The following is a 115,343-nucleotide window of genomic DNA, read 5'->3' on the forward strand; positions in this document are numbered from 1 at the left end:
CCCGGCGTTCGACGCCGTCGTGCTCGGCACGGGAGTGGCCGGGTGAAGCGCCTCCTCGCCACGCTGCGCCAGCTGCTGCCGCTGCTGCCGGCCGGCGCCCGGCGGTTCCTCAACCTGTACATGGCGCTCAGCGCCGCGCTCGCCCTCCTCGACGTCGCCGCCCTCGGCCTGGTCGCCCTCACCCTCGCCCCGATGATCCAGCAGCGCCCGCTCTCCCTGCCTCTCGTCGGGACGGTGCCCGAGGACGGCTACGTGGGCATCCTGCTCGTCGTCTGCGCGCTGATCGTGCTCAAGGGCGTCCTCGCGCTCGCCCTGCAGTGGGCGGCGACCCGGCGCTTCGCCAGCTACGAGCTCGCCATCGGGGACCGCCTCTTCGCGGCCTACATCGGCGCGCCGTGGACCGAGCGCCTCGCCCGCAACTCCGCCGAGCTGGTCCGCCTCGCCGACGTCGGCATCGCCAACACCATCTCCGGGGTGCTGCTCCCCGCCGCGACCCTGCCGTCCCAGGCCGCGACGTTCCTCGCCGTCCTCGTCGTGCTCGTCGTCGCCCAGCCGACGACGGCGGCCGTCACCCTGGGCTACCTCGCCCTGGTCGCTGTGGTGCTCTACCTGGGGATCTCCCGGCAGGCGGTCACCGCCGGGAAGGTGAACCTGCGCTACTCCTTCCGGGTGGCCACCCTGATGACCGAGATGGTCTCCGCCCTGAAGGAGATCACCCTGCGGGACAAGCTCGGCGAGGCGGCCACGGTGGTGCACGACGCCCGCCGGCACTCCACCCGGGCGCGCAGCAACATCCGGTTCCTCAACACGGTGCCGAAGTACGTGGTCGAGGCCGCCCTGGTGGGCGGCTTCGTGCTGGTCGGCGGGGTGGCGTACCTGGGCGGCGGGATGGAGGCCGCGCTGAGCTCGGTGGCCCTGTTCGCCGTCGCCGGGTTCCGGATGATCCCCTCGGTCACCACCGTGCAGAACGTGCTGACCCAGACCTCGGCGAACATCCCGCAAGTGGAGGCGGTCCTGCGGGACATCGCCGCCGCCGAGCGGTACACCGCCAACGCCGAGCAGGTGGGCACGGCGCCCATCCCCGGCAGCCCGCGAGTGCTGACCCTGCGCGGGGTGACCTTCACCTACCCCACGGCGGCGGTGCCCGCGGTCCGCGACGTCGACCTCGACGTGCCGATCGGCAGTTCGCTGGCGCTCGTCGGGTCCTCCGGCGCCGGGAAGTCCACCCTGGTGGACATCCTGCTCGGGCTGCTCGTGCCGGCCCGCGGCACCATCGCGCTCGACGGCGTCCCGCTGGTGGAGGTGCTGCACGCCTGGCGCTCGCGGGTGGGGTACGTCCCGCAGGACGTCGCGCTGTTCGACGGGTCCATCGCCCAGAACGTCGCCCTGACCTGGGGCACCGACGTGGACGAGGAGCGCGTGCGCACCGCGCTGGACCGGGCCCAGCTCAGCGACGTCGTCGCCGGCCGGGCCGGCGGCATCCACGCCCGGATCGGCGAGCGGGGGATCGCGCTCTCCGGCGGGCAGCGCCAGCGGCTCGGGATCGCCCGGGCGCTCTACGCCGACCCGCTGGTGCTGGTCATGGACGAGGCGACCAGCGCCCTGGACACCGCCACCGAGGAGGCGGTCACCCGCGCCATCCGCGGCCTGCACGGGGAGGTCACCGTCATCTCGGTGGCCCACCGCCTCTCCACCATCCGGCACAGCGACCAGGTCTGCTTCATGCGCGACGGCGCCGTCGTGAACCGCGGCACCTTCGACGAGCTCGTCGCCGCCGAGCCCGAGTTCGCCCTCCAGGCCCGCCTGGCGGGGCTGTCGTGACCGCGCCGGACGTCGACGTCGTCATCGCCCTGCACGACCTGACCCGGCCGGTGGCCCGCGCCGCAGCGTCCGTCCTCGACGACGGCGCCCGCGGCGGTGCCGACGGTGCCGGCGGGGGCGGCGGTGACGGCGATGACGGCCGGGTGCGGGTGACCATCGCCTGCCACGAGCTCGCCCCGGCGGACGTCGCGGCGGCGCTGCCCACCGACCTCCGCGGCCGGGTCCGCCTGCTCGAGGTACGCGACGGCCTGGCCAGCCCGTCCGGCCCGTTCAACGCCGGCCTGGACGCGGCCACCGGCCGGTACGTCGCCATCATGGGCTCCGACGACTACCTCGAGCCGGGCGCCGTGCGGGCCTGGGCGCGCCGGGCCGACGCCGCCGGCGCCGACGTGCTGCTGGCCCCGCTGCGCCACCAGAGCGGGGAGCCGATCCCCACCCCGCGGGTCCGGCCCGGCCACCACCGCCGTCTGCACCCGGTCAAGGACCGCCTCGCCTACCGCACCGCGCCGCTCGGGCTCCTGCGCCGCACGGTCCTGGACGAGCACGGCCTGCGGCTGACGCCCGGCATGCGCGCGGGCGGCGACGTCGCCCTCACGGTCCGGCTGTGGTCCCTGCCCGTCCGGGTGGACCTCGCCACCCGGGCGCCCGCCTACGTCGTCGGCGCCGACGCCCACACCCGGGTGACCACCGCGGTGCGGGGCGTGGACGAAGAACTCCACGCCTGGGACCACCTGCTCCGGCAGGACTTCTTCGCCGCCCTGGACCCGGCGTGGCGGCGGGCGGTGGCGATCAAGGCGGTGCGCATCCACCTGCTCGGGGCGGCCCGCCGCCGGCCCCGCCCGGAGATGTGGCACGACGGCGAGGCCGCCTGGCTGGCCGACCTCACCCGCCGCTGGGTCGCCGTCGCCCCCGGGGTGCTGACCCCGCAGGCCCGGGCCGACCGGGACCTCATCGACGTCATGCTCGGCCCCAGCACAGGGGCGGACCTGGCCGCGGCGGCGGCCCGCCGGGCGCGGGCCGGCCGGGTGGACCAGGTGCTCGCCCGGGACCTGGCCGGGAACCTGGACCGGGAGTCGGTGCTGCGGCACTACGTGGCGCTGCGGCTGCCGGGCTGACGGCGGCGCCGCTACACGCCGCTACCGCGCGGCGGTCGCGACGCCGCGGCGCGGCCGGACCGGCCCGCCGCCGCGGCGTAGCGGTCCGCGAGGGCATCGACGTAGCGTTCCGCCACGAACCCGGCCCGCACCCAGGCCCGGCCGCCGAGCTCCTCGGCCGCCCGGACCGGGTCGGCGAGCACCACCCGGGCCTGCTCGGCGATCTCCGCCGGCGTTCCGCCGAGCACCGGCGGGTGGGTGCCGTCCGGGTAGGGGTAGGTGGTGCCGGGGGAGACCAGCGGGGCGCCGATGCCCATCGCCTCCAGCTCGCTGACCCCGAGCAGGCCGGTGGCCTGCCCCACCACCAGGTCGGCGCCGGCCAGCAGGTCCAGGTACCCGGCGTGGTCCAGCCGCGGGACCAGCTCCACGCCCGTCGCCCGGGCCTCCGGCGCGGACGGCCCCCAGTCCAGGCCCACCAGGCGCGCCGCCGGCAGCGCCGCACGCAGCGCCCGGGCGACGTCGAGCACGACCGGCGCGCCCTTCTCCATCCCCCACCGGGACGCGAACACCACTCGTGGGCCGCCGGCGCCGGGCCGCCACGCGGGGAGCTCGGCGGCGTCGACGAAGGCGGGCATGAACTCGGCGTCCGCCCGTGCCGCCCGGGCGTTGCCCGCGGTGTCGAGGTTCGTGAAATAGACGTGCTCGGCGCCGTCGACTGCCCGCTGCACCAGGTCCCGGGTGGCCGGCGCGGCCCACTGCTCGCGGATGTCCGTCCCGTGCAGGTGCAGCAGGTAGGGCCGGCGCGGCATCCCGGGCGCGGTGATCAGCGGCACGCTCGTCGCGTAGTGGACGTGGGCCACCTCCGCCCGGGCCAGCGCGGCCGCCCGCCGGAGCACGTACGGCACCCAGCGCACCCGCCCCGCACCGGTCGGCGTCGGTCCGGCCGGGCGGACCGACGCCGGCGGCAGGCGGCGCCAGTGGTAGCCCCGGTCGCGGGCGGCCCGGACGAGGTTGCGGGCCACGCCCGCGCAGTCGTTGACGTGCAGCACCCGGGGCCCGGGGTCGGTCATGGGGCCGAGGGTACCGGCGGCGTCCGGTACCGGCGGGCCCGCCGCCGGCCCGGTGCCATGATGGCCCGGTGTCCCGCCCCCGGCTGCTCGTCCTGTCGTTCTCCCCGATCAGCACCGACGCCCGGGTCCTGAAGCAGGTGCAGTACTTCGTCGATCGGTACGACGTCACCACGTGCGGGTACGGCCCCGCGCCGGCCGGCGTCCGGCGGCACCTCGAGCTGCCCGCGGGGGCGGCGAACCGGCTCGACGGGCGGCTGATCACCGCCCGCGCCTACCGCGCCGCCTACTGGCGCCAGCCCGCCGTGCGAGCGGCGCGCGCACTGCTCCGCGGCACCGACGTCGACGCCGTCCTGGCCAACGACCTCGACGCCCTGCCGCTCGCACTGGCCCTGCACCCCCGGGGCGGGGTGCATGCCGACCTGCACGAGTACTTCCCCCGGCTGCACGAGGAGAACGAGCCGTGGCGGCGGCGGATCGGACCGTACATGTCCTGGCTGTGCCGGCGGTACCTGCCCCGCGCCGCCTCAGTCAGCACCGTCAGCGGCGGGCTGGCCCGGGAGTACGAGCGGGAGTTCGGGGTCCCGGTCCAGGTGGTGACGAACGCGACGCCCTTCGCGGACCTGGCGCCGACCCCGGTGGCGCAGCCGGTGCGCCTCGTGCACTCCGGTGCCTGCCTGCGCAGCCGGAACATCCACCTCATGGTCGAGGCGATGGCGCCGCTGGCGGGCCGGTTCACGCTGGACCTCTACCTCACGCCGAACCACCCGGACTACCTCGCCGAGCTCCGTACGCGAGCCGCCGCGCTCGGCAACGTCACCGTCCACGACCCCGTGCCCTACCCCCGGCTCGTCCAGACCCTGCACCGGCACGACCTCGGCGTGTTCGTCCTGCCGCCGGTCAGCTTCAGCTACGCCCACGCCCTGCCGAACAAGGTGTACGACTTCGCCCAGGCGCGGCTCGGCGTCGTCGTCGGTCCGTCCCCGGAGATGGTGAGCTTCATCGAGGCGGCCCAGAACGGGGTGGTCACCGGCGGGTTCACCGCGGCGGACCTCACCGCCACCCTGGGCCAGCTCACGCCCCCGCGGGTCGCCGAGCTCAAGGCTGCCTCGCACGCCCACGCCCGGGACCTGTCCGCGGAGGCCGAGGTGGCCAAGTGGGGCCGCGCCGTCGCCCGGCTGGTGGAGCGGGCCGCGTGAGCGCCGGCGCACCGGGCCGCACCCGCCCGCGCCTGCTCGTCCTGTCCTTCTCGGACATCACCGCCGACGCCCGCGTGCTGCGCCAGGTCCGGCTGCTCGCCGACGACTACGAGCTGACGACCTGCGGGTACGGCGAGGCACCCGACGGCGTCGCGGCCCACGTGCGCATCCCCGACCACCTGGTCCACTGGCACAAGGACCGGGCGCTGCTACTCCAGCGGCGCTTCGCAGCGGTCTACGCCGCCAACGCCGTCGTCGCCCACCTGCGCGAGCGGCTGCCGCGGGAGCACTTCGACATCGTCCTCGCCGACGACGCCGACACGGTGCCGCTCGCGCTGTCCCTGCGCCCGCGGCTCGGGGTGCACGCCGACCTGCACGAGTACGCCCCCCGGGAGAACGAGGAGTCCTGGCGGTGGCGCTGGTTCGTCGCCCCGTACTACCGGTGGCTGGTGCGCACGTTCGTCACCCGCGCCGCCTCGGTCACCACGGTCAGCGACGGGCTGGCCGCGGAGTACCGGCGTGAGTTCGGCATCGACGCGGGCGTCGTGATCAACGCGGCCGCCTACCGGGACGCCGCGCCGACCCCGGTGGCCCGGCCGGTCCGCCTGGTGCACAGCGGGCTCGCGCGGCGCAACCGCCGGCTGGAGCTGATGACCGACGCGGTCGAGCGGACCGGCGCCGACGTCACCCTGGACCTGTACCTCATGCCGAACGACCCCGCCTACCTGGCCGAGCTGCGGGAGCGCACGGCCGGGTCCGCGCGGGTCACCGTCCGCGACCCCGTGCCGCACGCCGAGCTCGTCGGCACGCTCGCCGGGTACGACGTCGGCGTCTTCGTCCTGCCGCCGGCCACCTTCAGCTACCGGTTCGCGCTGCCCAACAAGCTCTTCGACTACGTCCAGGCCCGGCTGGGGGTCCTGGTGGGCCCGTCCCCCGAGATGGCCGCCGTCGTCCGGCAGCACCGGCTCGGCGCGGTGACCGCGGGGTTCACCACCGCCGACGTGGTCGCCGCGCTGGACGCCCTCGACCCGGCGGCCGTGGCCGGGTGGAAGCGGGCCAGCGACGCCGCCGCCCGCCCGCTCTCCGCCGAGGTGCAGGTCCAGGGCTGGGCGCGGGCGGTGGCGGACCTGCGGGCGGCCGACGGCGGGTGACCGCCCGGGCAGTGACGGCCCGACGGGCGACCGCGGCGCGCGGGCCGACGGCGAGCCGCTGGCTCGGGCGAGGGGCACCGCGGGCAGGGGCACCGACGGCGGCCGCCGCCGTCGTCCAAGCTCAGGCGGCCAGGGCGTCGAGGACCCGGGCGGCGGCGTGGCCGTCCCCGTACGGGGCTGCGTCGGTCGGCGCCGGGCGCGGGCGTGTGGCGGCCGCCACCAGGTCCGGGCCGGGCTCGGCGAGGACGTTCCAGCCGAGCGCCACCGTCTCCGCCCACTCCGTCTCGGTCCGCACCGTGGTGCACGGGGTGCGCAGCAGGAACGCCTCCTTCTGCAGGCCGCCAGAGTCGGTGACGATCCCGCGGGCGTGCCTCGCGGCCGCGACGAGGTCGGGGTAGGGCAGCGGGTCGCGGGGGCGCAGGGCCCCGCGGGACAGGTCCACGCCGGCGTCGCGGGCCCGGGCCCGCAGCCGGGGGTGGGCCAGCAGCACCACCGGCAGGTCCAGGGCGGCGAGGGAGTCCACGATGGCCCGCAGCCGGGGCGGGTCGTCGGTGCTCTCCGCGCGGTGGATCGTCGCCAGGTAGTATCCGCCGGCCGGCAGGGGCTGGCCGTCCAGCAGCGCGGGCACGCCGCCCGCGCGGTCGCGGACCTGGTAGAGCACGTCGGTCATGACGTCCCCGACCAGCCGGGCCCGCCCGGCGAGGCCCTCGCGGGCCAGGTGGTCCATCGCCGTCGGCGTCGGGGCGAGCAGGAGGTCCGCGGCGTGGTCGGTCAGCACCCGGTTGTGCTCCTCGGGCATCCGCCGGTTGAACGAGCGCAGCCCCGCCTCCAGGTGCGCCACCGGGACGTGCAGCTTCACCGCGGCCACCGCCGCCGCCAGGGTGGAATTCGTGTCTCCGTAGACCAGCACCCAGTCCGGGGCGTCGGCCGCCAGCACCTCGTCCAGCGCGGCCAGCATCTGCCCGGTCTGCCGCCCGTGGCTCCCGGAACCCACGCCGAGGTGGACGGCCGGGGCGGGGATATCCAGGTCCGCGAAGAAGACGTCGGAGAGGACCGGGTCGTAGTGCTGGCCGGTGTGCACGATGCGGTGGTCGACCCCGCGCCGCCGGGTCTCGTGCGCGACCGGCGCGAGCTTGACGAACTGGGGCCGGGCGCCGACGACGGAGAGCACCTTCACGCGGAGGAGCGTACCGGCGCTGATAGTTTCCCCTGCGTGCGCATCGTGGTCGTGACGACGTGGTTCCCCACCGCCGTCGCCCCGGCCAGCGGCGCGTTCGTCGCCCGGGACGCCCACGCCGTCGCCTCCCTCGGCCACGACGTCGCCGTCGTCCACCTCGTCCCGCCGCACCAGGACGACGGCGCCCGCCGAGTGGTGCACGAGGGCCTGCGGGTGGTCCGGGTCCCGATGAGCACCACCCGCCCGGGCCAGGTCCTCGCCGCCGCTCGCACCCTGGGCCCGCTGCTCGCCGGCGCCGACGTGGTGCACTCGATGGCCTTCTCCGCCCTGCTGCCGCTCGTCCTGCGCCGCCCCCGCGCTCCCTGGGTGCACACCGAGCACTGGTCCGGGCTGACCTCGCCGGGGACCCTGCCGGCCAGCTGGCGGGCGGTCCTGCCGGTCCTGCGCCACCTGCTCGCCGCGCCCGACGTCGCCACCGCGGTGTGCGAGTTCCTCGCCGCCCCGTTGCGGGCGGTCCGCGGCCGCCGCCCGACGGTCGTCGTGCCGTGCATCGTCCCGGTGCCCGACCCCGTCCCGCCGCGGCCGCCCCGCGGCCCCCGGCTCCGCCTGGTCGACGTCGGCGCCCTGGTGGACCGCAAGGACCCGCTGCTCGCGGTGGAGACCGTCGCCGAGCTCCAGCGCCGCGGCGTCCCGGCCGAGCTGGTGCTGGTGGGGGAGGGGGAGCTGCGCGGCGCCGTCACCCGGCGGGCGGCCGAGCTCGGCCTGGCGGACCGGGTCCGGCTGACCGGCGCCCTGCCCGCGGCCGGGGTGCTGGCCGAGCTGGCCCGGGCCGACCTCTTCCTCGGCCCGACCCGGGGGGACAACTTCTTCGTCTCCGCCGCCGAGGCGCTGGTCGCCGGCCGGCCCGTCGTCGTCGGCGCCACCGGCGGCCAGGGCGAGTACATCCGCCCCGAGGTGGGCGCGCTCGTCCCCGTCCAGGACGCCGCGGCCTACGCCGACGCCGTGCAGCGGGTGGACCGGGCCACCGCCGCCACGAGCGCCGCGGCGATCAGCGCCACCGTCGGGCAGCGGTTCTCCGTCGCCGCCGTCGCCGCCGGGTACGCCGACGCCTACGCCCAGGCCCGGGCGGTCCGCCGGCGAGCCGGGACGCGCCGGTGAGCCCGGGCGCGCCGGGGAGCCCGCCGGGCGCGCCGGTCGAGGTGGTGATCGCCGTGCACACCCCCCGCCGGCCGGTCGGCCGCGCCGTGGCGTCCGTCCTCGACGGCAACGCCGCGCACACCCGGACCACCGTGGTCTGCCACAACGTGCCGGCGGCCGAGATCGCCGCCGTGATCTCCCCCCGGCACCGGGACCGGGTCCGCTACCTCGAGCACCGGGACCCCCGCCCGTCCGCCTCCGGCCCCTTCAACGCCGGCATGGCCGCCGCCGACGGCGAGTACCTCGCCATCATGGGCTCGGACGACTGGCTGCAGCCCGGCGCCGTCGCATCCTGGCTCGACCTCGCCGACCGCACCGGTGCCGAGACCGTCATCACCCGCCTGGCGCTCGGCCGGCCGGGCCGGCCGGTCCGCACCCCGCCCACCCGTCCCTGGCTGCGCGGCCTCGCCGACCCGGTCAAGGACCGGCTCAGCTACCGCAGCGCCCCGCTCGGGCTCGTCTCCCGGGCCGCCCGCGACCGGCTGGGCGCCGCCCTCGTGGAGGGCATGACCGTCGGCGGCGACGTCCCCTACGTCACCCGGCTGTGGTTCGGGACCCGGGTCGCGGTCGACCGCCGGGGCCCCGCCTACGTCATCGGCACCGGGGCCGAGGACCGGGTCACCTACACGCCGAGGCCGATCCGCGAGGAGTTCGCGTTCGTCCGCCACCTGCTGGACCAGGACTGGTTCCGGGCCTACCCGGCCGGCGCCCGGCGCGCGGTGTGCACCAAGCTCACCCGGATCCACCTCTTCGGGGCGGTGCACAACCGCCCGGACCCGGCCTTCTGGACCGCCGCGGAGCGGACCGCGCTCGCCGACGCCGCCGAGCGGCTGCTCGTCGCCGCGCCGGGTTTCGCCGAGGTCCTCTCCCTCGCCGACCGGGACCTCCTCGACACCGTCCAGGACCTGGGCGTCCCCGCCGCGGCGATGATCCACGCCGCACAGGCCCGCCGTCGGCACGGCCGGCCGCGCACCCTCGTGCCGCGCGACCTCCGCATGTCCCTGGCCGCCGAGGCGCCGCTGCGGCTGATGGCCGCCTCGGCGCTGACCAGGTGAGCGCGCGCATCGCTCGGGCCGACCGACGGTGATCGGCGACACTCCGGCCTGCCGCGGTGGTTGGCGGGTGCTCGCGCCTGTGCCAGGCTGACGGCCGTCTACCCCCTCCCGCCCTGCGAGGTCCCCGGATGCGCCTGCACCTCCGTCCCCCAGCCCTGGCCCTCGCGCTCGCGCTGCCGCTGATCGCCACCCCCGCGGCCGCGGACCTCTCGGTCGGCGACGACGACGCCGCTGGCGGATCTGCGGAAACCGGCGCGCCGGTACCCGGAGCGCCGGCCGACGCCCCCGCGGCCGACATCCCCGCGGGGGAGGTCGCGACGGTGCCGCAGGCGGCCCCGGTCGAGCCGGAGATTACCGTGGCGGAGATGCCGCCGGACGCCGCCACGGACGCGGCCACGCCCGCGTCGGCCGGCCCGACGGGTGCTCCCCGCGAGGAGGTGACGGTCCGGACGACGGGCGGTGAGTTGCTCGTCGTCGGCGTCACCTGGGCGGAGGCCACCGACCTGGCGGACCTGACCGCAGCCGTGCGCTGGCGCACCGGCGAGACCTGGTCCGGCTGGACCGACCTGGAGATCCTCCCGGCGTCGGCAGAGCCGGAGGCCGCCGGGGAGCGCGGCGGCACCGAGCCCCTGGTGGTGACCGGCGCCGAGGAGGTCGAGGCACGGGTCACCGCCCCGCCCGGACAGCTGCCCACCGAGCCCGAGCTGATGGCCGTCGACCCGGGCCAGGCCGTCGCCGACGGCGCCGCCCCGCTGCTCAGCGGCGGCTCCGGCGGCGGGACCGGCACGGCGGCCGGGGCGGCCGGCACGGTCCGGGCCGCCACCGCCGCGGCCGGCGTCCCGCGCATCTTCACCCGGGCCGACTGGGGCGCCGACGAGTCCATCCGGTCCTGGCGGCCCGAGCTGGGCCGGGTCACCGGCGCCGTCATCCACCACAGCGCCGGCGCCAACGGGTACTCCGCCGCCCAGGTCCCGGCCATCATCCGCGGCATCTACGCCTTCCACGCCCAGGGCCGCGGCTGGGGCGACATCGGGTACAACGTCCTCGTCGACCGGTTCGGCCGCGCCTGGGAGGGCCGCTACGGCGGCCTGGACAACGCCATCATCGGCGCGCACGCGAGCGGCGTGAACGCCACCACCTTCGGGATCTCCGTCCTCGGCGACTACGACAAGGTCGCCGTGCCCGCCGCCGCCTTCGAGACCGTCGCCCAGGTGGTGGCGTGGAAGTTCGCCCGGCACGGCATCAGCACCGCCGGCACCGCCGTCGGGCTCAACGGAAAACCCATGCCGCGGGTGGTCGGGCACCGTGACGTCGGCAGCACCGCCTGCCCCGGCCGGTTCTTCTACTCCCGGCTCGGCGAGCTCCGCAGCCGCATCGCGGCGCTCCAGCCGACCATGCCCTCCTACCCGCCCAACGACACCGTCCGGCTGGGCGGCCGGGACCGCTACGCCACCGCCGTCGCCGCCTCCCGCTGGGCGAACAGCCGCTCCTCGGTGGTCTACGTGGCCACCGGCCGCGACTTCCCCGACGCCCTGGCCGGCGGCCCGGCCGCCACCCGCAAGGACGCCCCCGTCCTCCTCCTCCACGGCAACGCCATCGCCACCGACGTGCGGACCGAGCTGCGCCGGCTCCGGCCGACGACCATCTACGTCCTCGGCGGACCCGGGGTGATCACCGACGCCACCGTCGCCCAGCTGCGCCAGTACGCCGGGACGGTGACCCGGCTCGCCGGGGCGGACCGGTACGCCACCGCCGCCCAGGTCGCCCGGAACGGGTGGGCCGGCACGGCCGGGACCGTCGTGCTCACCTCCGGGGACACCTACGCCGACGCCCTCACCGGCGGGGCCGCCGCAGCCGTGCAGGGCGCGCCGATCCTGCTCACCGCCCGGGACGGGCTCCCCGCCGCCACCCGCAGCGAGATCGCCCGGCTGCGGCCCGGCCGGGTCGTCCTCGTCGGCGGCCCCGGCGCGATCGCCGAGGGCACGCTCCAGCAGGTGGCGGCGGCCGCACCGGGCGCCACCATCGAGCGGGTCGCCGGCCGGGACCGGTACGCCACCGCCGCCGCCGTCACCGCCCGGTTCTGGCCGAAGGGGGCGGGCACGGCGTACTTCGCCGCCGGCGGGGACTTCGCCGACGCCGTCAGCGCGGTCCCCGCCGCCGGTGACGCCAAGGCACCGCTCCTGCTCGCCCGCACCACCTGCCTGGACGCCCCGACGTCGGCGGCGCTCACCGCGCTGAAGGCCCGGGTGAAGGTCGTGGTCGGCGGAACGGGCGTCGTCCCGGACGCTGCCACCCGCACCAGGTGCTGACCACTCAACACGGTCAGCTGCTCCCGTCTTCGATCACCTGCTCACTCACTGGTCAGCGCAGACGAGCAGCTTTGCCAGAACGCGGGAAGGACCTTGCCAGGAGGGCCCGAAGTACGGCTAGTATGCGGACTGGTGCGGGGGTCCAGCCGGCATGCGTCGCTCGAACAGGTCCCCTCGGGCGCTGGCGGGGCGGCAACGAACTACGCACCGAGCCGACGGCCCGCTCCGCACACCGGGGCGGGCCGTCCGGCCCCCCTCTCATTGTCGCCGCGTCGTTGCGGCGGCCAGCGGAACGCCTTCACCTTCCTCCGGATCCTCGCCGGCGGTCTCCCGCCGCCGAGGGCGCTTTCCTGCTGCCCGAACTTTGGCGACGACCGTCCTTTGTCGACACCCGTCGTCGATGCTGTGGACGGTCCTCGTTGGGAATCGCAGCTGGGTGGAAGCGAGGACGGGCGCTTGACGCCCTCGGCCCGATCGGGCGGTCTCGGCTCAATTTTCGGCCCCGTCTCGCCGGTGCCGAGACTGCGACTGCTCGAGCGGTTGCGCGGGGAGCGCGAACACCGCTACAGTCACGCCGACCCACCCACGTGAGGTAACGGTGTCGGGCCCGCGAGCAAACAGCTCGGGGAGCGCGGACCTGAATGGCACGGGCTGTGGGGACCAGCACGAACACGAACACTCCGTGACCTGAGGAGGTCAACCCACATGGGTAAGCTTGTCCGCCGCGGCTCCCTCGCCGCAGCCGCCGCCCTTGCGGCAACCATGACGCTTGCGCCCAGCGCGCTCGCCGACGACGACTCCGGCCCGATCGACATCGACGGCTCCCCCGAGGTCGCCGCCGACAACGGCCCCAACGTCTGGCGCTTCGCTGACCGCGACCGCATCGGCACCGCCCTCGAGGCCGCCGAGCGGACCGACAACCTCTGGGGTGACACCGTCATCCTGGCGACCGACGCTGACTACCCCGACGCGCTCGCCGCGGCCCCGCTGGCCGACCAGCTCGACGCCCCGGTGCTGCTCACCAAGCCCGGTGAGGAGCTCGACCGTCGGGTGGCGGCCTACCTGGCCGACGACGCCAACGGCGTCAGCAACGTCATCCTCGTCTCCGGCGAGGGTGTGCTGAAGTCCGGCATCGTCAACCAGATCGAGGACGAGCTCGGCCTCACCACCGAGCGGGTGTCCGGCGCCAACCGGTACCAGACCGCCTACCTGCTCGCGCAGGAGGCCGTGTCCTACGGCATCGCCGAGGGCGAGTACCCGAACATCTTCCTCGCCTCGGGCACCAACTTCCCGGACGCGCTGGCCGCCGGTGCGGCTGCCGCGGAGCACTCCGGCGTGGTGCTGCTGACCCAGGCCAACGGCCTGGAGCTCTACACCTTCGCCGCGCTGCAGGCCGGCGGTTGGGCCGGTGTCGACGCGATCAACCACCGCGAGGTCATCGCGATCGGTGGTCCCGCCGCCGACGCCGCCCCGAACGGCTACCTGGGCAACCCGGTCGACGTTGACACCGAGATCGTCGGTGCCAACCGGTACGAGACCGCGGCGATGACCGCGAGCGAGTACTTCGAGGACCCGGAGAACTTCGTCGTCACCTCCGGTGAGGGCTTCGCCGATGCGATCGTCGGTGGCGCCTACGCCGCGAACGTCGACGGGCCGCTGCTGCTGACGAACAACGCCGGTCTCCCGCGGGCGACCATCAACTACCTGTCCGCGAACGTGGACAACGGCGAGAACGTCTTCGTCTTCGGTGGCCCGGGCTCCGTGAGCCGTACGGTCTCCACCCAGATCGGTAACATCTTCGACTACTGAGGCTGACTGACCGCCCGCGGTCATCACCCTGTCGACGGAAGCTCCCCCAGCGTCTTGGACGCTGGGGGAGTTTTCGTCGTGCGGCGCGTCGGTGGAGCCCGACGGCTGCTGAATCCTGGCCGCCAATGGCTTCCCACCGGCCCACCGCCTCCCTCGGCCAGGTGGATGCTGACCTTGCCAGGGTGCGTCCCTGGACAGCCCGGGCCGGAGGGCCGATTCTTCCGGTTCGGAAATCTCGCCAGGACGTTAGTCTGTAGCCAGGCGGCAGGAAGAATGGCCCGCTGGGGCTCGGAATGTAACGGTTCCGTCAACCTGTTGCGCAGGAACAGGGACGCCGCTACAGTCAGCAATGACCCACCCACGTGAGGTAGCGGGGTCGGGCCTGCGGGCACCAGCTCGGGGGGCACGGACCTGAACGGCACGCGTAGTGGGGGACCAGTACCGTTCATCGACATTCCGTGACCTGAGGAGGTCCACCATGGGCAAGATTGTCCGCCGCGGCTCGCTCGCCGCCGCCGCCGCCCTCGCGGCAACCATCTCGCTTGCGCCCAGCGCGCTCGCCGACGACGACTCCGGCCCGATCGACATCGACGGCTCGCCCGAGGTCGTCGCCCCCAACGGGCCCAACGTCTGGCGCTTCGCCGACCGCGACCGCATCGGCACCGCCCTCGAGGCCGCCGAGCGGACCAACGGGGTCTGGGGCGGTGAGGACGGCAACATCGTCATCCTCGCGACCGACGCGGACTACCCCGACGCCCTCGCCGCGGCCCCGCTGGCCGACCAGCTCAACGCCCCGGTGCTGCTCACCAAGCCCGGTGAGGTCCTCGACAGCCGGGTGGCGGACTACCTGCAGGACAACGACGTTGACGATGTGATCCTCGCCTCCGGCGAGGGTGTGCTGAAGTCCGGCATCGTCAATGAGATCGAGGCGATGGGCATCGCCACCGAGCGGGTGTCTGGCGTCAACCGGTACGAGACCGCTTACCTGCTCGCGCAGGAGGCGATCAGCTACAACATCGCCGACGACGAGTACCCGAACATCTTCCTGGCCTCGGGCACCAACTTCCCGGACGCGCTGGCTGCCGGTGCGGCTGCCGCGCAGCACTCCGGCGTGGTGCTGCTGACCCAGGCCAACGGCCTGGAGCTGTACACCTTCGCCGCGCTGCAGCCGGGCGGCTACGCCGGTAACGACGCGATCAACCACCGCGAGGTCATCGCGATCGGTGGTCCCGCCGCGAACGCTGCCCCGAAGGGCTACCTGGGCAACCCTGTCGACGTCGACTTCAACATCGTCGGCAAGAACCGCTACGAGACCGCGGCGATGACCGCCGACGCGTACTTCGAGGACCCGGAGAACGTCGTCGTCGCCTCCGGTGAGGGCTTCGCCGACGCGATCGTCGGTGGCGCCTACGCCGCGAACGTCGACGGGCCGCTGCTGCTGACGAACAACGGCGGTCTCCCGCGGGCCACGATCAACTACCTGACCGGGAACGTGGACCGCGGCGAGAACGTCTTCGTCTTCGGTGGCCCCGGCGCCGTCAGCCCGGCAGTCTCCACCCAGATCGCGGAGCTGTTCCGCTACTGAGGTCACCTGACTGACCGCCTGCGGTCGTCATCTGATTGACGAGAGCTCCCCCGGCGTCCCAGACGCCGGGGGAGCTCTCGTCTGCCCCGCTGTTCCGGCAGGAATGTGACGTGGCCGACAGTTTCGCGTCCGGGTAGGTTCCGTTCCGCTCTCCGTGGTTCCGCGTCCGGAGGTTCCGCAGGCACGGACTATTCTCGGATGCGGCCCGTGGCTGGTGACGGGCCGTCCCGACGAGCCTGAACGGAAGTAGCATGCGCGTTGCCGTTGTCGCACTGGGGAAGATCGGTCTTCCCCTCGCCGCCCAGTTCGCCGATGCCGGGGCCGAGGTGGTGGGGGTAGACACCAACCCGCGCACGGTGGACCTCGTCAACGCCGCCACGGAGCCGTTCCCGGGGGAGGCGCAGCTGGCCGAGAAGCTGGCCCGGCTGGTCCCGGCCGGCCGGCTCCAGGCGACCACCAGCTACGCCCAGGCGATCCCGGGCGCGGACGCCGTCGTCGTCGTGGTGCCGCTCTTCGTCGACGACGCGACGTGGCAGCCCGACTTCACCTGGATGGAGTCCGCGACCCGGTCCCTCGCCGAGCACCTGACGCCCGGCACGCTCGTCTCCTACGAGACCACCCTGCCGGTCGGCACCACCCGCACCCGCTGGAAGCCGCTCATCGAGGAGGTCTCCGGGCTGCGCGAGGGCACCGACTTCCACCTGGTCTTCTCCCCGGAGCGGGTGCTGACCGGCCGGGTCTTCGCCGACCTGCGCCGCTACCCCAAGCTCGTCGGTGGCCTGTCCGACGCCGGCACCGCCCGCGCCGTCGAGCTCTACTCCCAGCTGCTGGCCTTCGACGAGCGGCCCGACCTGCCCCGGGCCAACGGGGTGTGGGACATGGGCACCGCGGAGGCCGCGGAGATGGCCAAGCTCGCCGAGACCACCTACCGGGACGTCAACATCGGCCTGGCCAACCAGTTCGCCGTCTTCGCGGACCGGGCCGGCATCGACATCTACCGGGTCATCGAGGCGTGCAACTCCCAGCCCTACTCCCACCTGCACCGCCCGGGGATCGCCGTCGGCGGGCACTGCATCCCGGTCTACCCGCGGCTGTACCTGTCCACCGACCCGGACGCGACGGTGGTCCGCGCCGCCCGGCAGCACAACGCCGGCATGCCCGGCTACGCGGTGGAGCGGGCCGCGGAGGTCCTCGGCGACCTCACCGGGCTGCGGGCCGTGGTCCTCGGCGCCGCCTACCGCGGCCGGGTCAAGGAGACCGCCTTCTCCGGGGTGTTCGCCACCGTCGAGACGCTGGCCGCCCGCGGCGCCCGGGTCACCGTGCACGACCCGATGTACGCCGACGCCGAGCTCACCGGCCTCGGCTGGGAGCCGTACCACCTCGGCGAGGAGGTCGACCTGGCGATCGTCCAGGCCGACCACCCGCAGTACGCCGACCTCGCGCCGTCCGACCTGCCGGGCGTCCGGCTGCTCTACGACGGTCGGGCGGTCACCGACCCGGCCCGCTGGGCCGGCGTCCCGCGGCTGACCGTCGGCGGCGGCGCCTGAGCCCGCGCGGGGCGGCGAGCGGGTGGAGCGGGCCGGCGAGCGGGTGGAGCGGGCCGGCGGGGCCGGGGCCCGGGGACCGGGGCAGTAGCCTGACCGGGATGGAACCGACCGGGACCGCTGCGACCGAACGGACCGGGACGGCCGTGCGGGTGGTCACCGTGGCGTTCAACCCCGGCCCCGAGCTGGAGACCTTCGCCCGCACCCTGGGCGACGCCACCACCGCACCGGTGCGGCTGGTGGTGGTGGACAACGGCACCGACGCCGCGGTGGTGAACGACGTCGCCGCCCGGTACGGGGCCGACGTCGTCCGCCCGGGCGCGAACCTCGGCTACGGCGCCGCCGCGAACCTCGGCGCGCGCCCCGGCACCGAGCCGTGGGTGGTGGTCGCGAACCCGGACATCGCCTGGCGGCCGGGCGCGCTCGACGCCCTCCTGGCCGCCGGCGAGCGGCACCCGCGGGCCGGCGCCCTCGGCCCGCGGATCCTCAACCCCGACGGCACGGTCTACCCCTCCGCCCGGCCGCTGCCCTCCCTCGTCCAGGGCGCCGGGCACGCCCTCCTCGGCCGGGTCTGGCCGGCGAACCCGTGGACCCGGGCGTACCACGCCGGCCAGGCGGACGGCCACGAGCGGGCGGTGGGCTGGCTCTCCGGGGCGTGCCTGCTGCTGCGGCGGGAGGCCGCGGCCGCCGTCGCCGGGTTCGACGAGGGCTACTTCATGTTCTTCGAGGACGTGGACCTCGGCGACCGGCTGGGCCGGGCCGGGTGGGAGAACGTCTACGTCCCGGCCGCCGTCGTCGTGCACGACCAGGGCGTGAGCTGGCGGGACCGGCCGGCGCCGATGATCCGCGCCCATCACCGCAGCGCCGAGCGCTACCTGCACCGCCGCTACCGCGCCGGGTACCAGGCGCCGCTGCGGTACGCGCTGTCCGCGGGCCTGCGGCTGCGGTGCTGGTGGCAGACCCGCGCCGCCCGCTGACCGAACGGTGGACCCGCGCCGCCCGCTGACACCCGGCGGCGGCCTGCGCCGCGGGACGTCCGGGGTTGACCGCCGGTCGGCGGGCCCGGGCCTACTGGCCCTGGGCCGCGTACTTCGCCTCCACGGCCGCCTTCTGCGGCCGCCACCACGCCTCGTTCTCCCGGTACCACCCGATCGTGTCCGCCAGCCCGGCCCGGAAGTCGGCGAACCGCGGGGCCCAGCCCAGCTCCTCCCGGAGCCTGGTGCTGTCGATGGCGTAGCGCAGGTCGTGCCCGGGCCGGTCGGCGACCTGCTCGTAGTCCGACCGGTCGTGGCCCATGAGCTCCAGGACGAGCTCGACGACCTCCTTGTTGGACTTCTCCCCGTCCGCGCCGATGAGGTACGTCTGCCCGATCCGGCCCTCGTCGATGATCCGCCACACCGCGGCGTTGTGGTCGCGCACGTGGATCCAGTCCCGCACGTTGGCGCCGGTGCCGTAGAGCCGGGGCCGCACGCCGTCGATGAGGTTGGTGATCTGCCGCGGGATGAACTTCTCGATGTGCTGGTAGGGCCCGTAGTTGTTGGAGCAGTTGGAGATGGTCGCCGGGACGCCGAACGACCGCACCCAGGCGCGGACCAGCAGGTCCGAGCCGGCCTTGGTGGAGGAGTACGGCGAGGACGGGTTGTACGGGGTGCGCTCGGTGAACCTCGCCGGGTCGTCCAGGCTCGAGGTCGCCGTAGACCTCGTCGGTGGAGATGTGGTGGTACCGGGTCCCGTGCCGGCGCACCGCCTCCAGCAGGGTGAAGGTGCCGACCAGGTTCGTCGTGACGAAGGGGAGGGGGTCGGTCAGCGAGTTGTCGTTGTGCGACTCCGCCGCGAAGTGGACGACGACGTCCGCCTCGGCCACCAGCGGGTCCACCACGTCCCGCTCGGCGACGTCGCCCACCACCAGGGTGACCCGGTCCCCGAGCGGGGCGAGGGAGTCGGCGTTGCCGGCGTAGGTCAGCCTGTCCAGGACGACGACGTCGGCGTCGGGGCGCTCCTGGACAGTCTGGTGGACGAAGTTGGCGCCGATGAAGCCGGCGCCACCGGTGACGAGCACGCGCACGTCGCTCTCCTCCTTCTGGGCGGTGCTGCCCGGGGCCGGGCAGGGCCCCGCGGGGCAGGGCGGGTCCAAGTATGGCCTGCCGGCTCGCGGGCCGGCGGCAAGGCCGCCTGGGCCACGTCCCCGCCGCGCCCGGCCGCGCGGCGCCTGCCGGTGCACCGACGTGCGCGCCCGCCTCCGGCCGCCCGCCGCCCGGCGCCGCCCGCGCACCGCCGGCCGCGCGCGTGCACCGCCGCCCCGGCCACGCCCCCGCGGCGTCCCGGCTCCTCCCGGCGGACGCGGTAGCGTCGGCGGGGTCCCCGGTTCCCGGCGGACACCCCCGCAACCCTCGAGGCTCTGGTGATGATCGGCCGTTCCCCCGCTGCCCCCGGCACCGCAGCCGACCCGGCGGCCGCACCGTGGGGGTGGCCCGGTGAGCCTGGGTGGCGGCGGTGCCGACGGCCCTGGCGCTGGTCGTGGTGCTGTACGGGCCGGGGTATTTGGTGCTCCGGCAGGCTCGGCGTGCGGGGGTCCTCGCCTGGGCGGCGGCGCCGGCCGTGGTGGTCGCCATGCTGGCCGTCGGGGCGGTGCTGCTCAGCGTCCTCGGCATCGCCTGGGCGCCCGGCTCGGTGCTGGTGCTCCTGGTCCTGGTCGTGGCCGGGGCCGCGGCGCTGGGCCGGCTGCGGCGGGCCGATCCCGTGGCCCTGCCGCCGCTCAGCCGGTGGCACGCCGTCCTCGCCGGTGCGGGGCTCGCCTTCGGCGCCGGCTGGCAGGGCTGGGCGTTCCTGCGGGGCATGGGCGCCCCGGACGCCCTCCAGCAGATCTTCGACCCGGTGTTCCACCTCAACGCCGCCCAGACCATCCTGCGGACCGGCGACGCCTCCTCCTTCGGCGGGCTGGACCCGATGTACGGCTCGGCGACCGGGGTGTTCTACCCCGCGGTGTGGCACTCCCTCGTCGCGCTGGTGGCCCCGCTCAGGCTCGGTGGTGGTCGCCACCAACGTGCTCATGCTGCTCACCGGGCTGCTGCTCTGGCCGCTCGGCCTGGTCGCGCTGAGCCGCGCGGTCCTCCCGGGACGTCCGCTGGTGGCGGCGACCGCGCCGGTCGTGGCGGCCTCCTTCCTCATCTTCCCGGCCAACCTCCTCGTCCTGCAGGGCATGTTCCCCTACTGCCTCGCCCTCGCCCTGGCGCCCGCCGCCGTGGCGGTCGTGGCGGCTGTCGTGCAGCGGCCCGTTGTCGGCAACCGGCGGGCGACGACGGCGGCCCCGGCGCGGTCGACGGCGGCGGGCCCGGTGCGGGCGGCGAGCGCGGCGTGGGCGGCCGCAGGTGCGTCGCCGGCCACGGCGGGCTCGGGGAGGCCGGCGGCAGGGCGGGGCGGCGGCGGGGCTGGGCTGTGTCGCCGCCCGGCACGCCCGGCGCACGGTAGCCGCGGCGCCACCGACCGTCCCGGGGCACCAGCCCGCCCCGGGGCTCCAGCCCGCCCCCGGCTTCCGGCCGAGCACGCGGGTACGGCCAAGCACGGAGCGGCGGCGGGCCGCGCGGACCCGGCCGGCTGCCCGGGTGCTGCCGCTGCTGGCGGCGGGTGCCGCCGTCGCCGGCGTGGTCGGCGCCCAGCCGGCCGGCGCCGCGGTCCTGGCCGTCCTCCTCCTGCCCCTGCTGGCGCAGGTCACCTGGGCCGCGGCCGCCCGTCTCCGCCGGGCCGGGCGGCCGCTGGATGCCGCCGCGGCGGCGCTCGTGGTGCCGCTCGCCGCCGCGGCCCTGGTGCTCGCCGTCTACACGGTGCCCCAGCTGCGCGCCATGGCCGCCTTCCCGGCCCCCGGCGGGGACGCCGGCGAGGCGCTCGTCCACGGCCTGACCTTCGCCACCACCGTGGGGTGGACGAGCCCGTGGGCCAACGCCGTCGTCGCGGTCGCCGTCCTCCTCGGAGCGGTGGTCGCGGTCCGCACGGCCCGCGCCCGCTGGCTGGCCGCGGCGTGGCTGCTCACCCTGGCGGTCTTCGTCCTGGCCGCCGGGCCGGAGACGCCGCTGCGCGCCCTGACCGGCTTCTGGTACAAGTCCGCCGACCGCACCTTCGCGATGCTGCCTACCGTCGCGGCCGTCCTCGGCGCCCTCGGCGTGGTCGCCGTCGCCGAGGCGGCCGTGCGCCTGGCCCGGCGGGCGGGGGCGGCGGCCGGCACCCCCCGGCACGCCCGGCCCGCGGGGGCCGGCGGCCGGCCCGCCGTCGCCGTCGTCGGCGTGATCCTGCTGGCCGCCCTGGTGACCTCCGGCGGGTTCCGCAACGGGGAGCGGGAGCAGGGCTGGACCGCCTGGGCCTTCCAGCCGGAGGACCTCATCCACTACCCGTACGCCACCGACGGGGAGGTGGCGATGCTCCGGTCCCTGGACGACGTGCTCCCGGCGGACGCGGTGGTGCTCGGGGACCCCCGCGGCGGGGCCGCCTTCGTCCAGGCGGTCGCCGGCGCCGTCGCCTACCTCCCGCACGTCAGCCCGTCCAGCTGGGACCCCGAGCAGCGCTTCCTCATCGAGCGCTTCGGTGATCTCCACCACGACCCGGGGGTCTGCGCCGCCGTCGTGGACGCCGGCATCGAGTACTTCTACGCCGACGACTCCGGGCCCGCCGACTGGGCGGCGCAGGCCCCCGGCCTGCACGGGGTGGACACCTCCACCGGGTTCGAGCTCCTCGCCGAGGGGGACACTGCCCGCCTCTACCGGCTCACCGCCTGCGGCTGACCGCCCGCGGGCGGCCGGCCGGGCCCAGCACGGGTCCCGCCCCGGCGGTGGCCGGTGCCGTAATCTACCCGCAGCGATGCGCCCGGCGACCGGCGCGCAGTGGAGGAGGCTTCGGCGGTTGGGAATCGTGAAGGACCTGCAGGGCTCGCGCGAGCTCGTCCTCAACCTCACCCGGCGGGAGATCAAGGGCAAGTACAAGCGCACCGCGCTCGGGCAGCTGTGGTCCCTGGCCAACCCGCTCGCCGCGATGGCCATCTACACCGTGGTCTTCGCCTTCATCATCCGGGTCCAGCCCAAGCCGGGGGACCCCAGTGGGCTGGACATCTTCGCGCTGTGGCTGCTGTGCGCGCTCCTGCCGTGGAGCTTCTTCACCAACGTCGTCAACGGCGGCATGGGCTCCCTGGTCGGCAACGAGAACCTCATCAAGAAGGTGCACTTCCCGCGCATCTCGCTGCTGGTCGCCAACTCCCTGTCCTGGCTGTTCAGCTGGTCGATCGAGATGGTCGTCCTGCTCATCGCCCTGCTGGCGGTCGGCGCGAACGTGCTGCCCTGGGTGCCGGTCGTCGTCGTCTTCATGGCCCTGATGGCGCTGTTCGCCACCGGCGTGTCCCTGATGCTCGCCGTCGCCAACGTCTACTTCCGGGACACCCAGCACTTCGTCGGGATCATCTTCCAGGTCTGGTTCTACCTCACCCCGATCCTCTACCCGGTCTCGCTGGTGGCCGACCAGTCCGCACGGGTCGGCCCGCTGGTGGGGGACGTGACGCTGCTGGACCTGTACCTGCTCAACCCGGTCGGGGAGTTCGCCACCGCGTTCCGCAACCTCCTCTACGACAACCGCTGGCCGGACCTGAGCACCATGGCGATCTGCGCGGCCTGGGCGCTGGGGACGTTCTGGGTGGGCTACCTGATCTTCAAGCGGCACGAGAAGGGACTGGCCGAGGCACTGTGAGCACCACCGCCAGCCGGAGGGCCGCCGGCAGCACGGGCGCCGCCATCAGCGTGCAGGACGTGTCGAAGAAGTTCCGCATCTTCCACGAGCGCAACCAGACCCTCAAGAGCGCGATCATGCGCGGCCGCCGCTCGGTCCACGAGGACTTCTGGGCGCTGCGGGACGTCACCTTCGACATCCCCGAGGCCGGCACCTTCGCCCTGGTCGGGGACAACGGGTCCGGCAAGTCCACCCTGCTCAAGTGCATGGCGCAGATCCTGTACCCCACCTCCGGGCGGATCGTCACCCGCGGCCGGATGGCCGCGCTGCTGGAGGTCGGGTCCGGCTTCCACCCCGAGCTCTCCGGCCGGGACAACGTCTACCTCAACGGGTCCATCCTGGGCATGACCAAGCCGGAGATCGACCGGAAGTTCGACGAGATCGTCGCCTTCTCCGGGGTGGAGCAGTTCATCGACCAGCCGGTGAAGAACTACTCCTCCGGCATGTACGTCCGGCTGGGGTTCTCCGTGGCGATCAACGTCGACCCGGAGATCCTGCTGGTCGACGAGGTCCTCGCCGTCGGCGACGCCGCCTTCCAGGAGAAGTGCGGGGAGAAGTTCGCCCAGTTCCGCCGGGAGGGCCGCACCGTCGTCCTGGTCTCGCACTCCATGCCCCAGCTGCGGACCATGGCCGACCAGGCCGCCTGGCTGGAGCAGGGCCGGCTGATGGAGGTCGGCAGCGCCAACGGGGTGCTCGAGCGGTACCTGGACTCCACCCGGGACACCACCCGGCTGGACGAGCAGGGCCGGTCCCACTGGGGCTCGGGGGAGATGGTCGTGGAGGACGTCGAGGTCATCGGCGCCGCCGGCCCGGGCAGCCCGGTCCGCACCGGGGAGGACCTGACCATCCGGGTCCACTACCGGGCCACCGAGCCGGTGGAGAACCCGGTCATCGGGGTCGGGATCGAGAGCACCGACGGCACCTACCTGTGGGCGTCCAACACCTTCGACCACGGACCCCGGCTGGGCACGGTGCGCGGGCGCGGGTACGTGGAGTGCCACGCCCCGGCGGTCGCGTTCGCCCCCGGCGGGTACGTGGTGATCACCACGCTGACCGACGCCACCACCCAGCACGTCTACGACCAGGTCCGCGACAGCGCCCGGTTCAGCGTGGAGAGCGGGGAGCAGCGGTGGTGGGGCGGGTACATCCACACCGGGTCCCGGTGGGCGGCGCCCAACCGGGTCGGCGCGGGGCCGGCGCGATGAGCCGGGTCCTCGTCGTCACCCTCGACACCCTCGCCGAGCGGATGGCCGGCCCGGCCATCCGGGCCTGGGAGATCTCCGCCGCGCTCGCCGCCGAGCACCACGTGCGGCTGGTCACCTTCGGCCGCTGCGACCGGCCCGGCGCCGGCTTCACCACCAGCCGGGTCGACGTCGGCGGCTTCCGCGCCGAGGTCGAGGGCGCCGACGTCGTCGTCGTCCAGGGCTTCGTGCTGCAGACCTTCCCCTGGCTGCAGACCGCCGAGCAGGTCCTCGTGGTGGACCTGTACGACCCGTTCCACCTGGAGTCCCTGGAGGTCGAGCGGTACCGGCCCGGCCCGGAGCGGCACGCCGCGCTGGCCAACGCGCTGCGCGAGCTGGCCGCCCAGGTCGCCCGCGGGGACCTGTTCCTGTGCGCGTCGGAGAAGCAGCGGGACCTGTGGCTCGGCCACCTCGCCGCGTCCGGCCGGGTCAACCCGGACACCTACGACGCCGACCCCTCGCTGCGCAGCCTGATCACCGTGGTGCCGTTCGGCACCGCCGCGGAGCCGCCGCGCCGCACCGCGCCGGCGGTCAAGGGCGTTGTCCCCGGCATCGGGGCCGAGGACAAGGTGGTGCTCTGGGGCGGGGGGGTCTACAACTGGTTCGACCCGCTCACCGTGGTCCGCGCGGTGGACCTGGTCCGCCGGGAGGTCCCGCAGGTGCGGCTGTACTTCCTGGGCATGAAGCACCCCAACCCGGACGTGCCGGAGATGGCGATGGCGACGGCGACCCGCCGGCTGTCCGACGAGCTCGGCCTGACCGGCACGCACGTCTTCTTCAACGAGGACTGGGTGCCCTACGAGCGCCGGGCGGACTACCTGCTGGACGCCGACGTCGGCGTCAGCGCCCACTTCGAGCACGTGGAGACCGCGTTCAGCTTCCGCACCCGGATCCTGGACTACCTGTGGGCGGACCTGCCCATCGTCACGACCGCCGGGGACACCTTCGGGGACCTGGTGGCCGCCGAGGACCTGGGGGCCACCGTGCCGACGTCGGACGTGGCGGCGATGGCCGGCGCCCTGACCCGGCTGCTCACCGACGACGGCGCCCGGCAGCGGGCGACGGCGAACGTGGCCCGGGTCGCCGAGCGGTACACCTGGCCGGTGGTGCTCGAGCCGCTGCTGCGCTTCTGCCGGGAGCCCCGCCGCGCCCGGGACGCCGAGCGGCTGTCCGCCGCGGTGCCCCCGGTGGTGGACTTCGCCGCGCTGCCGCTGCGGACCCGGCTCCGGCTGGACGCCACCGCCGCGTGGCGCCAGCTGCGCGACGGCGGCCCGGCCGCCGTCGCGGCCAAGGTGCGGCTGCGGCTGGCCAAGCGCGCGGGCCGCTGAGCGCGGGCGCCGGCCCCCTGGGTCCGGCCGGGCCGGTGCGGGGGCGGCGGGCTGCTGGGCGGGCCGGGTCGGCCGGCTCCCGAGCGGCTCCGGCTACACCCCGCGGACGTTGACGTACGGGTCTAGCGTCTTCCGCGGGTCCCACCAGGCCAGTGCCGCGCGCTCCTCGTCCTCGATCCGGGCGCGGCGGCTGCTGGACTCGAAGTGGTGCAGCCGGGCGAACGGCGTGCACACCACCCGCCGGCCGGTGGCGCCCACCTTGAGGCAGAAGTCGACGTCGTTGTAGTTCAGCGGCAACGCCTCGGAGAACCCGCCGACCTCGACGAAGACCGCCCGGGGGACCAGCAGGCACGCGCCGGTGACCGCGAGGAAGTCCAGGTCCACCACCTTGGACCCGAAGTGACCGGCGTCGTCGGCCTCGAAGATGTGCACGTGGCGGGCCTCGCCGTCGTGGTCGAAGGTCACCCCGGTGTGCTGGACCCGGCCGTCGGCGAAGAGCAGCTTGGCGCCGACCACGCCCACCCCGTCCTCGGCGGCGACGGCGACCATGCGGTCCAGCCAGCGCGGCTCGATGACCTCGGTGTCGTCGTTGAGGAGCAGGACAAGCTCCCCGCGGGCGGCCCCCACCCCGGTGTTCACCGAGCGGGAGAAGTTGAACTCCCCGGCCACCGGCGCCACCCGCAGCCGGTCGCCGAGGATCTCGGCGCACTCCTGCAGGACCTCCGGCGGGGTGTGCTCGCTGGGCACGAGCACCACTTCCAGGTTGGGGTAGGTGGTCCGCCCGACCAGCGAGCGCACCGCGTTGGTGACCAGCACGGTGTCGGCGCCGCGGACCTCCCGGCGGGCGCCGGCCGTGGGGATGACCACCGAGACCAGCGGCGGGTCCGGGACGCGGCGCCACACCCGGAGGAACCCGGGTGGCTGCCCGTCCCCGTCCCCGGTGACCTCGACCGTGGCCGGCACGCCGAGCCGGGCGTACCGGTCGGCGACGGCGTCCCGCCCGGCCGCGACGGCGGCCGCGTCCACCGGTGACCGGTCCCGCACCAGGCCCACGACCGGCACGTGCACCACCGGGTCGCCGAGCTCGGTGATCCGCAGCGCCAGGTCCCACTCCCGCGCGGGCGCGAAGTCCTCCCGGAAGCCGCCGACGCGCTCGAACAGGTCCCGCCGCACGAAGCACAGCCGCCCCAGGTACGGGTAGGCCTCCAGGTAGCGCGGGATCCAGCGGGGCTTGGTGAAGATCCCGGCGGAGCCCTCCGCCGGCCACTGCTCGTCGGTGTACAGCACCCCCGGCTCGGCGGCCGGGCTCTGCGTCAGCAGGCCGACGACGGCGCCGAGCACCCCGGGCTCGAGCCGGTCCCCGGTCTCCAGGACGGCCACGTACCTTCCGGTGCTGCCGGCGACGGCGGCGTTGAGGCGGTCGGACAGGGGCCGGCCGTCGTCCTCGGCCACGACCAGCTCCCACGGCCCCTCGCCCTGGGCGCGGAAGGAGTCAGCGGTCAGCGTCTCCGCCGTCGGGCCCGCGCCGGGGTGCGGCGCGGCGACGACGAGGGTCAGCCGGGGCCTCACGACCGGCCACGCAGCCGGCCGACGAGCCGGCGGGACGCCCCGCCCGCCCGCCGGGCAGCAGTGCCGGCCCGGCGGGCGCCACGGACGGCTCGCCGGCCGGCGCCGAGGACCGGGCTGAGCTTGTCGAGGGCCTGCCACCGGCGGGAGCCGACGATCCGCTCGGTCGTCTCCCGCGCCGCCACCGCCTCGGCCTGGGCGCCGGCCAGCTCGGCCTGGGCCGCGGCGAGCTCGGCCCGGACGTCCGCCAGCCTCCGGTCGCGCTCCTCGATCGCCGCGGACTGCGCGGCGAGCAGGTCGTGCCGCACCGCGATACCGGCCCGGGCCTGGGCCAGGGCGGCCTCCAGGTCGGCGCACCGGTGGCGCAGCCCCTCGGCCTCCAGGGCGTCCGACCGGGCCGCCTCGGCAGCGTGGGCGGCGCGGTCGTTGGTGGCGAGCGTCTCCCGCCAGTAGGGGACGAACTCGGCCGGCGGGGCGTCGGGGGGCATGGCCATACGGTAGGGGACGCGGCTGAGCGGCCGGGCGGCGGCGATGGGGGCCGAGCGCCGGCGGCGAGGGGCACCGCGGACGGCGCGACGCGCGCCGAGGCGCCGGCGGCGAGGGCCGCGTCCCGTGGCCGGCGGAGACGAGGGCCACAGCCGGCGGCCGGCCGCGCCGGGTGCGGGCGGAGGGGCCGGGCGCTGTCGTCCGGTTAGCATGCGGGAATGCGTGTCGCCCAGGTCTCGGCGCACTTCCCGCCCAACTTCGTCAGCGGCGGCACCCTCGTCCCCCAGCGCATCGCCCGCGCCGTCGCCGCTGCCGGCCACGAGAGCCTCGTCTACGCCGGGTACCTCGACGGGGACCGCCCGCCCCTGCAGACCTGGACCGACCACGACGGCGACGTCACGGTCCGGTGGGTCGTCATCACCCCGTGGACGGCCTGGGACGACCCGCGCAACAGCCTCAACCCCGACGTCGAGTCCGACTTCCGGGCCTGGCTCGAACAGGTGCGGCCGGACGTGGTCCACCTGCACTCGCTGCAGACCCTGGGCGCCTCGCTGGTCCGGGCCGCGAAGGAGTCCGGGGCGCGGGTCGTGGTGACGATGCACGACTTCTGGTGGTTCTGCGCCCGCCAGTTCCTCGCCACCACGGACCTGCGGCCATGCTCGCTGGTGGTCAGCTGCGGCACCTGCGCCTGCCAGGTCGACCATGCCTGGCTCGAGGAGCGCAACGCCCTCATCGCGCCCTACCTCGCCGACGCCGACCTCATCCTCGCCCCCTCGGCCAGCGCTGCGCGGGTGCTGGTCGCCAACGGGGCCCCGGCCGACAGGGTCGAGGTCGACGAGAACGGCCTGGAAGACGTCCCGAGCGGTGCCGCCGGGTCAGCTCCCTCCCCTGCCGGCGACACCGGCCCGGTGCGCCTGATGTTCGCCGGCGGCGCGGACCCGATGAAGGGCATCGACGTCCTCCTCGCCGCCGTGCGGGACCTGGCGGACGTCCCCGGCTGGGAGCTGGACCTGTACGGCGTGGACGCCGGCCGCGCCGGGCACGTGCCGAGCCAGGTCCAGCTGCGACCGGCGTACCCGCCCGACCAGCTCCCCGCCGTCCTGGCCGCCCACGACGTGCTCGTGCTGCCCTCGGTGATGCGCGAGTCCCACTCGATCCTCACCCGGGAGGCGCTCGCCGCCGGGCTGGCCGTCGTCTGCTCCGACACCCTGGGACCGGAGGAGGCGGTCGACCACGGCCGTAACGGGCTGGTCGTCCCGGCCGCCGACCCCGACTCCCTGGCCAGCGCCCTCCGCTCCCTGGTCACCGACCCCGCCCGCGTCGCCGGCATGAAGGGCCAGGGCGCAGCCAGCCCCATCCGGTCCTTCGCCGACCAGGCCGCCGGGCTGGTGGCCCGCTACACCGACCTGACCGCTCCCGTCCCGCCCGAGCAGGACACCTCGGACCTCCGGGCCGCGGCCGAGCAGCTCGTGCGCCGGGTGCTGTTCGTCGTCGGGATCCAGGGCGCCCCCCTCCGGTACCGGGCCCACCTGCCCGCCGAGGCCCTGCGGATGCTCGGCCGGGAGGTGGACGTGCGTCACTACCGCGACCCCGAGCTGCCCCGGCTGGTGCAGGAGGCGGACGCCGTCGTCCTGTACCGGGTGCCCGCCACAGTGCAGGTGGTCGACCTGGTCGCCGCCGTCCGGGCGCGGCCCCGGCCGGTGCCGGTGCTCTTCGACGTCGACGACCTCATCTTCGACCCGGGCCTGAAGAACCAGGTGCACGGCCTGGCCACGCTGCCGCCGGAGGAGGTCGCCCTGTGGTGGCGGGGGGTGGCCCGGTACCGCACCACGATGGAGCTGGCGGACATGTTCATCGGCAGCACCGCGGCGCTGTGCGAGCACGCCACCGCGGTGACCGGCCTGCCCGCCCGCCGGTTCGACAACGGCGTCGGCACCCTGCTCGCGCAGGCCAGCGACGACGCCCTGCAGCGGCCGCGCACCCCCGGCCCACCACGCATCGGCTACTTCTCCGGCACGACCACCCACGACGCCGACTGGGCCTACGTGGAGCCCGCGGTCATCGAGATCCTGCGGGACCGGCCCGACGTCGAGCTGTGGCTGGGCGGGCACCTCAAGCCCACCGCGGCGCTGGACCCGTTCGCCGGCCGGGTCCGCCGGCTGCCGTTCACGCCCTGGCACGAGCTGCCCGGCCTGCTGCGCGACGTCGACGTCTGCCTGGCGCCGCTGACCGAGGCCTCCCTGTTCAACGAGGCCAAGTCGGCGATCAAGTGGCTCGAGGCCGCGCTGGTCGAGACGCCCGTGGTCGCCTCGCCCACCGGCCCGTTCCGCGAGGCCATCGAGGCCGGCCGGACAGGCTTCCTGGCCGGCACCCGGGCCGAGTGGGTGGCCGGGATCGCCGCGCTGCTGGACGACCCGGCCGAGCGCCGCCGGGTCGGCACCCAGGCCCGCCGCGCGGCCCTGCTGCGCTGGTCCCCGCACGTGCAGGGCCCGGTCTACCTCGACAACCTCCTCGCCGCCGCCGAGCACGTGCGCGCCGCCGGCCCGCGCCGCCCGACCGGGTGGGAACCCGTCGTGGACGACGAGCCGCTCTCGGCCGCCGAGGCCTACGTGGAGCCCTACGCCGTGCCGGCCACCACCGGGGGAGGGGTGCCGGACCGGCTCCGGCGCCACCCGCTCGCCCGGCAGGTCGCCGCGGCCCGCCGGGTGTACCGGGCGGGCGGGGCCCGGGCGGTTGCGGCCAAGACGGCGCGCGTGGTGGCCGGCCGCCTCCGCCGGTGACCCGGCCCGACGGCGGCCGGTGGCGGCCACGCCGGGCCGGCGGCGGGTCGGCACCGGCGCCCGACCGCGCCGGCTCATCTGCGGCACGGCTGCCCGACCGCGCCGGCCGGCGCTGGTCCCCGGCCGGGGTGGCCGCCCTGCTCGCGCCCGTCCTGCTGGTGCTCCTCCTCCTCGGCCCGTCCCTGCTGGGGCTGCGCCTGTTCGCCGCGGGGGACCTCATCGACTCCCGTGCCCCCTGGGCCGAGGCCAGCCCGGTGGAGCACGTCCGCAACTCCTGCGTCTCGGACACCATCGACGGCGCCCTGCCGCACGAGCTCACCTTCCGCGACCGGGTCGCCGGCGGTGACCTCGCCCCGCTGTGGGACAACAGCGCCAGCGCCGGCATCCCGCTCGCCGCCGCCCCGTTCCAGGGCGTGGTCTCCCCGCTGTTCCTGGCCACCCTGCCGCTGCCCGACGCGGCGTTCACCGGGTGGCTGAAGCTCTTCGAGGTCCTCGTCATCCTGGCCGGCACGGTGGCGTGGGGGCGGCGGATCGGCCTGAGCGTGCCCGCTGGCGTCCTCGGCGGCTTTCTCTACGCCACCGGCTCCTTCATGGTGATGTGGACCAACTGGCCCCAGTCCCGCACCGCCGCCTTCTTCCCCCTGCTGTTCTGGGCGATGGAGCGCATCGTGCAGGACCGCACCGTCCGCTCCGCCCTGCCGTTGCCCCTGGTCATCACCGGGCTGGTCCTCGGCGGGTTCCCGGCCATCGCGGTGCACGCCGTCTACCTCGCCGCCGCCTACGCCGTCGTCCGGCTGGTCTGCCTGAACCGCGGCACGGGCACACGGGCGGACCGCGCCGGGACCGCGACTGGCCGCCCTGGTGCGGCGGCCCACCGGCCGCGCCCGGAGGGGGCGTGGCGACGTTGGGTCAAGCCCCCGCTCCTCGCGGCCGGCGGCGGCGCCGTCGCCGTGCTCCTCACCGGCTTCCAGCTCCTGCCGGCCGCCCAGCAGCTCGCCGCGACGGACCTGAGCCGGCGCGCGAACGCCTGGACGGCGACGCTCGGCTGGCCGGAGACCGTCACCACCGTCTTCCCCCAGGCCCTGGGCACCTGCCAGACGGGGGACGCCCGGTGGGGCACCTACATCCCCACCGAGGGGATCTCCTTCGTCGGTGCCGGCACCCTGGTGCTGTGCCTGGCCGCCCTGACCCTGCCGGCACCCAACGGGCGCATGCGCGGGGTGCGGCCGTTCCTGGCGGCCGGCGCCGGGCTGGTGCTGGCCGCCACCTTCCTCGGCGGCCCGGTGAACTACCTGCTCCACTTCCTGCCGTTCATGGACAGCTCCGGGCTGCACCGGATGCGCGGGGTGGGCGGGCTGCTGCTCGCGATGCTCGCCGCCGTCGGGCTGGACGCCGTCGCCCGCTCGCGGCGCCACCACGGTCGGGCCGCCTGGGCCGGGCTGCTCACCGGCCCGGTCCTCCTCGTCGCGGCCGCCGTCGCCGCCTACCGCCTCACCCCGGGGCCGCAGGAGTGGGCGCAGGCCCGCCCGGGTGTGCTCTTCGGCCTCGTCGTCGGGCTGGGGGTGGCCGCCGCGTGGGGGCTGGTCATGGTCGGCCGGGCCCGGGCGACCCGGGCGGTCGCCCTGACGGTCATCCCCCTGCTGCTGGCGGCCGACGGCCTGGTGTTCGCGTCCGCCATGTGGCCGCGCACCGACCCCGCTCAGCTCTACCGGCCCACCACCACCGACGCCTACCTGGAGGCGAACCTCGGCCACGAGCGGATGGTGGGCGTGCAGTGGACGTACTGGGCCGGCGCCGGCAGCGTCGCCGGCCTGCGCTCCCTGTCCGGCCACGTCTTCGTCCCGCAGGACTGGCGCGACCTGCTCCTCCGGGCGGACAAGCACATGTTCGCCTCCAACACCTTCCACTCGCTCAGCTCCGTCCCGGCGCTGCGCAGCCCGGTGCTGGACCGGTTCGCGGTCCGCTACGGGGTGGCCGACACCCCCACCGTCCCGCCGGGTGAGTTCCACGGCGACGGCGAGCAGGACCTGGCCAGGGCGGTCACCCTCCAGGACGCGCCGGGCGGGCGGACGGAGCCGGCCGGCACCCCGCTGCGCGGCGCCGTCGTCGAGGTCGTCACGCCAGTCGGGGACGTGCCGGAGGCCGGCGACCCCGGGCACCTGGTGGTCGAGGCGGTGGCCGCCGACGGGGAGGTCCTCGCCGAGGGCCGGCGTCGGCTGCGCGACGGCGAGGGCGGGCGGCTGACCGTGCCGGTCGCCGGGGAGGACCTGGCCCGCACCACCGAGCCGTACACCGTCCGGGTCCGGGCCGAGGGCGGACCCGAGCTGCGGGTCGCCGCCGCCGGTGGCGCCGCCGGCGCGCAGGCGGGCGGGGCCTGGGTGGGCACGGTCGTCGGCGCTGGCGACGGGCTGTCCCTGGTGGCGACCAGCGAGGCCCAGGTCTACCAGCGGACGACGGCCCTGCCCCGCTTCCGGTGGGCGCAGGAGGCCCGGGCGTGCGCCGGGGTGGACGCCTGCGCCGAGCTCATGGGGCAGGTCCCGGCGACCACGGTGCTGCTGCCGCCGGGGGACCTGGGTGAGGTCGACCTCGATGGGCAGCCGGCCGACGTCGCCGTCGCCGTGGACCAGGACGACTACCAGCGGGTCCGGGTGCGCGCGGAGGGCGCGGGCGTGCTCGTCGTCGCCGACGGCTTCCAGGAGGACTGGGTGGCCCGAGTGGACGGCGCGGAGGTGCCGATCCTGCGCGCGGACCACGCGATGCGTGGGGTGCCGGTCCCGGCCGGGGAGCACGTGGTGGAGCTGTCCTACCACCCGGTGGGCTGGACGGTGCTGCCGTGGGTGGCGCTGGCCGCCGGGGTGGGGCTGGCGGCGGTGTGGGTGGTCCTGGTCCGGCGGGACCGGCGCGGCCGGCCCGGGTGAGCGCGGGACCGGCGTGACCCGCAGAGCGAGCGGCGCGGCCGGTTGGGGGTGAGTTGGGGTGAGCGGGGCCCGCGCCGGTGGGCGGCGGGGCCCGGCCGGGTCAGAGCACGCCGGCGAAGCTGAGCGTGACGAGCAGGTAGCCGACGACGGGGACGGCGACGGCGGCCACCCGCAGCTTCTGCTCCCGGGCGACCAGCGCCAGGCAGGCGATCGTGACCGGGACGAGGGTGAGGCCGTACCGGCTCGTCACGTGCGGGAAGAAGCCGTCCTTGAGGAGCTCACGCCCCTGCACCAGCAGCGGGACGGCGATCACGCCGATCAGCGCGGCCCAGCCGAAGACGCGCTCCGCCCGGCCCCGGTCGAAGGCGGTGAGGCCGACGAACGGCGCCGCGGTGAACAGCACGCCGAGGACCCCGACCCAGCCGACCAGGGCCAGGCTGCTCAGGGCCGGCTGCACCCAGTCGTCCCCGACCAGGCCGAAGACCTCGGTCAGGGTCGGGGCCCACTCGTCGAAGGGCAGCCCGTCCGGCTCCTCGGTGCTGAGCCCGGCGATCGGGCTGCGCCACCCCGGCACGGCCCGGCCGGCCTGGAACGCCGACCAGCCGGCCGCGACCGCCGCGACCCCGAGGACCGGTCCCACCGCCACCGCCAACCGCCGGCCCGCCTCGCCCCACTCGCGGCGGCGCAGCGCCCCGACCGCCGACAGGCCGACCAGGCCCACGGCGGTGAGGACGGAGACGGTGCTCATCAGCTTGGTCGACGCCGCGAGCACGGCCACCACCGTGGGCACCGCCCAGCCCAGACGCTGCTGCCGGAAGACCCGGGTGAGCAGCCAGGCGGCAGCCACCCCGATGAGCGCCGCCGGCGCGTCGTTCGTCACGATGGAGGAGGCGTGCAGGAGGGAGGGGACGGCGAGCATCGTCGCGGCGCTGGCCGCCGACAGCCAGCGCGGCAGCCGCCAGATCCGCAGCACGGCGTACATGGCCACCAGTGCCGCGACCAGCCACAGCCCGCCGGTCATCCGGGCGGTGCCGGTGAACGAGCGGTCGGGCAGCAGCGTCGTCACGGCCCCGGTCAGCGCCGCCGTGACCGCGTAGTAGCCGGGCGGGTGCCAGAAGTTGTAGTTCTCCCCGCCGCCGGGGTAGGCCGCCGGGTCCGTTCCGGCGGCCTCCGCGCACGGCGGCAGGTCGAAACCGGCCTGGCCGCGGCAGGACCACTCCTGGCGGACGAACGGGGAGAGGTCCGACCCGGCGTGCGGCAGCTCGCCCTGATGGATCTTCCAGACGTAGTCCAGGTGCGTCTGCTCGTCCAGGACCGACAGGCTCGGGCCGTTCTCGACCGCCAGGGACGTCACGGTCAGCCCGAGGACCGCCAGCAGCAGGCACCACAGCACCTCCCACCGGCGGCCGGCACGGGGGGCACCGGACCGGCCGGCCGTGCCCAGCACCGGCGCGTGGTCCGGGCCGACGCGGCGGCGACGGCGGCTGAGCCGGGGCCGCGCCGGGCCGGGGTGGGTGGCGCCCGCCGCCGTCGCACCGCTGGGAGCCGGGGCCACGTCTCCTGCTGCCCCGGACGCCGTCGTGCCCGCGGTGCCGGACGCCGTCGTGCCCGCGGTGCCGGACGCCGTCGCTCCCATCCCACCCGCTCCCGGCATCTCGCCCGGCATCTCTCTCCTCGTCTCGCGCCGTCCTCGTCCCGCCCGACGGGTTCCCGAGGCGGGTACCACGCGCAGGCCGCGCGGGACGTGACCGGGCACACCGCCCGCGAAAGCGCCCCTGGGCTACGCTACCCAGTGCTTACTCCCCGGCAGCGAGCCACCCCGGGCCGCGCCCCCGGGCGGTGCTTCACCACCCCCGACGGCTCGGCCAGCCCGACCGACCCGAGGAACCCATGAAGCTGTTCGTCCAGGTGCCCTGCCTCAACGAGGAGGAGACGCTCGGCACCGTGCTGGCGAGCATCCCCCGGCAGATCCCGGGGATCGACGAGATCGAGGTGCTCGTCATCGACGACGGCTCGACCGACCGCACCGTCGCCGTGGCCCGCGCGCACGGGGTCCGGCACGTCGTCCGGCACGCCCGCACCATGGGCCTGGCCCGGTCCTTCCGGGACGGTGCCGACTACGCCCTCGCCCACGGCGCGGACATCCTGGTCAACACCGACGGGGACAACCAGTACCCCCAGGAGCGGATCACCGACCTGGTCCAGCCGCTGGTGCGCGGCGAGGCGGACATCGTCATCGCGGACCGGCAGACCGCGAAGATCGCGCACTTCTCACCGTTCAAGAAGGCGATGCAGCGCGTCGGCTCCGCGGTGGTGAACCAGGCGGCCGGCACCGACCTGCCCGACGCGGCCAGCGGGTTCCGCGCCTACAGCAAGGCGGCCCTGCTCCGGCTGAACATCATCACCCAGTTCAGCTACTGCATGGAGACGATCATCCAGGCCGGCAACAAGCGCCTGCGGATCGCGTCGGTACCGATCACGACCAACGCCAAGACCCGCGAGTCCCGGCTGTTCAAGAACATCTGGCACCACATGTTCAAGTCGGCCACCGCGATCATCCGCTCGTTCCTGATGTTCAAGCCGCACGTCGTCCTCGGCGTGCTCGGCACGGTCATGGGCGTGGCCGCGCTGATCCCCTTCGTCCGCTTCTTCGTCTTCTGGCTCGCCGGGGACGCCAGCGGGCACGTCCAGTCGCTGATCTTCGGCACCGCGATGCTCGTCGGCGCCCTGCTGTCCTTCGCGCTGCTCGTCATCGCCGACCTGCTCCGCACCAACCGGATCCTGCAGGAGGAGACCCTCGAGCGGCTGAAGACGCTGCAGTACCAGGCCCCGGGCCTGAGCGAGGAGGCCACCGCCGACCAGGACGACGAGGCCTGGGCCGCGGGTGGGACCGGCCGGGCTGCCGGGACCGGCCGGGGCGTGGACGCGCCCGGTCTAGGCGTGGACGGAGCCGGCCCGGGCGCGGACGGGACCGACGGGACCAGCCGGAGCACCGCGGAGGGGATCCCCCTGCCCGCCGGGGACGGGATGCCGGAGGCCGGCGACCTGCGGGTCGGGCGGCCGTGAGGATCGCTGTCGTCGGCCCAACCCACCCCTACAAGGGCGGTATCGCGCAGCACACCACCCGGCTCGCCCACGAGCTGGCCCGGGCCGGGCACGACGTCTACCTCGAGTCCTGGTCCCGGCAGTACCCGGCGGCCATGTACCCCGGGCAGCTCACCGTCCCGGACGACCAGCCCGAGATCCCGGTCTTCCCCCGGGTGCTGCGCCGGCTCGCCTGGTACAGCCCGTGGTCCTGGTGGGCGGCGGGCCGGCGGCTGCGCCGGGCCGAGGTGGTCATCGTCGTCGTGGCCAGCACCGTGCAGGTCCTGCCGTACCTGGTCCTCCTGGCGGCCCTCGGCGGGCGGGCGCACGTCGTCGGGCTCATGCACAACGTCCTGCCGCACGAGGCCCGGCCGGGGGACCGGGCGCTCGTCCGGGCGTTCCTGGGCCGGGTGGACCAGGTCCTCGTCCACTCCCCGGAGCAGGCGGCGCTGGCCGCCTCGCTGACCACCACCCCCACGACGACGGCGGTGCTCCCGGCCAACCTCGGCCTGCCGCCCACCCCGCCCCGGCGGCGCACGAGCACGGAGGAGCCGCTCCGCGTGCTCGCCTTCGGTCTGGTCCGCCCGTACAAGGGCGTGGACCTGCTCGTCCGGGCCGCGGCCGCGGTCCCGCAGGTGCGGCTGACGGTGGCCGGGGAGTTCTGGACCCCTGAGCAGGAGCTGTGGGACCTGGCCCGCGCCGTCGGCGTCGAGGACCGGCTGACGGTGCGGAACGGGTACGTGCCCACCGCCGACCTGCCCGACCTGTTCGGCGCGGCCGACCTCGTCGCGCTGACCTACCGCGCCGCGACCGGCTCGGGCAACATCAAGCTGGCCTTCGAGGCCGGCCGGCCGGTGGTCGCCACCCCGGTGGGGACCCTGGCCGAGGAGGTCCGCGGCCGGTACGGCGTCGTCGCCGACTCGGCGGACCCCGCGGACATCGCCGCGGCGCTGCGCCGGGCGTGCGACCCCGGCGAGTACGACCGCCTGGCCGGCAACGTTCAGCGGTACCCCCGCGAGGACTACCTGCGGGAGTGGGCGGACTACGTCGGCACGATCGACGGGATGCTCGGCCGGCGGCGGGCCGCGCGGTGACCGAGGGACGCCGGGCGGCCGAGGACGGTCTCGGCGGCGGGGGACCGATCCCGGCTGGCCCGGCCCCGGCCGGCCCGACCAGGCCCGGCCGGACCAGGCCCGGCCGGACCAGGCCCGGCCCCGCCACGCCCGGACCGACGGCGCAGCGGCGGGCGCGGCTGAAGGTCGCCCTGCGGTGGCTGGTCATCGCGGTCGCGGTGACCTTCCTCGCCCGGGCGCTGTACCTGCAGTGGCCGTCCGTCCGGGGCGCGCTCGCCACCGTGCCGGTCTGGGCGGTCCTGGCCGCCGTCGCCGCCGCAGCGCTCGCGGTCACCGCCTCCGCCGAGCAGCAGCGCAGCATCCTGGCCGCGCTCGGCCACCGCCTGCCCGGGCTCGCGTGGCTGCGGGTGTTCTACCTCGCCCAGCTCGGCAAGTACCTGCCCGGGTCGGCCTGGGCGTACGTGGCCCAGATGGAGCTCTCCCGCAAGCGCGGGGTCGACCGGTCCGCCTCGGTGCTCACCATCCTGCTGGGCGCCGGGCTGACCGTGCTGCTGGCCTTCGTCAGCGCCGGGCTCGTCGTCGGCGCGCCCTGGCTGGGCTGGCTCCCCCGGTGGGCGCAGGTCGCCGTCGTCGTCCTCGCCGCCGCCGCGGTCGCCGTCGTCGCGGCGTTCCCCGGCCCGCTCGGCCGGGTGCTCGGCAAGGTCCGGTGGGGCTCCCGCCGCCTGGTCGGCGGAGAGCGGCCGCTGACCTCCCTCGTCCCGGCGATCGGCTGGTCCGCCGCGGCGTGGGTCTGCTACGGCCTCCACCTGTGGGTGCTGGTGGTCCCGCTGGGGCTCGGCGGCGCCGACGGGCTGCGGCTCGCCGTGGGCGGCTTCGCGCTCGCCTGGGTGTGCGGCTTCCTCGCCGTCGTCGTCCCCGCCGGGGTAGGGGTGCGCGAGGCGGTCCTGGTCGGCGTCCTCGGCGCCAGCATCGGCAGCGGCGAGGCCCTGGCGGTGGCGGTGCTCTCGCGGTTCCTCATCATCGTCGCCGAGGCCGGGCTGCTCGCGCTCACCCCGGTGCTGGCCGCCGCGGGCCGGGCCGGGGACCGGGCGACGGCGGCCCGGGCGGTGCACCCGGCGCGCAACGACCTGGACGACACCCGGCCGTAACGGGCCGGCGCGGTGCGCGAACCCGTACCCTGATCCCGCCCGGCGGCGACCCGGCCCGGGCGCCACCACCAGCCGGCCGCGGGAGGAGCGGGGTGAGCACGACCTACGGCGCCGCGCCGCCGGTGACCGGCGGCCGGCCCGGCCCGGCCCGGCCGGCCGGACGCGACCGCGGCGGGCGCCGACGGGCAGCAGCGGTCATCGGCACCCTCCTCGTGCTGGTGGGGCTCGGCGCCTGGTTCCTGCTCCGCCCGGCCGACGCCGTCCCCGCGCCGGACGCGGGGGCGATGCGGCCCGTCGAGCCCCTGCCGCCGATCACGGCGGGCTCGCCCGTCGAGCAGCGGTTCGTCGCCGCGGCCGACGAGATGTCGGCGCTGTACGCCTCGATCGGTACGTTCGCGGGCAGCGTCTCCTGCTCGCTGGACGTCAGCCTCGTCGCCGGTGCGGACCTCACCGGGGCGGCGGCGCCGCTCGCCCACCGGCAGCTCGAGTGCGCCGACATCCCGGACTCCGAGCTGTTCCCCGTGCTCACCTTCGACCCGGTCCCGGACTCCGCGGGGCGGCCGTTCGTCCTGCAGATCGTCCGGACGGACAGCCCGGGCGGTCCCGACGGCCCGGTGCTCTGGGCAGCCTCGCAGGAGCCGGCGGGGTGGAACGCCTGGCAGGGCGGGGCGGACCTGCCGGCGAGCGGGTTCGTCCGGCCCGAGTACGAGGTCGGCACCCGCACCATCGACCAGGTCCCGCTGCTCCTGGACCGGGTTCCCGAGTACGGCGCGGCCTGGTCCCAGCCGGCCGCGCTGCTCGCCGTCGTCGGGCTGCTCGGCGCCGCGGTGGCGGCGGTCCCGGGGCTGCGGTCCCCCCGCGCGCTCATGATCCTGGTCTGCGTGGCCGCGCTGCTGCGGGGGTTGCTGTGGTCGGCGCTGATCCCGCCGTTCCTCGCGATGGACGAGCCGGCGCACTTCGCCAACGCCCAGCACCTGGCCGAGACCGGCGAGCTGCCCGGCGAGCCGGACAACCCCAACGCCTACAGCTCGGAGGTGAAGTACCTCCAGGACCGGGTCGGCGCCGGCCTGGACAAGGGCGCCCGGCCGGACTACACCGAGAGCTCCCGGGAGGAGACCGACGCCGTGGCGGCGCAGCTCCCGGCCGACGACGGCGGCGGCGGGCCCGCCGCCGGCTACCCGCCGGTGTACTACGCCGGGGCGGCGCTCTTCTACCGGCTGGCCCCCGAGGGTCTGGTGGACGAGGTGCTGTGGTCCCGGCTGTTCTCGGTCCTCCTCGGCGTCGGGGCCGCCGCGGCGACGATGGTCCTCGGCCGCCGGCTGTTCCCGCAGCGCTCCTGGGCGCAGGCGACGTTCGCGCTCGCCGTCGTGCTCCAGCCGATGCTGGCGCACCAGCTCTCCGTCACCAACAACGACGCCTGGGTGATCCTCTGCGGCGCCCTCGCCCTCCTCCTCGCCCTCGACCTCACCCGGCGGGCCCGGGCGCCGTGGCGCTCGCTCGCGGCCGGCGCGCTCGTCGGCGCCGCGCTCCTGGGCAAGCCGTTCGGGATCGCCGTCGTCGTCCCCCTCGCGGTCGGCTGGATCATCGGCAAGGCCCGCGGCCGGGCGCCGTGGCGGTGGTGGGCCGCCGACGCCGGCCTCGTCGCCGTGGGCGTGGCCGCCACCTACGGCACCTGGCTCGCCACCGCCGCGGCGCTGGACCTGCGGCCCCAGGTCATCCCGCGCACCGCCACCGGCCCCCCGGACCTGGGCGACTTCGCCGACGCGATGCGCGGGGAGGAGTTCGAGAAGGCCATCGACGTGTGGGGGGAGCAGCTGTGGGGCAGCTTCGGCTGGCTCGTCGTCTCGGTCCCGCGCCCGGTGGCCACGAGCATCTTCGTCGCGCTCGCCGTCGTCGGCGCCGCGGTCCTGCTCTGGCTGCTCGTCCTGGCGGTCCGCGGGACCTGGGGCAGGCTCGGCGCCCGGCGCCTGGCCCTGCCGGCCGGGGGAGCCCGGCACGCCGGCGCGGGCAGGACGACGGCCCGGGCGGGGGACCGGGCCCGGGGCCCGATCCGGTCCGGGTCAGCGGCCGGCGCGGCCCCGGCCCCGGTGGGCACCGACGCGGCCATCGCGGTGTGCGCCGCGATGGTCGCCGGGGCGGCGCTCGCGCTCTACGGCTCGGCCTGGGTCTACTACGTGAGCACCGGCCGGTTCGACCTCATCCAGGGCCGGTACGCCCTGCTGGCGGTCCCGGCCGTCCTGGCGCTGCCCGGCCTGCTCGCCACGCGCGCCGCGGGCCGGCCCGGGGCGGCCGCGGTCGTCAACACCGTCCTGGCCGCGGGCACGCTCGTGCTGTCCGTCTGGGCCGTCTTCGCGGTGCTGGAGGCGTTCTACGGGTAGCGGCCGCCGGCCCGGACGCCGGTCCGGCCGCGGACGCCGTCGACGGCGCCGCGGAGCACCTCCCGCAGCCGCCGCCGGCGCGGCGGGACCACCAGGGCGTAGAAGACGGCGTACTTGGTGATCCAGAACAGGTATCCCGCCCGCCACGCCGGGCTGAGCAGCCCGGAGCGGACGAGCAGGAGGGTGTTGCGGGCCATGTAGTAGTTGCGCACCGGGGAGTGCAGGTGCACGTCCCGCTCGCGGCCCGGGATGCGCATGGTGCGGTCGCCCAGGTGGTGGCCGAGCACCGCGCCGCCGACGCCGTAGAGGCGGTAGCCGGCCCGCCGGGCCCGCAGGCCCCACTCCAGGTCGATGTGGTCGATGAACCAGGCCTCGTTCATCCCGCCCACCTCCTCGAGCACGTCGAGGGGGATGAGGCAGCCGGACGCCAGCAGGAAGGTGACCTCCACCAGCTCCCCGTCCGCCGGGCGGGGGGCCCGGCGCGGGCCCCACCGCCGGTCGGCGAAGAGCAGGGTGGCGCTCGGCTGCCGCTCGTCCAGCGTGACCGGCCCGACGGCGCCGACCCGCCCGCCGGCCGCCGCCGCCCGCAGGCCGGCCACCAGCCGGTCGACCATGTCCGGGGCCGGCAGGGAGTCCTGGTCGGAGAGCAGCACGGCGTCCGCACCGAGCTGGCGCGCCCGGGCGATCCCCTGGTTCTGCGCGTGCGCGATGCCGGTGTTCGCCGACAGCCGGACGAGCTCGGCGCCGACCTCGGCGCATGCGGCGGCGAGGCCCCGGACCTGCTCGGCCGCGCTGCCGTTGTCGACCACGACGGTGGCCCGGACCTGGGGGGCGAGCGCCCGGAGCAGGGCGGCGGTCGCCTCGACCGCCGGGTGGTAGGTGACGACGACGGCGACGACCTGGTCGGCCGGGGGCATCAGCGCAGGGTCGCCAGGAAGTCCTGCACCTCGGCGTACCGGGGCAGCAGGCCCTGCTCCTGCGCCTGGCGCAGGCCGGGGGCGGCGGTGTCCTTCTCCGACAGCAGCAGCTCCAGCGGCCGGCCGTCGCGGCCCGTCGTCGGCCACTCGATGCCCACCGTCTCGCACGTCGGGTTGACGCCGTGCTCCCGTCCGGGGGCGTACGGCGCCGAGCACAGGTAGACCACCGTGGAGCCGTCCTCGAGGGAGCAGAAGGCGTGCCCCAGGCCCTCGGAGATGTAGATGGCGCGGCGGTCGACGTCGTCGAGCAGCACGGAGTCCCACCGCCCGAAGGTGGGGGAGCCGACGCGGATGTCGACGACGACGTCGAGCACCGCGCCGCGCGGGCACATGACGTACTTGGCCTGGGAGGGCGGGACGTCGGCGTAGTGGATGCCGCGGACCACCCCGGCGGCGGAGACCGAGGAGTTCGCCTGCTTCAGGTCCAGCGGGTGCCCGACCGCCTCGACGAAGGGGCCCTCCTTGAACGCCTCGAGGAAGACCCCGCGCGGGTCGCCGAACAGCCGCGGGGTGATCTCCCACGAACCCGGCACGCTCAGCTCACGAAACTGCACAACGCTCTCCCTGGATCGCCTCGGCCGGACCGGCCGCAGTCTCTCACCCTAACGACGCCTCCGGCCCCGCTCGGGCGGCCGCACGTCCGGACGCCCCCCGTCGCCCACCCGTGTGCCTGCCCCGCCACCCCCCGGTCCGCCTGCCCCGCCATCCCCCGGTCCGGCTGCCCCCGCCACCCCCGGTCCGGCTGCCCCTCGCCCCCGGGTCCGGCCGTCCGGTCCGGCGTCCGGAACGGCCGCCGCCCCCGCAGCGCGCCCCGCCGATGCGCCCGGCGCGGCCCAGTACCCTGCGAGGACAGCGAGAGGAGCACGCATGCGGTGGTTGGTGACAGGTGCGAGCGGCATGCTCGGCACCGACCTGGTCGACCGGCTCGGGGCCGAGCACGAGGTCCGGGCGACCGCCCGGGAGGACCTGGACGTGACGGACCCGGCAGCGGTGCCGGCGGCCGTCCGGGACGTCGACGTCGTCGTCAACTGCGCTGCGTGGACGGCGGTGGACGACGCCGAGGCCCAGGAGCCCGACGCGTTCACCCTCAACGCCGTGGCGCCCCAGCTGCTCGCCCGGGCCGCGGCCGCCGCGGGCGCGCGGATGGTGCAGGTCTCCACCGACTACGTCTTCGACGGCCACGCCGCCGCGCCCTACCCGGAGGACGCCTCGCTCGCGCCGGCCTCCGCCTACGGCCGGACGAAGGCGGCCGGGGAGTGGTCGGTGCGCGCCGAGGCGCCCGACCACCTCATCGTGCGCACCGCGTGGCTCTACGGCGCCCACGGCCCCTGCTTCCCCAGGACCATGGCCCGGCTGGCCGGCGAGCGGGAGGAGCTGACCGTCGTCGCCGACCAGGTCGGCCAGCCCACCTGGACGGTCGACGTCGCCGACCTGCTCGTCCGGCTCGTCGAGGCCGCCGCGCCCGCCGGCACCTACCACGCCACCTCGGCCGGCCAGGTGTCCTGGCACGGGTTCGCCCAGGCGGTGGTGGCGAGCGCCGGCAAGGACCCGGCCATGGTGCGGGAGACGACCTCGGCGGCGTTCGTCCGCCCGGCGCCCCGCCCGTCCTACTCGGTGCTCGGCCACGGCGCCCTCGCCCGGGCCGGCGTCGCGCCGATCGGCGACTGGCGCGCGCGCTGGGACGCCGCCGCCCCGACGGTGCTGGCGCCGGCGTGAGCGTGGCGGCCCCGGCGCCGCTCACCCTCGCCGACGTCCTCGTCGTGGTGCCGGCCTGGAACGAGGAGGAGGCGCTGCCCCGGGTGCTCGGCGAGCTCGCCGAGGTCCTGCCCTCGGCCGGCGTCGTGGTGGTCTCCGACGGCTCCCGCGACCGGACGGCCGACGTCGCCCGCGCCCGGGGCGTCGAGGTGCTCGAGCTGCCCTTCAACCTCGGCGTGGGCGGGGCCATGCGGGCGGGGTTCGTCTACGCCCGGCGGCGCGGCTACCGCGCCGTCGTCCAGCTCGACGCCGACGGCCAGCACGACCCCCGCGAGATCGGCGCCCTGCTGGCCTGCCAGGCGGACACCGGGGCCGACCTGGTCATCGGGGCGCGGTTCGCCGGCAAGGGCACCTATACGGTCCGCGGCCCGCGGCGCTGGGCGATGGCCTTCCTGCGGGCCGTGCTGTCCCGGGTGGCCGGGACCCGGCTGACGGACGCCACCTCGGGCTTCAAGCTCGTCGGCCCCCGCGCGCTGGCGGTCTTCGCCCGCGACTACCCGGCGGAGTACCTCGGGGACACGGTCGAGGCCATCGTGCTCGCCGCCCGGCACGGGCTCCGGGTCCGGCAGACCGGGGTGGCGATGCGGCTGCGGGCCGGCGGGACGCCGTCGCAGAACCCGGTCCGGGCGGCGCTGTTCCTCGGGCGGGCCGTCGTCGCCGTCTTCGTCGCGCTCAGCCGTCCGCGCCGGGACGCCGACGGCGGCCGGCGGGAGGTGCAGTGAGCGGCTACGTCTTCGCGCTGATCTTCGCGGTCGGCACGGTGCTGATCATGTTCGGGCTGCTGCGCAGCCGGCAGATGCGCGAGAAGTACGCGACGACCTGGGTGCTCGTCTGCGCCGTCGTCCTCGTCCTGGCCGTCTTCCCGGGCCTGCTCGAGGGGGCCGCCGACCTGCTGGGCATCGCCACCCCGGTCAACCTGGTCTTCTTCGTCGGTGCGCTCGCGCTGCTCCTCATCTCCGTGCAGTACTCCGTCGAGCTCTCCCGGCTGGAGGAGCGGACCCGGACGCTGGCCGAGGAGGCGGCGATCCTCCGGGCCGAGGTCGAGCGCCTCCGGGCGCGGGTGGAGGAGGACGAGCGGCGGGCCGGCCCCGGCGGCGTCGCGCCGCGGTAGGCACCGGCCGCCGCCGGCCGGGAGGCAGCGCTGGCTAGACGAAGCGGCGGACCACCGCCCAGTACCCCTGCAGCACCGTCTGCAGCGGCAGCGCCGCCGCGGGCAGCGGCATCTGGGCCGCGTCGAACGAGGTGGTCAGCAGCGGCACGAGGGACCGCATCGGGACCTGGCGGGCGGCCTGCACCGCGCGCCGGCGCCGGCGGACCCAGCCGAGGTGCCCGGCCACCCACGCCCAGCCACGAAGCTTCTGCCGGGCCCACCCCTGCCGCCAGGACACCGCGAGGATGGCCAGCTCGAACGCCACGAGCGGCAGGGCGAGCGCGAGCAGCATCCGCCGGGAGTAGGTGGTCAGCACGAGCAGCAGACGGTTCCGCTCGAGGAGGTACATCTTCAGCGGCGAGCGGCCGAACTCGTAGTGGTGCCGCGCCCGCGCCGCGGCGAGCACCTCCACCCGGAGCCCCTGCTGCCAGCACCGCCAGCCCAGGTCCAGGTCCTCCAGGTAGGCGAAGAGCTCGGCCGGGAACCCGCCGAGCAGGTCCCAGACCTCCCGGCGCATGGCCAGGCAGGCGCCGCTCGCCGACGCCACCGACGCCCGCTCCGGGATCGCGCTGACGGGCTCGCCCATCCGCCCCGCCCAGCTCAGGCCCAGGACGTGCAGCGGGTTGCCCGCCGAGTTCACCGTGCCGGGGTCGTCGGCGAGCACGACGAGCGCGCCGACGATCCCCACCGCGGGGTCGGCCGCGCGGCGGACCAGCCGGGCCAGGCAGTCCGGGGCGACGACGGCGTCGGAGTTGACCAGGGCGACCACCGGGGCCCGGCTCTCGGCCACCCCGAGGTTGACCCCGCCGGTGAAGCCCAGGTTCCGGCCGGGGCGCAGCACCCGCACCCCCGGCCGGTCCGTCACGACGGCGACGGCGTCGCTGGTGCAGCCGTTGTCCACCAGGACGACCTCGAGGCTGGGCCCGGTCGAGGCCAGCACCGCGTCGACCGCGTCGACGAGCCATTCCTCCGCGCCGTAGGCGAGCATGACGACGCTCAGATCGGGACCGGTCATGGTGCCTCCTCGGTCGGGGTGAGGCCGCGCGCCCAGGCGCGGACGGTGCGGGCGAGCACCGCGAGGTGGACGGCCAGCGCCACGGCCGCGCCGGCGCACAGCGCGACGGCGACGGCGGTCGTCGTCGGCAGCGGCAGGGCGAGGGCGGCCGCGGTGGCGAGGATGCCGACGGACCAGCCGACGGCGACCGGCACGTCGGCGCGGTGGGCGAGCAGGCCCTGCGCGGCCAGCTGGGCGAGCATGAACAGCCCGCCGGAGACGGCGATGAGGTTGAGGTCCAGTGCCGCGACGGTGAAGCCCGGGCCGTAGATCAGGTGCATCAGCCACCGGCCCAGGACCGCGATGCCGACCACGCCGGCGGCGGCGAGACCGGCGGTGATCGCGGCGGCGCGGGCGGTCGCGCGGCGCAGCTCGGCCACCTTGCCGCCGGCCACGAGCGCGGCGAGGGTGGGCAGGAAGACGGCCTGGACGGCGGCGAAGACGAACAGCGGGATCCGCCCGATGGTCACCGCCGCGACGAACCGGCCGGTCTGCCCCTGCTCGGCGGCGGTGGAGACGAGGGCGATCGCCAGCGGGCCGGCGTTGGCCAGCAGCTGGCTGGTCAGCGAGGTCGCCACGAGCGCCGCCATGGACTGGCCGGCGCCGCCCGCGGGGTCCGACTGCCGCCACTGCCGGAGCAGAACGGGCGGGAACGTCACGACCGTGGCCACCAGCGGGCTGAGCACCAGCACGGCGGCGTAGGTCTCCACGCTGGCCCCGGGGAGCAGCGCGACGACCGCCGTGAGGGCGATGCGCAGGCCCCCGTCGACCGCGAGCTGGGCGCCGTACCGGCCGAAGTGCCCCGTCCCCGCGAGCAGGCCGCGGGCGAGGTACTCCAGCGCCTGGGCGGCGAGGGCGAGGACGAGCAGGACCAGCAGCCCGCGACGCCCACCGAGGAAGGTGGTGGCGATCGGGTCCGCGGCGAGCAGGGCGAGGACGGCGAGGAGGGCGACGGACCCCCCGGCGTAGCGCAGCACCGACCGCAGGGAGGGTCGGCCCGGGTGGTGGGCGGCGAACTGCGCGACCCGCCGGCTCGTCTCCTGCTCCAGCGGCATGAACAGGCCGATGCCGACGCCGTTGAGGATCGTCCAGGCCACCGCGAGCGGCGCCTGGACGGCCGGGCCGAGGTCTCGGCCGGACAGCGCCAGGAAGACGAACCCGGACAGGCCGAAGATGACCAGCCCGGCCCCCACCTGCAGGGTCCGGGCCGAGCTCGCCCGGCCGGAGGCGACCGGGGCGGGCTCGCTCACCGGCCGAGCAGGCCGAGCAGGTACTCCCCGTAGCCGGACTTGCGCAGCGGCTCGGCCCGCGCGCGCAGCTCCTCGTCGGTGAGGAAGCCCTTGCGCCAGGCGACCTCCTCCGGGCACCCGATCTTCAGGCCCTGCCGGGCCTCGACCGTGCGGACGAACGCGGTCGCGTCGGCCAGGGAGTCGAAGGTGCCGGTGTCCAGCCAGGCGGTGCCGCGGGGGAGGACCTCGACCTTGAGCCGGCCCTGGTCCAGGTAGGCCCGGTTGACGTCGGTGATCTCGTACTCCCCACGGGCGGAGGGCCGCAGGTTCTTGGCGATCTCGACGACGTCGTTGTCGTAGAAGTACAGGCCCGGGACGGCGTAGGAGCTCTTCGGCTCGGCCGGCTTCTCCTCCAGGGAGACGGCGGTGAAGCTCTCGTCGAACTCCACGACGCCGTAGGCGGTGGGGTCGGAGACGTGGTAGGCGAAGACGGCGCCGCCGTCGATGTCCTCGAACCGGCCCAGGGTGGTGCCCATGCCCGGCCCGTAGAAGATGTTGTCGCCCAGGACCAGGGCGGCGGCGTCGTCGCCGACGAAGTCCGCGCCGAGGACGAACGCCTGCGCCAGGCCGTTCGGGACCTCCTGGACGGTGTAGGAGATCGAGATGCCGAACTGGGAGCCGTCCCCGAGGAGCCGCTGGAAGGCCGCGGCGTCGTGCGGGGTGGTGATCACCAGCACGTCCCGGATCCCGGCGAGCATCAGGGTGGTCAGCGGGTAGTAGACCATCGGCTTGTCGTAGACCGGCACGAGCTGCTTGCTCACGCCCTGGGTGATCGGGTGCAGCCGGGTGCCGGACCCGCCGGCCAGGATGATTCCGCGCATCCCCGTAGTCTGGCCCATCCGCCGGCCCGTGCCGGCATCGGCGGGCCGGGCCGGTCCGAAACCGGGCGGCATGCCGTGCCGGCCCGTCGACGGCGGCCGGCCGGCACCCGCACCCGCAACACGCCGTGGCTGGCGGAGCCGCCGCCGGCCGCCGGCCGTGCGCTACCGCGGCTCGGCGTGCTCCTCGGCCGCGACCCGCTGCCGCGTCTCGCGCGGCGTCCCGGGCTCGACGAGCACCACCGACCCGCCGCCCGTCCACACCGCCAGCACCTGCTCGAGAAGCTCCTCGACCGTGCCGGGGCTGAGCAGCACCCGGGTGGGCCCCCCGCCGTCGTGCTGGCCGTCGTCGTCGGTCTCGGGGACCTCGTCATCCGCGAGCGCGTCGTCGGCGTCGACCTCATCGTCCGCCGGGGCGTCGCCGGCAAGGTCAGCGCCGACGTCGCCCTCGCCGTCGTCCCCGACGGCGTCCGCGACCGCGCCGTCCGGACCGACCCCGACCGCACCGAGCTCACCGACTTCGTCGTCCGCGATGCCCGTGCCGCCCACGAGGCCGCCGTCGGCCGCGGCCCGCTCCCCGGCCCAGCCGCCGAGCTCGCCGAACGTGACCTCGAGGTCCTCGGCCACCAGCGCGAGGTCGTCCGGGTCCGGCTCGCTGACGTAGCCGAGCTCGTCCCCGAAGGTCATCAGCTCGGCGGCGGCGTCGACGACGTCCACCGGTAGGGTGGCGCCGTCCCAGCGCATCGCCAGGGCCGGCAGCGCCACGGCGAGCACCAGGTCGGCGGCGTCGGTGCCGGGCGCCTCGCCGGGCCGGTGGGTGATGACGACCGCGGGCCGTTCGCCGTCCTCGTCGTCCTCCTCGAGGTCCCCGGGCAGGACCACCGTCGCCCCGGCCGTCCACGACCCGAGCGCCCACACCAGCACCCGCCAGTGCACGGGCAGGTCGAGCAGGACCGTGGTGCCCGGCTCCGCGTCGGCCTCCTCCACGAGCAGGTTCGCCGCCTTGGTGACCCAGTTCGCCAGCACCCGGCCGGAGAGCTCCACCCGCTCCCCGTCCGCGCCGTACCAGGTCAGTCGGGGACTGGTGCCGGCGGCGCCGGTGAAGGAGCCGAGCAGGTGCCCGGGCAGGGTGTCGTGAAGGCTCATCCCCCGAGCGTAGGACGCCCCGGGCCGGCGCGTCCTCCGCCTGCTGGGTGGTGGGCCGTGGTGCTGGTGGGCCCCTGGTGCTGGGGCTCCGGCGTGCGTCGAGACTGGCAAAGTGGTTGTTGGGAGCAACCGTTTAGTCGTTCTCGACGGCGACGGCGTAGGCGAGCGCCCCGGGGGCGGCCGGAGCGGGCTGGCGGTCCGGCCGGTGGCGGCGGTCCTGGCCGGCCAGGGTGCGCCGGTACCGTCGGCGCCGAGGCTTTAGCCGGCACCCGCACCGGTGACCGTCGCTCCCTCGGCGGCCCACGTCTGCGACACGCGGGGCGACACGCCGGGGCCGTCGACGCTGACCTGCACGGCCACCGCCTCTACCACCTCCGGGCTTGACTCCCGCGGATGACACGCGTGTAATTTGAGGAGTCAGGACGGGCGAGGGCGGGGAGAGCAACCGTGTGGAACATTCTCGGTGACGGTCCACTGACCCCGACACCGGCCCCGCTGGCCGACGAGGACGTCCTGCACCTGCTGGGCACCGACGCCGCGGACGACCTGGCGCTGGCCTGGCAGGACCGCGCGCTGTGCGCGCAGACCGACCCCGAGGCGTTCTTCCCGGAGAAGGGCGGCTCCACCCGGGAGGCCAAGCGGGTCTGCGCCTCCTGCGAGGTCCGCGCGGAGTGCCTGGAGTACGCGCTGGCCAACGACGAGCGCTTCGGCATCTGGGGCGGCATGTCCGAGCGCGAGCGCCGCAGGCTCAGGCGCAGCGCCGGCTGACCGGCCGCCTCGTTGATGGCGGTCGACGCCCCACCCGTCCGACCCGCCACGCTCGCCGTGGTGGTCAGCGCCGGGGTCTCCACCTACCTGCCCCGCACCCTCGCCGCCGTCGCGGCGCAGACGCACGCCCCCGACGTCGTCGTGGTCGTCGACGTCGGCGCGCCGGGGCGGGACCTGGGCACCGGCGTGCCGGTGCACGAGGCGGTGGCCGACGCCGGCCTGGAGCGGGTCAGCCGGGTCCGGGTGGTCCGGGCCCCGGCGGCCACGACCTTCGGCGAGGCGGTCCGCCAGGGCCTGGTCGCCTACGGCGAGCTCGTCGAGCGGGCCGCCCGCCGGGCCCGCAAGCGCGGCTGGGACGGGCACCTCTCCCACCTCGGCACCGCCTTCCGCGGCGGCGGCTGGGCGGGGGTGACCGGCGAGCTCAACCCGGTCACCACCGGGGAGATCCGCGCCGTCGGCGCCCACGGCGCGGAGCCGGAGACCCAGGCGCAGCCCGACTGGCTCTGGCTCCTGCACGACGACTCCGCCCCGGACCGCCACGCCCTGGACCGGCTGCTGCGCGCCGCCGAGTCGGGCCGGTCGGTCGCCGTCGTCGGCGCCAAGCAGCGGGACTGGGACCAGCCGGACCGCCTGCTCGAGGTCGGCATCCGGGCCACCCGCACCGGCCGCCGGGTGGCGGACATCGAGCCCGGCGAGATCGACCAGGGCCAGCACGACCACCGCGAGGACGTCCTCGCCGTCGGCCTGGCCGGCGCCCTCGTCCGCGCCGACGTGTGGACCGAGCTCGACGGCCCCGACCCGGCGCTGGGGCCGTTCGGGGACGGCCTGGACCTCTGCCGCCGCGCCCGCCTGGCCGGGCACCGCGTCGTCGTCGTGCCGACGGCGGTCGTGCACCACGCCCGGGCCGGCTACCTCGGGCTGCGGGGGACCGGCGGGCTCCCCGCCGCCCCGGACCGGCCCGACGCCCGCCGGTCCTTCGCGGCCCGGCGCCGCGCCCAGCTCCACAACGCCCTCGTCGCCGCCCCGGCCTGGGCGGTGCCGGTCCTGGTGCTCGGGCTGGTCGTCGCCGCGCCGCTGCGGGCGCTGGCCCGGGTCGCCGGCAAGGAGCTCGGGCTGGCCGGCGCCGAGGTGGCGGCGGCGCTCGCCGTCCTGGCCTCGCCCGGCGCGCTGTGGCGGGCCCGGCGCCGGGCCGCCGCCACCCGCCGGCTGCCCCGCGGGCGCTCGCCCCGCTGCAGGCCACCGGCCGGGACATCCGCCGCGCCAAGCGGGACGCGCGCCGCCAGGCCGCCGCCGCCCGCCGCGCCGCCCAGGCCCCCAGCGAGCCTGGAGGCTCGCCGAGCGGGCCGCGCTCGCCCGGCGCCGGCGGGCCACCCTCGCCGTCCTCGGCGCCGCGCTCCTCGCCGTCGGCCTCGTCGTCTTCCTGCCGGTGGCCCTGCGCGGCGCGCTCACCGGCGGCGCCCTGCTGCCCGCCGACGCCGGGCTCGGCGGGCTGTGGGCCGCCGCCCGCTCCGGCTGGGTGGCCACCGGCGACGGCGCGGCGGGGCCGGCCGACCCGCTGCTCACCGTGCTCGCCGTCGGCATGCTGCCGCTGGCGCCGTTCGGGGCCTCGACCAGCGTGCTGCTCGCCGCGCTGGTGGTGCTGGCCGTGCCGCTCGCCGGGCTCGGTGCCTGGTTCGCCGCCGGCGCCGCCACCCGGGCGGTGACCGTGCGGGCCTGGGCGGCGGCCCTGTGGGCGCTGGCCCCGACCCTGCTCGTCGCGGCCGGGCAGGGCCGGGTCGGCGCCGTGCTCGCCCACCTCGCGCTGCCCTGGGTCGCCCTCGGGATCGCCCGGGCGGTGGGGGTCGAGCGGCGCGACGTGATCGCCTCCGGGCTCGTCGGCGCGCGCCGGGTGCGCCGCCCGGGGAGCCCGGCGGGCGCCGGGGCCGGGCCGGCCGAGGACGGCCCAACGACGGGGACCGGGACGACGGCGACCGGGCGGACCGGCGCCACAGTGGTCCCGGCGGCTGCGGCGGGCGGACGCACAGGTGCCACAGCGGGCGCAGCGGCTGCGGCGGCCGGGCGCACCGGCGCCACCGCTGCCCCGGAGAGCGACCGGACCGGCACCACGACGGCGGCCGGACGGACCGGCGGCACCGTCGCCCAGGGCCCACCGGAGCTCCCGGCAGGCCAGGCAGCCGAGGCAGCACCGGCACCGGGTCCCGCCGTCCCGGACCCCCGGCCGGCGCGGACCGGGTCCATCGCCGCCGGCGCGGGCGCCGCGCTGGCGCTCGCCGTCGCCGCCGCGGGCGCCCCGGCGCTGCTGCCCGCGGCCGTGGTCGCCGTCGTGCTCCTCGCCCCCGTCCTGCCGCGCCACCGACTGGCCGTGCTCGCCGTGCCGCTGCCCGCCGTGGCGCTCCTCGGTCCGCTGCTGCACGCCGCCACGGCCGACCTCCCCGGCGGCAGCTGGCGCCTGCTGCTGGCCGACCCGGGCCCGGCGCTGGCCACCGCGGCGCCGGAGGCCTGCGTGAGCGCCCTCGGCTGGCCGGTCCCGCCGCCGGCCCCCGACGGCTGGCCGGCCGCCGTCGCCCCGTACCTCGCCCTCGCCGGCGGCGCAGCCCTGGTCCTGGCCGCCGCGGCCGCCCTGCTCCGCGGCGGCGGCCGGGCCCGGGCGGTCCGCGCCGGCTGGCTGCTGGCGGTGCTCGGCCTGGTCCTCATGCTGGGCTCGGCCCGGGTCGACGTGGCCCTGGGCACCGACCTCGCCGGCGCGCCCGCCGTGGCCCGCGGCTGGCCGGGCGCCGGCCTGTCCCTCGCCGTCCTCGGCCTGCTCCTGGCCGCCGTCGCCGGGGCCGACGGCGTCCGCGGCGCGCTGGCCGCCCGCAGCTTCGGGGTGGCGCAGGTCGGGGTGGCGGTGCTCGCCCTGGCCGCGGTGCTCGGCCCGGCGCTGACCACCGCCGGCTGGCTGCGCGCCGTCCCGGACGAGCCGGCCCTGCTCGCCCTGACCGGCCGGACGCGGGTCCCGGTGCCCGCCGTCGCCGCCGAGATGCAGGGCTCCCCGGCGCGGGCCCGGGTGCTGGCCCTGACCCCGCAGGACGGAACCGTGCGCGCCGAGCTCTGGCGCGGCCCGGGCCGCCAGCTGACCGAGACCGCAGCCGCGGCCGCGGCCCGGCCGCTGACCGGCGCCCCGACCGCCTCGGTGGTGCCCGCCGACGACGCCGACGCGGACCTGGCCGGTCTCGTCGCCCGCCTGGCCGTCGGCGCCGCCGAGGACGCCGGCCCCGAGCTGGGCGCGCACGCGATCGGCGTCGTCCTGGTCCCGCCGGTCGGGGACGTTGCCCCTGCCGACGACGCCGAGACCGACGGCGGCGGTGCCGACGCCGAGACCGACGGCGGCGGTGCTGACGGCGGCGCCGCGGTCGACGAGGCCGCGGCCGACGACGCGGCGCGCACGGACCTGATCGCCCGCCTGGACGCCACCGCCGGCCTGGAACGGGTGACCGAGAACGCCACCGGCGTCGTCTGGCGCGTCGCCACGGCCGCCGGCGCCGAGGGGGCGGCGCCGTCGGTGGCCCGGGCCCGCGTCCTCGCCGACGGGGAGACCGTGCAGGACGTCGACGCCGAGGTGGTCGGGATCGACACGAAGCTCCCCAACGGGCCGGAGGGCCGCACCCTGGTCCTGGCCGAGCGGGCCGACCCCGGCTGGCGCGCCTGGTACGACGGCCGCCCGCTGCGCGCCGTCCCCCAGGGCTGGCAGCAGGCGTTCGAGCTGCCCGCCCACACCGGCACGCTGACTCTCACCTACGCCGCGCCGTGGTCGACGCTGTGGTCCTGGGTCCAGGGCGTGGTCCTGGGCCTGGCGGTGCTGCTCGCCGTGCCGGTCCGGCGCCGCCGCAGCGAGGAGGACTGATGCGCACCTTCCTGCGCCGCACCGCCCTGACCGTCTCCGCCCTCGCCCTCCTCGGCGCCGCCGGCGGGGCCGTGGCCGCGGGGGAGGCGTGGGCGCCGCCCGAGCCGGTCTCGCCCGAGCCGCCGCGGGTGGCCGTGCCCGCCGACCCGGTCAGCGCCGTCTGCGCCGGGCCGGCCGCGCTCACCACCGGCGAGGCCAGGGGCGTCGACCCCGACGTCGACCCCGAGGATGTGTCCGCCCGGGCGGTCACCACCGTGCTGAGCCTGCCGCGAGTGGGCGGGGCGGGCGACGGCGCCGACGAGGGCGACGGTGACGCGGGCGACGCCGAGCCGGGCGCCGCGGGCGACGACGGCGCCGAGCGTGGCGACGCCACCGAGCCGGGCGAGGGCAGCTACCGCCTCCTCGACGGCACCAGCACAGACCTCGCCGCCGCCGGCGACGTCCGCGCCGCCACCACCACCGACCCGGCCGGCGCCGGGATCCTCCGCATCGAGCCGGTCGGCGCCGCCGCCGCCGCCCTGCCCACCGGTGCCACGCTGACCCGCGCCGACGCCGGGGACCTCCGCGGCCTGGTCGCCTCCCCGTGCCTGCCGGCCGCGACCACCACCTGGCTGGTCGGCGGGGCCACCGAGCTCGGGCAGAGCGCCCAGCTCACCCTCACCAACCCCGGCAGCACCCCGGCCGCCGTCGACGTGCGGCTGTGGACCTCCCTCGGCGTCGCCGACGCCCCCCGGCTCACCGGCCTGACCGTCGCCCCCGGCGCCCAGGAGACGGTGCTGCTCGAGGCCACCGCCACCGACCCGGCCCTCGCCCTGCGGGTCACCGCCGCCGGCGGGGAGGTCACCGCCACCGTCCAGGACCTGCGTCTGGACGGGGTCGTCCCGGCCGGCGCCGCCACCGTCGCCCCGGCCGCCCCGCCGGCGAGGACCCTCACCGTCCCCGGCGTCGTGCTGGCCGACCAGCCGGACGACGGCCCGCCGCCGGTCGTCCGGCTCGTCAACCCCGGCGACCGGCCGGCCGCCGCCCGGGTGAGCCTGCTCGGCCCGGACGGGGAGCAGGACGTGCCGGGCGGAGAGGCGGTGGTGCTGGACCCGGGCGCCGTGGCCGAGGTCCCGCTGACCGGCGAGCCGGGGACCTACGCCGTCGCCGTCGCCGCGGACCAGCCCCTGACCGCCGCGGTCGCCCTGACCCGGACCGGCAAGCCCGGCGAGATCGACCCGGACACCGCCCCGGTGGACCGGGCGTGGACGGCCGCGGCCGCGCCGCTGACCGCCGGCGTGCTCGCCGTGCCCGGCCTGGACGACCTCGCCGACGGCGCCACCCTCGCCCTGACCAACCCGGGCGCGGAGCCGGTCGCCGCCGAGCTCCGGCCCGTCTCGGCCGACGGCCACCTCGGCGACCCCGTCGCGCTCACTGTGCCCGCCGGCAGCACCCACGCGGTGGACGCCGCCGACCTGGGCGACCCCGCCGCCGCGGTGCTGCACGCCGACGGCGACGGCGTCGCGGCCGCCGTCGTGCTGACCGGCAAGGCCGGCGACGGCCAGCTCATCGACGCGCTGCCCGCCACCGCGGACCCCGCCGACGCCCGCGCGGTACGGGTGGACGTGCGGTAGGCGCGGGGCCCGGTGCGGCCGGCGGAGCATGGCGCGCAGCCCGGCCCCGGGGAGGCGAAGCACGCCGGCGCCCGGGGCACGTTCGGGACCGGGCCCCGAACTATCCTGACGACGGGTCGGGCCCTCATCTCCCGCTGCACTGGACGAGGAGGACAAGCGTTGCGTTTCACCCATGACCCCGCACCGGTCCGGGCCGTCTTCGGCCGCGGCGTGACCCGCACCGCGCTGCCCGCCGAGCTGCACCGGCTCGGCCGGGAACGGCTGCTGGTTCTCGTGCCCCCGGACGTCCGCGCCCTGGCCCGCGAGCTGACCCAGCCCCTCGGGCCGGCGGTGGTGGGCTGGTTCACCGGGGTCGAGCGGCAGGTGCCTGCCGCCGTCGCCGCCCGCGCCGTCGCCACCGCCCGGGACGTGCGGGCAGACGCGGTGCTGGCGATCGGGGACGGCGCCGCCACCGGCACCGCCAAGGTCCTCGCCCGGGACACCGGCCTGCCGGTGCTCGCCGTCCCCACCGGGTACGCCGGGTGGGACCTGACCGGGCAGTGGAGCGTCACGACGGCGGGCCGGACCGAGACCGGCACCGACCCCGCCGTGCGGCCCCGCACGGTCCTGCTGGACCCGGACCTGACCGACGCGCTGCCCCGCCGCGCCGCCGTCACCGCCGCGTTCCAGGCCCTCGCCCGGGCCGTCGAGGCGCACTGGGCGCCCAGCGCGGACCCGGTCACCTCCGCGCTCGCCGACGAGGCGGTGCGCACCCTCGCCGCCGGGCTCCGGGCCCGGGCCGGCGGGCAGGGCGACGGCGCCCGGGACGGGGACCTGCTCACCGACCCGGTCGGCACCTGGGCCGGCACCGCCGCCCGCGCCGGGGAGGAGCTGCTCTACGGCGCGTTCCTCGCCGCCGCCGCGATGGACACCGCCGGCACCGGCCTGCAGCACGCCCTGTCCCGCGCCCTCGGCACGGCGCTGGACCTGCCCGCGGCGGCGACCCACGCCGTCCTGCTGCCGCACGTGCTGGCCTTCAACGCCCCCGCGCTGCCCGCCGCCGTGCACGAGCGCCTCGCGGCGGCGCTCGGCGCGGACCGGGCCGCCGTCGGGCTGCGCGAGCTCGCGGCGCTCACCGGCGCCCCGCGCACCCTGGCCGACATCGGGCTGCGGCCGGCCGACCTGCCCGAGGCGATCGCCCGGGCCAGCGCCCAGCTGCCGGTGCCCAACCCGCGGCCGGTCGGCACCGAGGAGGTCCGCGCCCTGCTGCTGGCGGCCGCCGGGATCCGCTGAGCCGGGGCCCGGGGTCCGGGCGCCGTCGCCGGGCTGGTGCTCGGCTGTCGTTCCGGCCGCCGTCGCCGGGCTGGTGCCGGACGGGGTTCCGGCCGTCGTCGTCGGGCTGGCGCCGCCGGGGTCGGTCGTCGCCGGGAGGTCAGTCCTCGGCCGGGTAGTCCGGGTCGATCTCCTCCGGCGCCCGGCCGAGCATCGCCGCCACCTGCTCCACCACAACCATGTCCACGAGGTCCTCGAGGTCCTCGTCGGTGGCGCAGCGCGCCGTCACCGGGCGGCGGTAGACGACGATCCGGTGGCTGAGCCCGGCGGCGGGGTCGGCCGGGAAGTACCGCCCGAGGGCCACGCTGCGGTGCTCCCAGGGGGCCGGGTCCGACGGCGGCACCTCCTCGACCGCGAACTCCACCCCGGTCAGCTGCTTGCCCCAGCGGCGCTCCAGCCGCTCGACGCAGTCCAGGACGAGGTCGTCGAACTTGTCGGCCCGGGTGCGCCAGCCGGGGAGGGTCGGCGGCAGCAGCGGCCCGCGGATGCCCCGGCCGTGCCGGTCCCGCCGGCGGGCCGGACGCCGGACCGGCAGCGCCGGCATGGAGGGCTCGCTCACCCCTGGCAGCGTAGTCCGCATGACAGGTGTCATGCCGAGGACGTGACGGCGGGCCATCGTGCCCACCGCCGCGGCCGGCCACCGTGAGGGGCATGAGCACACCCACCGCTGACGCCCCGGCCGTCGAGCTGCGCGGCGTCGTCAAGGAGTTCCACCCGCCCGGCGGCGAGACCGTCCGCGCCGTCGCTGGCATCGACCTGACCGTCGCCCGCGGGGAGGTGGTCGCCGTCCTCGGCCCGAACGGCGCGGGCAAGACCACCACCCTGGACATGATCCTCGGGCTGACCCGGCCGACCGACGGCCGGCTCGCCGTCGACGGCGCCCCGCCGCGAGACGCCGTCCGCGCCGGCCGGGTCGGGGCGGTCCTGCAGACCGGCGGCCTGCTCCGGGACCTGACCGTCCGCGAGACCGTCCACCTGGTCGCGGCCACCTTCCCCCACCCCGCCCCGGTCGAGGACGTCCTCCGCCGCGCCGGGCTGCAGGCCCTCGCCGGCCGGCGGGTCGGCACCTGCTCTGGTGGGGAGCAGCAGCGCCTGCGGTTCGCCCTCGCCCTGCTGCCCGACCCGGACCTGCTCGTCCTCGACGAGCCCACCGCCGGCATGGACGTGGCCGCCCGCCACCGGTTCTGGGACACCATGCGCGCCGACGCCGAGGCCGGCCGCACCGTCCTGTTCGCCACCCACTACCTGGAGGAGGCGGACGCCTTCGCCGAGCGCATCGTCATGTTCGCCGGCGGCCGGGTGGTCGCCGACGGGACCACCGGCGAGATCCGGGCCCGGGCGTCCGGGCGCACCGTCACCGCCCGGGTGCCGGTCCCGGAGCGCGCCGCCGCCCGCCTGCGGGACCTGCCCGCCGTCGACAGCGTGGCTGTCGACGGCGGCCGCGTCCGGGTCAGCTCCCGCGACTCCGACACCGTCGCCCGGGTGCTGCTCGGCGAGCTCGGCGCCGCGGACCTGGAGATCACCGCGGCCTCGCTCGACCAGGCCTTCACCGCCCTGACCGAAGGAACCCTGACCGAAGGAGCCATCCGATGACGACGTACTTCGGCATCGAGCTGCGGCGGGTCGCCCGCGACTACGTCACCATGTTCTTCGTCGCCGTGCTGCCCGCGTTCCTCTACGTGATCTTCGGCGCCACCCAGGACTACGCGTCCGCGCCCGCCGGGCACGGCAACGCCGCCCTCTACACGATGATCTCGATGGCCGCCTACGGGGCCGTCACCGCCACCACCGGGGTGGGCGGGATGGCCGCCGTCGAGCGGATGCAGGGCTGGGGCCGCCAGCTGGCCCTGACGCCCCTGCCCGACTCGGGGTACGTGGCCGTCAAGGCGGGCACCGCGTTCGTCATCGCCGCCGTCCCGGTCGTGCTGATCTACGCCCTCGGGTTCTTCACCGGCGCGGAGGGCACGGCCGGCGCCTGGCTCGGCAGCGGCCTGCTGGTGCTGGTCGGGGCGGCCGCGTTCTCCCTCTACGGCCTGCTCGCCGGGCTGCTGTTCCGCACCGAGGCGGCCGTCGGGGCGGCCAGCGGCTCGCTGGTCGTGCTCGGGTTCCTCGGCAACGTGTTCGTCCCGCTCTCCGGCGGCCTGCTGACCTTCGCCCAGCTCACGCCGCTGTACGGGTACGTGGCGCTGGCGCGCTACCCGCTGACCGAGGGCGTGCTGATCGGCCCGGCCGGGCCCGGGGCGACCCAGGCCCTGTGGGTCCCGGTGCTGAACCTGGTGGTCTGGGCCGGCGTGTTCGCGGTGGCGGCGCTGCTGCTCGTCCGGCGGCGCGGCCGGCAGTGAGCCCGCGGGTGGAGGTGAGCCCGCGGCCGGTAGCGGGTTTGCGGCCGGCAGTGAGGCCGCGGGCCGGAGCTAGCCGGGGACCGGCGGTCAGCCCGCGGGCCACAATGAGGCCACGATGAGCGCCACGACGACGCCGGACGCCGACCCCCGCGCCCCCTGGGAGCGGTTCGCCTGGGTGATGGGCGCCATCTGGCTGCCCTTCCTCGCCTTCCCCCTCGTCGCCGCCGTCCGGTCCGACCACCACGTCCTGGCCCGGGCGGCAGCGGTCGCGGCGATCGCCGCCTTCGCCGTCCTCTACGCCTACGCGTTCAGCGCGGTCACCCGCTACGAGGACTGGCACGACGCGGGCCGGTTCGGGCTGCGGGCGCTCGGCGTCCTGGTCGCGCTGACGGTGGTGGTCGCCCTGGTCGTCGGCGTCACCGCGACCGGGATGACGACCTTCCTGCTGGCGTTCTCCATGTTCAGCCAGCCGCTGGCCCGGTCCTACCTGCTCGCCCTCGGCTGGGTGCTGGTCAGCGCCGCGGTCGTCGCCGCCGCGGGCGGGGAAACCTCGTTCTTCGTCGTGATCAACGTCGGGGTGGCGGTGCTGACCGGGATCGTCCGCTGGATCGACCACCAGCAGGGCGGTCACGACCGGCTGCGGCGCGAGCTCGCCGTCGTCGCCGAGCGGGAACGGGTGGCCCGGGACGTCCACGACGTCATCGGCCACAGCCTGACGGTGGTGACGGTCAAGGCCGAGCTCGCCGAGCGGCTCGTCGACGCCGACCCCGCGGCCGCCAAGGCCGAGCTGGCGCAGATCCGCTCGCTCACCCGGGAGGCCCTGGCGGAGATCCGCGCCACCGTCGCCGGGCTGCGCGTCGCCCGCCTCGGCGACGAGCTCGCCGCCGCCCGGTCCGCGCTGGCGGGGGCTGGCATCGCCGCCGACGTGCCGGCCGACCCGAACGCGGTCGACCCGCAGCACCGCCTCGTGCTGGCCTGGGTGCTGCGCGAGGCGGTGACCAACGTGGTCCGGCACTCCGGCGCCCGCACCTGCACCGTCCGGCTCGGCCGGGACCGACTGGAGGTGGTCGACGACGGCGTCGGCATCGACGGCGCGGCGGAGTCCACCGGGCTGCGCGGCCTGCGGGAACGGGTCGCCGCCGCCGGCGGCACGGTGACCATCGGCCCGGCCGACGGCGGCCGCGACCGGCCCGGAGCCGGCCCTGACCGGCCCGGCACGAGGGTGGAGGTCCGGCTGTGACGATCAAGGTCCTGCTCGCCGACGACCAGGCCCTCGTCCGCGGCGCCCTGGCCGCCCTGCTGCGCCTCGAGCCGGACCTGGAGGTGGTGGCCGACGTCGGCACCGGCGAGGAGGTGGTGGCGGCGGCCCGGGCGAGCGGCGCCGACGTCTGCCTGCTCGACATCGAGATGCCGGGCCTGGACGGGATCGAGGTGGCCGGCCGGCTGGCCCGCGAGCTGCCCGGGACGCGGTCGATCATGGTCACCACGTTCGGCCGGCCCGGCTACCTGCGGCGCGCGCTCGAGGCGGGAGCGAGCGGCTTCGTGGTCAAGGACACCCCGGCGACCGAGCTCGCCGAGGCCGTCCGGAAGGTGCACGCGGGCCTGCGCGTGGTCGACCCCGCGCTGGCCACCGAGTCGCTGGCCGGCGGGGCGAACCCGCTGACCGCCCGGGAGCAGGAGGTGCTCCGCGAGTGCCTGGACGGGCGGCCGGTCGCCACCCTCGCCGCCCGGGTGCACCTCTCGCCGGGCACGGTGCGCAACTACCTGTCCTCCGCCATCGCGAAGACCGGGACGTCGAACCGGGTCGAGGCGGCCCGGGCGGCGCAGCGGCGCGGCTGGCTGTGACGTCCCGGAACCGACCGGGACCGCCGCGCCGATGGCGCGCCGCGGCCGGGCAGGTGACTGTGTGCGGCGGAGCGACCGGGCCCGGCCCGGCGTGGGACCCGGCCGGCGGCGCTCGGCGGGGGTAGCCTCACAGACCGTGAGAGCCGTCCGCCAGTGCACCAGGTCCGCCTGCGACCGCGCCGCCGTGGCCACCCTCACCTACGTCTACGCCGACTCCACCGCCGTCCTCGGGCCGCTGTCCACCGCCGCCGAGCCGCACGCCTACGACCTGTGCGACGTGCACGCCCAGCGCCTCACCGTCCCGCGCGGGTGGCAGGTGGTGCGGCTGGCCTCGGACTTCGTCCCGGCGCCGCCGTCGGAGGACGACCTGGTCGCCCTGGCCGACGCCGTCCGCGAGGCCTCCCGGGCCACGCCCCAGGCCCCGGTCCCGGCCCAGCGCCCCGGGTCCGCGCTGCCGGCCCCCGTCACCCACCACCTGCCCGACCCGGCCGGTGACCGGGAGATCGCTCGCCGCGGCCACCTGCGCGTGCTCCAGGGCGAGAACGAGTAGGCCTGGGTGCAACTGGCCGGGGGATCGGTGACGGTGCCGGTGCGGAGCTGACGCCAGGACGCTTCTCCGCCCGCCCGCCCGCCCGCCCGCGACGACCTCGGCCCGGACCGCGGTGCTGTGGTTTGGTACGGCACCGTTACTCGGCGCCCAGCTCGACGAGCAGCACCCCTGCTGCGATGAGCACGATCCCCCCGACCATGAGCTTCGTCAGCGGCTCGTCGAACAGCACCCTGCTTCCCACCGCTGTCAGGGCGGTTCCGCAGGCCGTCCAGATGCCGTAGGCCACGCCGATGCCGATCCCGTGCCGCAGGGTGAGCGAGAGCAGGGTGAAGGCGACGAGGTAGCCGACGGCGACGAGGGCGAGCCACGTCCGCCGCCCGTCGATGCTGGCGCGCAGCGCCAGGGTGGCGGTGACCTCGGCGAGGATCGCGCCGGCGAGGAAGAGCCAGCCCATCAGGAGCCGCCCTCCTCGGCCGCCGCCCGGTGCGAGCCGAGCTCCACGAGCAGCACGCCCCCGATGATCAGGGCGATGCCTGCCGTCATGAGCAGCGTGAACGGCTCACCGAAGATCACCGAGGACAGCGCCGCGGTCAGCGCCACCCCCACGGCACCCCAGATCCCGTAGGCGACGCCCAGCGGCATCCCCCGGCGCAGGACGGCGGCGAGGAGGGCGAACGCTGCGACGTAGCCGACGACGACGACGGCGTACCAGCCGGGGTGGGCGACGGCGGCGCGCAGAGAGAGCGAACCAGTCACCTCGCAGGCGATCGCGCCGGCGAGCAGGGGCCATGTTGTCATCCGGGGATCCTCCCAGCACCCCTGCGGGAGGGCGAGGAGGCCGGGGCGAGGCAGCCGGCCCGCGCGGCGAGCGGTCGGCGTGGCACCACGTCGGCAAGGCACCACGTCGGCAAGGCACCACGTCGGCGAGGCACCACGTTGGCGAGGCACCACGTCGACGCGGCACAAACGGCGACGCGGCACGACGTCGACGAGGCGCACCGCCGACGTGCCGAGCTGGCCGCGCCGGCACGAAAAGGCCTGGTCACCGCGTCGGCGGCGGGGCAGTCTGGCCCGGACCGTCCGACCACGAGAAACCTGGAGGGACGATGGCCGACACCACGCCCGAGCCCGAGACGATCGAGGAGAACGAGACGCTCAAGGAGAAGATGCGTCAGGCCCTGGAGCGCAAGAACCAGCGTGCGCACCGAGCCAACCAGGCACGGCAGAACACCGGCACCATTCACGGGAGCCAGGTGAACGGCGCGGGCAAGCGCACCTTCCGCCGCAAGTCCGGCTAGGTGGGCGCCGAGCGCCCGCCGAGGTGGGATCACCGCGACCGCCCCGGCGTGCCGGCTCAGGGTGACGGCCCGGCGGTAGGGTGACGCGTATGGGCAGCCGTCCGCAGGCCAGCGACCTCATCGTGCCGTGGGTGCGTGAGCTGCTCCGTTGCCCGGTCACCGGGGCCGAGCTGGTCGACGCGGTCGGCCCGGACGGGCAGATCGAGCTCGTCTCCACCTCGGAGGTCAATCCCCTCGCGTACCCGGTGCGCGACGGCGTGCCGATCCTCCTGGAGGCCGAGGCACGCCGGCTGGCGGCGCCGGTCGCCGGCAGCCCCGGCTGAGCGCTGGTCGGCACGAGCCGCGCGTCGGCCGGACCGCCGGGCGCCGGTACGTGCTGGCGGCCCGAGCGGGCGCCCGGTACAGGCCGAGCGGCCGTGGGCCCGCGGCACTAGCCTCTCCCCGACGGGCCGCCCGGCCCGGCACGCACGGCACCGGCGGTGCCGGGGAGGGAAGGACCATGTCCGCAAGCGGAGGCACCCGGGCGGTCATCGCCGCCCTGACCGCGAACCTGGGGATCGCCGTCGCCAAGGCTGTTGCCTACTTCCTGACCGGGTCCAGCTCCATGCTCGCCGAGGCCATCCACTCGGTCGCGGACTCCGGCAACCAGGTCCTGCTCCTCGTGGGCGGGCGCCGCGCCCAGCGCCGCGCCTCCCAGGTGCACCAGTTCGGCTACGGCCGGGCCCGGTACATCTACGGGTTCATCGTCTCCATCGTGCTGTTCAGCGTCGGCGGCCTGTTCGCGCTGTACGAGGCGTGGCACAAGTTCTCCGACCCGCACCCCATCGACACCTGGCAGTGGGTGCCGGTCGCCGTGCTGCTGGTGGCCATCGCGCTGGAGGGCCGCTCGTTCTGGGTGGCGGTGCACGAGGCGGGTGAGGTCCGCGGGCGCCGCTCGCTGCCGGACTTCGTGCGCGCCTCCCGCGCCCCGGAGCTGCCGGTCATCCTGCTGGAGGACTTCGGTGCGCTGATCGGCCTGGTCTTCGGCCTCTTCGGGGTCTCGATGACTCTGGCCACCCACGACGGTCGGTGGGACGCGGTCGGGTCGGCCGCGATCGGCGTGCTGCTCGTCTGCATCGCCATCTTCCTGGCCCGGGAGATGAACTCGATGCTGCTGGGCGAGTCGGCGATGCCCGAGCACCACCGGGCCATCGAGGAGGCGCTGCCCGGCGAGGGGGTCGAGCGGGTGATCTACATGCGGACCCTGCACCTGGGCCCGGACGAGCTGCTCGTGGCGGCGAAGGTCGCGGTGCCGGTCGGCGCGGGCGCGGAGCAGGTGGCGGCCGCCATCGACGCGGCCGAGGAACGGGTGCGCGCGGCGGTCCCGCTGAAGGCCCAGATCTACCTCGAGCCCGACATCTTCCACGAGGGCCTCGCCCGGGACGACGGCGCCGCTCCGGCGGCCCAGCAGCCGCAGTAGCGGGGCGGGCCCGGGCGACCAGGGGTCCGGAGCCGACGGCGGCCGAGGCTCGATCGAGCCCCGGCCGCACCGACCGAGCCGGGCGGGGCCCCGGCCGCTGCTATTCAGCCCGTGATCTCCGAGACGACGTCCGGGTGGTCCTCCAGCCAGGTATCCACGGCGGCGTCGTTGTCCTCCCCACCCATCTCGTTGAACATCACGTTCTCGAGGGAGTGCAGGTCGTCGCTGGACAGGCGGAACTTCCCGATCCACTCCGCGACCTCCGGGTGGTCCTCGGCGAAGCCGGACCGGCCCATGGTCTTGAGCTCCTCGGCCTGGCCCAGGGTGCCCTCGGGGTCCGCCAGGTCCTTGATCGGGTAGGCGTCGTAGGCCCAGTGCGGGCGCCACAGCGTGACGGCGACGTTGTCCCCGGACTGCATCGCGGAGTCGAGCTCGGCCAGCATGGCGGGGGTGGAGGAGATGACGTAGTCCATGCCCTCCAGCCCGTAGGTGGGGATCACCTTGTCCTGGGTGGCCTCGGTCAGACCCGCGCCCGCCTCGATGCCGACCAGCCGGTTGCCGAACAGGTCGGCGTTGTCGGCCAGCTCCTCCAGGGAGTCGACGGGGGCGTCCTCGTTCACCGCGACCGTCAGCACGGCCTCGTCGTTCCAGGTGCCCAGGTCCTCGAGCTGGTCCCCGTACTTCTCCATGTAGGAGGCGTGGGTCAGCGGGAGCCAGGTGTCGAAGTTGACGTCGTAGTCGCCCTCGGCGAGCGCGGTGAAGACGACCCCGGCGTCGGCCGTCTCGAGTTCCACCTCGTAGCCGTTCTCCTCCAGGATGTGCTTCCACAGATGGGACACGGCGATGCCCTCGTCCCAGCCGGAGTGGACGCCGACGGTGATCTTCTCGTCGTCGCTGCCCGAGCAGGCGGTGAGCGTGAGGGCGAGGGCGGTGGTGGTCGCGAGCAGGGCTGCGCGACGTCGCATGTGCTGCATTCGTCTTCCTTCCGTGGGCGCGGGTGCGCCCGTCAGGGCTGCCGAGCGGCAGCCGGGTGCGTGGTGACTGGTACGTGGTGAGCCGGGCAGGTCGGGGCGTGGCTCGGGGCAGGCCATGGCGCGGACGTGCCGCGGCGGCGGGGCCTGCGGGCGCGCGCCGAGCGCGCGCGCAAGGCGACCGCCGGGCAGCCGCGCGCCACGCGCTGCCCGGCAACCGCCGGCGGGCCGGCCGGCCCGGTGGCGGCGGTCCTCGCCGTCGCCGGACGGTCAGGCGTTCGCGGCCCGCAGCTTCTGCACCCGGGCGACCGGCGCCCGGTCGCCCAGCGCCGCGGTGACGCGGTCGAGGAACATGGCGAGGATGACCACCGCCAGCCCCGCCTCGAAGCCGAGGCCGATGTCCACCCGCTGCAGGGCCTGCACGACGTCCTGCCCCAGACCCTCGGCGCCGACCATGCCGGAGATGACCACCATGGACAGCGCCAGCATGATCACCTGGTTGACGCCGGCCATGATCGTCGGCAGCGCGAGCGGCAGCTGGACCTGGCGCAGGATGCGCCCCGGGGTGGACCCGAACGCGTGCGCCGCCTCGACCACCTCCTGGTCCACCTGCCGGATCCCGAGCTCGGTGAACCGCACCCCGGGCGCCAGGGCGAAGATGATCGTCGCCACCAGCCCGGGGACCTCCCCGACCCGGAACAGCACGACGGCGGGGATGAGGTAGACGAACGCGGGCATGGTCTGCATGAAGTCCAGCACCGGCCGCACGACGGCGGAGACGCTGCCGCTGCGGGCCGCCCAGATCCCCACGGGCACGGCGATCAGCAGGGCGATGACGCTGGCCACGAGGACCAGGGCCAAGGAGGCCATGGCGTTGTCCCACTGGTCCACGCCGGCGATGACGGCGAAGCCGAGGAGGCTGCCGACGGCGAGCCTCCAGCCCTTCGCGGCGAGGGCGAGGACGGCCAGGACGACGGCCACCACCCAGAACGGCGGCGCGGACAGCAGGGCATAGAGCGGGTCGTAGGCCAGCTCGAGGAGGGCGCGGACGAGGTCGAAGAACCCGTCCAGGGCGTCGGTCAGCCAGCCGACGGCAGTGTCGGCCCAGTCACCGAGGGGAAGCCGGACGGCGGGGCTCATCGGCGGCCCCCTTCCGACGACGGCCGGGCGCCCGGGGCGGCGGCCACCGGTGTGCGGGTGTCTGGTGTGCCCAGCTGGGCGGTGGTGGCGCCGGCGGTGGCCGGGCCGCCGTCGGCCGGCGTGCCGCCGGTGGGCCCGGTGCGGTCGGCCGGGGTGCCGCTGCCCGGACCGCGGCCGCCGTCGGCAGGCGCGGCCGCCTGGTCGGCCGCCGGGGTGGGCGCCATGGCCTCCAGCAGGGCGACCCGCGGGACGACCCCGGTGAGCCGGCCGTCGCCGTCGACCACCGCGAGCGGCAGCTGGGCCTCGGCCGCCGGGGCGAACACCTCGGCGATCGGCGCGTCCGGCCGGACCGCGGAGGTGTCCGGGTGCACCAGGCCGTCCAGGGTCTCCCGCCCGGCGCGGTGCGCGGCGAGGAGCTCGTCGTCGTAGACCGAGCCGAGCAGGACCCGGCGCCGGTCGAGGACGTACGCCGCGCTGGCCTGAGCCTCGCGCAGCGCGCGCAGGGCGACGGCGGGCCCGCCGCCGGCCGGCACGGTGACCGCCGGCCGGACCATCACCGAGGCGGCGGTGATCACCCGGGAGCGGTCGACGTCGGCGACGAACTGGGCGACGTAGTCGTCGGCGGGCGCGGAGAGGATCTGCTCGGCGGTGCCGACCTGGACGATCCGGCCGTCGCGCATGACGGCGATGCGGTCCCCGAGGTACATCGCCTCGTTGAGGTCGTGGGTGATGAAGACGATCGTCTTGCCCAGGCTCGCCTGGAGCTCGACCAGCTGGTCCTGCATCTCCCGGCGGATGAGCGGGTCGAGCGCGGAGAAGGCCTCGTCCATCAGGAGGATGTCGGTGTCCGCGGCCAGCGCGCGGGCCAGCCCCACCCGCTGGCGCATCCCGCCGGAGAGCTCGGCGGGCAGGGAGTCCTCCCAGCCGGCCAGGCCGGTGAGCCCCAGCGCCCGCGCCGCCCGCTCGTGCCGCTCGGCCCGGCCGACGCCCTGGATCTCCAGGGGGTAGGCGGCGTTGTCGAGCACGCTGCGGTGCGGCAGCAGGGCGAAGTGCTGGAAGACCATGGAGACCCGCCGGCGCCGGATCTGCCGGAGCTCGGCGGGGGAGACCGAGCCCAGGTCGGCGTCGCCGACGGTGATCGTCCCGGCCGTGGGGGTCAGCAGGCCGTTGAGCATCCGGATCAGGGTGGACTTGCCGGAGCCCGACAGGCCCATGACGACGAACGTCTCGCCGGGCCGGACCTCGAAGGAGGCGTCGATGACGGCGGCCGTGCCCAGCGGGCGGACGTCCTCCCGGCTCTGCCCGCTGCGCAGCCGCCGGACGGCTTCCTCCGACCGGCGGCCGAAGACCTTGTAGACGTGCTCGGCGCGGATGGCGCTCACACTCACCTCGTGATCTGCTCGGGCGCGCCGAGGCCCGAGGGCCGCTCGGCGCGCGGTGGATCGCGGGCCGCGGGGGCGGCCGGGTGCGGGACGGTCCCGCACCGGACGACGGCGCCGCCGGCCACCTCGCAGCCGCGGCCCGGCGTGGTCGGCCGGGGCGCTGGCGAGGTTCGGGCAGCCGTCGCAGCGCGATCGGCGAAAAATCGGACGACCCACCATGGCACCGATCGGGGACCAGTCAAGCTGCCGGGGGCCGCCCGGCCGGGATGGGCGGGGGTTGCCGGTCGGCGGTTATCCCCATGACCGTGCGGATAGGTCCTCCTCCGACGGCGGCCGGGATCGTTACCGATCTGTGATGCGGCTGGCCCCGGCAGTCGGCGGACGCGTGGGAACCGAAGTGGCGGGTCTCACGTTCGCCGGTCCGCGCTGGTCCGGACGTTGGCCACGCACTCAACGTCGTGCTCGCGCCGGGCCTGCCCGGCGAGCGCCGAGCACGGGGCGGTCTATGCGGCGTGGGCCGGAGGTCCTAGCCCCCGCGGCCACTTATTTGTACGGTGTCTCTGGTGAGTAAGTTGGGTCCGCTGCCCGCCCGCACCGACCGGCGGGCGCAGCTGTCCGCCCCGCGCCGTGCCGTGCTCGACCTCCTCGTCGAACGGCAGTCGCTCACCGTCGCCCAGGTGGCCCAGGAGCTGGGCCAGCACCCGAACACCGTCCGCGAGCACCTCGAGGCGCTCGACCGCGCCGGCCTCGCCCGCCGGGACAGCCTGCCGCCGGCCGGGCGCGGCCGGCCGGCCTCGGTGTACAGCTACACCCCCGCGGCGTCCTTCTCCAGCCCCGAGTACGCCGTGCTGGCGCGGGTGCTGGTCACCTACCTGGCGCGCGCCTTCCCGGACGGCCCGGCGCTGCGCCGCCACGCCCGGGAGGCGGGGCGCTCCTGGGGCCGGGCGATCGTGGAGCGCGACCGGGGCCTCGACGGCGGACACCAGCCCGGGCGACCCGCCTCCACCGGAGCCGGGTCGTCAGGCGAGGGGACGACCGGCGGCGCGCCCGGCGGTACGCCCAGTCCTCGCCCCGGCAATGGGCGCACCGACGCGTCGCGCGCCCCCGGCCCCGCCCCGGAGCCGGCGGAGGCGGCACGGCTGCGGCGCGCCGCCGTCGACCGGCTCGGCGCCCTGCTGGACCGCGCCGGATTCGAGCCGGCCGCGGAGCACGACGACGCCCGCAGCCGTCTGCGGCTGCACCGCTGCCCTGTGCTCGACCTGGCCAAGGACCGGCCAGAGGTAGTGTGCAGCGCCCACCTCGGCATGGCGCGGGAGATCCTGGCCACCACCGGCATCACTCCCGGGCAGGTCAGCCTGGGCGCCTTCGTCGAGCCCGGCGCGTGTGTCCTGCAGGTCACGAGCGAGCCGGCCGGCGGCGGGGACGACGCGGTCCGGGTCGGGCCGGCATGAGCAGCGAGCCGCCGGCGGGCGGACCGGTCCTTCAGCGCACCGGCGCCGAGGCAGGTGCCGGTCCCGCGGACCGACCCGGCGCCCGGCCGGTTGCCGGCCCCGCCGCCCACGGCCCCGCCGCCCACGGGCCCGCGGACCACGCCGCCGCCACCGGCCCTGCCGCCCGCGGCCACGCCGCCGCCACCGGCCCCACCACGGGCGCGCCCGCCCGGCCGCTGCGCACCCGCACCGGCGTCCGCCTCGCCCTGCTGCTGCCCGGCGGCGTCGCCCTGCTCCTCGGCCTCGACGCCGGGCTCGGCCTGCTCGGGCTGCCGCAGGTCCTCGGCCCGGCGCTCGGCCTGACGCGGCTGCCCGACGTGCACGGCCCGCTCATGGCGCTCGGGTTCGTCGGCACGGTCATCTCCCTCGAGCGTGCCGTCGCCCTCGGCGCCGTCTGGGGCTACGCCGCCCCGGCCGTCTCCGGCCTGGCCGTCCTCGCGCTCGTCGGGCCGCTGCCGATCCTGGTCGGCCAGGGCCTGCTCGTCGTCGCCCAGGTCCTCCTCCTGCTGCTCTACCGCAGCCTCCTCGCCCGGCAGCCCACCGCCGCGGTCACCGTCCAGGTGCTCGGCGCCGTCGCCGCCCTGGGTGCCGCGGTGCTGTGGGCCGGCGGCGTCCCGGTGCCCTACCTCGCCCCGTGGCTGGCGACCTACCTGGTGCTGACCATCCTCGGCGAGCGGCTCGAGCTCGCCCGGCTCCAGGCGCTCTCCCCGGCCGCCGCCCGGACCGCCATGGGCCTGGCGGTGGCGCTGCTCGGCGGGGCGGTCCTCACCCTCCTCGCCCCGGCCGCCGGGTTCACCCTCAGCGGCCTGAGCCTGCTCGCCGTCGCCGGCTGGCTCGCCGTCCGCGACGTCGCCCGCCGCACCGTCACGGCCACCGGCCTGCCCCGGTTCATCGCCGCCTGCCTGCTCGCCGGCTACGCCTGGCTCGCCGTCGCCGGCGGCATCTGGGCGCTCGCCGGCCCGGTGACCGCCGGGCGCGGGTACGACGCCGCCCTGCACGCCGTCATGCTCGGCTTCGTCGTCTCGATGGTCATGGCGCACGCCCCGGTCATCCTCCCGGCCGTGCTGCGCCGGCCGCTGCCCTACCGCCCCGTCATGTACGCCCCCGCCGCCCTGCTCCACCTCGGCCTGCTCTTCCGGGTGGCCGTCGGCGACGCCCGCGACCTCGAGTGGGCCGTGCAGGCCGGCGGTGTGGGCAACGTCCTCGCCCTGCTCGCCTTCGTCGCCCTCGCCGTCTGGTCGGTGGCGACGGCGCCCCGCCCCGGAGGTCGCGCGTGACCATCCCGCTCGGTCCGCCGGCCCCCCGCGGCGGTGACGCCCAGGCCCATGCCGGCGAGCCCGCCGCCGGCACGCCGGCGCCCGCGGCCCGGACCGCGGGACCCGCTGCCCGGACCGCCGGGCCCGCCGTCGACGGCACCCGGACCGCCGGGCCCGCCGTCGACGGCGCCCGCACCGCCGGCCCCGCCGGCGGCGCCGCCCGCCCCGCGGGCGGCCCAGGAGGCCCGCCGCCCCGCGGCCTGGACCGGCGCACCTGGCACGTGCGCGCCAACGCCGTCGTGGTGGCCTGGTTCCTCGCCGCCTTCGTCGTGGCCGTCGCGCACCGCTGGGTGCCGGGGTCCACCTGGCTCCTCACCCACCTGATGCTGCTCGGCGCGGTGACCTCCGCGATCCTGATCTGGTCCAGCCACTTCGCCGACACCCTGCTCGCCCGCCCCGCCCCGGGCGGGCAGCGGTTCATGGTGGCGCGCCTGGCCGCGCACAACGTCGGCGCGGTCGCGGTCATCGCCGGCGTCTCGACCGGGCAGGACGTGCTCACCACCGCCGGCGGCGCGGCGGTGGCGGCGGTCGGCCTGACCCACGGCGTGGTGATCCTGCGGCAGCGGCGCGGGGCAGTCATGGCCCGCTTCGGCGCGTTGTCCCTGTACTACGTGGCCGCCGTCGTCGCCCTGGCGATCGGCGCCGGGTTCGGGGTCCGGCTGGCGGGGCCGAGCACCGACGCGACGGCGCAGGCCGGGACGTACGTCGGGCACGTGGGCACGATGCTGCTGGGCTTCGTCGGCCTGACCGTGCTCGGCACCCTGGTGGTGCTCTGGCCGACCATGCTGCGCACGAAGATGGTGCCCGGCGCGCCGCTGGCCGCCGGCCGGGCGCTCTGGGTCCTCGGCGGCGCGGTGCTGCTGGTGGCCGCCGGGGCGCTGGTCCGGGTGGCGCCGGTGGTGCTGGCCGGGACGCTCGGCTACCTGGTCGGCCTGGGTCTGCTGGTCCGGCCGATGGTGACGATCGCCCGGACCAAGCCGCCGCGCTCCTTCGCCACCCTCTCCGCGGCGGCCGCCGTCGCCTGGCTGGCGCTGTGCGTGCTCACCCTCGGCGTCACGGTGGTCGCCGCGCCCGACTGGCCCACCGCCGTCGAGCGGCTCGGCGTGCTGCGGGCGCCGTTCGCCGTGGGCTTCGCCGGTCAGGTCCTGCTCGGCGCGCTCAGCTACCTCGCGCCGGTGATGCTCGGCGGCGGGCCCTCCGTGGTGCGCGCGGTGACCGCGGAGATGGACCGGGCCGCCGTCGCCCGCGTGGTCGCCCTCAACCTGTGCCTGGTGCTGTTCGTGGCCCCGGTGCCGTCCCTGGTCCGGGTCACGACGTCGCTGCTCGGGCTGGCCGTGCTGACCACTTTCCTCGTGCTGCTCGCCCGGGCGGTCCTGGCCCGCGGGCGCACGCTGCGCCAGCGGTCCGGGGACGTGCTGACCACGGACATCCCGACCGGGCCGCCGGCGGTGCGCCGCCGGCTGGGCGGGCCCTGGGGGGTGGGTGCGGTCGCGCTCGCGGTGGTGCTCGGGGTGGCCGGGGACCCGGCCGCCGCGGGGCTGGGGGCCGGCACGGCGGCCGCCGACGTCCCCGCGACCGGGGAGACCACCACGGTGGAGGTGGGCGTGTCCGGGATGCGGTTCACCCCGGCGGTCATCGAGGTGCCCGCCGGGAACGAGCTCGTCATCGAGCTGACCAACACCGGCAGCGACGTCCACGACCTGGTGCTGGAGACCGGGGCGACCAGCGGCCGGCTCAGCGTGGGGGAGTCCGCCACGGTCGACGTCGGGGTGGTCGGCCGGGACCTGGACGGCTGGTGCTCGGTGGCCGGGCACCGGCAGATGGGGATGACGCTCCAGGTGGTCGCGGTGGGTGCGGCCGGCGGGGCGGCCGACGGCGCGGGTGCGGCTGACGGTGCGGGTGGCGCAGGCGACGCGGGTGCGGCCGCCGATTACGGCGCGGGTGCGGCCGCCGGCGGTGCGGCCGACGGCGGGGCCCATGCCGGGCACGACTCCGGGGGCGGCGACGACGGTGACGGCTCCACGGGTGGCGACGGCACCCGGGCCGACGGCGCGGCCCGGCTGGTGGACCTGCAGGCCGAGCCGGGCGAGGGCTTCGTCGCCCACGACCCGGTCCTGCCGCCCGCCCCGGCCGCCGAGGTGCACGAGGTGACCCTGACGGTCGGCGAGGTGGCCGCGGAGGTGGCGCCCGGCGTCGTCCAGGAGCGGTGGGCCTACGACGGCGCCGCACCCGGCCCGACCCTGCGCGGGAAGGTGGGCGACGTCTTCGAGGTCACCCTGGTCAACGACGGCAGCATCGGGCACTCCATCGACTTCCACGCCGGCGCGCTGGCCCCGGACGGCCCGATGCGCACCATCGCGCCCGGGGAGACCCTGACCTACCGCTTCACCGCCGCCCGCAGCGGGATCTGGCTCTACCACTGCTCGACGATGCCGATGTCGATGCACCTGGCCAACGGCATGTTCGGCGCGGTGATCATCGACCCGCCGACCCTGGAGCCGGTGGACCGCGAGTACGTGCTCGTCCAGTCCGAGGTCTACCTCGGCGACGTCGGCGGCCCCGCCGACGCGGCCAAGATCGCCGCGGAGGACCCGGACCTGGTGGTCTTCAACGGCTACGCCAACCAGTACGACCACCAGCGGCTGGCGGCGCGGGCGGGGGAGACCGTCCGGGTCTGGGTGCTGGCCGCCGGGCCGAGCCGGGGCAGCTCCTTCCACGTGGTGGGCGGGCAGTTCGAGACGGTCTACACCGAGGGCAGGTACCTCCTCGGTGGGCCGGACGGCGCCGGCGGGGACCCCACGGGCGGCGCGCAGGTGCTGCCGCTGACGGCGGCGCAGGGCGGGTTCGTCGAGCTGACCTTCCCCGAGGCCGGCAGCTACCCCTTCGTCAGCCACTCCTTCGTCGACGCCGAGCGCGGCGCGCACGGGTTCTTCGCGGTGACCGAGTAAAGAGCCGACGCTGCGCCCCGGGTTCAAGGTGACCAGCCGAGGCGTGGTGCACGGCTCGCCCGCATGCTGCCGGTCAGACCGGGCGGCCGGCGCCGGGAGGGCGGATCATCGCCCATGTCGTCGGCCCGGCCGGCAGCGGCACCTGCGCCGTCACCTCGAAACCGAGCCGGGCGTAGAACCGCACGTTGTCCGGCAGGGAGGTCTCCAGGTACGCGACGACCCCTTCCGCCGCCGCGGCCTGGAGCCCTGGCGCGAGGACTGCCCGGCCGAGCCCGCGGCCCTGGGCCGCGGGGCGGACGCCGACCGTCCCGAGGAACCAGGTCGGCTCCGCCGGCCGGTGCGGCGCCAGGGCGTCCTCGGCGGCTGCCGCCTGCGCGGCGCGGTCCCCGGCGAGCCGCGCCAGCTCGGGGCCGAGGGCGGTGGCGGCCTCGGTCATCGGGCCGGTGGAGCGGGGGGTCGTCCAGACCGCCACGGCGCTGACGTCCTCGCTCACCCAGACGCGCCCGTGCGGCAGGCCGACCCGCTCGAGGAGCAGCCGCTGGCTCTGCGCCAGCCGGTCCGGGTAACCGTCGGCCTGGATGGTGTAGCGGGTGAAGGGGTACTCGGCGAAGGCGAGCCGGAGGGTCGTGACGGCGCGGTCGACGTCGTCCGGGCGGGCGGCGCGTACGGGCGGCCGGGCCCCGGCGGTCGGCGGCCGCAGGTTGTCGCTCATCGCCCTCGAGGCTATCGGCCGTCCCCATCGCCGGCGGCCGCCCTCGCCAGCCGCTCTGCCTCGCCGCCGGCCGCCCTCGACAACCGCTCTGCCTCGCCGCCGGCCGCCCCGTTCGCCCTCGCCAGCCGCGCGTCGCCGTCGCCGGCTCCGTCAGCGCCCCCGGGCGCGGCCGCGTCGGACCTGCAGGACGAGCGCGTCGACGCTCGGGGCCGGGCTGAAGGCGTGGCGGGGCACCGGCCTGCCGGCGTCGACGGTGAAGCGCGGGTGCCGCCGGCGGGCGGCGGCGATGTTGCGGGCGGTATCGCGGCGGAGCACCAGGTCGGCGCTGAGGAGCAGGTCGGCCCCCAGGAGCTGCGTCACCAGCGGCCGGGCCAGGTGGAACGGCGGGTTCGCCACGACCCGGAAGGGGCGAGCCGGCAGGCGCAGGTCGCGCAGGTCCGCCTCGACGACGACGAGGTCCCGGCCGGCGAACCGGTGCCGCAGCGCCGCGGCCCGGCCGCGGTGCTGCTCCACGGCCAGCACGCGTGCCCCGCGCGCGAGCAGCGGTGCGGTGAGCGCGCCGTCCCCGGCGCCGAGGTCGAGGACGGTGTCGCCCCGGGCCACGCCGGCGTCCTCGACGACGGCGCGGGCCCAGTCAGGCCTGAGCCGGAAGTAGCTCCACCGAGAGCGCGGGGGCGCGCCGGACACGACGCACCTGGACCAGGAACATAGCCATGGCCTGGACCGTAGGCGCCGCCGCGGTAGTAGGCCAGGCATTTTCGGCCGGGGCCCTACCGCACGACGGCATCCTCGATGCTGTGCCGGTCGAGGAACTCGTAGACCTCGGTGTCGTCCACCCCCGGGAACGTGCCGGGCGGGAGGGCGGCGAGCAGGTGGGAGTGCGCCCGGGCGCTGGGCCAGGCGTACGCCGCCCAGCGCGCCGCCAGGTCCGCCGCCGGGCGCCGGCAGCAGGCGGGGTCCGGGCAGCTGGACCGGGCCCGCACGTCCGTCTCCCGGCCCTGGAACCACTTGGCCTGGGCGAACGGCACGCCGACGTCGATGGCGAAGTCGCCGTCGGCGGTGCGCTCCACGTGCGTGGTGCACCAGTACGTCCCGCGGCCCATGTCCGTGTACTGGTAGTGGGTGGCGTACCGGTCCGGGTTGTGGAAGACCGCCCGGGAGGCCCAGTACCGGCACACCGTCTGCCCCTCGATGGCGCCGGTGACGTCGGTGGGGAAGGTGACGTCGTCGTTCTCGTAGGCCTTGTAGATCACCCCGTCCTCGCCGACCCGGAGGAAGTGCACCGGCAGGTCCAGGTGCTCGGTGGCCAGGTTGGTGAACCGGTGCGCGGCGGTCTCGTAGGAGACCGCGAAGACGTCGCGCAGGTCGTCGATGGCCAGGGCCTTGTTCGCCTTGGCCTCGCGCAGGAACGCCACCGCCGGCTCCTCGGGCACGAGCAGGGCGGCGGCGAAGTAGTTGGCCTCGACCCGCTGGCGCAGGAAGTCGGCGTACCCGGTGGGGTCGGCGTGCTCGAGGGCGAAGTGCCCGAGGGTCTGCAGCACGATGGTGCTCGGGTCGTGCCCGCCGCGGCTGCTCACCGGCAGGTAGATCCGGCGGTGGCGCAGGTCGGCGATGGAGCGGGTCGAGCGGGGCAGGTCCGCGGCGCGGTGCAGGGTGAAGCCCAGGTGGGTGGTGACCGCCCGGACGCCGCGCTCGGTGAGCGGGCCGCCGTCGTGCCCGACGGCGCGGGAGATCGCCGAGGCGAGGGTCTCGATGGTGCCGAAGTAGTTGTGCCGCTCCCGCATCTTCTGCCGCAGCGCGGCGTTGGCCCGGCGGGCGGCCTCGGGGGTGGCGGCCTGGACGGCGACCCGCCGGGCCAGCTCCTCGTGCAGCCCGACCAGGGCCTCCAGCACCTCGTCGGGCAGGCGGGCGCCCGGCCGGACCTCCGGCAGCCCGAGCGCCCGGTACGGCGCGCGGGCCTGCGCCTCGGCCAGCGCCAGCTCCAGCGCGGCGCGGCGGCTGGGCGGCTCCGGCCGCATCAGGTCCGCCACCGAGGACCCCAGCTCGGCGGCGATCGCGGCGAGCAGCGCCAGCCGCGGCTCGCGCCGGCCGTTCTCGATCTGGGACAGGAGCGACGGCGCCCGGTCCACCCGCGCGGCCAGCTCGGCCAGGGTCAGGCCCCGGGCCTGCCGCGCGTGCCGGACCCGGCGACCCAGGGTGGCCAGGTCGACGGCGGGCTCGGTCGTCGTCGTCACCATCTTTCCTCCTGGTGAAGATCAGCAGAACTTCACCCAGGGTAGCCCTCCCTGTGGTGCAGGTCACGGACGGAAGGTGCTGTCACGACGACGCACCCGCGAGGATGCCCCCGCACCGAAGGAGCAGCGAGCATGACCACCACGCCGACCCGCCCCGCCACCCCCGCCGGCACCGGCACGACCACCCGGACGGACGCCCGGCCGCCCGCCGAGCGGATCCGGGAGGAGGCCGAGGCGCTGGCCCGGACCTGGGAGACCGACCCGCGGTGGGCCGGCATCACCCGCACCTACTCCGCGGAGGAGGTGGTCCGGCTGCGCGGCAGCGTCCGGGAGGAGCACACCCTGGCCCGGCGCGGCGCCGAGCGGCTGTGGGACCTCCTCACCTCCACCGACTACGTCGCCGCACTCGGCGCGATGACCGGCAACCAGGCGGTGCAGATGGTCCGCGCCGGCCTGCAGGCCATCTACCTCTCCGGCTGGCAGGTCGCCGGGGACGCCAACACCGCCGGCGAGACCTACCCCGACCAGTCCCTCTACCCGGTGGACTCGGTGCCCACCGTGGTGCGCCGGATCAACAACGCGCTGCGCCGCGCCGACCAGATCACCTTCGCCGAGGGCAGCGACCCCGGCTTCGACTGGTTCGCGCCCATCGTCGCCGACGCCGAGGCCGGCTTCGGCGGCCCGCTCAACGCCTACGAGCTCGCCCGGGCAATGATCAACGCCGGCGCCGCCGGCATCCACTACGAGGACCAGCTGGCCGCGGAGAAGAAGTGCGGCCACCTCGGCGGCAAGGTCCTGGTGCCGACCCGCCAGCACGTGCGGACCCTCAGCGCCGCCCGGCTCGCGGCCGACGTCGCCGACGTCCCGACGGTCATCGTGGCGCGCACCGACGCCCTCGGCGCCAACCTCATCACCTCCGACGTCGACCCCACCGACCGGCCCTTCCTCACCGGCGAGCGCACCGCCGAGGGCTTCTACCGCACCACCCCCGGGCCCGAGCCGGTCATCGCCCGGGTGCTCGAGTACGCCAGGTACGCCGACCTGCTCTGGGTGGAGACCGCCACCCCCGACCTCGACCTGGCCCGGCGGGTGGCCGAGGCGGTCCACGAGCGCTTCCCGGGGAAGATGCTCGCCTACAACTGCTCGCCGTCGTTCAACTGGCGCGCGCACCTGGACGAGGACCAGATCGCCGCGTTCCAGCGCGAGCTCGGCGCGCTGGGCTACAAGTTCCAGTTCATCACCCTGGCCGGCTTCCACCAGCTCAGCTACGGCATGTTCGATCTCGCCCGCGGCTACGCCGCCCGGGGGATGAGCGCCTACGTCGAGCTCCAGCAGAAGGAGCTGGCCGCCGAGGCCGACGGCTACACCGCCACCCGGCACCAGCGCGAGGTCGGGGCCGGCTACTTCGACCTCCTCGCCACCACCATCAACCCCGACTCGGCGACCCTCGCGCTGCGCGGGTCCACCGAGGAGCAGCAGTTCTGAGCGGAAGGGACCGTGCCATGACCACCACCACCCCCACCGGGCCGCGGCTGGCCGTCGCCCCGCCGCGGCGGGACGCGGCCGGACCGCTGCGGGTGCTCGCCCCCGGCGCGCCGGCGACGGCGCCCGGTGCGCCCGACGACCCCGGGTCGGCGGCCCCTCCGGTCGAGGTCCGCGCCGCGGTGCCCGGCGCGGCGCAGGTGCTCACCGGCCCCGCGCTGGACTTCCTCGCCGACCTGCACACCCGGTTCGCCGGGCGCCGGGCCGAGCTCCTCGCCGCCCGGCACGAGCGGCGCCAGCGCCTGGTCACCGGCGCCCTGCCGGACTTCCTGCCGGAGACCGCGCCCATCCGCGCCGACCGCAGCTGGCAGGTGGCGCCGCCGCCGCCGGGCCTGGTGGACCGCCGGGTGGAGATCACCGCGCCGCCCGACCGGCGCTCCGCGGCCGCGGCCCTTCGCTCCGGCGCGCAGGTCTGGGTGGCCGACCTGGCGGACGGCACCGCCCCGCACCTGGCCGCCGTCGTCGCGGGCCAGACCGTCCTGCACGACGTCGTCCGCGGCCAGGCCGTCATGCACGACGCCGTCCGGGGCCTTGCCGCCGACGCGCCGGCGGGGACGCCGACCGGCGACGCGCCCGCGGGGGCGCCGACCGGCGGCCCGCCGGCTGCGCCCGCCGCGCCCACCGTCGTCCTCCGCCCGCGCGGCTGGCACCTGGTGGAGAAGCACCTGCGGGTCGACGGCGAGCCCATGGTGGGCGCCCTGGTGGACGCGGGCCTGTACCTCTTCCACAACGCCGCCGAGCTCCTCGCCCGCGGCACCGGCCCCTATCTCTCCCTGCCGGCCCTGGAGAACCACCTCGAGGCCCGGCTCTGGCGGGACGTCTTCGTCGCCGCCGAGGACGCGCTGGGCCTGCCGCGCGGGAGCGTGCGGGCCACCGCCACGATCGAGACGGTCATGGCGGCGTTCGAGATGGAGGAGATCCTCTACGAGCTGCGCGAGCACTCCGCCGGGCTCTCCCTGGGCCGGCCGGAGGCCTACCTGTTCTCCGTGATCAAGAAGTTCCGCGACGGCGGCCCCGCCTGGGTCCTGCCGGACTGGACCGAAACGACGGTGGCGCCGTTCCTCCGGGCCCGCACCGAGCTGCTCGTGCGCACCTGCCACAAGCGCGGCGCGCACGCCATCGGCGCCACGACCGCCGTCGTCCCCACCGAGGGCCCCGCCGGCGCGGAGGTGATTACCGAGGTCCGCGCGCAGAAGCAGCGGGAGGCCGACGCCGGCCTGGACGGCTCCGGCGTCGCCGACCCGGGGCTGGTCGGCGTCGTCGCGGACGTCTTCACCGGGGTCCTCGGCACCCGCCCGCACCAGCTCTGGCGGACCCGCGAGGAGGTGCACGTCACCGCCCGGGACCTGCTCGCCGTCGGCACGGCGCCCGGCCGGATCACGCGGGACGGGCTGCGGACCAACGTCGCCGTGGCGCTGCGCTACCTCCAGGCCTGGCTCGGCGGCCGCGGCACGGTCCCCCTCGCGGGACTGGCGGCGGACACGGCGACGGCGGAGGTGTGCCGGGCGCAGGTGTGGCAGTGGGTGCGGACCGGCGCCCGGACGGCCGACGGCGCGGTGGTCACCGCGGACCTGGTGGCGCAGGTGCTCGCCGAGGAGGTCGCGGCGGCCACCCGGGACGCCGACGGCGAGGCCGACCGCCAGCATGTCGCGGCCGCCGCCGACCTCGTCGCCGAGGTGGCGCTGGGGGAGGAGTTCCCGACCTTCCTCACCCTCCCGGCCTACGCCCGGTGGGTCTGACGGCGGGTCGCGGCCCGGGACCGGGGCAGCCGCTGGGCGAGGCGGACCGGCCCGCCCTGATGGCGCCCCGGTCCCACCCCGCCTACGGTCGGAGCAGGCCACGGCCCGTCCCCGACCGAAGGAGCAGGCAGATGATTCCCACCCTCCGGACCCCGGACAGCTCCCTGGACCTGGTCCGCAACGGCTACCGCTTCGTCTCCCGGCACGCCGACCGGCTCGGGGTCGACTCCTTCCGCACCCGCCTGCTGCTGCGGCCGGTCCTGTGCATCCGGGGCGGCGCGGCCGCCCGGTTCTTCTACGAGGGCGGGCGGTTCGACCGCACCGGCTCGATGCCGGTCTCGGTGGTCCACCTCCTGCAGGACCTGGGCAGCGTGCAGACGCTCGAGGGTGAGGCCCACCGGCACCGCAAGCAGGGCTTCGTCGACGTCCTCATCGGCGAGGCCGCGCTCCAGGGGTTCGCCGAGCAGGCCCGGGAGGAGATCGAGCGGGCGGTCGACGGCTGGCGCGGCCGCGGGCCGGTCACCATGCACGAGGAGCTGCCCCCGGTGCTGACCCGGCTGGCGATGCGGTGGGCCGGCGTCCCCGCGGCGTTCGCCGACCTGGACGTCCGCGGCCCGGAGCTGTGGGACATGGTCGAGCAGGCCGGCACGTTCGGCCCGCTCAACTGGATCGCCCGCGCCCGCCGGCTGCGGACGGAGCGGTGGGCCCGCGAGCTCATCGCGGGGGTGCGGGCGGGCACCGTCCCCGTCGCCGACGACGTCCCGCTGCGGCGGGTCGCCGACTGGACGACGCCGCAGGGCACGCCGCTGCCGCTCGACATCGCCGCGGTGGAGCTGCTCAACCTCCTGCGCCCGATCGTCGCCGTCGCGCTCTTCATCGAGTTCGCCCTGCTGGCGATGGTCCGCGAGCCCGTCGACCGCCAAGCCCTGGCCGCCGACCCCAGCGCGACCCAGGACTTCGTCACCGAGGTGCGGCGGTACGCCCCGTTCTTCCCCGTCATCGCCGGCCGGACGCAGCACGAGCTCAGCTGGGAGGGGGAGGTGCTGCCCGAGCGCAGCTGGGTCCTGCTGGACCTCTACGGCACCAACCACGACCCGCGGCTGTGGCCCGAGCCGGACCGGTTCGACCCGGGCCGCTACGCCCGCGGCGACGGCGACGCGCGCACCATCGTCGCTCAGGGCTTCGGCGACTACGTCACCGACCACCGCTGCCCGGGGGAGCCGGCCACTGTCCGGATCATGGCCGAGGCCACCCGGGTGCTCGCCGCGGCCGCGTGGGAGCCCGTCCCCGGGCAGGACCTGCGGGTCCGGTTCGCCAGCCTGCCGGCGCACGTCCGCAGCGGCCTGGTCCTGCGCTTCACCTGACCGCCTGACGCTTCACTGGCGCGCCGCTACTGGTGGATGATTGCGCTCGTCGCACTTACCGGCATCGTGAGGCCGTTAGCGGAGGTGACTGTCGTGGAGCAGATCCTGATCCGCGGCCTGCCCGCGGGTACCAAGGAAGCGCTGCGCGCGCGGGCCGAGCGTCATCACCGTTCCGTCGAGTCAGAGGCGCACGAGATCCTCGTCGACGCTCTCGAGCACGACGAACCCGTCACGATCGTCGACCTGCTGAGCGGGGACGGGGGTAGCGACGTCGGGTTCGAGCCCCGGCGGCTCGGACTGACCGCGCGGACCGCAGAGCTGTGAGTTGGGCCCTGGACACCGAGGTGGCACCGGCCGCGCGACGGCGCGTCTGGGCGCAGTGGTGCCAGACTGGAACCATGAAGCGGATAGACCTCCGAGACGTCCCTGACGACGTCTACGCCGCCCTTGTCGCGGCGGCCGAGGACAGCCGGCAGTCGCTCAACGCGTTCGTCGTCGACCGACTCTCCGAGGTTGCCCAGGCAGTTCGCGTCGCCGATTACGTGGCTTCCTACCCGACTCCAGAGGGGACCGGCGTGACCATAGACGATGCCGTCTCTGCCGTCCGGGAGGTGCGCGAGGCCTCGTGAGCCTCGTCGTCGTCGACGCCTCCGTCCTTGTCGCGTTCCATGTCGCCGACGAGCCACGCCGCGCTCTCGTCGCGGAGCGCCTGAGCGCGGGCGACGCGCTCTTCTCGCCCGCGCACCTAGACGCGGAAGATCGTGTCGGCGCTGCGCGGCTTAGCTCGGAACACCCCACGGCTCGACAGTCTCGGTTCGGGGGGAACCAACCCGACGAGAAGGACCCGGTGGAGAGACCGGGCAGACCGGCAGGTCCCGCACACCCTTCACCCGAATGCCGCGCTTCCTTGCCCTCGAAAACCGCCAAGAGCCCGCCAGGGAACCGCGTCGACGGTTCCAGGCTGCGCATGGTGTCGTGCGTCGCTTCGGCCTGCTTCGTCCTGGTCGTACGGGTCGAATTTGTGGCGCCCCTGGAGTGCAAGTCCCAGATCCGTATCCTCCGTGAGGGCCGGGATCCGCGGGTCGTCGGGCAGCTCGATCGACGCGCTCAGACGGACGTCACGGGATGAGGCGCCCACTTCGATCACGAAGGTGCCGCCATCGCGGCGCCAGAGGGCGTCGACGACGTCGTACCAGGCGAAGTCCCGGTTGTTTAGATCCAGGACCACCCGACTGGACTCTCCCGGCTCGAGGTACACCTTCGCGAAGCCTCGCAACTCGCGAACCGGTCGCCGCACGGTCGCCTCGGTGTCGCCGACGTAGAGCTGGGCCACCTCCGCCCCGGCGCGGCGCCCGGTGTTCGTCACGGTGAAGGCCACTGTCACCGCACCGGTTGTGGTGTCGATGACCTCGACCGCCAGGTCGCTGTACTCGAAGGTTGTGTAGGAGAAGCCGTGCCCGAACGGGTAGCTCACGGTCAGGTCCAGCGCGTCGTACCAGCGGTACCCGATGAAGACGCCCTCCCCGTAGCGGACCTCACCCCGTTCACCGGGGAACGTCGCGAACCCGGGGCTGTCCTCCAGACGCACCGGCATGGTCTCAGAGAGTCGTCCGGAAGGGTTGACCGCGCCGAAGAGGACGTCGACAACGCCGGGTCCGCCCGCCTGCCCGGAGAACCAGCCGTGGACGAGTCCGTTGACCGACTCGTGCCAGGGCTCCACGCGGAGAACGGAACCGTTGACCAAGACCACGACCGTCGGCGTGCCCGTGAGGGTAACGGCGTCGAGGACGCGCAGCTGGTTGTCAGGGACGTCGATCGTTGCCCGGTCGTAGCCCTCGGACTCGGTGCCGTCGGTCTGGCCGAGGAAGACGACGGCGACGTCCGCCTCCGCCGCCGCGGCCGCGGCCTCGGACTCGAGCGCTTCGTCGCGCGCCGAGTCGGTTAAGGAGAAGCCAGGTGCATAAGCCACAGATCCGGCGACCGCCTGGAACGCCTCGAGCGCCGTCTCGACACGGGTGGGGTTGACGAGCGCCGACCCGCCACCTTGCATCCGGGGCTCGGCGGCGTAGCGCCCGACCACTGCGACGGTCCCGGAGCCCGGTGACAGCGGCAACACACCGTCGTTGCGCAGGACGACCGTGCCGGCGGCCGCTGCTTCGCGGGCGAGCGCGTGGTGCGCGTCGATCTCCTCCCGGCTGAGCGGGATGCCGCGCTCGGTCGACGCGGCCCGGGCGAGCAGCTCCAGGACACGCCGGACCGACCTGTCCAGGACGGACTGCTCCAGCCGACCCGAGCGCACGGCGTGGGCCAAGGCGCTCACCTCCCGACCCGGCGTGAAGTCCATCTCGAGGTCCGTGCCGGCCGCGACCGCAGCCACTCGGTCGTGCACCGCGCCCCAGTCGGAGATCACTGTGCCGGCATAGCCGTACTCCTCGCGCAGCACAGTGGTGAGCAACCACGCGTCCTGGGCCGCGAAGACGCCGTTGACCCGGTTGTAGGAGTTCATGATCGTCCAAGGTTCGGCGTCGCGGACGACCCGCTCGGTCACCGCCCCGTAGATCTCGCGGAAGGTGCGCTCGTCCACCTCGACGGACACCCAGTGGCGGAAGGTCTCCTGGTTGTTCAGCGCGAACGGCTTGAGTGACGCGCCGACGCCCTGGCTCTGCACGCCGCGGATGTATGCCACGGCGAGCTCGCCGGTGAGCCGGGGATCCTCGGAGAAATTCTCGAAGTTGCGGCCGTTGAGCGGCGTGCGCTTCATCGTCAGGCCGGGCCCGAGGAGCACCGCGACGTCTTGGGCGGAGGCCTCACGCCCGAGCGCGGCACCAACCCGGTGCACGAGGTCACGGTCCCAGGTCGCTCCCAGGCACGACTGGGTCGGGAAGCACGTGGCCGGCAGGGAGACCAGCGGCGCCGTCTCTCGGCGAATGCCGTGGGGACCGTCCGCGAACCAGATCGATGTGATGCCGAGCCGTTCGACCGGCGTGCTCTCCCACGGCGCGGAGCCAGAGAGCAAGGCAGCCTTCTCCTCAATGGTGAGTTCGTCGATCAGGCGGTCGACGTCGGACGGGCTCATCTGCGGACCTTTCCGGTGTGGGATGATTGGCTGTGTCGGGGTTGTCGTCCGGGCCCGCGTGGACGAGGACCTTTACCACGCCGGCGAGCGGGTCTTCCAGCAGCTCGAAGGCATGGTTCGTGCGGGCCAACGGCACGGTGTGGGTGATCAGCGGCTCGGCATCGACCTGCCGGTCCGCCAGCAGGCCAACAGCGGGGACGACGTCGTCGTCCCACATATGCGCCGCGCTGCCCCGGACGGTCTTCTCACGAAGGACGACGTCGAGGACGTCGATCGGGTCGGCCGCCGGTGTGACACCAAGGGCGACCGTGACCCCTCCCGGCGCCAGCAGGGCCACGGCTTCGGCGGCGGATCCGGCTTGCCCGGCGCACTCCAGGACGACATCCGGGGCGCCGCCCAGGGCGCTCTCGGCCAGGCTCGCGCGCTCGTCGACACCGTCGGCCCAGACGGCTAGCGCTCCCCACGCCTCGGCGAGCCGACGGCGGTGCTCGCTCGGCTCGATGACCGTGACGGCGCCGGCCCCTGTCGCGAGAGCCACCTGGGCGCAGAGCAGCCCGACGGTCCCGCCGCCGAGGACGGCGATCCGATCTCGATCTCCGAGACCTGAGGCGCGCACCGCGCGTACCGCGACCGCTAGCGGCTCGGCCAGCGCCGCGTGCCGGAGGTCCATCCCGTCCGGGACGGGCACGAGCCGGTCCGCGCGAGCCAGGACGAACTCGGCCAGGCCGCCGTCGACGTGCTGGCCGGTGACGACGAGGTTCGGGCACAGTCCTTCCTGGTGGCGGTTGCACCACTGGCAGCGCCCACAGCCGGTCACGACGTCGACGACGACTCGTGTGCCTGTCGGTGGACCGCTCCCGTCGGCGGCAGCGCGGTCGACGACACCGGCGATCTCGTGTCCCAGCACGCGCGGTGCTCGCGCGACGACAGGACCTTCCAGGTACTCCTCGAGGTCGCTGCCGCACAGCCCGACCCAGTGAACCCGGACGAGCGCCTGACCGGGGGACGGTTCCGGTACCGGCAGCACCGTGAGGCGGACGTCCCGCGTGCCGTGCCACACGGCGGCATTCATGACGGAGCTCACCAGTCCCACACCGTCCCGTCGACGGTTCGGGCCACGGGCAGGTAGGCCGGCTCGTAAGGGAACCGTTCGGCGGCGACGAGGTCGACCTCGACACCGAGGCCAGGCTCGTCGCCCGGGTGCAGGTAGCCGTCGGCGTAGGTGTAGGCGGTCCGAAAGACCTCATGCGCCTCACCCGGGTGCCCCATGTACTCCTGGATGGCGACGTTGTGCGTCGAGAGGGCGAGGTGCAGCGATGCCGCAAGGTTGATGGGGGAGAGGTCGGACGGCCCGTGCGGGGCGGCACGGACACCGTGGAGAGCTGCGAGGTCGGCGATCCTGCGCACATGGGACAGGCCGCCGGCGTGGGTGACCGCGGCGCGGATGTAGTCGATGCTGCCGCGAACCAGCAACTCCTGGCAGTCCCAGATAGTCGTGAACGTCTCGCCGATCGCCAACGGCGTCGTGCTGTGCTGTCGCACGAGGTCGAGTGCGTGGTGGTTCTCGGCGGGGGTGACGTCCTCCAACCAGAAGAGCCGTATCGGCTCGACGTCCTTGGCCAGCCGCGCTGCCTCGACCGGGGTGAGCCGGTGGTGCACGTCGTGCAGCAGGTCGACATCGGGTCCGACGTGATCGCGGATGGCGGCGAGCGCTCCAGGAGCGTGCCGCAGGTACGGCGCACCGGCCCACCTCTCCACGAGAGGGCCCCGCCCGCGCCCGGCCGGCTCGTAGGCGGCCGCACCGAGGTGGACGCCGTACACCGCGTCCAGACCGGGCACACCGAACTGCACCCGCACGGCACGGAATCCTTCCGCGAGCCGGCGGTCGACCGAGGCGACGAGCTCGCCGTGATCCCACCCGAAGGCGTGTGCGTAGGCGTACACGCCTTCGCGAACCGCGCCCCCGAGGAGCTGGTAGACCGGGAGCCCGGCGGCCTTGCCCTTGAGGTCCCACAAAGCCGTGTCGACGGCGCCTATCGCCGCCATGGTCACCGGACCACGTCTCCAGTACGCGCCTCGGTACAGGTACTGCCAGGTGTCCTCGACCCGATGGGCGTCTCGACCTACCAGGAGGGGAACGACGTGGTCGCGCAGGTAGCTCGCCACGGCGAGCTCTCGTCCGTTGAGCGTCGCGTCGCCCCAGCCGACGAGGCCGTCCTCGGTCGTGACTCGCAGCAGCACGTAATTTCGACCAGGGCTCGTCACGACGACGTCTGCGGAACTGATCATCGAGCCCATGGCTCCTCCGGGGTGGTTCAGGCTGGGTCAGTTCAGGACGAAGGCGGTCGGCCGCGGGGTGAACGCGTGGTCCAGGACGAGCGAGGCGGCACCGATCGCGCCGACGTCCTCGCCGAGTGCCGTACCGGCGACGGTCAGTGCGCCCAGGTCGCCGCGCACCAGGCCTTCCCGCACCAGGTTGGACACCTCATCGAGCCAGTACGGTGCCAACAGTGTCCAGGTGGGGCCGCCGAGGACCAGGATCTCCGTGTCCACCAGGTTGACCAACGTCTTGGCTGTCCGTGCGAGAAAGCCCGCCGACGTTCGGAGCACCTCAAGCGCGGTCGGGTTACCGCCCGCGGCCAGCGCGCTCAGGCGGTTCAGCGCCGCGTCGGCGAGCGCAGGGTCTTCGCTCCCGGAAGTCTCTGGGAGAACCCCCGCGGCCACGGCCTGCGAGACGATCCCGGCCGGGCTCAGCGTCACGCCGACACAACCGCGAGCACCGCAGCTGCACGGCGGTCCGTCGGGCGCGACCATGAGGTGGCCGATGTCACCGGCGTTGCCGGAGACGCCTCGGACCACGTAGTCGTCGACCACGACGCCCGTACCGATGCCCGTGCCGAGGTAGAGGAAGACCGACGTGCGGTAGCCGAGCGATGCTCCGGCCCACCGCTCGCCGACGGCGGCGGCGACGACGTCCTTGTCGAGGAGTACCGGTAGTCCGGTGAGTCGGGTGAGCTGATCGCGCAAGGGCACGTTGCGCCAGCCGGGCAGGTGGGGCGGGTCCAGGACGATGCCCCGCTCGACGTCGATCGGCCCCGGCGAGGCGAACCCGATGCCGGTCAACCGGGTGCGCTCGATGCCTGCATCGTCGACGAGCGAGCGGACCGCCTCGTGGACCTGGGCCAGGACGTCGTCGGGCGCCGCCGCCGTCGGGGTCGCTCGACTCATGTGCCGGATGACATGACCGTGCAGGTTCAACAGGACGAAGGTCATCACGCGAGGATCGAGGTGCACACCGACCGCATAGGCACCGGTCGGGTCGAGGCGCAGGAGGGTGCGGGGTTTACCCATGCCCCCGTCGCGGAGTCGCTCACCCTCCACGATCATCCTGGCGTCGATCATCCGACGCACGATGTTCGAGATCGTCTGAGGCGACAGGCCCGTCGCCTCGACCAACTCCACGCGACTGACGCCGTTCGGGGACCGTCGGATCGTGTCGATCAGCACGGCTTCGTTGAAGTCGCCGATCCGAGCGAGGTTGGTACCCCGCCAGACAGGCCGTGTCCGCCCTTGCACTCCGCCTCCTGTCGTCGCGGGGAGTTGGCACCCCCGGCCGTTCAGCCACTGGCGTCCGTTTTGACCGGAGGTCCTGATCGGCATCCGCGGACGCTTGACATCGTACATCAACATGATTTACTGTCTCAAGCGGCAGGAGGACGAGGTCGTGCGCCTGATTCGCCCGAGCGACGTCGTCACCGACGAAGCGCCCCGCGGGGCGAGAACGGCGATGGCGCATGCGTGACGAAGAGCGGACTCTCGATGGCCGGCTCGGTCGGTTCCTCCTTGAGTCGGTGATGCCGTCCATCTACCCGCAACGGATCCCGTTGCACGTCGAGGCGTGGCAGGCGCCGGACGAGCCAGTGCCCTTCGCGACGGCGGTCGCGCAGCGGTTCGAGCCGTTCGAGATCGGTTCCACATGGGGCAAGGCGTGGAGCACCACCTGGTTCCGTGTGACCGGCCGCGTGCCGCAGGAGTGGCTGGACACGGGCGCGAGCCTCGAGGTCGTCGTGGACCTCGGTTTCCGGCCCCAGATGGAAGGTGGGCAGGCCGAAGGCCTCGCCTACCGCCCGGACGGCTCGATCATCAAGGCGATCGAGCCGTTCAGCCGTTATCTGCCGGTCGAGGCGGGCCCGGACGGAGCCTTGGAGTTCTACATCGAGGCTGCCGCCAATCCGGAGATCGCCATCGGCGACCTGACGGCCGGTGCGATGTGGACGCCTTCCACGTACAGCACCAAGGACACGGTTCCCGACGAGCCGATCTACCAGTTGCGCCAACTCGACCTCGCCGTCCTCGACACGGTCGTGTGGGAGCTCAACCAGGACATCGAGGTGCTCGCGTCTCTGGCCAAGGAGCTTCCGCAGGACTCGCCGCGGCGCGGTGAGATCGCCAGCGCGCTTAACCGGGCGATCGACGTCGTCGACCCCGACGACGTCGGCGGTACCGCCGCGTCGGGCAGGGATGTGCTCTCCGACGTCCTGGCCCGACCGGCGCACGCCAGCGCGCACCGCATCGTCGCAACCGGACACGCACACATCGACTCCGCCTGGCTGTGGCCGGTGCGGGAGACGGTACGCAAGTGCGCCCGCACCTTCACGAACGTCCTCAACCTCATGGAGGAGCACGACGAGCTCGTGTTCGCGTGCTCGTCGGCTCAGCAGTACGCCTGGATGAAGGAGTACTACCCTCAGGTCTGGGAGCGCATCAAGGGCGCCGTTGCCGCAGGCCGGTTCGTCCCTGTCGGGGGGATGTGGGTCGAGTCCGACACCAACATGCCGGGGTCGGAGGCGATGGCGAGGCAGTTCGTCCTCGGCAAGCGCTTTTTTGCCGAGGAGCTGGGTGTCGAGCCCCTGGAGGTCTGGCTCCCGGACTCCTTCGGCTACAGCGCTGCGCTGCCTCAGCTGGCCCGTGCCGCCGGTGCGCGCTCGTTCCTCACGCAGAAACTGTCGTGGAACGAGACGAACGTCCTGCCCCACCACACCTTCCTGTGGGAGGGCATCGACGGCACCCGCATCTTCACGCACTTCCCCCCGGTCGACACGTACAACTCCAAGCTGTCCGGCGACGAGCTCGCCAAGGCCGAGCGGCAGTACAAGGAGCACGGCCACGGCTCGATCTCCCTCGTGCCCTTCGGCTATGGCGACGGGGGAGGGGGGCCGACCCGGGAGATGATCGCCAAGGCCGCTCGCACGGCCGACCTCGAAGGCTCGCCCCGGGTCCGGATCGGGACGCCGGCGGAGTTCTTCGTCGATGCCGAGGCCGAGTTGGCACGGCCCGCTGTGTGGCACGGCGAGCTCTATCTCGAGACGCATCGCGGGACCTACACCTCCCAGCTGCGCACCAAGCAGGGCAACCGCCGTAGTGAGCACCTGCTCCAGGCGGCCGAGCTATGGGCTGCGACCGCGAGCGTGCGGACGGGCGCTCCGTACCCCTCCGAGCGCCTGCGGGCGGTCTGGGAGACGGTGCTTCTCCAGCAGTTCCACGACATCCTCGCGGGTTCCTCGATCGGCTGGGTCCACCGTGAGGCCGAAGCCAACTACGCCCGTGTGGCCACGGAGTGCACCGAGATCATCGAGGCCGCGTTCGCTGCTCTGAGCGGGTCAGGCGAGAACGACCTGGCGGTGAACAGCGCACCGGTCACCATCGACGGACTGCCGCCGTTCTCGATAAGCACGGCCACGGCGGCGTCGGCGCCGCCGGTGACGGCGAGCCCCGGTGACGGGGATGTCGTCTTCGAGAACGGTCACCTGCGGATGCAGGTCGATGGGCGTGGACTGGTCACCTCGCTCGTCGACGTAGCCGCTGAACGGGAGCTCGTCCCGGCCGGCCGGTCGCTCGCCCTCCTACAGATCCACAACGACCGCCCCACGATGTACGAGGCGTGGGACATCGACGAGCACTATCGCCGGACGGTGCACGACCTCGTCTCGGCCGACCGCGTGGAGCTCATCGAGGGCCACGTGCCGATCGTGCGCGTCCACCGGACGTACCGGAGCTCACGGTTCGTGCAGGAGATCTCCCTTCGCGCCGACTCGCCCGTAGTCGACGTCCGCGTCGACGTCGACTGGCAGGAGACACGCAAGCTGGTCAAGCTCGCGTTCCCGCTGGACGTCCAGGCCGACGAGGCCTCCTCGGAGATCCAGTTCGGCCACGTGAAGCGGCCGACGCACGTGAACACCAGCTGGGACCAGGCTCGTTACGAGACCGTCGCCCACAGGTGGGTGCACATCGATGAGGGCGGGTACGGCGCTGCGGTGGTGAACGACTCGACCTACGGGCACGACATCCAGCGTCAGCACTTCGAGGACGCAGGAGTCTCTGGAACCACGGTACGGCTCTCACTGATCCGCGGCCCGAAGTTCCCCGACCCTGAGGCTGACCGCGGCAACCACACGATGCGGATCGCCCTGGTCGTTGGAGCCGGCCTCACGGACGCGCAGCGTGAGGCCTGGCGCCTGAACCAGCCTGTCCGCCTCCTGCGCGGCGCCCGCCCGGTGGAACCGCTGGTGCAGGTCCACAACGACCTCGAACCGGGTGTGATCGCACAGGCGATCAAGCTGGCTGAGGACGGGAGCGGTGACGTCGTCGTCCGGTTGTACGAGGCGTCAGGAAGACGGAGCCGGGCCGGGGTGCTGGCCGGGTTCGATCATGAGGAGGTCGTCACGACCGACCTTCTCGAGCGTACGACGGCGCCCCGGGGTGACGTCGAACGAACGACGACGGGGGTCCGGCTCGAGATGCGGCCCTTCGAGATCGTCACCCTCCGGTTCATCCGGGCGGCAGGAACGAAGGACAACGGGGCGAGGTGGTCCCGTGACGCGAAGGAGCGGTCATGAGGAAGATGAACGGACGAAAGGGCGCGGTGGTAGCGTCCACGGCAGCCCTGGCCCTGGTGCTGACGGCCTGCGGAGGCTCGTCGGGCGAGGGAGACGAGGAAGACGCCGGGGGCACCGTGCAGATCACCGTCTCCGGCCTGCCCGACAACACCAAGCCCGAAGAGCGCCAGGCGTTCCTCGACGACGTCGCCGCGTTCGAGGACGCCAACCCCGGCATCGACGTGGAACCGACGGAGCTGCTCTGGGACCAGCAGACCTTCTCAGCCCAGTTGGCGGGCGGGACGCTGCCGACCCTGATGGCAGTCCCCTTCACCGAGCTGCCCGGCCTGATCAACCGGCAGCAGGTCAAGGACGTCACCGAATGGGTGCAGGGCAATGACCTGTTCGGCGATGTCAGTGAGTCGGTTCTGCAGACCGCGACGGGCCCGGACGGCAACATCTACGGCATCCCGCTCTCGGCGTACAGCATCGGTCTGATCATCCATCGGGACATCTTCGAGGAAGCCGGTCTGGACCCCGATCAGCCTCTTGAAAGCTGGGACGACGTCGCCGAAGCAGCAAGGACCATTACTGGGGCGACGGGTAAGCAGGGATTCGCCTTGCCGGCGACCGAGACCTACGGTGGATGGCTCTTGTCTGCAGCCGTTAACGGCTTCGGTGGCGACATCCAGCGCATCGACGGGGACGAGGTCCACGCGAACCTGGACTCCGAGGCCGTCCAGCAGGCCATGGAATGGGTGCACGAGATGCGCTGGGAGCACCAGGTCATGGGCACCAACGCGCTACCCTCGCAGAACGACATCAATAACGCGTTCGCCGCCGGTGACGTCGCAATGTTGATCAACGGTGGTGACGCCTACCAGCCGTTCACAGTTCAGCTCGGAGTCGCGCCGGAGTCGTTCGGGACGTTCCCCATGCCGCAGGACAGTGACGGGCTGGGCACCTCGGGGGGCGGACGAATCGGCATCGTACGGCCCGACGCCACTGACGAGCAGGTCGACGCGGTGCTCAAGTGGGTCGAGTTCCGCGACTACCAGCGGTACTCCAACGAGGAGGCTGCAGTCGCGTGGGCGGAGGCGCGGGCTGCGGACGGCCTGCCTGTCCCCGAGGTCGGGTTCCCGATGGTCGGCCAAGCAACGTGGGAGCAGTTCCTGGAGTGGGTCGAGCCGTACTCCAACGTGCCGCTCGAGAACGTCCAGAGCTATCTCGACTCGGCGAGCACACTTCAAATCGTCCCGGAGCCGACGTACGCCGGCCATGACATGTACGCGCTGCTCGACACCGTGATCCAGGCGGTCCTCAGCCGCGAGGACGCCGACATCCCGGCCCTCCTCGCCACGGCTCAGGAGCAGGCCGAGGCCGCCGTGCAGGCCGCGCAGGGGTGACCTCCGACTCCTGGGGAGGGCTGCTGCTCGCCAGCCCTCCCCACGGGCGGGCGAAAAAGGACAGGAGAGTCCAATGACCACGATTCAGACGTGCCGTGCGGACGTGCCCGGCACGTCGCCCCCACAGCCGAACGGATCGCCTCGCTGGTTCGCCGGGGTCCGACGGTGGGTCCGCCGAGGCGGCGTCCCGACGCTGCTCTTCGCCCTTCCGATGGTCCTGGGCTTCGCCTACTTCAGCTGGTGGCCCATCATCAACGGGGTCATCCTGACCTTCCAGGAAACGAATCTCATCACCACCCGGTGGGTGGGTCTGGACAACATAGTCCGAATCCTCAACGACCCTCTGCTGGGCCAGGCCGCCCTCAACACCGGCTACTACGCGGCCCTCGGGATTCTCTTCGGCTTTCCTGTCCCCCTCTTGGCGGCGGCGACCATCTCCGAGATGCGCCGTGGGCAGCGCTTCGCCAGCATCGTCGCGTTCCTCCCAGTGGTCATCCCACCCGTGGTGTCGATCCTGCTCTGGAAGCGCTTCTACCTGCCCGGGCCTGACGGACTCATCAACACGATCGTCGGGTGGTTCGGTGTCGAGCCTGTCGGCTGGCTGCAGGAACCGGCCACCGGGATGCCGGCTCTCGTGCTCGCTGCCACATGGGCAGGTGCGGGCTCCACCGTGATCATCTACCTCGCCGCGATGACGACAATCGACCGCCAGCTGTACGACGCAGCCGAGGTCGACGGCACATCGGTGTGGCAGCGAATTTGGCACGTCATGCTCCCGCAGCTTCGGGGGACGATCCTCATCCTCATGCTTCTTCAGGTAATCGCGGTGTTCCAGGTCTTCACAGAGCCGTTCCTCCTGACCAACGGCGGCCCAGAGAACCGCACGCTGACGATCCTCATGCTCGTGTACCGCCGGTTCCTGCAAGGCGACTACGGCGGAGCCGCTGCCATCAGCGTGCTCCTGGCGATCGCGCTCGCCGGCCTGTCCGGTCTGTACCTGTGGGCAACCAGGAGGTGGGCAAAGTGAGTCAACTGGTGCACCGCGTGACCCGACGGCGCTCGGCGACCTCGCCGACCGTTGCCGAACGCACACTGATCAGCGACAACGACCTGCGCAGCCCGGGGACCCGGGTGGTGGTGGCAGCCTGGAAGTCGATCTTCCTCGTGCTGCTTGTTCTCGTCGGGATCTTCCCGCTCGCTTGGCTGGTCAAGGCGGCGACGTCAACCACCCAGGATATCCTGGGCGAACCGCTCGGGTGGTGGGCGAGCGGGTTCTATCCCGAGAACATCGCCCGGGCGTGGACGTCGATCAAGATCGACCAGTACACGTGGAACACGTTCGCGATCGCGCTGGGAGTGACGTTCTTCTCGCTACTCATCGCGACGACCGGCGGTTATGTGCTCGGCGTTCTGAAGCCTCGGTACGCCGCAGTTCTCAATGTTGCCGTCATGGCCACCTTGTTCGTCCCGGGCATCATTGCCTTGGTCCCGCTGTACTTGACCATCATCGACCTGCCGCTCCTCGGTATATCCGCCATCAACACGTTCTGGGCGGTATGGCTCCCGGCGTCGGTTAGCGCCTTCAATGTGCTGATCGTCAAGCAGTACTTCGAGACGATTCCCAGCGAGCTCTACGATGCGGCGCGGGTCGACGGCGCCGGGCCGCTACGTGTCTTCTTCAGCATCGTGCTGCCGCTCTCCCGACCGATCCTCGGGGTGATCTCCTTGCTGGCCTTCATTGCCGCCTGGAAGGACTTCCTGTGGCCGTTGCTCGCACTCCCCGACCCAGAACGCTGGCCACTGTCGGTCGCCCTGAGCTTCGCGGAGCGTTCAGCGGACCTGAAACTCGTGATGGCGGGCATGCTCATCGCCAGCGTCTTGCCGATCGTGCTCTTCCTCGTGTTCCAGAAGCAGTTCCTGCAGGGCGTGAGCGTTTCGGGGTCGGTCAAGGGATGACCGAACATCGCGGCACAACCTCCATCACGCGCCTGTCGTTCCCAGGCGTGCTCGAGACCACGCCGCTGCACATGCCCGACGACGTCGTGGAGCACCGGTCGGTGGAGACGTTGGACATCGGGACGAGAGAGTCGAGGGTGCTGCGCTGCGCGATGCGCGCCCTCGGGCCGGACGACGGCAGGGCGGTGGTCACCTCGGACCTGCCGACCGTGCGACTTCAGCTGTTGCCGGGACCGTGGCATGCCTCATGGTTTGCCTCGGACTGGGGCGACGAGTTCCTTCCACGGACGGCACCGGTCGAGGCGCCGATGACCTTCGGCGTTCGCACGGGCAGGTCGTCCAAGGGCATTCACCCGTGGATCGGTCTCGTCTCCGCGGAGCACGGCGCACTCGTGGTCGCCCCGGCATGGAGCGGCAACTGGACGGTACACATCGATGGGGACGCCACCGACGGGTTCAAGCTCACCGCCGGGATCAGCTCCTGGCGCTTCCACCGGGAGGTCAGCCGGGACGTGCCATTCAGCGCCCCCGCTGTGTACCTCGCGTGGGGCGATGATCTGGACGAGGCCGGTGCGGCCCTGGCTACCGCGGTCCACAGGTGGGTTGTGCCCGAGAGCGCCTGGACGCACACCATGCCCGTCGAGTGGAACCACTGGTGGCCGTACGAGGACGCAGAGATCGACGCCGAGACGTTCGTGGCCAACGCAGTCGTCGCCCGCGACCTCGGGCTCGACGTCGCAACGCTCGACGCCGGATGGTTCGGTCGCCCCGACACCGAGACCTTCTGGGAAAGGGAACGCGGGGACTGGGACAGGGAGAACACCGCACGCTTCCCGGGCGGCCTCGTCGAGACGTCTCGACGCGTCCACGAGCTCGGACTCGGATTCGGCGTCTGGATCGAGGCGGAGGCCATCGGGCCGGACGCCCAGGTCCGGCGCGACCTCCCAGGCATCCAGGCCAGGCGCGACGACGACCCGCCGGGCAGCCCGCTCGACCCGAACGACCCCGGCTGGCTGGGGTACGTCTGCCTCGGATCCATCGCCGGCCGTGAGCACGTGCGAGGTGTCCTCGATCGGCTCGTGGCCCGGACCGGGGCTAGGTGGCTGAAGCTCGACTTCAACCTCGACCCCGGCGCCGGGTGCTCCCGAACCGACCACGGCCACGGCTCCGGCGACGGGCTGTACGAGCACTACCGCGGCTTGTACGGGCTGCTCGACGAGCTTCGCACTGCACACCCGAACCTGCTCCTGGAGGCCTGTTCCTCGGGCGGGCTGCGGATCGACCTCGGCCTCCTGTCCCGGGTGCACTGCGCGTTCCTCTCGGATCCGGACTGGACGGAGTTCCACCTCCAGCTCCTGTGGGGGGCCGCACGGATGCTGCCTGCGCGAGCCGTCCTGCACTGGTCGGAGTCGCAGTGGCGAGGGTTCCACCCTTGCCAGAACCTCGACCTCGCTTCCCTCGACGCGCCCACCTTCGACCAGGCGCTCCGTGCCGTCATGCTGCACCGCTTCGGGGTGTCCTACCGGCTCGTCGACCTCTCCGCCGAGCTGCGCAGACGCCTGGCTCAGCACCTCACGACGTATCGGGACGAGATCGCGCCCCTCGTGCGCGCTGGCGCGGTCATCCGGCCGCTCACAGACCAACCCCTACGGCAGGGCGGAGGCGAGCGGTTCCCCGCCTTCCAGCTCGACGGGTCAGAGACGAAGATCGTGGCCGCGTTCCGACTCGACGGCGCGCCCGAGGGGTGCACCTTGGCACCGCGAGGTCTCGACCCTGCGGCGCGCTGGCGTCTCACTCTGCTCGGTCCGGCCGCCGACCCGGCGGACGTCCCGCTCCTGGAGGGCCACACCTCCGTCGAGCTCTCGGGCGCCGAGCTCATCGAGGGGTTGAGGATCGACCCGCAAGGGCAGGCAACCTCCTGGCTCATCCGGATCGATGCACCCCCGCCAGCGCCGCGCGTCGTCCCCGACCCGGAGGGCGCGCCGTCGGCCACTTCCGCCCGGCTTGCCGCTGCCGGCACCGTCTCAGAAGGGAAGCCTCCTCCATGACCTCGATCGCATCCGTTCCCGCAGCCCTCGTGCCGGAGACCGTCGGAGCGCTCCCGCCCCGCTCCTTCCTCAAGACCGACGCGCCTCGATGGGACCTGTCCGGTGCCTGGCGATTCCGACTCTTCCCCGCGGCGCACACCGGCGTCACCTGGGATGACCCTGGTACTGACTGGGGCGCGGTGCCCGTGCCCGGCCACTGGCAGCTCGCCGGCCACGGCGCACCGGCTTACGTGAACTTCCGCTACCCGTTCCCGCTCGACCCTCCCCGGGTGCCGGACGAGAACCCAACCGGTGAGTACCGCACGGATCTCCTGCTCACGGCGGACGAGATCGGGGCATCTGCCCACGGTCGGTGGGTCCTGCGCTTCGAGGGTGTCGACTCCTCCCTCGTGCTGGCGGTCAACGGAACCGAGGTGGGGTGGTCCACCGGAAGCCGGCTCCCTGTGGAGTTCGACGTCACTGACCACCTGCGTGAAGGCCAGAACTTGGTGGCCGCGCGGGTGCACCAGTGGTCGACAGGCAGCTACGTCGAGGACCAGGACCAGTGGTGGCTCTCCGGCATCTTCCGAGAGGTCACTCTGCTGTACCGTCCCGCTGACGGGATCACCGACGTGGACGTCCGCACGGACTACGCCCCAGCCACCGGTATCGGCACCATCGAGGTCGCCGTGACCGGCGCGGGTACCAACGCCGACCAGGTCCGGGTGGTGATCCCTGAGCTCGCCGTGGACGTCGAGCCGGGCGTCGTCGTGCGCCGGGAGGTCGAGCCCTGGTCCGCCGAGGTGCCGCGACTCTACGACCTCAAGATACGGAGCGCGGGGGAGACGGCGCTCCTCGCGGTCGGGTTCCGACGAGTGGCGATCGAGGACGGCGTCCTTCGTGTCAACGGCAACCGCGTCCTCTTCCGCGGTGTGAACCGCCACGAGTTCCACCCCCGCATGGGCCGTGCCGTCACGGCGGAGGTCATGGAGCAGGACGTGCTCCTCATGAAGGCCCACCATCTCAATGCGGTCCGCACGAGCCACTACCCGCCGCACCCGCACTTCCTCGAGCTGTGCGACCGCCACGGCCTGTACGTGGTCGACGAGTGCGACCTCGAGACACACGGCTACGAGTTGGAGGGCTGGGTCGGGAATCCGTCCGATGACCCGCGGTGGGAGGCTGCGTACGTCGACCGGGTCCGCCGCATGGTAGAGCGGGACAAGAACCATCCGAGCATCGTGATGTGGTCCCTCGGTAACGAGGCCGGTCGGGGCAGGAACATCGCAGCGATGTCGCAGTGGGTGAAGCGACGCGACTCCCGCCCGGTCCACTACGAGCCCGACCAGGAGTGCGCAGAGGTCGACGTGTGGTCGCGCATGTACGCCTCGGCGGACGAGGTCGACGCCGTCGGACGCCGCGCCGAGCCACCGCTCGTCGACCACGAGGCCGACGCCGGCCGGAGGGCCATGCCGTTCATCCTGTGCGAGTACGCCCACGCCATGGGCACCGGACCGGGTGGTCTTGCTGAGTACGAGGCGCTCTTCGAAGAGCACGAGCGCTGCCAGGGAGGCTTCGTCTGGGAGTGGATCGACCACGGCATCGAGACCACGACCGACGACGGCGTGCCCTACTTCGGCTACGGCGGTGACTTCGGGGAGGCGCTCCACGACGGGTCCTTCATCATCGACGGTCTCCTCTTCCCCGACCGGACACCATCGCCCGGACTGGTCGAACTCGCTGCCGTCAACGCACCGCTGCGGATCACCAGGGCCGACGGGAAAACTCTCCGCATCCGCATCCGCAACCGGTGGGAAGTGCTGACCACTGCGTCGGTGAACTTCGCATGGCGGGTGGAGCGCGACGGCGCAGTGATCGCCCAGGGCGTCCTCGACGTGCCCGAGCTCGCGCCCGGACAGCACGTCGAGGTGGACGTCCCCGCCGGCGCCCGACGAGCCGCCGCAGCTGCTCACGGACAGCCCGGACGAATGCCGGGCGCCAGGGCGGAGACCTGGTTCTGCGTGGAAGCAGGGGTCGACGAGCGCGACTGGGCCGCAGAGGGTCACGTCGTAGGCCGCGGCCAGCTGCTCCTCGATGTGTTCCCGGCCGAGGCGGTGCGTCAGGCGCTCCCCGCCCGCGCCGTCGATGAGGGCTATGCCGTCGGTCCCGCGCGCCTCGACGCCCGCGGCATTCTCACGCAGCTCGGTGACAACGATGTGGTGGCCGCCCATGTCGATGCGTGGCGCCCGCCGACCGAGAACGATCTCGCTGGAGGTCCGCTCTCGGCCGCAGCCGCGTGGACCGCAGCCGGTCTTTCGGACCTGCGTCACCGCGTGGACGGCGTCCACATCGACGACACCGGGGCCGTCGTCGTCCACTCACGAGTCGCAGGCCCCGCGTCCGCGTGCGGGTTCCGAGTCCTGCACCGGTGGAGCGCCGTCGTCGTCGACGGTCATGAGGGGGTCCGGATCGGGCTAGACATCCGTCCCGAGGGCCGTTGGCCAGGCACGGTGCCGCGCCTGGGGTTCACCCTGGGGTTGCTCGAGCCGGATCCGAGCAATGTGCACGTCGAGTGGTTCGGGTACGGACCCGGAGAGGCCTACCCCGACTCCCGGCAAGCGGTACAGGTCGGTCGATGGTCCGGCACGGTGGCGTCCCTCCAGACGCCGTACGTCGTCCCACAGGAAGACGGCTGCAGGAAGGAGATGCGATGGGCCAGGATCCGAACCGGGTCCGGTGACCTGGGGATCGTCGCCGAGACCGGAACGGATCTCACGGTGCGAATGTGGGACATCCCGACGATCGCGGCAGCGAGGCATCGACACGAGCTGCCTCAGCCGGAGCGGCTGTGGGTTCACCTCGATGCGGGACAGGAGGGGTTGGGGTCCGCGACATGTGGCCCCGGCGTCGCGCCCCAGCACCAGTACCGGCCCGGCAGGACCATGATGTCCCTCGTCCTGCTTCCGCTCTCCGCCACCGAGGAACCGCGGTGACACTCCACACGACACCAGGCCTTCCGCAAGCTGATTTCCCAGCCCGCCGCCGCGGCTACCAGGCGGGGACGACGTCGATCCGCTCCCGGGCCAGCGCGTTCCAGAAGCGGGGGTCGCGGAGCAGCCGCAGCTCCCACACCCGCTTGCGGCCCTCGGCTGGGCGCAGCCGGCGGGCGGCGGCGGGCGGGGCGGGGTGGACGACGAGCTCGGAGGTCCCGGCCGGCAGGCGGCGCAGCTGAGCGAGCACCGCGGACCGGAGCTGGCCGTACGCGGAGAGCATCCGCCCGGGCAGCCAGCAGCTGGCCATCACCTCCGGCAGCCGGACGCCCGAGGCGTCGGCCATGACCACGGCCTCGGCGTGCGCGCGGCGGAACCGGGGGCCGAGCGTCGCGGTCAGGACGGGGCTCAGCCGCCGGGGGACGCGCAGGTCCAGGCCGTGCTCGGCGCACAGCCGCACCGCCTCCTCGGCGAAGGAGCGGCCGTGCATCCCGTACAGCGTCCCGGAGTGGGAGTCCATCGCGGCGGGCCGCAGGCCGGCGCGGTGCATCCAGCCGAGCTGGGCAGTGATCTCCCGGACCACCTCCTCCGCCGTCCCGCGGCGCTCGAGGGTGGCCGGGGAGCGGTGCAGCGCGCCGTCGTCGTCGGTCAGGCTCGGCACGTCGGCGGCCAGGGGTAGCCACGGGCGGAACTCGCGGGCGCTGGTCAGCGTGACGTGGAGGTGCGGCTCGACGCCGGCCGCCCGGGCCCGGCGGGCGCCGTCGACGGCGGCCGGGGCGACGGGCATCAGGGTGGTGGCCGAGACCTGGCCGGCGCGGAGCAGGTCCACGATGGTGGCGTTGGTCGTCTCGTCCAGGCCCAGGTCGTCGGCGGTGATGACGAGCCGCCGGGCGAGTGTGCGGCGGTGGGGGCGGTGGGGGTGGGGCCGGACCGCCGCGGCGGTGCCGGCCGCCGGTGTGCTGGTGCTGGTCACCGCGGCTCCTCTCCTGCCTGCCGACCCGCTCGACCGCCGGGCGGCGCCCCAGGGTAAGCACACGTCCCCGGCCGATGCCGCACGGTCCCGCCGGCCGCCCCGGCCGCCCCGGCTCAGGGCGGGTCCGCCAGCCCGTGCGGGAGCCGGCCGACCCGGGCCACCTCGGCGCTGTCCCGCTCCCGGGCGGCCAGCCCGACGGCCTCCTCCCGGTCCCGCCGGGCGACGAGCACCGCGGTGAGGAACCGCTCGGGGGGCGTGCCCCACGGCGGCGGCGGGGCGACGAACGGCTCGACCTGGGCGGCCAGGCTCGCGCCGAGCTCGGCCCGCGCGGCCGGTGCCATCCCGGCGGCCCGCGCCAGGAAGCTGTGCGCGGCCAGGCCGACGGTGGGGGGCAGGGCGCGGATGTCGGCCCGGGCCGCCCAGCCGGCGAGCTCGGGCGGCATCACCAAGGCCGGCCGGCGCCGGGCGCCCTCCCGGACCCGCACCGCGTAGGTCCCGGCGAGCAGGTCCCCGACCCGCTTGCCGCGCCCGTTGACCGCCGAGCAGGTGATCGCCACCGCCCCGGCGGTCAGCCACAGCTCGCCCACCCCGACCAGCGCCCGGACCAGGGCGTGCCGCAGCCGCACCGGGCCGCCGTCGTCGCGCACGATCCGGGTGCCGGTGGCGAGCTTGCCCAGGGACCGGCCCCGGGTGAGGGTCTCCACCGCGGTGGGGGCCAGGACCTGGACGACGGCGAAGGTCGCCACCTGCACCACCCCGAGCTGGGCCGGGTTGAGCCCGGTCAGCACCCGGGCCGCGAGGACCAGGAGCAGGACCGCCGCCACGCCGTAGGTGAGGGCGTCGAGCAGGGCGCCGAGGATCCGCACCCCCACCGACGCCGGCCGCACCTCCAGCGCGACGGCCTCGCCGGTGATGATCAGGTCCTCGTTCAGCCGCGCCCGGGCCAGGGCGTCCTGGGCGGTGGCGCCCGCGGGCGTGGTGGCCATGTGTGGCAGGGTAACGGCGTGGACGCCGACGCCTTCGCCGCCGTGCACGGCCCGGAGTGGGAGCGGCTGGCCACCCTCACCCGGCAGCGGCGCCTGACCGGCGCCGAGGTCGACGAGCTGGTCCGGCTCTACCAGACCACCGCCGGGCACCTGTCCGCGGTGCGCACCGCCGCCCCCGACCCGCACCTGGTGGGGCGCCTGTCCACCCTCGTCGGGCAGGCCCGCGGCCGGGTGGCGGGCAGCCACGAGCTGCGCCTGACCGACGTCGGCCGGTTCTTCACCGCCCACCTGCCCGCCGCGTTCTACCGGGTGCGGTGGTGGACGGTGGGGGTGATGGTCGCCTGGGTGGGCCTCGCCGTCGTCGTCGGGGCGTACACCGCCGCGACGCCGGCCGCGCTCGCCGGGCTGGGCTCCCCGGCCGAGCTGACGGAGTACGCCGAGGAGGCCTTCGCCGCGTACTACTCCAACTACCCGGCGCCGGACTTCGCCGCCCAGGTCTGGACGAACAACGCCTGGATCGCTGCGCAGTGCATCGGCCTGGGCATCACCGGCGTCTTCCCGCTCTACGTGCTGTTCACCAACGCGGTCGGGGTCGGCGGGGCGGGGGCGATCATGGCGACCTACGGCAGCCTGCCGGTCTTCTTCGGCCTGATCCTCCCGCACGGCCTGATGGAGCTCACCGCCATCTTCATCGCCGGCGGCACCGGGCTGAAGCTGTGCTGGACGGCGCTCGTGCCGGGGCGGCGCACCCGGTCCCGGGCGCTGGCCGAGGAGGGCCGCTCGCTCGTCATCGTGGCCGTGGGGCTGGTCCTGGTGCTGGCCGTCTCGGGGCTGGTCGAGGGCTTCGTCACGCCGTCCGCGCTGCCGACGGCGGCGAAGATCGCCATCGGCGCGGCCGTCCTCGCGGGGTACTGGACGTACACCCTGGTGCTCGGCCGGCGGGCGGTGGTGGCCGGGGAGACCGGGGACCTCCGGGAGGACGTCGCCGGCCACGTGCTCGCCCAGGCCGGCTGAGCCGGGCGCGCCGGCGGGGCGGCCGGCCGGGCAGGTCGGGCACCCGGGTCGGGTGGTCGGCCAGGCCGGGCATCCGGGGCCGAGCCTTGGGCGGTCCTGCCGTGGCCGCAGCCTCAGTGCCCGCGCAGCCGGGTGATCTCCCGCCGCTCGCGCTTGGTGGGGCGGCCGGCGCCGCGCTCGCGCCGGGGCAGGGCCGGCTGCAGCACCCGAGGGGGCGGCGGCGGGCTGTTGTCGACCACCGCGGCGGCGGCGGCCGGTGCCCCGACGCGCTTGTGCAGGACCTCCCGGACGAGCAGCACCCGCTCACGCTCGCCGCCGCGGACCACCACCTCGTCGCCGACCCGGAGGGTGGTGGCCGGCTTCGCCCGCTCCCCGCCCACCCGGACGTGCCCGGCACGGCAGGCGGCGGTGGCCTGCGAGCGGCTCTTGTAGACCCGCACCGCCCAGAGCCAAACGTCCACCCGCACCTGCTCCATGCCGGCGACCTTACGCGGGGCCGCGCCCGGCGAACCGCCGGGACGACCGCCCGTCACAGCCGCCCGGCGGCCTTCAGCGCCAGGTAGGTGTCGGCCAGGGCCGGGGCGAGCTCCTCGGCTGGGGCCTCGATGACCGTCACGCCCCGGCGCCGCAGCGCCCCGGCCGCCGCCGCCCGCTCCAGCGCCGCCCGCTCGGCCGCGGCGGCGTCGAAGACCGCGTCGACGTCGCCGCGGTCCCGGCGCAGCGCCGCGACCTCGGGGTCCGCGGCGGAGGCCAGGACCACCGTGTGGTCCCGGGTCAGGGCGTGCGCCACCGGCAGCAGGCCGGCGGTGACCGCGGCCGGCTCCAGCGCGGTGAGGAGCACGACGAGGGCCCGCTGGGACAGCATGTCCCGCACCACCTGGGTGACCGCCGACCAGCTGATCTCCACCAGGGACGGCTCCACCGGCGCCAGCGCGGCGGCCAGCGCCCCGAGCAGCCGGGGGCCGTGCTGGCCGGTCACGCGGGCCCGGACCTGGTCGTCGACGGCGACCAGGTCCACCCGGTCCCCGGCCCGGGCGGCGAGCGCCGCCAGCAGCAGCGCCGCCTCGATCTGGGCGTCCAGGCGCGGGGCGTCGCCCAGCCGGGCGGCGGACAGCCGGGCGGAGTCGACCACGAGCAGCACCCGCCGGTCCCGCTCCGGCCGCCAGGTCCGCACGACGACGTCGTGCAGCCGCGCCGTCGCCCGCCAGTCGATGGCCCGGACGTCGTCGCCGATGACGTACTCGCGCAGGGAGTCGAACTCGGTGCCCTGGCCGCGCACGGTGGCCGCGGTGCGGCCGTCCATTTCCCGCAGCCGGGCCAGCCGGGAGGGCAGGTGCCGGCGGGCGGTGAACGCCGGCAGCACCCGCACGGTGGCCGGTGCCGGCAGCGAGGCCTGCCGGGCGGCCAGCCCGAGCGGGCCGACGGACCGGACGGTGACCAGGTGCGCCGGGCGCTCGCCCCGCCGGGTGGGGGTCAGGGTGGTGCGCAGCCGGCGCCGCTCGCCCGGCGGGACGCGCACGCGGTGCCGGTCGGTGGCCGCGCCGGCCGACGGCGGCCAGGCGTCCCGGACCAGCGCGCGCAGCGGCCGGGGGCCCGGGTTGGTCACGGTGAGGACCGACGTCGCCGGCTCCCCGACCCGGACCGAGCCGGGGGCCTGCCGGGCGACCGCGACCCGGCGCGGCGGCGCGGCCAGCGCCGCGTCCACCGCGCAGGCGAGGACGACGAGCCCGACCCACACCGCCACGGTGCTGGCCCGCGGCCACAGCGCGGCCGGGACGGCGCCGAGCGCGGCGAGCAGGGCCGCCCGGGGGGTAGGCACCATCAGCGCGGCACCGGCACGGTGGCGAGCACCCCGTCCAGCACCGTCTCGGCGGTGACGCCCTCGAGCTCGGCCTCGGCCCGCAGCTGGACCCGGTGCCGGAGCGCGGCGTGGGCGAGGGCCTTGACGTCGTCCGGGGTGACGTAGCCCCGGCCCTGCAGCCACGCCCACGCCCGGGCCGTGGCGAGCAGCGCCGTCGCCCCGCGGGGCGAGACGCCGAGGGACAACGACGGCGAGGAGCGGGTGGCCCGGACCAGGTCCACGACGTAGCCGAGCACCTCCGGGCCCACCTGCACCCCGGCCACCGCCGCCCGGGCCGCGGCCAGGTCGCCCGCGCCGGCCACCGGGCGGACCCCGGCGGCGGCCAGGTCGCGGGGGTCGAAGTCCGCCGCGTGCCGGCGCAGCACCTCGATCTCGGCCGCCCGCTCGGGCAGGGGCAGGAGGAGCTTGAGCAGGAACCGGTCCAGCTGCGCCTCGGGCAGCGGGTAGGTGCCCTCGTACTCGACCGGGTTCTGGGTGGCGATGACCAGGAACGGCTCGGGCAGCGGGCGGGGCACGCCGTCGACGGAGACCTGCCGCTCCTCCATCGCCTCCAGCAGCGAGGCCTGGGTCTTGGGCGGGGTGCGGTTGATCTCGTCGGCGAGGAGGAGGTTGGTGAACACCGGTCCGGGCCGGAAGGAGAACTCGGCGGTGCGCGCGTCGTAGACCAGGGAGCCGGTGACGTCCCCGGGCATCAGGTCCGGGGTGAACTGGACCCGCTTGGTGTCCAGGTCCAGGCTGGCCGCCAGGGTGCGCACGAGCAGGGTCTTGGCGACGCCGGGCACCCCCTCCAGGAGCACGTGCCCGCCGCAGAGCAGCGCGATGACCAGCCCGGTCACCGCCGGGTCCTGGCCGACGACGGCCTTGCCGACCTCGGCGCGCAGCCGGCCCAGCCGGTCCCGGGCGGGGGAGGGCTCGGCCGGCGGGGCGGCCGGCGCGTCCGCGGCGGTGGCGCCGGTGGCCTCGCCGGCGCCGGCCACCTCGCCGGGGGCTGGGCTGCCGCCGGGGCGGGCCGGGGTGGCGGGGTGGGTCATCGGTGGACCTCGCTTTCCAGGTCGTCGAGGGTGGCGGACAGCGCCAGCAGGGCGGCGTCGTCCGCCGGTGGTGGGCCGTAGAGGGCGTCGGCGACGGCGGCCGGGTCCCGGCCGGTGGCGCGGGCGACCGCGTCGACCACGGGTTCGGGGCCGGCGGAGCGGGGCAGCCCGAGGGTCCGGGCCAGCCGGCTCGCGGTGCCCGCCCGCAGCGCGGCGCCGGCGTGGGCGTGCGCGCGGGAGCGGCGGTAGAGCCGGCCCCGGCCGCGGGTCGTCTCCGCGGCGCGGACGACGACGGGCATGGCCTCGGTGACCACCGGGCCGAGGGAGCGGCCCTGCGCCAGCGCGAGCAGCCCGGCCGCGGCCAGAAACACGGCGCCGGCGGCGAGGACCGCGGGCGGCACCGGTGGGGCGGTGCCGGTGCCGGAGGCGGGGGCCGCGGTGGGGGGCTGGAACCACACCAGGTCCCGGTGCTGGCCCAGGGCGCGCAGCACCAGCGCGGCGTTGCCGTCCGCAGCCAGGTGCTCGTTCATCATCAGCCGTGGGTCGGCGAGGTAGCGCACGGTGCGGCCCTGCCCCGACCAGACCGCGTAGGCGCCGGCGTCGTCGTCGCCGACCGGGAAGCAGACGACGGCGCCGGGCCCCTCGGCGCGCACCGCGCCCTGGGTGAAGGACACCCGGCCGGCGGCCCGGGCGTCGGGGTCCGGGCACCGGGCGGCGACCGGCTCGGTCGACCCGGCGCCGGAGGTGCTCAGCGGGACGTCGAAGCCGTCGAGGTCGGTGAACGGGTCGCCGGCCAGGACGAGGTCGGCGCCGGTGGCGACCAGGTCCGCCCGCTGGTCCGGGGTGAGCCGGCGCAGGTCGGTGACCAGGAGCGTCGTGCCGGGCCCGGCCAGCCGGGTGGCCTCGGCCAGCGCGCTGGCGGGCCGGACCTCGACGCCCTGGCGCTGGAGGATCTGGGCGGCGGCGCGGGCGCCGTCGGGCCGGGGGTTGTCCGGCGCCAGCGGGCGGGCGGAGGGCCGGCCGGCCAGGGCGTAGCTCAGCAGCGCCACGGCCAGGAGGAGGACCACGAGCCCGACGGCGGCCCGCCGGCGGCGCCACCACGACGCCCCCGCCCGCGGGGGTGCCGGCGACGGCGCGGGGCCGGGGCCCGGCCGCTCGGCGGATCCCTCGGCCGGGTCGGGCGTGCCGACCGCCGCGGGGTCCGGGCGGTCGGCGGCCGGGGTGGTGCTGGCTCGGGTGGCGCCGGCCGGGGTGGCGCTGCCTGGGGTGGCGCCGGCCGCGGGTGCGCCGGCCGTGGGGGCACCGGTCACGGAACAACCTCCCGCCCGCGCGCCGGGTCGGCGCCGGCGGCCGGGCGGTCCAGGCGAGCGACGAGCTCGCGCAGCGCGGCGTCCTCCCCGGGCCCGGGCGCGGCGTGGCCGTAGCAGACGTCGTCGAAGAGCCGGCCGGCCCTGCCCAGGTCGGCTGCCAGGTCCGGGCGGGCGGCACCGGCCAGGCCGGCGGCCTCGTGCGCGGTCAGGCCGGGCCGGTCGTCCAGGGCGCCGCGCTCGTCCAGCCGGCGGACCAGGCCGCGGAACCGCTCGAGGACGGCGGTGGCGTAGTCCCCGCGGGCCGCGGCGGCGTCGGCGGCGGCCAGCAGGTCGGCGCTGGTGCGGGCGTCGTCGAACAGGGCCACCGACCGGGTCCCGGTCGGGGCCCGGCGGCGCTGCACCCGGCCGCCGAGGACCCGGGCGAGCACGACCAGCCCGACGAGCGCCAGGACCAGCAGGACGGGCACGAGGCTCGGCGGCGCCGACCCGCCGAGGTCCCAGAGCCGCTCGATCAGGTCCACGAGCCAGCCGATCGCCCGCTCGACCAGGCTCGGCTCGTCGTCGTAGGCGGCGTTGGCCAGCTCCTCCGTCGCCCACTCCCGCGCCTCGGCCGCGTCCGGGTCCACCGGCACGGACAGCCCGGCCCAGCCGGCGAGGTCAGGCACCGCGGCCCGCTCCGGCGGCCCGCGCGAGCTCGACGTCCAGGCCCTCCTTGCGCATGCGGACATCGATGTAGACCAGCGCCAGGACCGCCGCCAGGAACGGCGTGGTCAGCGCCGAGACCAGGGTCGAGATGACCGTGGAGAGGATGACCGTGCCGACGACGGCGGACTCGGAGTACGCGCCGAACGCGGTCAGGATGCTCACCGGGACCATCACGGCCGCCGAGATCACCCAGACGATGAGGGCCGCGAGGACCAGCGCGCCGAAGATCCGCCAGAACTGCCCGCCGGTCAGGGACCAGGACCGGCGCAGCGCGGTGCCCACCCCGCTGCGCTCGAGCATGAGCGCCGGCGCGGCGAGCCCGAGCCGGACCGCGAAGAAGGCCACCACGACCACGGCCGCCAGGAAGAGGAGGACCGCCAGGAGCACCGCGACGCCGAGGGCGTCCTGGCCCAGGCCGGCGAACGCGACGCCGATCAGCGCGGCGAAGGCGAAGACGACGACGAAGAAGAGGACCGCGCCGCCGACGCCGAGCAGCAGGGTCAGCCCGACCAGCCGCCAGATCTGCCCCTTGGCCCGGGTCCAGACCTCGCCGACGCTGACCCGGTGCCCGAGCACGGACTGGCTGACGGACAGGATGAGCAGCCCGGTGAGGATGATCGAGGCGACCCAGACCGCCACGCCGGCCGCCAGCGAGGAGACCAGGGCGCCGGCGCTCAGCCCGAGGACCTCGGAGGGGTCGGCGCCGGGGGCGAACGGGTCGGTCGCGGGGTCGTAGGCGAACGGGTCGGTCAGGAACGGGCTGGCCTCGTCGAGGAGGAAGTAGAGGATGATCGTCTCGATCACCGAGGCGACGGCGAGGACGAGCAGGGACAGCCCGAACATCACCTTGGGGTTGGCCCGGATGGCCCGGAAGCCGCCGTCGAGGATCTCCCCGATGGTCAGCGGCCGGAGCGGGACGATCCCGGGCTGGACCGCGCCGGCGAAGCCCGCCGGTGCCGGGCCGCCGCCGTACTGCCCGTACTGCCCGTACTGCCCGCCGGCCGGCGGCTGCCCCCAGCCGCCGGCCGACGGCGGCACCGGCTGACCGGGCTGCTGCGGCTGCCCGTACTGGCCGTACTGCCCGTACTGGGGCTGCGGCTGGGGGCCGTGCGGCGCGTACTGCCCGTACTGCGGCGGTTGCTGCTGGCCCTGCTGCGGCCGCTGGCCGTGCTGCCCGGTCTGCTGCGGCTGTCCGTACTGGCCGTACTGCGGTTGCTGCTGGCGCTGCGGCTGCTGGCCGTACTGCCCGTACTGCGGCTCGCCGGGCTGCGGCTCGGCCGCCTGCCGGGCGTACGGGCCGTAGCGCCCGCCGTCGTCCGCCGACGGGCGCTGCTGCTCACCGCCGTCGTGCTCTGGGCGCTGGTCCCCCGGCTCGGTGCCGGACATCTGGTCTCCCCGGGTCTGGCTGTGCTCCTGCCGCGGTCATCGTCCCACGCGCGCCGCGGCGGGCGCGGCTGCCGCACCTGGGCGGCCGAAATGGGACGATGGGGCCATGAGCGGACGTCTTCTCGTGGTCGACGACGACACGGCGCTGGCCGAGATGATCGGGATCGTCCTCGAGGCCGAGGGCTTCGAGGCCACCTTCTGCGCGGATGGCTCGGACGCGCCCGAGCTCTTCCGGCGGGTCCAGCCCGACCTCGTCCTGCTCGACCTCATGCTGCCCGGCCTGGACGGCATCCAGGTCTGCCGGATCATCCGGGCCGAGTCCGACGTGCCCATCGTCATGCTCACCGCCAAGTCCGACACGATGGACGTCGTCGCCGGCCTGGAGGCGGGCGCCGACGACTACATCGCCAAGCCGTTCAAGCCCAAGGAGCTGGTGGCCCGGGTCCGGGCCCGGCTGCGCCGGCTGGAGGAGCCCGACCCCGAGCCCGAGCGGCTGCGCATCGGGGACCTGGAGATCGACGTCGCCGGCCACCAGGTCACCCGCGACGGCACCGCCATCGGGCTGACCCCGCTGGAGTTCGACCTGCTCGTCGCGCTCGCCCGCAAGCCCTGGCAGGTCTTCAGCCGCGAGGTCCTGCTCGAGCAGGTCTGGGGCTACCGGCACGCCGCCGACACCCGGCTGGTCAACGTGCACGTCCAGCGCCTGCGCGCCAAGGTCGAGAAGGACCCCGAGCACCCCGAGGTCGTCGTCACCGTCCGCGGCGTCGGCTACCGCGCAGGTACCCTGCAGGAGTGAGGCCCCCGGCCGTGGCCGTGCCCGACGGCGCCGCCGACCCGCCGCAGGTCGGCCCCCCGCCCCCCGGGATCGGGTCCGTCCCGCACCCGGCCGGCCCGGCCACGACCTACCGCCCGCCCGCCCGGACCCCGCTACGGGTGCGGCTGCGGCGCAAGGTCGCCGACCTGGCGGGCCGCTGGCGCTCCTCGCTCATCGTCCGGGTGGTGTCCACCACCATCGTCGGCGGCGCGCTCGCGCTCGCCGTGCTCGGCGGGGTCATCGCCAACCAGATCCGGGACAGCCTCTACGACGAGCGCGTCACGCAGATGCTCGAGGACGCCGCCGTGCGCACCCGCGACGCCCAGCAGACCTTCGACTCCGCGACCGCCACCACCACCCAGCAGGTCCAGCTCGTCGTCGTGGACTGGGTCGACGCCCTGGAGACCGCCTCCTCCGGCGCGGTCGGCACCTTCCTCATGCGCTCCCCGGAGAACACCGCCGCGGTGACCATCGCCGAGCCGAGCACCAACGCCGCCCCGCGGGAGGTGCTCTCGGCCGAGCTGCGCGACGCCGTCGTGGACGAGGGCGGCCTGCACTGGCAGCCGGTCCGCCTGCCCGGGGACGAGCCGGGCATCATCGTCGGGTCCCTCGTCACCCTGCCCGCGGCGGGGGAGTACGAGCTGTACACCGTCTACACCCTCGCCCCGGAGGAGGAGACGGTCTACCTCGTCCTGCGGGTGCTGGCGGTGGGAGCCTCCTCCCTCGTCCTCGTCCTCGGCGCGATGGTCTGGGCCATCGCCCGGTGGGTGCTGCGCCCGGTGCAGCAGGCCGCCTTCGCCGCCGAGCGCCTGGCCGACGGCCGGCTTGACGAGCGGATGGAGGTCCGCGGCGGGGACGAGCTGGCGGTGCTCGGGGAGTCCTTCAACGAGATGGCCGCCTCGCTGCAGCGGCAGATCGAGCGGATGGAGGAGCTCTCCCGGCTCCAGCAGCGGTTCGTCTCCGACGTCTCCCACGAGCTGCGCACCCCGCTGACCACCATCCGGATGGCCGGGGAGCTCATCCACGACGCCCGGGGCTCCTTCGACCCGGCCGTGCGCCGCTCCGCCGAGCTGCTGCACGCCCAGCTCGACCGGTTCGAGACCATGCTCGCGGACCTGCTGGAGATCTCCCGGTTCGACGCCGGCGCCGCCGTCCTGGACGTGGAGGAGCGGGACGTCCGCGACCTGGTCGCCCGGGTGGTCGACCTGGACGCGCTGCTGGCCGAGCGGAAGGGCTCGGAGGTCCGGGTGCACGCGCCGGCGGAGCCGTGCACGGCCGACGTCGACCCGCGCCGGGTCGAGCGCATCCTGCGCAACCTGCTCGGCAACGCCATCGAGCACGGGGAGGGCCGGCCGATCGACATCACCGTGGGCTGCTCGGACGGCGCCGTCGCCGTGGTCGTCCGGGACCACGGGGTGGGCCTCGGCCCGGAGGACGCCGAGCACGTCTTCGACCGGTTCTGGCGGGCCGACCCGGCGCGGGCCCGCACCAGCGGCGGCACCGGCCTGGGCCTGTCGATCTCCGCCGAGGACGCCCGGCTGCACGGCGGCCGGCTGGAGGCGTGGGGCGAGCCCGGCCTGGGCGCCGCCTTCCGGCTCACCCTGCCCCGCCGGGCCGGGGCGGAGGTGGGCCGCTCGCCGGTCCCGCTGCGGCCGGGCGAGCTCGTGCCGACGGCGGGCGCCACCTCCCTGGTCACGCTCCCGCCGGCGGGGCTCACCGTGCCGCCGGGGCTGCCCGCTCCCGGCGGCGGCACCGGGCCGAACGCCGGCACCGGGCCGGGCGCCGTCGGCGGGCCCGGCGCGAACGGCGCCGGCGAGGCCGGCCCGAGCGGCCCGAACGGCAGCCGTGCCGCCGAAACCGCTCGCCCGAACGCCGCCGGAGGCCCGGACGCCGCCGCCCGCCCGGACGCGAGCCGTGCCGCCGACGCTGCCCCACGAGGTGCGGGTGCCAGCTCCCCGGCCGGTGCCGACGAACCCGCGGGGGAGGGGCCGTGAGCCGCCGGGGGAGCGCCGTGCGCCGCCGGGGCCGCGCGCTGGCGGTGCTGGCCCTCGCCTGCGCGCTGCTCGCCGGGTGCGTGTCCCTGCCGCGGTCGGGCCCGGTGACCGCCTCCGAGCCGGACCTGCCCGCCCAGCAGGGCATCGGCCTGTACGCCCAGGGCCCGCAGGAGGGCGCGAACCCGCGGGAGATCGTCGAGGGGTTCCTGACCGCCTCCGCCGCCGGCTACTCCGACGAGTTCCTGGTGGCCCGCGAGTTCATGGCCGGGCCGGCGGTGGAGACGTGGCAGCCCCTGGAGCAGGTGCGGATCTACTCCGACACCGACACCCCCGAGTTCACCCGGACCGCCGACGGCGCCGTGCGGCTGACCGTGGCCGGGCAGGCGTCGATCGACTCCGCCGGGCACTACACCGAGTCCGTCCCGGAGACCACCGTCGAGGCCGACTTCACCCTGGCCCGCAACCCCGAGGGCGAGTGGCGCATCATCGAGCTCGACGACGGCGTGCTGCTCTCCGCCGCGTTCTTCGACTCCCTCTACGCCCCGTCCCCGCTGTACTTCCTCACCCCCGACCTGACCGCCGTCGTGCCCGACCTGCGCTGGTTCCCCCGGCAGAACCAGGCCACCGCGCTGGTGCGCAGCCTGCTCGAGGGCCCCTCCGCCTGGCTCGCGCCCGGGGTGGTGACCCTCGTCCCGGCCGGCACCCGGATGGTGGTGGAGTCCGTCCTGGTCCAGGACGGGGTGGCCCGGGTGGACCTGTCCGCCGACGCCCTCGCCGCCGACCCCTCCCAGCGGGCGCTGCTGCTCGCCCAGGTCGAGCTCACCCTGCGCGGCGTCCCGGGCGTGCAGGAGGTGGAGCTCACCGCTGCCGGCGCCCCCTACGAGGTGCCGGAGTCCGAGCCCGAGCTGCCCGCCTACCCCTACACCGCAGCCCCGCTGGTCGGCGTCGCCGACGGCGTGCTGGTCGACGTCGTCGGCGGCGAGGCGGTCCCCCGGCCCGGCAGCGACCGGATGGCCGGCGCCGACCCCCGCCACCCGGCGGTGGGCTACGCCACCGCGGCCCCGCCCACCGTCTACCTCGACGGGCCGGACCGGCTGACGACCGCCCCGACCGCCGAGGAGCCCGGCGTCGTCCTGGCCCAGGGCCAGGCGCTCGTGCCCCCCTCGGTCGACCGCCGGGACTGGGTCTGGACCGGCCCCACGCGCGCCACCGGCACCCTCCTCGCCGTGCACGTGGGCGGGGAGGCGGCCGACGTGGACGCCTCCTGGCTCAACGGGGCCACCGTCCGGGCGCTGCGGGTCTCCCGCGAGGGCGCCCGCGCCGTGGTGGTGTGGGAGCAGGCCGGCGCGGTCCAGGTGGACGTCGCGGTGGTGGTCCGCTCCCGCGACGGCACGCCCACCGCGCTCGTCGAGCCGGTCCGGCTGGGGGAGCGGCTCACCGACGCCACGGACGTGGCCTGGGTCGACGAGCAGACGGTGGCCGTGCTCGGCACCTCCGGCAACGACACCAGCCCCGCGGTGCACCTGCTGCCGGTGGGCGGGCCGACGCGCCGGCTGCCGTCGGTCGACGGCGCCACCTCGCTCACCGCCGGGCGCGGGGACCGGTCGGTGGTGCTCGGCACGGAGTCGGGCCGGCTCTACGAGCGCAACGGCGCCTCCTGGCGGCCGGTGGAGGCCGGCGTCCGGTACCCGGCGCTGCCCGGCTGAGAGTTCGGCTTCCTGGGAGGGGTTAGTAGGAATCCCGACAGAGGCGGCCCGAAAGTAACCCCGCGGGCAGAAGCTCTTCCCGATACCAACTTGACCTGCTATCGCGGTTGGAGCGCGAAGATGTGCCCGTAGCCTGCAGCCCGGAGTAGGAGCGAAAGCCATGCTGTCCACCGTTGCTGGGTTCGCCACCGGCCTGGCCTGTAGCGGCCATAAGACAAGAACTGATTCCTGACCCGCACCCGCCGAGACCTGCGAACGACTACGGCACACCGCCCGTGCGCTGACATCTGGGAAATGTTTGCGGGTGTGTCGCGGCGCGCCTCCCCAGGATTGGACGTCTGATTACTACTATTGGTGCATGACGTTGATCGAGCTGGACGGTACCGAGTGGTCCATCCTGATGAAGTACAAGGAGCAAGCGCCGTACAAGCTGATGCGGCTCAAGGCAGAAGCGCTGATGCTGCTGCACGAGAACGTCGACATCGGCACGGTCGCCAGGTTTGTCGACCGCAGGCCTTCGACGGTACGGGCCTGGGTGAGGGACTGGCAGAAGATGCGTCTGGCGTCGGTGCACACCGGTCACGCCGAGAACCTGAACGCCTCCAAGCTCACCGCCGACCAGCGCGCCCAGGTAGCCCAGATCCTGGCCTCCCCACCCTCGGAGCAGGGACTGCCCGCGCAGTTCTGGGACGTACCGAACCTGGCGTCCTGGCTGCACAACCACTTCGAGGTGGTCTACGAGTCCGACAGCTCCTACCACTTCCTCCTGCACATGGCCGGGATGACCTTCCACAAGCCCGAAGCGGTGGACAAGCGACGCGGCGACGAGGCCACCATCGCCAAGCGGATGGCCGAGATCCACCAGGAGATCGCCCCGCACCTGGCCGACCCGGACACCATCGTGGTGGCCGCGGACGAGGTCCGCATCGAGCACGAGGCCATCCTGCGCCGGGCCTGGCAGATGGCCGGAACCACCACCCGCATCGAGGTCGACCGCCAGCGCCAGGCCCAGAGCTACATCGGGTTCCTCCACCAGGACGACGGGAAGGTGGACCTGCGGCGCCTGGACTGGCAGAACAGCGACACCATCATCGAGGCCCTCACCGCGTTCACGGCCGCCCACCCGAAGAAGAAGATCGTGATCGTGTGGGACAACGCCGCCTGGCACCGCTCCAAAGCCCTGCGGGCCCACCTCGGACCAGGCAATCTCCTCGAACGCATCCACCTGATCCACATGCCGCCCTACGCACCCGACCACAACCCGATCGAGCACGTCTGGGGCGAAGCAAAAACCAGCATAAGCAACATCCAGCGCGCCACCTTCGACCAGACCAGGACCGCGTTCGAAGGCTTCATCCGCGGCAACAAGTTCCCCTACCGCCTGGAGTGAGCTTTTGATCTATCCGGGCTATGGTTCCTTTCGCTGTCGGCGTTCGAAGGCCACCGCACGTTCGTCATGCAGCAACGATTCGCCGGGATTCCCTGGTGGCTGCTCATCGGCACCCTAGTTGTCACAGTTGTCGCTGTGGCGCTGTTGGTCCGGCTCGACCTGAGGTTCCGGGCCGGTGCCACAGGTGCCCTGCTCCTGTGCCTGCTCGTGGGCGTCCTGGTTGGTGGCGACATGTTGCACGCGTTGGTGACGGACGCCTGGATCATCCCGTTCACCTTCACCCGCGGCCTCGTCAGCCCGGCGGTGTGGACAGCGCTCGGGGTGGCCGGCACCCTGACCGGAATCGCTGCGCGCAGGGCGCGGCAGGAGGAGTCCGTCGGGCACCGGGCCCCGAGCCGCAAGTCCGGCATCTGAAGCGGCAGGGGCGGCACGTGGGCCTCGCTGGCTGTCTGTGGCTGTGCCGTCGGTACTGCCCATCAGCGCCCCGATCACGTCGCCGGTGGCGGGTGGACCTGGGGCCGCGTCGCCGGGCCGCCCAGCGACGTCGCCGACTCTTCCCGCCGGGGTTATCCGTCGCACGTTGCCGTCGAGGACGGCTGCGTCCACGCCGCCCCGGCAGCTTGCTGACCGCCGTCGGGCTCGACGCCGGGCCAGTGCCCGTCCTGGCGGCCCCGGCTGGTGGGTCGGAGCTCCTCCTACGGCGACGACGTGCATGGCGGCGAGCGATCGCGGCGCGCGCCACTGGCCGCAGTGCGCCCGACGTGGGGACCGCCGCCCAGCTCGACCTCTCCCCGGCGGCCGTCGAGGCGGGCATGTCGCAGATCCTCACCAAGCTCAGGTTCCGGAACCGCACCCAGGCCGCTGCGCTGCGTGGCCCCGGCGCCGGCAAGGTCCGCTGAGACCGGCGTGCCCGGAGCCGCTGTCCCAGCTGGACGGCCGGCGCCACGCCGTCCCCAGCTCCCGCCGGTCGCCGT

General features: G+C 75.2%; 90 protein-coding genes and 5 pseudogenes (1 of these 95 only partly in view). 62 read left to right on the forward strand and 33 right to left on the reverse strand.

Going from position 1 to position 115,343, the window contains the following annotated elements; genetic code table 11:
- The 3 genes in view from MF406_RS05700 to MF406_RS05710 are tightly spaced (each overlapping or abutting the next) and all read left to right on the forward strand, a layout consistent with a single transcriptional unit that may run on beyond the window.
- A protein-coding gene (locus MF406_RS05700; RefSeq protein WP_242896996.1) for a glycosyltransferase crosses the window boundary here: on the forward strand, window positions 1-46 show its 3' end. The gene continues 1,562 nt to the left of window position 1, outside the view; only the last 46 of its 1,608 coding nucleotides appear in the window; its start codon lies beyond the left edge, outside the window; its stop codon occupies window positions 44-46.
- The gene (locus MF406_RS05705) at window positions 43-1,821 is read left to right on the forward strand and encodes an ABC transporter ATP-binding protein (protein WP_242896997.1); all 1,779 of its coding nucleotides are present in this window, start codon (window positions 43-45) and stop codon (window positions 1,819-1,821) included. The genes MF406_RS05700 and MF406_RS05705 overlap by 4 nt, the downstream gene beginning before the upstream one ends.
- On the forward strand, window positions 1,818-2,936 hold the full coding sequence (locus MF406_RS05710) for a glycosyltransferase (RefSeq protein ID WP_242896998.1): 1,119 nt from the start codon (window positions 1,818-1,820) through the stop codon (window positions 2,934-2,936). The genes MF406_RS05705 and MF406_RS05710 overlap by 4 nt, the downstream gene beginning before the upstream one ends.
- An 11-nt stretch (window positions 2,937-2,947) precedes the next feature.
- Here the strand turns inward: MF406_RS05710 and MF406_RS05715 are convergent, their stop codons facing one another.
- Entirely contained in the window at window positions 2,948-3,985 is a 1,038-nt protein-coding gene (locus MF406_RS05715) for a hypothetical protein (protein WP_242896999.1), read from the reverse strand.
- A 68-nt stretch (window positions 3,986-4,053) separates the two neighbouring features.
- Here MF406_RS05715 and MF406_RS05720 point away from each other — a divergent pair, with 68 nt between their 5' ends.
- On the forward strand, window positions 4,054-5,181 hold the full coding sequence (locus MF406_RS05720) for a glycosyltransferase (RefSeq protein WP_242897000.1): 1,128 nt from the start codon (window positions 4,054-4,056) through the stop codon (window positions 5,179-5,181).
- A complete protein-coding gene (locus MF406_RS05725; protein WP_242897001.1) occupies window positions 5,178-6,332 on the forward strand; it encodes a glycosyltransferase family 1 protein in 1,155 nt (384 codons plus the stop codon). The genes MF406_RS05720 and MF406_RS05725 overlap by 4 nt, the downstream gene beginning before the upstream one ends.
- A gap of 121 nt (window positions 6,333-6,453) precedes the next feature.
- On the opposite strand, the gene wecB is transcribed toward MF406_RS05725, so the two are convergent.
- On the reverse strand, window positions 6,454-7,509 hold the full coding sequence (gene wecB, locus MF406_RS05730) for a non-hydrolyzing UDP-N-acetylglucosamine 2-epimerase (RefSeq protein ID WP_242897002.1): 1,056 nt from the start codon (window positions 7,507-7,509) through the stop codon (window positions 6,454-6,456).
- Between the two features lie 36 nt (window positions 7,510-7,545).
- Between wecB and MF406_RS05735 the strand changes: the two genes are divergently transcribed.
- The 7 genes from MF406_RS05735 (at window position 7,546) to MF406_RS05765 (ending at window position 17,985) form a co-directional block, all read left to right on the forward strand.
- Entirely contained in the window at window positions 7,546-8,667 is a 1,122-nt protein-coding gene (locus MF406_RS05735; RefSeq protein WP_242897003.1) for a glycosyltransferase, read from the forward strand.
- Window positions 8,664-9,761: a glycosyltransferase family 2 protein gene (locus tag MF406_RS05740; RefSeq protein ID WP_242897004.1), complete on the forward strand. Its 1,098-nt coding sequence runs from the start codon at window positions 8,664-8,666 to the stop codon at window positions 9,759-9,761. Before MF406_RS05735 ends, MF406_RS05740 begins: the two co-directional genes overlap by 4 nt.
- A gap of 128 nt (window positions 9,762-9,889) precedes the next feature.
- Window positions 9,890-12,070 carry a cell wall-binding repeat-containing protein gene (locus tag MF406_RS05745; protein ID WP_242897005.1) on the forward strand — a complete coding sequence of 727 codons (2,181 nt, stop codon included), beginning with the start codon at window positions 9,890-9,892 and terminating at the stop codon, window positions 12,068-12,070.
- 705 nt (window positions 12,071-12,775) lie between these two features.
- A complete protein-coding gene (locus MF406_RS05750; RefSeq protein ID WP_242897006.1) occupies window positions 12,776-13,879 on the forward strand; it encodes a cell wall-binding repeat-containing protein in 1,104 nt (367 codons plus the stop codon).
- Window positions 13,880-14,357: 478 nt separating this feature from the next.
- Window positions 14,358-15,464 (forward strand): cell wall-binding repeat-containing protein, encoded by a 1,107-nt coding sequence (locus MF406_RS05755; RefSeq protein WP_242897007.1) that lies wholly within the window; start codon window positions 14,358-14,360, stop codon window positions 15,462-15,464.
- Window positions 15,465-15,715: 251 nt separating this feature from the next.
- On the forward strand, window positions 15,716-17,011 hold the full coding sequence (locus MF406_RS05760) for a nucleotide sugar dehydrogenase (protein WP_242897008.1): 1,296 nt from the start codon (window positions 15,716-15,718) through the stop codon (window positions 17,009-17,011).
- A 98-nt stretch (window positions 17,012-17,109) separates the two neighbouring features.
- Window positions 17,110-17,985 (forward strand): glycosyltransferase family 2 protein, encoded by an 876-nt coding sequence (locus MF406_RS05765; protein ID WP_242897009.1) that lies wholly within the window; start codon window positions 17,110-17,112, stop codon window positions 17,983-17,985.
- Window positions 17,986-18,076: 91 nt separating this feature from the next.
- On the opposite strand, the pseudogene rfbB reads toward MF406_RS05765, so the two are convergent.
- Window positions 18,077-19,073 (reverse strand): annotated as a pseudogene (rfbB, locus tag MF406_RS05770) (dTDP-glucose 4,6-dehydratase).
- A gap of 455 nt (window positions 19,074-19,528) precedes the next feature.
- Here rfbB and MF406_RS19040 point away from each other — a divergent pair.
- From MF406_RS19040 to MF406_RS05795, 6 genes and pseudogenes are all read left to right on the forward strand, one after another.
- Window positions 19,529-20,014 (forward strand): annotated as a pseudogene (locus MF406_RS19040) (DUF6541 family protein); the annotation flags it as partial.
- A 43-nt stretch (window positions 20,015-20,057) separates the two neighbouring features.
- Window positions 20,058-20,219, forward strand: a pseudogene (locus MF406_RS19045) (DUF6541 family protein); the annotation flags it as partial.
- 157 nt (window positions 20,220-20,376) lie between these two features.
- On the forward strand, window positions 20,377-21,780 hold the full coding sequence (locus tag MF406_RS05780) for a DUF6541 family protein (protein ID WP_371744611.1): 1,404 nt from the start codon (window positions 20,377-20,379) through the stop codon (window positions 21,778-21,780).
- 127 nt (window positions 21,781-21,907) lie between these two features.
- Window positions 21,908-22,732, forward strand: coding sequence for an ABC transporter permease (locus MF406_RS05785; protein WP_242897012.1), 825 nt, complete (start codon window positions 21,908-21,910; stop codon window positions 22,730-22,732).
- Complete coding sequence (locus tag MF406_RS05790; RefSeq protein WP_242897013.1) at window positions 22,729-23,976, forward strand: ABC transporter ATP-binding protein; 1,248 nt, start codon at window positions 22,729-22,731, stop codon at window positions 23,974-23,976. Before MF406_RS05785 ends, MF406_RS05790 begins: the two co-directional genes overlap by 4 nt.
- Window positions 23,973-25,340 (forward strand): glycosyltransferase family 4 protein, encoded by a 1,368-nt coding sequence (locus MF406_RS05795; RefSeq protein ID WP_242897014.1) that lies wholly within the window; start codon window positions 23,973-23,975, stop codon window positions 25,338-25,340. Before MF406_RS05790 ends, MF406_RS05795 begins: the two co-directional genes overlap by 4 nt.
- 93 nt (window positions 25,341-25,433) lie before the next feature.
- Here the strand turns inward: MF406_RS05795 and MF406_RS05800 are convergent, their stop codons facing one another.
- Together MF406_RS05800 and MF406_RS05805 are read right to left on the reverse strand one after the other, a co-directional pair.
- The gene (locus MF406_RS05800) at window positions 25,434-26,909 is read right to left on the reverse strand and encodes a glycosyltransferase (protein ID WP_242897015.1); all 1,476 of its coding nucleotides are present in this window, start codon (window positions 26,907-26,909) and stop codon (window positions 25,434-25,436) included.
- The gene (locus MF406_RS05805; protein WP_242897016.1) at window positions 26,906-27,394 is read right to left on the reverse strand and encodes a hypothetical protein; all 489 of its coding nucleotides are present in this window, start codon (window positions 27,392-27,394) and stop codon (window positions 26,906-26,908) included. The genes MF406_RS05800 and MF406_RS05805 overlap by 4 nt, the downstream gene beginning before the upstream one ends.
- Window positions 27,395-27,610: 216 nt before the next feature.
- On the opposite strand from MF406_RS05805, the gene MF406_RS18865 reads away from it, so the two are divergent.
- Window positions 27,611-30,172, forward strand: a complete 2,562-nt coding sequence (locus tag MF406_RS18865) for a glycosyltransferase (protein WP_305852991.1) — start codon at window positions 27,611-27,613, stop codon at window positions 30,170-30,172.
- Window positions 30,169-33,090 carry a hypothetical protein gene (locus tag MF406_RS05820; RefSeq protein ID WP_242897017.1) on the forward strand — a complete coding sequence of 974 codons (2,922 nt, stop codon included), beginning with the start codon at window positions 30,169-30,171 and terminating at the stop codon, window positions 33,088-33,090. Before MF406_RS18865 ends, MF406_RS05820 begins: the two co-directional genes overlap by 4 nt.
- 100 nt (window positions 33,091-33,190) lie before the next feature.
- Here MF406_RS05820 and MF406_RS05825 read toward each other — a convergent pair whose 3' ends face one another.
- Entirely contained in the window at window positions 33,191-34,756 is a 1,566-nt protein-coding gene (locus tag MF406_RS05825; RefSeq protein WP_242897018.1) for a hypothetical protein, read from the reverse strand.
- 224 nt (window positions 34,757-34,980) lie between these two features.
- Here MF406_RS05825 and MF406_RS05830 point away from each other — a divergent pair, with 224 nt between their 5' ends.
- The 4 genes from MF406_RS05830 (at window position 34,981) to MF406_RS05845 (ending at window position 40,773) form a co-directional block, all read left to right on the forward strand.
- Window positions 34,981-36,156, forward strand: a complete 1,176-nt coding sequence (locus tag MF406_RS05830) for a glycosyltransferase family 2 protein (protein WP_242897019.1) — start codon at window positions 34,981-34,983, stop codon at window positions 36,154-36,156.
- Window positions 36,153-37,268 carry a glycosyltransferase gene (locus MF406_RS05835; protein WP_242897020.1) on the forward strand — a complete coding sequence of 372 codons (1,116 nt, stop codon included), beginning with the start codon at window positions 36,153-36,155 and terminating at the stop codon, window positions 37,266-37,268. Before MF406_RS05830 ends, MF406_RS05835 begins: the two co-directional genes overlap by 4 nt.
- Window positions 37,265-38,395, forward strand: a complete 1,131-nt coding sequence (locus MF406_RS05840; RefSeq protein WP_242897021.1) for a lysylphosphatidylglycerol synthase domain-containing protein — start codon at window positions 37,265-37,267, stop codon at window positions 38,393-38,395. The genes MF406_RS05835 and MF406_RS05840 overlap by 4 nt, the downstream gene beginning before the upstream one ends.
- A gap of 92 nt (window positions 38,396-38,487) precedes the next feature.
- Window positions 38,488-40,773, forward strand: coding sequence for a DUF2142 domain-containing protein (locus MF406_RS05845; RefSeq protein WP_242897022.1), 2,286 nt, complete (start codon window positions 38,488-38,490; stop codon window positions 40,771-40,773).
- On the opposite strand, the gene MF406_RS05850 is transcribed toward MF406_RS05845, so the two are convergent.
- Together MF406_RS05850 and MF406_RS05855 are read right to left on the reverse strand one after the other, a co-directional pair.
- A complete protein-coding gene (locus MF406_RS05850) occupies window positions 40,764-41,690 on the reverse strand; it encodes a glycosyltransferase family 2 protein (RefSeq protein ID WP_242897023.1) in 927 nt (308 codons plus the stop codon). The two genes, MF406_RS05845 and MF406_RS05850, sit on opposite strands and share 10 nt — an antisense overlap.
- Window positions 41,690-42,304 carry a dTDP-4-dehydrorhamnose 3,5-epimerase family protein gene (locus MF406_RS05855; protein WP_242897024.1) on the reverse strand — a complete coding sequence of 205 codons (615 nt, stop codon included), beginning with the start codon at window positions 42,302-42,304 and terminating at the stop codon, window positions 41,690-41,692. Before MF406_RS05855 ends, MF406_RS05850 begins: the two co-directional genes overlap by 1 nt.
- Window positions 42,305-42,617: 313 nt before the next feature.
- On the opposite strand from MF406_RS05855, the gene rfbD reads away from it, so the two are divergent.
- From rfbD to MF406_RS05870, 3 genes are read left to right on the forward strand one after another with little or no spacing between them, the layout of a single operon-like run.
- On the forward strand, window positions 42,618-43,466 hold the full coding sequence (rfbD, locus tag MF406_RS05860) for a dTDP-4-dehydrorhamnose reductase (protein WP_242897025.1): 849 nt from the start codon (window positions 42,618-42,620) through the stop codon (window positions 43,464-43,466).
- Window positions 43,463-44,227 carry a glycosyltransferase family 2 protein gene (locus MF406_RS05865; RefSeq protein WP_242897026.1) on the forward strand — a complete coding sequence of 255 codons (765 nt, stop codon included), beginning with the start codon at window positions 43,463-43,465 and terminating at the stop codon, window positions 44,225-44,227. Before rfbD ends, MF406_RS05865 begins: the two co-directional genes overlap by 4 nt.
- Complete coding sequence (locus tag MF406_RS05870) at window positions 44,224-44,616, forward strand: DUF2304 domain-containing protein (RefSeq protein WP_242897027.1); 393 nt, start codon at window positions 44,224-44,226, stop codon at window positions 44,614-44,616. Before MF406_RS05865 ends, MF406_RS05870 begins: the two co-directional genes overlap by 4 nt.
- A gap of 34 nt (window positions 44,617-44,650) precedes the next feature.
- Here the strand turns inward: MF406_RS05870 and MF406_RS05875 are convergent, their stop codons facing one another.
- The 4 genes from MF406_RS05875 to MF406_RS05890 form a co-directional block, all read right to left on the reverse strand.
- Window positions 44,651-45,670 (reverse strand): glycosyltransferase family 2 protein, encoded by a 1,020-nt coding sequence (locus tag MF406_RS05875; protein WP_242897028.1) that lies wholly within the window; start codon window positions 45,668-45,670, stop codon window positions 44,651-44,653.
- On the reverse strand, window positions 45,667-46,959 hold the full coding sequence (locus tag MF406_RS05880) for a lipopolysaccharide biosynthesis protein (RefSeq protein WP_242897029.1): 1,293 nt from the start codon (window positions 46,957-46,959) through the stop codon (window positions 45,667-45,669). The genes MF406_RS05875 and MF406_RS05880 overlap by 4 nt, the downstream gene beginning before the upstream one ends.
- Window positions 46,956-47,819, reverse strand: coding sequence for a glucose-1-phosphate thymidylyltransferase RfbA (rfbA, locus tag MF406_RS05885; RefSeq protein ID WP_242897030.1), 864 nt, complete (start codon window positions 47,817-47,819; stop codon window positions 46,956-46,958). The genes MF406_RS05880 and rfbA overlap by 4 nt, the downstream gene beginning before the upstream one ends.
- Before the next feature lie 162 nt (window positions 47,820-47,981).
- Window positions 47,982-48,962 carry a TIGR03089 family protein gene (locus tag MF406_RS05890; RefSeq protein WP_242897031.1) on the reverse strand — a complete coding sequence of 327 codons (981 nt, stop codon included), beginning with the start codon at window positions 48,960-48,962 and terminating at the stop codon, window positions 47,982-47,984.
- Between the two features lie 513 nt (window positions 48,963-49,475).
- On the opposite strand from MF406_RS05890, the gene MF406_RS05895 reads away from it, so the two are divergent.
- From MF406_RS05895 to MF406_RS05915, 5 genes and pseudogenes are all read left to right on the forward strand, one after another.
- On the forward strand, window positions 49,476-49,730 hold the full coding sequence (locus MF406_RS05895) for a WhiB family transcriptional regulator (RefSeq protein WP_305852999.1): 255 nt from the start codon (window positions 49,476-49,478) through the stop codon (window positions 49,728-49,730).
- 15 nt (window positions 49,731-49,745) lie between these two features.
- Window positions 49,746-50,633, forward strand: a pseudogene (locus tag MF406_RS05900) (glycosyltransferase); the annotation flags it as partial.
- Window positions 50,634-51,156: 523 nt separating this feature from the next.
- A complete protein-coding gene (locus MF406_RS05905) occupies window positions 51,157-53,613 on the forward strand; it encodes a hypothetical protein (RefSeq protein WP_242897032.1) in 2,457 nt (818 codons plus the stop codon).
- Entirely contained in the window at window positions 53,613-55,226 is a 1,614-nt protein-coding gene (locus MF406_RS05910) for a DUF5719 family protein (RefSeq protein ID WP_242897033.1), read from the forward strand. Before MF406_RS05905 ends, MF406_RS05910 begins: the two co-directional genes overlap by 1 nt.
- Window positions 55,227-55,385: 159 nt before the next feature.
- Window positions 55,386-56,498, forward strand: coding sequence for an iron-containing alcohol dehydrogenase (locus MF406_RS05915; RefSeq protein ID WP_242897034.1), 1,113 nt, complete (start codon window positions 55,386-55,388; stop codon window positions 56,496-56,498).
- Window positions 56,499-56,637: 139 nt separating this feature from the next.
- Here the strand turns inward: MF406_RS05915 and MF406_RS05920 are convergent, their stop codons facing one another.
- Window positions 56,638-57,096 (reverse strand): metallopeptidase family protein, encoded by a 459-nt coding sequence (locus tag MF406_RS05920; protein WP_371744612.1) that lies wholly within the window; start codon window positions 57,094-57,096, stop codon window positions 56,638-56,640.
- A 92-nt stretch (window positions 57,097-57,188) separates the two neighbouring features.
- Here MF406_RS05920 and MF406_RS05925 point away from each other — a divergent pair, with 92 nt between their 5' ends.
- From MF406_RS05925 to MF406_RS05945, 5 genes are all read left to right on the forward strand, one after another.
- Window positions 57,189-58,130: an ABC transporter ATP-binding protein gene (locus MF406_RS05925; RefSeq protein WP_242897035.1), complete on the forward strand. Its 942-nt coding sequence runs from the start codon at window positions 57,189-57,191 to the stop codon at window positions 58,128-58,130.
- Window positions 58,127-58,879 carry an ABC transporter permease gene (locus MF406_RS05930; RefSeq protein ID WP_242897036.1) on the forward strand — a complete coding sequence of 251 codons (753 nt, stop codon included), beginning with the start codon at window positions 58,127-58,129 and terminating at the stop codon, window positions 58,877-58,879. The genes MF406_RS05925 and MF406_RS05930 overlap by 4 nt, the downstream gene beginning before the upstream one ends.
- A gap of 115 nt (window positions 58,880-58,994) precedes the next feature.
- On the forward strand, window positions 58,995-60,119 hold the full coding sequence (locus MF406_RS05935; RefSeq protein WP_242897037.1) for a sensor histidine kinase: 1,125 nt from the start codon (window positions 58,995-58,997) through the stop codon (window positions 60,117-60,119).
- Window positions 60,116-60,724, forward strand: coding sequence for a response regulator transcription factor (locus MF406_RS05940; protein WP_242897038.1), 609 nt, complete (start codon window positions 60,116-60,118; stop codon window positions 60,722-60,724). Before MF406_RS05935 ends, MF406_RS05940 begins: the two co-directional genes overlap by 4 nt.
- 136 nt (window positions 60,725-60,860) lie before the next feature.
- Entirely contained in the window at window positions 60,861-61,274 is a 414-nt protein-coding gene (locus MF406_RS05945; RefSeq protein WP_242897039.1) for a DUF3499 domain-containing protein, read from the forward strand.
- 136 nt (window positions 61,275-61,410) lie between these two features.
- On the opposite strand, the gene MF406_RS05950 is transcribed toward MF406_RS05945, so the two are convergent.
- Window positions 61,411-61,728: a multidrug efflux SMR transporter gene (locus MF406_RS05950; protein ID WP_242897040.1), complete on the reverse strand. Its 318-nt coding sequence runs from the start codon at window positions 61,726-61,728 to the stop codon at window positions 61,411-61,413.
- Complete coding sequence (locus tag MF406_RS05955) at window positions 61,728-62,072, reverse strand: multidrug efflux SMR transporter (protein WP_242897041.1); 345 nt, start codon at window positions 62,070-62,072, stop codon at window positions 61,728-61,730. The genes MF406_RS05950 and MF406_RS05955 overlap by 1 nt, the downstream gene beginning before the upstream one ends.
- Window positions 62,073-62,380: 308 nt before the next feature.
- On the opposite strand from MF406_RS05955, the gene MF406_RS05960 reads away from it, so the two are divergent.
- The 3 genes from MF406_RS05960 to MF406_RS05970 all read left to right on the forward strand — a co-directional run bounded on the left by MF406_RS05960 (window position 62,381) and on the right by MF406_RS05970 (window position 64,031).
- Window positions 62,381-62,572, forward strand: a complete 192-nt coding sequence (locus tag MF406_RS05960) for a DUF5302 domain-containing protein (protein WP_242897042.1) — start codon at window positions 62,381-62,383, stop codon at window positions 62,570-62,572.
- Between the two features lie 89 nt (window positions 62,573-62,661).
- Entirely contained in the window at window positions 62,662-62,895 is a 234-nt protein-coding gene (locus MF406_RS05965; protein ID WP_242897043.1) for a Trm112 family protein, read from the forward strand.
- Between the two features lie 176 nt (window positions 62,896-63,071).
- Window positions 63,072-64,031: a cation diffusion facilitator family transporter gene (locus MF406_RS05970; protein ID WP_242897044.1), complete on the forward strand. Its 960-nt coding sequence runs from the start codon at window positions 63,072-63,074 to the stop codon at window positions 64,029-64,031.
- A 104-nt stretch (window positions 64,032-64,135) separates the two neighbouring features.
- Here the strand turns inward: MF406_RS05970 and MF406_RS05975 are convergent, their stop codons facing one another.
- From MF406_RS05975 to MF406_RS05985, 3 genes are all read right to left on the reverse strand, one after another.
- Window positions 64,136-64,996, reverse strand: coding sequence for a glycine betaine ABC transporter substrate-binding protein (locus tag MF406_RS05975; RefSeq protein WP_242897045.1), 861 nt, complete (start codon window positions 64,994-64,996; stop codon window positions 64,136-64,138).
- A 276-nt stretch (window positions 64,997-65,272) separates the two neighbouring features.
- Entirely contained in the window at window positions 65,273-66,142 is an 870-nt protein-coding gene (locus tag MF406_RS05980; RefSeq protein WP_242897046.1) for a proline/glycine betaine ABC transporter permease, read from the reverse strand.
- Window positions 66,139-67,530: a glycine betaine/L-proline ABC transporter ATP-binding protein gene (locus MF406_RS05985; protein ID WP_242897047.1), complete on the reverse strand. Its 1,392-nt coding sequence runs from the start codon at window positions 67,528-67,530 to the stop codon at window positions 66,139-66,141. The genes MF406_RS05980 and MF406_RS05985 overlap by 4 nt, the downstream gene beginning before the upstream one ends.
- A gap of 557 nt (window positions 67,531-68,087) precedes the next feature.
- On the opposite strand from MF406_RS05985, the gene MF406_RS05990 reads away from it, so the two are divergent.
- From MF406_RS05990 to MF406_RS06000, 3 genes are read left to right on the forward strand one after another with little or no spacing between them, the layout of a single operon-like run.
- Complete coding sequence (locus MF406_RS05990) at window positions 68,088-68,975, forward strand: metalloregulator ArsR/SmtB family transcription factor (RefSeq protein ID WP_242897048.1); 888 nt, start codon at window positions 68,088-68,090, stop codon at window positions 68,973-68,975.
- A complete protein-coding gene (locus tag MF406_RS05995; protein ID WP_242897049.1) occupies window positions 68,972-70,291 on the forward strand; it encodes a hypothetical protein in 1,320 nt (439 codons plus the stop codon). Before MF406_RS05990 ends, MF406_RS05995 begins: the two co-directional genes overlap by 4 nt.
- Window positions 70,288-73,278 carry a multicopper oxidase domain-containing protein gene (locus MF406_RS06000; protein WP_242897050.1) on the forward strand — a complete coding sequence of 997 codons (2,991 nt, stop codon included), beginning with the start codon at window positions 70,288-70,290 and terminating at the stop codon, window positions 73,276-73,278. Before MF406_RS05995 ends, MF406_RS06000 begins: the two co-directional genes overlap by 4 nt.
- A gap of 73 nt (window positions 73,279-73,351) precedes the next feature.
- On the opposite strand, the gene MF406_RS06005 is transcribed toward MF406_RS06000, so the two are convergent.
- The 3 genes from MF406_RS06005 to MF406_RS06015 form a co-directional block, all read right to left on the reverse strand.
- A complete protein-coding gene (locus MF406_RS06005; RefSeq protein ID WP_242897051.1) occupies window positions 73,352-73,990 on the reverse strand; it encodes a GNAT family N-acetyltransferase in 639 nt (212 codons plus the stop codon).
- A gap of 150 nt (window positions 73,991-74,140) precedes the next feature.
- On the reverse strand, window positions 74,141-74,677 hold the full coding sequence (locus tag MF406_RS06010; protein ID WP_242897052.1) for an rRNA adenine N-6-methyltransferase family protein: 537 nt from the start codon (window positions 74,675-74,677) through the stop codon (window positions 74,141-74,143).
- An 83-nt stretch (window positions 74,678-74,760) separates the two neighbouring features.
- Window positions 74,761-76,227 carry a helix-turn-helix transcriptional regulator gene (locus MF406_RS06015; RefSeq protein WP_242897053.1) on the reverse strand — a complete coding sequence of 489 codons (1,467 nt, stop codon included), beginning with the start codon at window positions 76,225-76,227 and terminating at the stop codon, window positions 74,761-74,763.
- 129 nt (window positions 76,228-76,356) lie between these two features.
- Between MF406_RS06015 and aceA the strand changes: the two genes are divergently transcribed.
- The 5 genes from aceA to MF406_RS06040 all read left to right on the forward strand — a co-directional run bounded on the left by aceA (window position 76,357) and on the right by MF406_RS06040 (window position 81,498).
- Window positions 76,357-77,709: an isocitrate lyase gene (gene aceA, locus MF406_RS06020; protein ID WP_242897054.1), complete on the forward strand. Its 1,353-nt coding sequence runs from the start codon at window positions 76,357-76,359 to the stop codon at window positions 77,707-77,709.
- A 17-nt stretch (window positions 77,710-77,726) separates the two neighbouring features.
- Complete coding sequence (locus MF406_RS06025) at window positions 77,727-79,505, forward strand: malate synthase (RefSeq protein WP_242897055.1); 1,779 nt, start codon at window positions 77,727-77,729, stop codon at window positions 79,503-79,505.
- A gap of 131 nt (window positions 79,506-79,636) precedes the next feature.
- A complete protein-coding gene (locus MF406_RS06030; protein WP_242897056.1) occupies window positions 79,637-80,869 on the forward strand; it encodes a cytochrome P450 in 1,233 nt (410 codons plus the stop codon).
- Window positions 80,870-80,962: 93 nt separating this feature from the next.
- Window positions 80,963-81,193: an Arc family DNA-binding protein gene (locus tag MF406_RS06035; protein WP_242897057.1), complete on the forward strand. Its 231-nt coding sequence runs from the start codon at window positions 80,963-80,965 to the stop codon at window positions 81,191-81,193.
- A gap of 74 nt (window positions 81,194-81,267) precedes the next feature.
- On the forward strand, window positions 81,268-81,498 hold the full coding sequence (locus tag MF406_RS06040; protein WP_242897058.1) for a type II toxin-antitoxin system HicB family antitoxin: 231 nt from the start codon (window positions 81,268-81,270) through the stop codon (window positions 81,496-81,498).
- A gap of 257 nt (window positions 81,499-81,755) precedes the next feature.
- Here MF406_RS06040 and MF406_RS06045 read toward each other — a convergent pair whose 3' ends face one another.
- Genes MF406_RS06045 through MF406_RS06060 form a run of 4 tightly spaced genes read right to left on the reverse strand, consistent with a single transcriptional unit; the run spans window position 81,756 to window position 87,452 of the window.
- The gene (locus tag MF406_RS06045; RefSeq protein ID WP_242897059.1) at window positions 81,756-83,945 is read right to left on the reverse strand and encodes a glycoside hydrolase family 3 C-terminal domain-containing protein; all 2,190 of its coding nucleotides are present in this window, start codon (window positions 83,943-83,945) and stop codon (window positions 81,756-81,758) included.
- Complete coding sequence (locus MF406_RS06050) at window positions 83,899-85,029, reverse strand: zinc-binding dehydrogenase (protein ID WP_242897060.1); 1,131 nt, start codon at window positions 85,027-85,029, stop codon at window positions 83,899-83,901. The genes MF406_RS06045 and MF406_RS06050 overlap by 47 nt, the downstream gene beginning before the upstream one ends.
- On the reverse strand, window positions 85,026-86,243 hold the full coding sequence (gene manD / locus MF406_RS06055) for a D-mannonate dehydratase ManD (protein ID WP_305852992.1): 1,218 nt from the start codon (window positions 86,241-86,243) through the stop codon (window positions 85,026-85,028). Before manD ends, MF406_RS06050 begins: the two co-directional genes overlap by 4 nt.
- Window positions 86,244-86,270: 27 nt before the next feature.
- On the reverse strand, window positions 86,271-87,452 hold the full coding sequence (locus MF406_RS06060; RefSeq protein ID WP_242897062.1) for an ROK family transcriptional regulator: 1,182 nt from the start codon (window positions 87,450-87,452) through the stop codon (window positions 86,271-86,273).
- Between the two features lie 347 nt (window positions 87,453-87,799).
- Here MF406_RS06060 and MF406_RS06065 point away from each other — a divergent pair, with 347 nt between their 5' ends.
- The 7 genes and pseudogenes from MF406_RS06065 (at window position 87,800) to MF406_RS06090 (ending at window position 99,202) form a co-directional block, all read left to right on the forward strand.
- Window positions 87,800-90,841, forward strand: a complete 3,042-nt coding sequence (locus MF406_RS06065) for an alpha-mannosidase (RefSeq protein WP_371744615.1) — start codon at window positions 87,800-87,802, stop codon at window positions 90,839-90,841.
- Complete coding sequence (locus tag MF406_RS06070; RefSeq protein WP_242897064.1) at window positions 90,838-92,226, forward strand: ABC transporter substrate-binding protein; 1,389 nt, start codon at window positions 90,838-90,840, stop codon at window positions 92,224-92,226. The genes MF406_RS06065 and MF406_RS06070 overlap by 4 nt, the downstream gene beginning before the upstream one ends.
- A gap of 73 nt (window positions 92,227-92,299) precedes the next feature.
- On the forward strand, window positions 92,300-93,253 hold the full coding sequence (locus MF406_RS06075; protein ID WP_242897065.1) for a carbohydrate ABC transporter permease: 954 nt from the start codon (window positions 92,300-92,302) through the stop codon (window positions 93,251-93,253).
- Window positions 93,250-94,182, forward strand: coding sequence for a carbohydrate ABC transporter permease (locus MF406_RS06080; RefSeq protein ID WP_242897066.1), 933 nt, complete (start codon window positions 93,250-93,252; stop codon window positions 94,180-94,182). The genes MF406_RS06075 and MF406_RS06080 overlap by 4 nt, the downstream gene beginning before the upstream one ends.
- A 47-nt stretch (window positions 94,183-94,229) precedes the next feature.
- Complete coding sequence (locus MF406_RS06085) at window positions 94,230-96,230, forward strand: alpha-galactosidase (protein WP_242897067.1); 2,001 nt, start codon at window positions 94,230-94,232, stop codon at window positions 96,228-96,230.
- Window positions 96,227-96,811, forward strand: a pseudogene (locus MF406_RS19050) (sugar-binding domain-containing protein); the annotation flags it as partial. The gene MF406_RS06085 and the pseudogene MF406_RS19050, both read left to right, overlap by 4 nt.
- A gap of 30 nt (window positions 96,812-96,841) precedes the next feature.
- Window positions 96,842-99,202, forward strand: a complete 2,361-nt coding sequence (locus MF406_RS06090) for a glycoside hydrolase family 2 TIM barrel-domain containing protein (protein WP_242897068.1) — start codon at window positions 96,842-96,844, stop codon at window positions 99,200-99,202.
- Window positions 99,203-99,257: 55 nt separating this feature from the next.
- Here MF406_RS06090 and MF406_RS06095 read toward each other — a convergent pair whose 3' ends face one another.
- Together MF406_RS06095 and MF406_RS06100 are read right to left on the reverse strand one after the other, a co-directional pair.
- Complete coding sequence (locus tag MF406_RS06095; RefSeq protein WP_242897069.1) at window positions 99,258-100,172, reverse strand: carbohydrate deacetylase; 915 nt, start codon at window positions 100,170-100,172, stop codon at window positions 99,258-99,260.
- A gap of 113 nt (window positions 100,173-100,285) precedes the next feature.
- The gene (locus tag MF406_RS06100; RefSeq protein ID WP_242897070.1) at window positions 100,286-101,158 is read right to left on the reverse strand and encodes an RDD family protein; all 873 of its coding nucleotides are present in this window, start codon (window positions 101,156-101,158) and stop codon (window positions 100,286-100,288) included.
- An 18-nt stretch (window positions 101,159-101,176) separates the two neighbouring features.
- Here MF406_RS06100 and MF406_RS06105 point away from each other — a divergent pair, with 18 nt between their 5' ends.
- Window positions 101,177-102,172 carry a stage II sporulation protein M gene (locus tag MF406_RS06105; RefSeq protein WP_242897071.1) on the forward strand — a complete coding sequence of 332 codons (996 nt, stop codon included), beginning with the start codon at window positions 101,177-101,179 and terminating at the stop codon, window positions 102,170-102,172.
- A gap of 113 nt (window positions 102,173-102,285) precedes the next feature.
- Here MF406_RS06105 and MF406_RS06110 read toward each other — a convergent pair whose 3' ends face one another.
- The 6 genes from MF406_RS06110 to MF406_RS06135 are packed head-to-tail and all read right to left on the reverse strand — an operon-like array spanning window position 102,286 to window position 108,465.
- The gene (locus tag MF406_RS06110; protein ID WP_242897072.1) at window positions 102,286-102,648 is read right to left on the reverse strand and encodes an RNA-binding S4 domain-containing protein; all 363 of its coding nucleotides are present in this window, start codon (window positions 102,646-102,648) and stop codon (window positions 102,286-102,288) included.
- A gap of 53 nt (window positions 102,649-102,701) precedes the next feature.
- The gene (locus MF406_RS06115) at window positions 102,702-103,994 is read right to left on the reverse strand and encodes a DUF58 domain-containing protein (RefSeq protein WP_242897073.1); all 1,293 of its coding nucleotides are present in this window, start codon (window positions 103,992-103,994) and stop codon (window positions 102,702-102,704) included.
- Window positions 103,994-105,064 (reverse strand): MoxR family ATPase, encoded by a 1,071-nt coding sequence (locus tag MF406_RS06120; RefSeq protein ID WP_242897074.1) that lies wholly within the window; start codon window positions 105,062-105,064, stop codon window positions 103,994-103,996. The genes MF406_RS06115 and MF406_RS06120 overlap by 1 nt, the downstream gene beginning before the upstream one ends.
- On the reverse strand, window positions 105,061-106,374 hold the full coding sequence (locus tag MF406_RS06125) for a DUF4350 domain-containing protein (protein ID WP_242897075.1): 1,314 nt from the start codon (window positions 106,372-106,374) through the stop codon (window positions 105,061-105,063). Before MF406_RS06125 ends, MF406_RS06120 begins: the two co-directional genes overlap by 4 nt.
- Window positions 106,371-107,039 carry a DUF4129 domain-containing protein gene (locus MF406_RS06130; RefSeq protein ID WP_242897076.1) on the reverse strand — a complete coding sequence of 223 codons (669 nt, stop codon included), beginning with the start codon at window positions 107,037-107,039 and terminating at the stop codon, window positions 106,371-106,373. The genes MF406_RS06125 and MF406_RS06130 overlap by 4 nt, the downstream gene beginning before the upstream one ends.
- Entirely contained in the window at window positions 107,032-108,465 is a 1,434-nt protein-coding gene (locus MF406_RS06135) for a glycerophosphoryl diester phosphodiesterase membrane domain-containing protein (RefSeq protein ID WP_242897077.1), read from the reverse strand. Before MF406_RS06135 ends, MF406_RS06130 begins: the two co-directional genes overlap by 8 nt.
- Window positions 108,466-108,571: 106 nt before the next feature.
- Here MF406_RS06135 and mtrA point away from each other — a divergent pair, with 106 nt between their 5' ends.
- From mtrA to MF406_RS06165, 6 genes are all read left to right on the forward strand, one after another.
- Window positions 108,572-109,261, forward strand: a complete 690-nt coding sequence (gene mtrA / locus MF406_RS06140; protein ID WP_242897078.1) for an MtrAB system response regulator MtrA — start codon at window positions 108,572-108,574, stop codon at window positions 109,259-109,261.
- Complete coding sequence (gene mtrB, locus MF406_RS06145) at window positions 109,258-111,273, forward strand: MtrAB system histidine kinase MtrB (protein ID WP_242897079.1); 2,016 nt, start codon at window positions 109,258-109,260, stop codon at window positions 111,271-111,273. Before mtrA ends, mtrB begins: the two co-directional genes overlap by 4 nt.
- Window positions 111,270-112,979: an LpqB family beta-propeller domain-containing protein gene (locus tag MF406_RS06150; RefSeq protein WP_242897080.1), complete on the forward strand. Its 1,710-nt coding sequence runs from the start codon at window positions 111,270-111,272 to the stop codon at window positions 112,977-112,979. The genes mtrB and MF406_RS06150 overlap by 4 nt, the downstream gene beginning before the upstream one ends.
- 358 nt (window positions 112,980-113,337) lie before the next feature.
- Window positions 113,338-114,369 carry an IS630 family transposase gene (locus tag MF406_RS06155; protein ID WP_242892207.1) on the forward strand — a complete coding sequence of 344 codons (1,032 nt, stop codon included), beginning with the start codon at window positions 113,338-113,340 and terminating at the stop codon, window positions 114,367-114,369.
- 135 nt (window positions 114,370-114,504) lie between these two features.
- Entirely contained in the window at window positions 114,505-114,783 is a 279-nt protein-coding gene (locus MF406_RS06160) for a hypothetical protein (protein ID WP_242897081.1), read from the forward strand.
- A 347-nt stretch (window positions 114,784-115,130) separates the two neighbouring features.
- Window positions 115,131-115,268, forward strand: coding sequence for a LuxR C-terminal-related transcriptional regulator (locus MF406_RS06165; RefSeq protein ID WP_242897082.1), 138 nt, complete (start codon window positions 115,131-115,133; stop codon window positions 115,266-115,268).
- The last annotated feature ends 75 nt before the right edge of the window (window positions 115,269-115,343 follow it).

The organism is Georgenia sp. TF02-10 (assembly GCF_022759505.1).
Lineage (GTDB): Bacteria > Actinomycetota > Actinomycetes > Actinomycetales > Actinomycetaceae > TF02-10.

Coding starts and splice junctions, on each gene's coding strand:
- MF406_RS06015 (WP_242897053.1), bottom strand. CDS start 76,227: ATGGTGACGACGACGACCGAGCCCGCCGTCGACCTGGCCACCCTGGGT.
- MF406_RS06155 (WP_242892207.1), top strand. CDS start 113,338: ATGACGTTGATCGAGCTGGACGGTACCGAGTGGTCCATCCTGATGAAG.
- MF406_RS05910 (WP_242897033.1), top strand. CDS start 53,613: ATGCGCACCTTCCTGCGCCGCACCGCCCTGACCGTCTCCGCCCTCGCC.
- MF406_RS05750 (WP_242897006.1), top strand. CDS start 12,776: ATGGGTAAGCTTGTCCGCCGCGGCTCCCTCGCCGCAGCCGCCGCCCTT.
- MF406_RS05715 (WP_242896999.1), bottom strand. CDS start 3,985: ATGACCGACCCCGGGCCCCGGGTGCTGCACGTCAACGACTGCGCGGGC.
- MF406_RS05850 (WP_242897023.1), bottom strand. CDS start 41,690: ATGCCCCCGGCCGACCAGGTCGTCGCCGTCGTCGTCACCTACCACCCG.
- MF406_RS06025 (WP_242897055.1), top strand. CDS start 77,727: ATGACCACCACCACCCCCACCGGGCCGCGGCTGGCCGTCGCCCCGCCG.
- MF406_RS05765 (WP_242897009.1), top strand. CDS start 17,110: ATGGAACCGACCGGGACCGCTGCGACCGAACGGACCGGGACGGCCGTG.
- rfbA (WP_242897030.1), bottom strand. CDS start 47,819: ATGCGCGGAATCATCCTGGCCGGCGGGTCCGGCACCCGGCTGCACCCG.
- MF406_RS05760 (WP_242897008.1), top strand. CDS start 15,716: ATGCGCGTTGCCGTTGTCGCACTGGGGAAGATCGGTCTTCCCCTCGCC.
- MF406_RS05970 (WP_242897044.1), top strand. CDS start 63,072: ATGTCCGCAAGCGGAGGCACCCGGGCGGTCATCGCCGCCCTGACCGCG.
- MF406_RS06075 (WP_242897065.1), top strand. CDS start 92,300: ATGACCACGATTCAGACGTGCCGTGCGGACGTGCCCGGCACGTCGCCC.
- MF406_RS05830 (WP_242897019.1), top strand. CDS start 34,981: ATGAAGCTGTTCGTCCAGGTGCCCTGCCTCAACGAGGAGGAGACGCTC.
- MF406_RS05960 (WP_242897042.1), top strand. CDS start 62,381: ATGGCCGACACCACGCCCGAGCCCGAGACGATCGAGGAGAACGAGACG.
- MF406_RS06115 (WP_242897073.1), bottom strand. CDS start 103,994: ATGGTGCCTACCCCCCGGGCGGCCCTGCTCGCCGCGCTCGGCGCCGTC.
- MF406_RS05925 (WP_242897035.1), top strand. CDS start 57,189: ATGAGCACACCCACCGCTGACGCCCCGGCCGTCGAGCTGCGCGGCGTC.
- MF406_RS06110 (WP_242897072.1), bottom strand. CDS start 102,648: ATGGAGCAGGTGCGGGTGGACGTTTGGCTCTGGGCGGTGCGGGTCTAC.
- MF406_RS05980 (WP_242897046.1), bottom strand. CDS start 66,142: ATGAGCCCCGCCGTCCGGCTTCCCCTCGGTGACTGGGCCGACACTGCC.
- MF406_RS05890 (WP_242897031.1), bottom strand. CDS start 48,962: ATGAGCCTTCACGACACCCTGCCCGGGCACCTGCTCGGCTCCTTCACC.
- MF406_RS05930 (WP_242897036.1), top strand. CDS start 58,127: ATGACGACGTACTTCGGCATCGAGCTGCGGCGGGTCGCCCGCGACTAC.
- mtrA (WP_242897078.1), top strand. CDS start 108,572: ATGAGCGGACGTCTTCTCGTGGTCGACGACGACACGGCGCTGGCCGAG.
- MF406_RS06065 (WP_371744615.1), top strand. CDS start 87,800: ATGCCGTCCATCTACCCGCAACGGATCCCGTTGCACGTCGAGGCGTGG.
- MF406_RS06120 (WP_242897074.1), bottom strand. CDS start 105,064: ATGACCCACCCCGCCACCCCGGCCCGCCCCGGCGGCAGCCCAGCCCCC.
- MF406_RS06135 (WP_242897077.1), bottom strand. CDS start 108,465: ATGTCCGGCACCGAGCCGGGGGACCAGCGCCCAGAGCACGACGGCGGT.
- aceA (WP_242897054.1), top strand. CDS start 76,357: ATGACCACCACGCCGACCCGCCCCGCCACCCCCGCCGGCACCGGCACG.
- MF406_RS06045 (WP_242897059.1), bottom strand. CDS start 83,945: ATGAGCCCGTCCGACGTCGACCGCCTGATCGACGAACTCACCATTGAG.
- MF406_RS05995 (WP_242897049.1), top strand. CDS start 68,972: ATGAGCAGCGAGCCGCCGGCGGGCGGACCGGTCCTTCAGCGCACCGGC.
- manD (WP_305852992.1), bottom strand. CDS start 86,243: ATGGGCTCGATGATCAGTTCCGCAGACGTCGTCGTGACGAGCCCTGGT.
- MF406_RS05950 (WP_242897040.1), bottom strand. CDS start 61,728: ATGGGCTGGCTCTTCCTCGCCGGCGCGATCCTCGCCGAGGTCACCGCC.
- MF406_RS06070 (WP_242897064.1), top strand. CDS start 90,838: ATGAGGAAGATGAACGGACGAAAGGGCGCGGTGGTAGCGTCCACGGCA.
- MF406_RS18865 (WP_305852991.1), top strand. CDS start 27,611: ATGCGTGTCGCCCAGGTCTCGGCGCACTTCCCGCCCAACTTCGTCAGC.
- MF406_RS05935 (WP_242897037.1), top strand. CDS start 58,995: ATGAGCGCCACGACGACGCCGGACGCCGACCCCCGCGCCCCCTGGGAG.
- MF406_RS05805 (WP_242897016.1), bottom strand. CDS start 27,394: ATGCCCCCCGACGCCCCGCCGGCCGAGTTCGTCCCCTACTGGCGGGAG.
- MF406_RS05975 (WP_242897045.1), bottom strand. CDS start 64,996: ATGCGACGTCGCGCAGCCCTGCTCGCGACCACCACCGCCCTCGCCCTC.
- MF406_RS05795 (WP_242897014.1), top strand. CDS start 23,973: ATGAGCCGGGTCCTCGTCGTCACCCTCGACACCCTCGCCGAGCGGATG.
- MF406_RS05825 (WP_242897018.1), bottom strand. CDS start 34,756: ATGCCGGGCGAGATGCCGGGAGCGGGTGGGATGGGAGCGACGGCGTCC.
- MF406_RS06100 (WP_242897070.1), bottom strand. CDS start 101,158: ATGGCCACCACGCCCGCGGGCGCCACCGCCCAGGACGCCCTGGCCCGG.
- MF406_RS05875 (WP_242897028.1), bottom strand. CDS start 45,670: ATGACCGGTCCCGATCTGAGCGTCGTCATGCTCGCCTACGGCGCGGAG.
- MF406_RS05965 (WP_242897043.1), top strand. CDS start 62,662: ATGGGCAGCCGTCCGCAGGCCAGCGACCTCATCGTGCCGTGGGTGCGT.
- rfbD (WP_242897025.1), top strand. CDS start 42,618: ATGCGGTGGTTGGTGACAGGTGCGAGCGGCATGCTCGGCACCGACCTG.
- MF406_RS05955 (WP_242897041.1), bottom strand. CDS start 62,072: ATGACAACATGGCCCCTGCTCGCCGGCGCGATCGCCTGCGAGGTGACT.
- MF406_RS06005 (WP_242897051.1), bottom strand. CDS start 73,990: ATGAGCGACAACCTGCGGCCGCCGACCGCCGGGGCCCGGCCGCCCGTA.
- MF406_RS05745 (WP_242897005.1), top strand. CDS start 9,890: ATGCGCCTGCACCTCCGTCCCCCAGCCCTGGCCCTCGCGCTCGCGCTG.
- MF406_RS06030 (WP_242897056.1), top strand. CDS start 79,637: ATGATTCCCACCCTCCGGACCCCGGACAGCTCCCTGGACCTGGTCCGC.
- MF406_RS06040 (WP_242897058.1), top strand. CDS start 81,268: ATGAAGCGGATAGACCTCCGAGACGTCCCTGACGACGTCTACGCCGCC.
- MF406_RS05755 (WP_242897007.1), top strand. CDS start 14,358: ATGGGCAAGATTGTCCGCCGCGGCTCGCTCGCCGCCGCCGCCGCCCTC.